This window comes from Paenibacillus sp. sgz302191, assembly GCF_057749925.1.
Genome location: NZ_JBYLHY010000020.1, coordinates 57,672 through 152,891, shown reverse-complemented (window position 1 = coordinate 152,891; position 95,220 = coordinate 57,672). Strand labels below are relative to the sequence as shown.

The 95,220-nt window shown below is 49.2% G+C and carries 73 protein-coding genes (1 of these 73 cut by a window edge); 17 read left to right on the top strand and 56 right to left on the bottom strand.

The features are described 5' to 3' along the window. Window positions 1-450: 450 nt before the first annotated feature. The 8 genes from AC3G2T_RS25280 to AC3G2T_RS25245 all read right to left on the bottom strand — a co-directional run bounded on the left by AC3G2T_RS25280 (window position 451) and on the right by AC3G2T_RS25245 (window position 8,584). The gene (locus tag AC3G2T_RS25280; protein ID WP_474679182.1) at window positions 451-615 is read right to left on the bottom strand and encodes a hypothetical protein; all 165 of its coding nucleotides are present in this window, start codon (window positions 613-615) and stop codon (window positions 451-453) included. After that, window positions 605-1,849, bottom strand: coding sequence for a glycosyltransferase family 4 protein (locus AC3G2T_RS25275; protein WP_488437317.1), 1,245 nt, complete (start codon window positions 1,847-1,849; stop codon window positions 605-607). The genes AC3G2T_RS25280 and AC3G2T_RS25275 overlap by 11 nt, the downstream gene beginning before the upstream one ends. Beyond that, the gene (locus tag AC3G2T_RS25270; protein WP_488437316.1) at window positions 1,846-3,081 is read right to left on the bottom strand and encodes a glycosyltransferase family 4 protein; all 1,236 of its coding nucleotides are present in this window, start codon (window positions 3,079-3,081) and stop codon (window positions 1,846-1,848) included. Before AC3G2T_RS25270 ends, AC3G2T_RS25275 begins: the two co-directional genes overlap by 4 nt. 217 nt (window positions 3,082-3,298) lie before the next feature. Beyond that, window positions 3,299-5,005 carry a S41 family peptidase gene (locus AC3G2T_RS25265; RefSeq protein WP_488437315.1) on the bottom strand — a complete coding sequence of 569 codons (1,707 nt, stop codon included), beginning with the start codon at window positions 5,003-5,005 and terminating at the stop codon, window positions 3,299-3,301. Between the two features lie 90 nt (window positions 5,006-5,095). Next, window positions 5,096-6,463 (bottom strand): HAMP domain-containing sensor histidine kinase, encoded by a 1,368-nt coding sequence (locus AC3G2T_RS25260; protein ID WP_488437314.1) that lies wholly within the window; start codon window positions 6,461-6,463, stop codon window positions 5,096-5,098. Continuing rightward, the gene (locus AC3G2T_RS25255; protein WP_488437313.1) at window positions 6,460-7,137 is read right to left on the bottom strand and encodes a response regulator transcription factor; all 678 of its coding nucleotides are present in this window, start codon (window positions 7,135-7,137) and stop codon (window positions 6,460-6,462) included. Before AC3G2T_RS25255 ends, AC3G2T_RS25260 begins: the two co-directional genes overlap by 4 nt. Window positions 7,138-7,249: 112 nt before the next feature. Beyond that, window positions 7,250-7,933 (bottom strand): DNA alkylation repair protein, encoded by a 684-nt coding sequence (locus AC3G2T_RS25250; protein WP_488437312.1) that lies wholly within the window; start codon window positions 7,931-7,933, stop codon window positions 7,250-7,252. Between the two features lie 33 nt (window positions 7,934-7,966). Continuing rightward, complete coding sequence (locus AC3G2T_RS25245) at window positions 7,967-8,584, bottom strand: DNA-3-methyladenine glycosylase family protein (protein WP_488437311.1); 618 nt, start codon at window positions 8,582-8,584, stop codon at window positions 7,967-7,969. Between the two features lie 228 nt (window positions 8,585-8,812). On the opposite strand from AC3G2T_RS25245, the gene AC3G2T_RS25240 reads away from it, so the two are divergent. From AC3G2T_RS25240 to AC3G2T_RS25230, 3 genes are all read left to right on the top strand, one after another. Continuing rightward, window positions 8,813-9,061 (top strand): hypothetical protein, encoded by a 249-nt coding sequence (locus AC3G2T_RS25240; RefSeq protein WP_488437310.1) that lies wholly within the window; start codon window positions 8,813-8,815, stop codon window positions 9,059-9,061. Between the two features lie 18 nt (window positions 9,062-9,079). After that, complete coding sequence (locus AC3G2T_RS25235) at window positions 9,080-9,274, top strand: tautomerase family protein (protein ID WP_474679190.1); 195 nt, start codon at window positions 9,080-9,082, stop codon at window positions 9,272-9,274. Window positions 9,275-9,495: 221 nt separating this feature from the next. Further along, window positions 9,496-9,918, top strand: coding sequence for a hypothetical protein (locus tag AC3G2T_RS25230; protein ID WP_488437309.1), 423 nt, complete (start codon window positions 9,496-9,498; stop codon window positions 9,916-9,918). Here the strand turns inward: AC3G2T_RS25230 and AC3G2T_RS25225 are convergent. From AC3G2T_RS25225 to AC3G2T_RS25210, 4 genes are all read right to left on the bottom strand, one after another. Beyond that, window positions 9,870-11,231, bottom strand: a complete 1,362-nt coding sequence (locus tag AC3G2T_RS25225; protein WP_474679191.1) for a DJ-1/PfpI family protein — start codon at window positions 11,229-11,231, stop codon at window positions 9,870-9,872. The two genes, AC3G2T_RS25230 and AC3G2T_RS25225, sit on opposite strands and share 49 nt — an antisense overlap. A gap of 330 nt (window positions 11,232-11,561) precedes the next feature. Then, complete coding sequence (locus AC3G2T_RS25220) at window positions 11,562-12,674, bottom strand: GerAB/ArcD/ProY family transporter (protein WP_488437308.1); 1,113 nt, start codon at window positions 12,672-12,674, stop codon at window positions 11,562-11,564. Between the two features lie 6 nt (window positions 12,675-12,680). Beyond that, the gene (locus AC3G2T_RS25215) at window positions 12,681-13,847 is read right to left on the bottom strand and encodes a Ger(x)C family spore germination protein (protein ID WP_488437307.1); all 1,167 of its coding nucleotides are present in this window, start codon (window positions 13,845-13,847) and stop codon (window positions 12,681-12,683) included. A 15-nt stretch (window positions 13,848-13,862) separates the two neighbouring features. Continuing rightward, window positions 13,863-15,314, bottom strand: coding sequence for a spore germination protein (locus AC3G2T_RS25210; protein ID WP_474679194.1), 1,452 nt, complete (start codon window positions 15,312-15,314; stop codon window positions 13,863-13,865). Window positions 15,315-15,473: 159 nt separating this feature from the next. Here AC3G2T_RS25210 and AC3G2T_RS25205 point away from each other — a divergent pair, with 159 nt between their 5' ends. The 3 genes from AC3G2T_RS25205 (at window position 15,474) to AC3G2T_RS25195 (ending at window position 17,503) form a co-directional block, all read left to right on the top strand. Further along, window positions 15,474-16,040, top strand: a complete 567-nt coding sequence (locus tag AC3G2T_RS25205; protein ID WP_488437306.1) for a MarR family winged helix-turn-helix transcriptional regulator — start codon at window positions 15,474-15,476, stop codon at window positions 16,038-16,040. 90 nt (window positions 16,041-16,130) lie between these two features. Next, window positions 16,131-16,634 carry a hypothetical protein gene (locus tag AC3G2T_RS25200; protein WP_474679196.1) on the top strand — a complete coding sequence of 168 codons (504 nt, stop codon included), beginning with the start codon at window positions 16,131-16,133 and terminating at the stop codon, window positions 16,632-16,634. A 2-nt stretch (window positions 16,635-16,636) separates the two neighbouring features. Further along, window positions 16,637-17,503 (top strand): SDR family oxidoreductase, encoded by an 867-nt coding sequence (locus AC3G2T_RS25195; RefSeq protein ID WP_488437320.1) that lies wholly within the window; start codon window positions 16,637-16,639, stop codon window positions 17,501-17,503. A 136-nt stretch (window positions 17,504-17,639) separates the two neighbouring features. Here AC3G2T_RS25195 and AC3G2T_RS25190 read toward each other — a convergent pair whose 3' ends face one another. Then, on the bottom strand, window positions 17,640-19,313 hold the full coding sequence (locus AC3G2T_RS25190; RefSeq protein WP_474679197.1) for a cellulase family glycosylhydrolase: 1,674 nt from the start codon (window positions 19,311-19,313) through the stop codon (window positions 17,640-17,642). 268 nt (window positions 19,314-19,581) lie between these two features. Here AC3G2T_RS25190 and AC3G2T_RS25185 point away from each other — a divergent pair, with 268 nt between their 5' ends. After that, a complete protein-coding gene (locus AC3G2T_RS25185) occupies window positions 19,582-20,829 on the top strand; it encodes an MFS transporter (protein WP_488437305.1) in 1,248 nt (415 codons plus the stop codon). A 56-nt stretch (window positions 20,830-20,885) separates the two neighbouring features. Here AC3G2T_RS25185 and AC3G2T_RS25180 read toward each other — a convergent pair whose 3' ends face one another. Both AC3G2T_RS25180 and AC3G2T_RS25175 read right to left on the bottom strand, forming a co-directional pair. Next, window positions 20,886-22,160 carry an MFS transporter gene (locus AC3G2T_RS25180; protein WP_474679199.1) on the bottom strand — a complete coding sequence of 425 codons (1,275 nt, stop codon included), beginning with the start codon at window positions 22,158-22,160 and terminating at the stop codon, window positions 20,886-20,888. An 11-nt stretch (window positions 22,161-22,171) separates the two neighbouring features. Beyond that, a complete protein-coding gene (locus tag AC3G2T_RS25175) occupies window positions 22,172-24,508 on the bottom strand; it encodes a tetratricopeptide repeat protein (RefSeq protein ID WP_488437304.1) in 2,337 nt (778 codons plus the stop codon). Window positions 24,509-24,962: 454 nt separating this feature from the next. Between AC3G2T_RS25175 and AC3G2T_RS25170 the strand changes: the two genes are divergently transcribed. Together AC3G2T_RS25170 and AC3G2T_RS25165 are read left to right on the top strand one after the other, a co-directional pair. Further along, window positions 24,963-25,319, top strand: a complete 357-nt coding sequence (locus tag AC3G2T_RS25170; protein ID WP_474679201.1) for a cupin domain-containing protein — start codon at window positions 24,963-24,965, stop codon at window positions 25,317-25,319. Then, window positions 25,316-27,391: a S9 family peptidase gene (locus tag AC3G2T_RS25165; protein WP_474679202.1), complete on the top strand. Its 2,076-nt coding sequence runs from the start codon at window positions 25,316-25,318 to the stop codon at window positions 27,389-27,391. Before AC3G2T_RS25170 ends, AC3G2T_RS25165 begins: the two co-directional genes overlap by 4 nt. 66 nt (window positions 27,392-27,457) lie before the next feature. Here the strand turns inward: AC3G2T_RS25165 and AC3G2T_RS25160 are convergent, their stop codons facing one another. The 10 genes from AC3G2T_RS25160 to AC3G2T_RS25115 all read right to left on the bottom strand — a co-directional run bounded on the left by AC3G2T_RS25160 (window position 27,458) and on the right by AC3G2T_RS25115 (window position 38,690). Then, entirely contained in the window at window positions 27,458-28,336 is an 879-nt protein-coding gene (locus tag AC3G2T_RS25160; RefSeq protein ID WP_474679203.1) for a sugar phosphate isomerase/epimerase family protein, read from the bottom strand. Between the two features lie 38 nt (window positions 28,337-28,374). Further along, the gene (locus AC3G2T_RS25155) at window positions 28,375-29,235 is read right to left on the bottom strand and encodes a sugar phosphate isomerase/epimerase family protein (protein ID WP_474679204.1); all 861 of its coding nucleotides are present in this window, start codon (window positions 29,233-29,235) and stop codon (window positions 28,375-28,377) included. Next, the gene (locus tag AC3G2T_RS25150) at window positions 29,232-30,290 is read right to left on the bottom strand and encodes a Gfo/Idh/MocA family protein (RefSeq protein WP_474679205.1); all 1,059 of its coding nucleotides are present in this window, start codon (window positions 30,288-30,290) and stop codon (window positions 29,232-29,234) included. Before AC3G2T_RS25150 ends, AC3G2T_RS25155 begins: the two co-directional genes overlap by 4 nt. A 279-nt stretch (window positions 30,291-30,569) precedes the next feature. Further along, window positions 30,570-32,018 (bottom strand): DHA2 family efflux MFS transporter permease subunit, encoded by a 1,449-nt coding sequence (locus tag AC3G2T_RS25145; protein ID WP_474679823.1) that lies wholly within the window; start codon window positions 32,016-32,018, stop codon window positions 30,570-30,572. 282 nt (window positions 32,019-32,300) lie between these two features. Beyond that, window positions 32,301-33,530: a cytochrome P450 gene (locus AC3G2T_RS25140; RefSeq protein WP_488437303.1), complete on the bottom strand. Its 1,230-nt coding sequence runs from the start codon at window positions 33,528-33,530 to the stop codon at window positions 32,301-32,303. Between the two features lie 238 nt (window positions 33,531-33,768). Then, complete coding sequence (locus AC3G2T_RS25135; RefSeq protein ID WP_474679207.1) at window positions 33,769-34,008, bottom strand: HPr family phosphocarrier protein; 240 nt, start codon at window positions 34,006-34,008, stop codon at window positions 33,769-33,771. 1 nt (window position 34,009) lies between these two features. Continuing rightward, the gene (gene yjfF / locus AC3G2T_RS25130) at window positions 34,010-34,993 is read right to left on the bottom strand and encodes a galactofuranose ABC transporter, permease protein YjfF (protein WP_474679208.1); all 984 of its coding nucleotides are present in this window, start codon (window positions 34,991-34,993) and stop codon (window positions 34,010-34,012) included. After that, window positions 34,990-36,006: an ABC transporter permease gene (locus tag AC3G2T_RS25125; protein ID WP_488437302.1), complete on the bottom strand. Its 1,017-nt coding sequence runs from the start codon at window positions 36,004-36,006 to the stop codon at window positions 34,990-34,992. The genes yjfF and AC3G2T_RS25125 overlap by 4 nt, the downstream gene beginning before the upstream one ends. Beyond that, a complete protein-coding gene (locus AC3G2T_RS25120) occupies window positions 36,003-37,523 on the bottom strand; it encodes a sugar ABC transporter ATP-binding protein (protein ID WP_488437301.1) in 1,521 nt (506 codons plus the stop codon). Before AC3G2T_RS25120 ends, AC3G2T_RS25125 begins: the two co-directional genes overlap by 4 nt. 138 nt (window positions 37,524-37,661) lie before the next feature. Further along, window positions 37,662-38,690 carry an ABC transporter substrate-binding protein gene (locus tag AC3G2T_RS25115; RefSeq protein WP_474679211.1) on the bottom strand — a complete coding sequence of 343 codons (1,029 nt, stop codon included), beginning with the start codon at window positions 38,688-38,690 and terminating at the stop codon, window positions 37,662-37,664. 213 nt (window positions 38,691-38,903) lie between these two features. Between AC3G2T_RS25115 and AC3G2T_RS25110 the strand changes: the two genes are divergently transcribed. Then, a complete protein-coding gene (locus tag AC3G2T_RS25110; RefSeq protein WP_474679212.1) occupies window positions 38,904-39,080 on the top strand; it encodes a type 2 periplasmic-binding domain-containing protein in 177 nt (58 codons plus the stop codon). A gap of 1,183 nt (window positions 39,081-40,263) precedes the next feature. On the opposite strand, the gene AC3G2T_RS25105 is transcribed toward AC3G2T_RS25110, so the two are convergent. Genes AC3G2T_RS25105 through AC3G2T_RS25090 form a run of 4 tightly spaced genes read right to left on the bottom strand, consistent with a single transcriptional unit; the run spans window position 40,264 to window position 45,652 of the window. After that, window positions 40,264-41,295 carry an ABC transporter substrate-binding protein gene (locus AC3G2T_RS25105; protein WP_488437300.1) on the bottom strand — a complete coding sequence of 344 codons (1,032 nt, stop codon included), beginning with the start codon at window positions 41,293-41,295 and terminating at the stop codon, window positions 40,264-40,266. A 38-nt stretch (window positions 41,296-41,333) separates the two neighbouring features. Then, complete coding sequence (locus tag AC3G2T_RS25100; RefSeq protein WP_488437299.1) at window positions 41,334-42,305, bottom strand: sugar ABC transporter substrate-binding protein; 972 nt, start codon at window positions 42,303-42,305, stop codon at window positions 41,334-41,336. 22 nt (window positions 42,306-42,327) lie between these two features. Further along, a complete protein-coding gene (locus AC3G2T_RS25095; protein ID WP_488437298.1) occupies window positions 42,328-43,863 on the bottom strand; it encodes a response regulator in 1,536 nt (511 codons plus the stop codon). Beyond that, on the bottom strand, window positions 43,838-45,652 hold the full coding sequence (locus tag AC3G2T_RS25090) for a cache domain-containing sensor histidine kinase (RefSeq protein ID WP_474679216.1): 1,815 nt from the start codon (window positions 45,650-45,652) through the stop codon (window positions 43,838-43,840). Before AC3G2T_RS25090 ends, AC3G2T_RS25095 begins: the two co-directional genes overlap by 26 nt. Window positions 45,653-45,870: 218 nt before the next feature. Here AC3G2T_RS25090 and AC3G2T_RS25085 point away from each other — a divergent pair, with 218 nt between their 5' ends. After that, window positions 45,871-46,254, top strand: a complete 384-nt coding sequence (locus AC3G2T_RS25085) for a DnaJ family domain-containing protein (protein WP_488437297.1) — start codon at window positions 45,871-45,873, stop codon at window positions 46,252-46,254. An 87-nt stretch (window positions 46,255-46,341) separates the two neighbouring features. Here AC3G2T_RS25085 and AC3G2T_RS25080 read toward each other — a convergent pair whose 3' ends face one another. From AC3G2T_RS25080 to AC3G2T_RS25055, 6 genes are read right to left on the bottom strand one after another with little or no spacing between them, the layout of a single operon-like run. After that, window positions 46,342-47,328, bottom strand: coding sequence for a formylglycine-generating enzyme family protein (locus AC3G2T_RS25080; protein ID WP_488437296.1), 987 nt, complete (start codon window positions 47,326-47,328; stop codon window positions 46,342-46,344). Between the two features lie 17 nt (window positions 47,329-47,345). Then, on the bottom strand, window positions 47,346-49,595 hold the full coding sequence (locus AC3G2T_RS25075; RefSeq protein WP_488437295.1) for a glycoside hydrolase family 3 protein: 2,250 nt from the start codon (window positions 49,593-49,595) through the stop codon (window positions 47,346-47,348). A gap of 31 nt (window positions 49,596-49,626) precedes the next feature. Then, complete coding sequence (locus tag AC3G2T_RS25070; protein ID WP_488437294.1) at window positions 49,627-51,174, bottom strand: sulfatase family protein; 1,548 nt, start codon at window positions 51,172-51,174, stop codon at window positions 49,627-49,629. Window positions 51,175-51,211: 37 nt separating this feature from the next. Beyond that, window positions 51,212-52,264 (bottom strand): LacI family DNA-binding transcriptional regulator, encoded by a 1,053-nt coding sequence (locus tag AC3G2T_RS25065; protein ID WP_488437293.1) that lies wholly within the window; start codon window positions 52,262-52,264, stop codon window positions 51,212-51,214. 49 nt (window positions 52,265-52,313) lie between these two features. Next, window positions 52,314-53,687 carry an MFS transporter gene (locus tag AC3G2T_RS25060; RefSeq protein ID WP_488437292.1) on the bottom strand — a complete coding sequence of 458 codons (1,374 nt, stop codon included), beginning with the start codon at window positions 53,685-53,687 and terminating at the stop codon, window positions 52,314-52,316. 47 nt (window positions 53,688-53,734) lie between these two features. After that, a complete protein-coding gene (locus tag AC3G2T_RS25055) occupies window positions 53,735-55,501 on the bottom strand; it encodes a sulfatase (RefSeq protein WP_488437319.1) in 1,767 nt (588 codons plus the stop codon). A 556-nt stretch (window positions 55,502-56,057) separates the two neighbouring features. On the opposite strand from AC3G2T_RS25055, the gene AC3G2T_RS25050 reads away from it, so the two are divergent. Beyond that, window positions 56,058-56,420: a cytochrome P450 gene (locus tag AC3G2T_RS25050; RefSeq protein WP_488437291.1), complete on the top strand. Its 363-nt coding sequence runs from the start codon at window positions 56,058-56,060 to the stop codon at window positions 56,418-56,420. Window positions 56,421-56,567: 147 nt separating this feature from the next. On the opposite strand, the gene AC3G2T_RS25045 is transcribed toward AC3G2T_RS25050, so the two are convergent. The 8 genes from AC3G2T_RS25045 to AC3G2T_RS25010 form a co-directional block, all read right to left on the bottom strand. Continuing rightward, window positions 56,568-57,410, bottom strand: coding sequence for a carbohydrate ABC transporter permease (locus AC3G2T_RS25045; RefSeq protein WP_488437290.1), 843 nt, complete (start codon window positions 57,408-57,410; stop codon window positions 56,568-56,570). Window positions 57,411-57,425: 15 nt separating this feature from the next. After that, window positions 57,426-58,307, bottom strand: a complete 882-nt coding sequence (locus AC3G2T_RS25040; protein ID WP_474679225.1) for a carbohydrate ABC transporter permease — start codon at window positions 58,305-58,307, stop codon at window positions 57,426-57,428. A 75-nt stretch (window positions 58,308-58,382) separates the two neighbouring features. Next, complete coding sequence (locus AC3G2T_RS25035) at window positions 58,383-59,711, bottom strand: ABC transporter substrate-binding protein (protein ID WP_488437289.1); 1,329 nt, start codon at window positions 59,709-59,711, stop codon at window positions 58,383-58,385. A gap of 107 nt (window positions 59,712-59,818) precedes the next feature. Continuing rightward, window positions 59,819-61,417, bottom strand: coding sequence for a response regulator (locus AC3G2T_RS25030; protein ID WP_488437288.1), 1,599 nt, complete (start codon window positions 61,415-61,417; stop codon window positions 59,819-59,821). A gap of 11 nt (window positions 61,418-61,428) precedes the next feature. After that, the gene (locus AC3G2T_RS25025) at window positions 61,429-63,234 is read right to left on the bottom strand and encodes a cache domain-containing sensor histidine kinase (protein ID WP_488437287.1); all 1,806 of its coding nucleotides are present in this window, start codon (window positions 63,232-63,234) and stop codon (window positions 61,429-61,431) included. Window positions 63,235-63,460: 226 nt separating this feature from the next. Further along, complete coding sequence (locus AC3G2T_RS25020) at window positions 63,461-64,501, bottom strand: NADH:flavin oxidoreductase (RefSeq protein ID WP_488437286.1); 1,041 nt, start codon at window positions 64,499-64,501, stop codon at window positions 63,461-63,463. A 125-nt stretch (window positions 64,502-64,626) separates the two neighbouring features. Next, on the bottom strand, window positions 64,627-65,649 hold the full coding sequence (locus AC3G2T_RS25015) for an NADH:flavin oxidoreductase/NADH oxidase (protein ID WP_474679230.1): 1,023 nt from the start codon (window positions 65,647-65,649) through the stop codon (window positions 64,627-64,629). A gap of 84 nt (window positions 65,650-65,733) precedes the next feature. Further along, window positions 65,734-66,138, bottom strand: a complete 405-nt coding sequence (locus AC3G2T_RS25010) for a MarR family winged helix-turn-helix transcriptional regulator (protein WP_488437285.1) — start codon at window positions 66,136-66,138, stop codon at window positions 65,734-65,736. Between the two features lie 374 nt (window positions 66,139-66,512). Here AC3G2T_RS25010 and AC3G2T_RS25005 point away from each other — a divergent pair, with 374 nt between their 5' ends. From AC3G2T_RS25005 to AC3G2T_RS24995, 3 genes are all read left to right on the top strand, one after another. Further along, the gene (locus AC3G2T_RS25005) at window positions 66,513-67,073 is read left to right on the top strand and encodes a helix-turn-helix domain-containing protein (protein WP_159881278.1); all 561 of its coding nucleotides are present in this window, start codon (window positions 66,513-66,515) and stop codon (window positions 67,071-67,073) included. A 216-nt stretch (window positions 67,074-67,289) separates the two neighbouring features. Further along, window positions 67,290-68,522, top strand: a complete 1,233-nt coding sequence (locus AC3G2T_RS25000) for a CynX/NimT family MFS transporter (RefSeq protein ID WP_474679232.1) — start codon at window positions 67,290-67,292, stop codon at window positions 68,520-68,522. Between the two features lie 5 nt (window positions 68,523-68,527). Further along, entirely contained in the window at window positions 68,528-68,959 is a 432-nt protein-coding gene (locus AC3G2T_RS24995) for a universal stress protein (RefSeq protein WP_474679233.1), read from the top strand. A 180-nt stretch (window positions 68,960-69,139) separates the two neighbouring features. On the opposite strand, the gene AC3G2T_RS24990 is transcribed toward AC3G2T_RS24995, so the two are convergent. Further along, window positions 69,140-69,442, bottom strand: coding sequence for a nuclear transport factor 2 family protein (locus tag AC3G2T_RS24990; protein WP_488437318.1), 303 nt, complete (start codon window positions 69,440-69,442; stop codon window positions 69,140-69,142). A 369-nt stretch (window positions 69,443-69,811) separates the two neighbouring features. Here AC3G2T_RS24990 and AC3G2T_RS24985 point away from each other — a divergent pair, with 369 nt between their 5' ends. Next, complete coding sequence (locus AC3G2T_RS24985) at window positions 69,812-70,111, top strand: DUF3817 domain-containing protein (protein WP_488437284.1); 300 nt, start codon at window positions 69,812-69,814, stop codon at window positions 70,109-70,111. A 147-nt stretch (window positions 70,112-70,258) separates the two neighbouring features. Here the strand turns inward: AC3G2T_RS24985 and AC3G2T_RS24980 are convergent, their stop codons facing one another. The 5 genes from AC3G2T_RS24980 to bglB form a co-directional block, all read right to left on the bottom strand. Then, window positions 70,259-73,186 carry a fibronectin type III domain-containing protein gene (locus AC3G2T_RS24980; RefSeq protein ID WP_488437283.1) on the bottom strand — a complete coding sequence of 976 codons (2,928 nt, stop codon included), beginning with the start codon at window positions 73,184-73,186 and terminating at the stop codon, window positions 70,259-70,261. Next, window positions 73,128-75,941, bottom strand: a complete 2,814-nt coding sequence (locus AC3G2T_RS24975; protein ID WP_488437282.1) for a fibronectin type III domain-containing protein — start codon at window positions 75,939-75,941, stop codon at window positions 73,128-73,130. The genes AC3G2T_RS24980 and AC3G2T_RS24975 overlap by 59 nt, the downstream gene beginning before the upstream one ends. Before the next feature lie 270 nt (window positions 75,942-76,211). After that, complete coding sequence (locus AC3G2T_RS24970; protein ID WP_488437281.1) at window positions 76,212-84,605, bottom strand: immunoglobulin-like domain-containing protein; 8,394 nt, start codon at window positions 84,603-84,605, stop codon at window positions 76,212-76,214. 388 nt (window positions 84,606-84,993) lie between these two features. After that, on the bottom strand, window positions 84,994-86,004 hold the full coding sequence (locus tag AC3G2T_RS24965; RefSeq protein ID WP_474679238.1) for an NAD(P)-dependent alcohol dehydrogenase: 1,011 nt from the start codon (window positions 86,002-86,004) through the stop codon (window positions 84,994-84,996). Continuing rightward, complete coding sequence (gene bglB / locus AC3G2T_RS24960) at window positions 86,001-87,095, bottom strand: beta-galactosidase BglB (protein ID WP_488437280.1); 1,095 nt, start codon at window positions 87,093-87,095, stop codon at window positions 86,001-86,003. Before bglB ends, AC3G2T_RS24965 begins: the two co-directional genes overlap by 4 nt. Window positions 87,096-87,266: 171 nt before the next feature. Here bglB and AC3G2T_RS24955 point away from each other — a divergent pair, with 171 nt between their 5' ends. Then, on the top strand, window positions 87,267-88,172 hold the full coding sequence (locus tag AC3G2T_RS24955) for a helix-turn-helix domain-containing protein (RefSeq protein WP_474679240.1): 906 nt from the start codon (window positions 87,267-87,269) through the stop codon (window positions 88,170-88,172). 82 nt (window positions 88,173-88,254) lie between these two features. Here the strand turns inward: AC3G2T_RS24955 and AC3G2T_RS24950 are convergent, their stop codons facing one another. The 7 genes from AC3G2T_RS24950 to AC3G2T_RS24920 all read right to left on the bottom strand — a co-directional run. Then, the gene (locus tag AC3G2T_RS24950; RefSeq protein ID WP_488437279.1) at window positions 88,255-89,142 is read right to left on the bottom strand and encodes a carbohydrate-binding protein; all 888 of its coding nucleotides are present in this window, start codon (window positions 89,140-89,142) and stop codon (window positions 88,255-88,257) included. Window positions 89,143-89,343: 201 nt separating this feature from the next. Next, on the bottom strand, window positions 89,344-90,441 hold the full coding sequence (locus AC3G2T_RS24945) for a GerAB/ArcD/ProY family transporter (RefSeq protein WP_488437278.1): 1,098 nt from the start codon (window positions 90,439-90,441) through the stop codon (window positions 89,344-89,346). Between the two features lie 21 nt (window positions 90,442-90,462). Next, window positions 90,463-90,705 (bottom strand): hypothetical protein, encoded by a 243-nt coding sequence (locus AC3G2T_RS24940; RefSeq protein WP_474679243.1) that lies wholly within the window; start codon window positions 90,703-90,705, stop codon window positions 90,463-90,465. A gap of 17 nt (window positions 90,706-90,722) precedes the next feature. Next, on the bottom strand, window positions 90,723-91,892 hold the full coding sequence (locus AC3G2T_RS24935) for a Ger(x)C family spore germination protein (protein ID WP_488437277.1): 1,170 nt from the start codon (window positions 91,890-91,892) through the stop codon (window positions 90,723-90,725). 29 nt (window positions 91,893-91,921) lie between these two features. Then, on the bottom strand, window positions 91,922-93,439 hold the full coding sequence (locus AC3G2T_RS24930) for a spore germination protein (RefSeq protein WP_488437276.1): 1,518 nt from the start codon (window positions 93,437-93,439) through the stop codon (window positions 91,922-91,924). A gap of 334 nt (window positions 93,440-93,773) precedes the next feature. After that, window positions 93,774-95,033, bottom strand: a complete 1,260-nt coding sequence (locus tag AC3G2T_RS24925; protein ID WP_488437275.1) for an ankyrin repeat domain-containing protein — start codon at window positions 95,031-95,033, stop codon at window positions 93,774-93,776. 21 nt (window positions 95,034-95,054) lie between these two features. After that, window positions 95,055-95,220, bottom strand: partial view of an NAD(P)H-binding protein gene (locus AC3G2T_RS24920; protein ID WP_488437274.1) — the 3' portion only. The gene runs 479 nt beyond the window's last position; only the last 166 of its 645 coding nucleotides appear in the window; its start codon lies beyond the right edge, outside the window — the gene reads right to left on this strand; it ends in the stop codon at window positions 95,055-95,057.

Sequence of the window (95,220 nt, the reverse complement as noted above, 5' to 3'; positions counted from 1 at the left end):
TATATATATATCGAATTATAGTAAATTGCAACCAAACGACACTCAACTACATGCGTGCCATCTCATCACGAATACCTTTATATGGATTTCATCCCACAGTTAGGGTTTTGTTTGCAAAGCCAGTGGGTTTTTTTCGCAAAAACAGTTCATTTTGGTGAAAAGCCTGCGATTGTGCAGGAATTTTCGATGAAATTGAATGTAAACCCATGTTCGCGCTGAAAAGCCTGCACAATTGCAGGAATATTCCGTGGCCAGCGTCTCACCCGAGCAAAAGCCTGCACTTTCGCAGGCTTTCTTCGCGCACCAGGGCAAATGATGCGACCGCCTCTGGCGAGCGGAAGGTTCCTAGGGGTGACGTCTATGGCGTCATGGGGGTTTCGCAGGCTTTTCCCGCCGGCTGCGCCGGCACAACAAAAAAGCCGTCAGGGAAGTCACCCTGACAGCAGCGCATCAGCCATTATTGGCGAGGAGGAAATTAATGATCGCCAAGTCGGGAATTTTGTACCCTTCCGGGACGGCCTCTTTGATTTTGTTCCAAACGTATTCATTCACCCATATATGCGGGGTTGGCGTCATATCATAAAAAAAGGAGATATACATGTCGCTAGGAACCATGCGGTTTCGCCTCCTTCGTTACGTTTCCGTATATTTTCATAATTCTGCCCATCATGGCGTCTACAGACCAATAGTTCGAAGCCCATATTTGCGCAGTCATGCCTAAATGCTTTCGAAAGTCGTCGTTTTCAAGGAGAAGCCTCAGCTGTTCAAATAAAACCTCGATTTGGCCGGACGGAAAAACAAGCCCTGTTTGTCCGTGCAGCACCATTTCCGGCAGTCCGGCAGCGTCGGACACGACTACAGGCTTTCCGACCGCTTGGGCCTCGATAACGGAAAAAGGCTGGTTATCCTGAATGCTCGGCATAACGAAAATATCCGCCTGTTTCAGCAAATACGGCACATCATGGCGATATCCCAAAAACAAAACGTCGTGCTCTATGCCAAAATGAATGCACTGCTGCTTCAATTGCGCCGCCACCTCGCCTTCTCCGGCAATCCAGCATACCCAGTCATCGCGCACCTGCTTGAGCCGGACCAGAGCCGACAACAGATGATGAATGCCCTTGACTAAAGTAAGACGCGCCGTGCAAAGAATCGCTTTTTTGCCTGGCGGCGGGGAAAGCGGAGCGTCATAAGTATCCACTTTTTGCAGAAAAGCCGGGATATCTATGCCTGTCGGGCACACGGTTATTTTTTGTTCGGGAATAGCGAGCGTGTTGACATATATGTTTTTAAGCCAGTGATTCGACGTAATGATCATATCGCCCGACATCGGGCCTTCCCGTTCAAGAGCCAAATAATATTGTCCAACCTGCGTTTTTTGAAAATTTTCTTCCGTTAAAGCAGGATTGGCCGTTTGTGAAACGAGAAACAATTCTCGTGAAACGGCTCCATGAATATTGGCGATCAGCGGAATATGCGGCGGCTTGACCCGGCCGATCGCCCGGGCGGAAATAATATCCTGAGCATGGATGAGATCATACTTGTCCAGTCCGAAATACGCTGCTGCAAGTTCCATGCCAAGGCGGTCCGCTTCGGCACTCAAAATTTGCTGATTCGCAAAATAGTACGCAAACAAGGGCTGCTTCAGCTTTTCATGCAGCAAGGGGAGAAACTCCTGCTTCGATATCACTGCGTGATGATTGAGATGAAACCCTGTAGCGTCAGGAGTGCTGCCCAATATATCGACTTCATGCCCCATGGATTCCAACTGTTTTTGCAGCTGCTGCATGAAGGTCCAAACGCCGCCTAAATGAGGAATGATCCAATATGTGGCAAGCAATATTTTCAAGCATGTCCCTCCTTTTTAATCAAACTTTCATAAATCGATACCACTCGTTTCATCGCGCTGTCTATAGACCAGTTATCCGCGGCCCACTTTTGCGCATTATGGCCCAACCGGTGTCGATAGGAGTCATTTTCCAAAAGGAGTTTTACATGCTGAAATAATATGTCGCTTTGACCCGTAGGAAAAACCAGCCCCGTATGCCCGTGATCCACCATCTCCGGCAAGCCGCCGGAATCGGACACGACCACCGCTTTGCCGGCCGCTTGGGCTTCTATGACGGAAAAAGGATGATTATCCTGAATGCTCGGCAGTACAAAAATATCCGCCTGCTTGAGCAAATACGGCACATCTTGGCGTTGGCCTAAAAACGCAACATGCTGCTCGATCCCAAGCGCTGCGCTTTGCTGCAGCAGTTCGTTTTTCATATCGCCGTCGCCGGCAATCCAGCATACCCAATCATCCCGTTCCTGCTTCAGCAGCGCAAGAGCCGGCAAGAGGTGGTGAATGCCTTTGATTAAAGTCAACCGGGCCGTGCAGAGGATGATCTTTTTGCCGGGAAGAGGTGTCAATACGGAATCATACATATCGGCTTTTTGCAAAAAGGAAGCGATGTCCATCCCGTTATGGGAAATGATGATTTTATCCTGGGAAATGCCGTGCTCCCGAACGATCATTGTTTTCATCCATTGATTCGAGACGATCACCTTGCCGGCCGCCTGGATGCCGCTTCGTTCCAAAATCAAATAGTACCGGCCTATGAACGATTCTTTAAACTCATCTTCAGTCAAGTGAATGTTTTCGTTTTTCATTTGCAGGTACACTTCTTTCGGAATCGTTCCGTGGATACTGGCCAGCAGAGGAATATGCGAAGGCTTTACCCGGCTGATCGCCAAAGCCGCAATAGCATCATGGGCATGGATGATATCGTATTCGTTCAATCCGAAATAAGCGGCGGTAAGTTCCATACAATAGCGGCTGACTTCGGCGTACATAACCCGGGGATCCCGCAAGCCGGCGAACATCGCCTGATTTTTTGCATATAAGAGAGGGGTTAATTCTTGGATGGAGAGCGCCAGATTTCGGTTGATAAAATGGTATGCAGAGCCGTCCAGCGAATAGCCCATAATATCTGCTTCGTGCCCTCTTGATGTCAATTCTTTTTGCATTTGCAGCATATGAGCCGATACGCCGCCTACGTCCGGAATCCCCCATTTGGTCGTTAGAAGTATGCGCAATAGTTATCCCTCCTTCATGCAGCTATGACACGCGATTAACAAAAATATGCCGACTAGCCCATATTCCGAAGCAAATGCGTTTATATGGATTTATTTCTACTACATCTACAATGTATGAAAAAAAAGTATATGAGACTGTGCCATCTCCCTGAGCGAGTTACCTATTTTGCATGCAGGCGGCTGATAAATAAAAAAATCTACCTTCCGCTCCAAAAGCTTACCGATATCCTTTTTCTATCGCGTATTTCAATTCGACGTCCTGTCCGTCCATTACGCTTTCTTTGAACGTTTCTTCGTTCAGGGGAATTTTGATGTCGGGGACTGCGCCCCCTACCCCTGTCGCGTCAGCATCGCCTTGAATGACCCCGTCTTGATTAAGCGACCTTCCATCAGGGAATTCGATCACGTATCCTTCCGGCATCTTTATTTCTATGGGGCGGCTCATCAGTCCGAAAGAACCGGCCGTAGATGTAAACCCTACGATCTTAACGCGGGGCAAACCTTTTAAAACCAGCGGAATCCCTTCTCCCGAACTTCCGGTTCTGCTGTTGACCAATATGGCTACGTTTCCGTTGTAATACGGCTCCATAGGCTTGACTTTGACAACTTCATTGCGGTTCAGCTCAAATTTTCCCGTGTATCTATTGTAATAACTGACATATTCATAGTGCTTCTCCTCGTTGACAAAAAAGCCGGCCAAATTGGCGGCAAGCTGATCATCTCCGCCCGGATTGTTCCGAAGGTCGATAATCAGGCCTTTAATGCCCTTCTCCTGAAACAGTTTCAATGTATCAGCCAAGCTTTTTTCAGGTGAACCGACGTTTGAATTGGGAAGAAAATGCTTGATTTTCACATAGCCATATCCATTGTCGAGAATTTTGCCTTCGATGGGCGAGCCGTCCAAATCTGCTTGTGTGAGTTTTACTTTTGTCTTCTTTAAAGTCTCGAATTGATCGTCATAAGCGGTCAGGCTCGTTTTGACGGAGCCCGCTTCTCCCCAATTTCGAAACACCACTTGTATTTCCTTGCCGATTGGAGCCCGGACCATGAACCGCCCTTGATTGAACTTCTTCACTTCATCCGTTGCCATGCCGGTCTCGCTCCAGACAGTCCGGTCAAAAGCTTCTTTCCCGGATTTTCCGTCCCAGGCGATAATTTCCGCCCCCAGCTTGATGCCGCTTTTGAAAGCCGGGCTGCCTTCCAGAACAAAGCTGACAAGCACCTTGCCGTCATCCAGTTGAACGGTGCTTAGGCCAAAGCCGCCGCCCACCTCGTCTTTAAACACTTTGTTGCCGTCATATACGTTGTCGTTCACAATTTTGATATGCCCATCCCGCATAGAAAACAAATACTCTCGCAAAGTTTTGTAGTACAAGTCAATGTTTTTGTCTTTCTCGGCCTGTTTGAATATAGGTTCGTACTTGTCTTTTCGCTCATTCCAATCGATTTGCTTCCATGTTCCGAACGGATATTCCTGCGACAATCTCTCGTTCATTGCCAGAAATGCTGCGGAGTAGCTCATCCCGCTGAAATCGCCGGGCGGGTTGTAACGCAATACACCTGCGTACATAATCGCGAATACAAGGAGTACAGCCCCGCATGTGCAGCCTGCGAGCCTGAACAACCGAAACAACTTCTTCTTCGGAGCGGCCCAAGGCCGGCCTGACCGAAACAGTCTCCTGAGCGTGCACAAAAAAAGGATCAACACCAGCGAGTAAAGGACCAGAGCCAGCAGCGTAGCGTCTCCTGACAGCAGGCTAGCAATGGATACCAGCATGCCCAAACTCGGAAAATAATCCATCCATTTGTAGTATTTCTTAAAAGGTACTGCGTGCATCGTCAAAACGAATAGCGCAATGGCGCACAAAACCAGTTCATATACCGTCAGCCATTTCATCGAATCCATCGTGCCGATCATGCTCATTTCCAATCTCCTCCCATTCACTTTCTCCTAATGTTTCATGCATTACATTCGGAAGAGTAGTGGAGAAATATGAACGGAGCGTGAACGGATCTATGAGTTGGCAGGCGGAGCGGCAGGCAGTTGAACGACCACTGTCGTGCCTTGTCCTGCCTTGCTTTCTATATGAATGCTTCCTTGGTGAAGATCAACAATTTTTTTAGCGATGGCGAGCCCAAGACCGCTGCCCTCGCTGCGGTTCCGGGACCGGTCCGTCTTGTAAAACCGCTCGAAAACACGGCCTAACTGCTCCGGCGCAATCCCGATTCCGGAATCGGCTATCGTCACGGAATATCCGTTCATGCGGGAGTTTATCCGAATATGAATACGCCCGCCTTCGGGCGTAAATTTGATGCTGTTGCCAAGCAAATTTATCCACACTTGATTAAGCTGATCGCGATCAGCCGTTATTTTGACGGCCCTGAGCAGGTCCAGATCAATGCGAATGCTTTTTCCCGACCATAAAGGTTCGCAGCTCACGACTACTTGCCTGATTTGCTCGTCGAGATGAAATGTGTCTTGCTCCAAAGGATAGTGATTCGATTCAAGAGAAGCGAGCTTGAGCAAATTGTCGCTGAGCCTGGATAGTCTCCCGCACTCCGCCAAAATAATATCCAAATACTGCACGCGCTCGCCTTCGGCAATCAGATCGGTGTCCATTAGCGCTTTTGCAAACCCGGATATGGACGTTAACGGGGATTGAATTTCGTGCGATACATTCGAGACAAAATCTTGCCGCATCTGCTCCAACTGCCTGAGGCCAATCGTCATCTCGTTAAAGCTCTGCGCCAGTTCTCCCAATTCGTCCTTGCGCCGGGTTCCCAGCTCCACCTCGAAATCCCCCTTCGCAAGCCGTCTGGTCGCTTTGGTCAAATGTTTGATCGGCTTCACGACATACATCGCGGCAATGAGAATGCAGACGCTTCCCGTCACTAGGACGAACAATAAAATAGTCAGAAACAAGCGAATGATAGTTGCTTCGTTTTTGGAAGAAGGTTTCAGAAATAGTGCTTGACGCTCACCGTTGATCGGAAACGGCAGCCCGACGAATGTCTCATGATCTTCGGAGGTCGATCGGTAAATCCCTCCTTCCCGGACTTGTTGAACGGACTGCCGGGAAATCGCAAAATCGTCCGTGTCAGGACTATATTTAAATGATTTTACATCGCCGGAACCGGTGTATAGTTGTACAGAATAGGAGGTAAGCGCCACCATACTTTCCAGGAACCGATCCAAATTTTCCGGACTCGTCTGTTCGTAGACCCGAATGATCTCCTTGCCGGCAGCTATCAAATCGTTCTGTCCGATAGCATTTATTTTTTTCTCGAAAAGGGCAAGCCCGGCAAGAACGGATACGAGCAAGCCTACTGTCATTGCGGCCACAAACGTGAGCACGATGCGGACGTATAAAGATCTCGTCATTTATTCACCTCAAGCCGGTATCCGAGGCTGCGGACCGTTTCAATGCGGAAATGATTCGCATCGCCGGCAAAACGTTCCCTTATTCTTTTGATGTGAACATCGATGGTCCGGTCATCACCTTCATAATCCATCCCCCAAATTTGTACGATGAGCTGTTCTCTTGTAAAAATTTGCCCCGGATGGCTAGCCAGCTTAAACAGCAGCTCGAACTCTTTGAACGGAATAACCAGTTCTTCGTCACCGCGGAAAACTTTGAAAGCCAGCCGGTTCAACTCAATCTCGCCTAGCCGGATGATCTGGGAGGCAGCAATACGGTACCGTTTCAACAGTGCTCTGACTCTCATCACAAGCTCGAGTGGATCGAAAGGTTTGGTTACATAATCGTCCGTCCCCAACTGAAAGCCTTTCACTTTCTGTCCCGATTCACCTTTCGCCGTTACCATCAGAAGCGGAATGTCCGGATACTGGCTGCGGATCTCCCTGCACAGCTCCCACCCGTCCATATGGGGCATCATAATGTCGAGGATAACGACATCGACTGCCGAGTTTTCCATAACGGCAAGCGCCTCGACACCGTCAGCCGCCTCGACAATTTCAAACCCTTCGTTCTTCAAATACAGCGCCATGAGCTTGCGAATATGCGCATCGTCATCTGCGACAAGTATTTTGGCCATCTTACTGCGCCCCTTTGAATTCGTATATCGCCGACAGATCCCAGCGATTTCTATCTTATTCGACGAACAAGGGTTAGGACTCCTTTCCAAAAAGCAATAGTAATGCCACCCATTATTTCCGCCTCATGCTGCGGATCCATGCTTTTGTATCCTGGTCCACCCGGAAGGATTCGGTAATTTTTTGCAGCGATTTGTTGAAGGTGAAATCGTCCAGCGAATTGTTCGCCAAATACGCCATGGTTGGCTCGGGGAACTTCACATAGCAAATTGATACCGCCCAGGCAACCGCCATTTTGACGTAGTATCCTTCATGCCTGATGCCGTCCAATATGTGCAATACCCGGTCCACGTAGTTTGCTTCCACGTAAAAATCAAGCAGCATGACTACGCCGAAACGTATTTCATACTCTTGGTCGGACGACAGGTAGGGCTGCAAAAAGTTCCACACCGGCTCCATATTCGCTTTGGTAAATTTTAATCCTGTGCAAAAGCTGTCGCATACCGACCAATTATCGATTTTGGGCACAAAATCGGCGATATGGCGCAGTATTTCCGGCGCGTCTGCTTGTGCATATCCGATGACCATGCCCTGCAGCATGACTTCTTCAAAATATTCGCTTTCGGCATGTGCAAGATAAGCGCGCCAATCGCCCTTGGCGATCGACTTGGCCAGCTTGCGCAGCTCCGGCAGCCGGACGCCCAACACATTGTTGATATTCGGGATCAGCGCTGCGGAAAATTTTTGATAGCCCTCGTCCGCCAGCTCCAGCAATTGCGCTTTCAACGTTTTTTCCACCTATACTGCTCCTTACGCTTGATGTTTGCCGCATTACTCAAATGAAATAGCCCACAAATAAATGGACGCGACCGAGCCCAGCGGTGAATATGTGCGGCAGTATTGGTCAAACTGCTTTTTCGTAATCGTGCTGAGGCCGTACAATTTCATCATCCCGCGGCGTATGGCGATATCGCCCCAACTGACGACATCCGGGCGCTCCATGGAATTGATCAGCATCATTTCCGCTGACCATTTGCCGATTCCTTGAAGCGTCGTCAGCTTTTCGATGACTTCCGCATCGGACAAATCGTACAGCTCATCCAGTTGAAACAAGCCTTGGTCGACCATTTCCGCGATATGCCGGATGCAAACCGCCTTTTTCATCGTCATCCCGCATTTTTGAATATCGTCGGCAGACTGCCTGGCCAAATTGGGCGGAGAAATATCCCCGAACTGAACCTGCATGCGCTCCCAAATCGTTTGCGCGGACTTGGCCGAAATCAGCTGGCCGACAATGGCATGAATGAGCGCCGCAAACAGATCGGGAATGATAACGCGCTCCACCTTTCCCATCCGTGCCATCGCGGCCCCGAGCGTCTCGTCCACGCTTTTCAGATAATCGATCTCTTCCTGCCCATAGTCAAAAAACTTTGTTTGAACGGTTTGCAAGCGTTTTCCTCCACTACGTATTCAATGCATTAACAATAGTATACTTGAACAGACTCGAAAAGTAAGAAAAATCGAATATAATCGCAAGATAGCAAAATGAAGCGCAGCGCACAAAACCTCCGGCTCATCGCGCGAAACGATGAAACACGGAGGTTCTGCCTGCTGCGGTCCGGGGAACGGTCAGCCCTTTGTCGCCCCGGCGGCGCAACAAGCACGGGGACGATCGAAATGGCCGTTCCAGCGAACACCATATCCCACCGGGACGCGTATTCGCCGACGAAGCCGAAAATTTCCACGATCATCGTCTTCGGCTTTTCCGAAGGCGGATTACGCCGGTTTCACCCACTGCTCGGCACGAGCAGAACAAGGAGCAAGAGCCGCTACGCTTGGACGATGTTTACAATCGGATCTCTTTGGCCTAAAATGGCTAGTAATCCAACCGTTCAGGATGGAGTACTCTTCAAAGCAAAAAAATAGATAGGGAGATGAATCACATTGCCTTATATCAACCTGCAAATTACAAAAGGCGCCACCCGCGACCAGAAAGCGCAGATTGTGAAAGAATTTACCGATACGCTCGTCCGCGTGCTCGGCAAAAAACCTGAACATACGCATATCGTCATTCAAGAAATTGAGGATGAAAACTGGGGCTTTGCCGGCGTGCTTACCGATGATTTCAAAAAGCGGTAACTTGCTGTGCAACTCTCGGAGAGGAGCCGGAAGCATGGGTTAACGGCTGCTCGTTCTCAGACGCCAGTCGCCGGCAAATGCACGTAGAAAATTTGCGAAAATCAGAAACCAGAGGGGGCACAGCCGCTCTTCCCCAACCCGCCCCTCTACTGTTGGGGGGCTGAAGGGAGGGCAAGACCGCTTGACAGGGAGAAAAACCTGCGAAAGTGCAGGCTTTTTCCATGAAAGCAGCTCGTTTTGGCGAAAAGCCTGCGATTGTGCAGGAATTTTCGGTGAAAATGGCGCTGAGCGCAGGTTCACGGCGAAAAGCCTGCACAATTGCAGGAATTTCCCGTGAGCAGCGCATCCAGCGAGCAAAAACTGCACTTTTGCAGGTTTTCTGCACGCAGTCGACCGACCGCCGGCAGGCTGCGAAACTCGCGCGCCGGGGGCTGCGCGGTGCGATCAGCGGCTCTGGCGCGTGGGAGGCTTTCACGCTGCCAAGCCGCTTTGCAGGCCGCAGCGCCTCCCCGGCCCCTTCCCGGCTGCTCCTCCCGGAACAACGAAAAAGAAGCATCCAGACCCTCTGTCTGCGATGCTTCTTTGGCTTCCCGTTTTATGCGGGAACGGCCTTTTTCCTTACGAATCGTCTGTCCGCCAAATAAACGACGATCAGAGACAACAAGCCGACACCGATCGGTATGCCGAACGCTTCGTACGAAAATGGCGCTCCCTCAAGCTTAAGGTGGCTTGTGGCGCGGTACTCAAGCCGCTTGGCGGCGAATTTCGCCGTCCGGACATCTTCCTGCTTCGCCAAGTCTTCAAACGCAGGCTCCATCGCGAACCGCTGCGGCGCATCGCTGTGCAGATAAAGCTGCTCGGCTTTGCCGCCGTGCTCGTTCCAGCTTCGGATATCGTCCGCAGCGCGCGTCTTAACGTCAGCCCCGACAAAAATCATTTTGTCGAGCTTCGGAGCATCCGCTATTTGATAGCGGGCGACCAGATTCAGACCGTGCCGGGTTACTACCGGCTCGCGTTTGCTTGATATCGTCAATGTCGTCGTCGTGCCGGAAGCCCCATACGTGTCAAAAGCCGAGGACAACGCCAGCTCGTCGGCACCATCATACAGCAGAACCCCGTTCTTTTTCTTGCTCCACTGAAACGCGTTGTTCATAACATAGACGATATCGCTCAATCCGACCGTGAAAGGCTCCATTTGCGGATGCTGAACAAAATCGTAGGAAGGATAATTCATTGCCTTCGCCACTTTTGCCGCCGCCGGCTCTCCCATTTGCTTGGATATGACGTACAGCGTGGCATCGGTTCCCGAAGTCAGACCTGCCGAAGAGACTATGTTGCCGTCAGGCACGTAACGCTGATCCCTTTTCCAAGTCACCTCGGGATATGTTTTTTCCAATCTGGCGATTTCTCCCCAATGCGTTGCCGCAGACTTCCCGTTCAGCAGGCCGGTATCCGCCAAATTTTCCGCCCCGTTGCAGATCGATAGCAAGGTCGTTTCCTTGCCTGAGTGCTTCCTGATCCAATCGCGGACAGGCTTGTATTTCGCCTCATCCATAATCGGCATGAATGGGATCACGATCACATCCGGACCTTTGCCCGTCAGTTTGTCCAACTCGTCGAAAGTGTAATGCGGTACAACATCAACACCGCCGGTCAACGATTTGATGTTTTTGTCGGGAGCCGCCGCAAACACATTGTACGAGTCCGTCATGGAGAACATTTCGTATGGAACGAGAAAATCGAACACCTCGGTCACTTCATTCGCCAAAATAACGGCTACGGTCGGCTTTTTCGAATCATAGGCTGGAGCCTGGATGCTTTGTAAAGAAGCAGGAACCGGCTTATCGTAAACCGACATCGCCTCCTGCATCGTGCTCATGGAACCGATCGCCCCCATTCCTCCCACAACCAAAACAAAAACACACACATACACGATGAAACGCCATACTTTTTTCAATTACTTTCTCTCCCTTGGTTTTTTCTAGTTGCTTATTAATTACTATTTACCTCCTTAATTCAAGTGTATAGGGAGAAGACCAATTAATAAACTGACCCGAAGACTGTATTTTTCCCGGACTAAGGTCTAGCATTCTATCCGACGGAGTTACTTTTGTGCATGCCAAATGAATAATGACTGCATCTACTGCGGCCAAATGCTTCTTTTATTATCATAACTGACCGGCCCTTTTCTGAATATGACTCGATCGGGCTATTCTCGCAGCGCCGGCGAAGCATGGACTGTCATTCCGAGATCGCTTCGAGCTGCTTCGTGCCTAAACATATTTCCTTAATGTTCATCAGAAGTTGCTTCCTTTCTTGTTCTATATTTGCTTTTTACCCAGGCGGTAACGAAAAGAATCGTCGTTAATCCTCCCTCAATCGCCAAACTGCATACCGGAAACCAATTGTTAAAGTACAGAAAAGAAAACGAGGAATTGCTGCTAAAAGGAATCAGCGGGCTAGCCACAAAAAAAATGGCAAAACCAAGCACCCAGCTGCGGTGCGTTCGAGTTCCGAACAATTGAGCGGCCCCTTCCGACAAAACGTAATACAGCGTCGAAAACGTAATAAAGGTTCCGGAAATATATATCAGCATCAGCAAAATATCAAAACGCTCCAAAAAAGCCAAATGGATCACCCGGGTATACACGTAGGTCGGAAAATCCACATGGGTTGCCATGTAAGACCCAAGTACCGCTATGGAATACAGCAGCATAAGCGTCATAATGAACGAACCGAGAATAACCGCAGAAGCTTTCATGCGAAATGTCTGCTCCGGGGTCGCGAGATGCGGCATTAATAGGCCCATCATTATACATATGCCAAACCAGCTCCCTGGGTAAACGGCCCCCTTCACAGCCGGTCCGAGTCCATTTTCGAATTGGGGCAGCAAATTATGCAGATCCATCTCGGGAATAGAGAGCAGGAACAGAGCGACCGTAACGAGCAAAATGAGGATCGCGATAATTTGCGCCATTCTTGCGATCGATTCCAAGCCGCAATAAGCAGCCAGTCCCGCGGCCAGCGTCATCGTCGCCGAGAAGATGATTCCCGGCGTATCCGACATAAAGGAGGATGACAAAAATTTACAAAACAACCACATGGCCGATGCGATCACTACGAAAAAGAACAGGACAAAAGTGAAACCGATCAGCCACCCAATCCTTCCAAGTATAGTGCCGCTGTACTGGATAAGCGATTGATCGGGGTATCTCCGTCCCAACCAAAAAAGAATGTAGGCAACATAAATATCAATTAACGTTCCTATGACCATCGATAGCCATACATCTTGTTTCGCAAGCGCAATAAGCTGTGTGGGGAGAGAAAAATAGGTGAGCGAAGTAATCGAAACAAAGATGATAAAGAAAAACTGGCCGCCCGACAATTGGATTCGTTGCACACAGATTCACTTCCTTAGCACATCTTTTTTCATGCCGGACTTGATAATGCTGACCGATACGCTTACCTGCACATCCAGATTGGCAAGCTGCGTGTTCCAGTCGTTCTGCATCTTGTTCCACTGCCGCGGATATTTCCGATGAAGCGCTTCGCCGAACCCGATGATATCGCTGTTAAAAGCTCGATTTACTTTGCTTATGGTTTGCTCGAAGGACCGCTTCATTTGTTCCGATAGTTCCGTCTCAAGCGTCGCGTAGGTCCGGATATCCGCCAAATTTATTTTTTTCTCCGACATTTTGAGATCGGCATCGGCTTTAACACGAATGCGCATTGCCACCTTGTCGGCGGAGAGAACTGGAGTAACCTGAACCCGAATCCGGTTTAGATCGAAAGCGACGATTTTGGCCTCCCCGTCGGGCAGCTTGATTTCGAACATGCCGTCCCTTATCTTGCTTTGCAGCCAGGAAACGATCAGCGATTCGTCATCCATCAGCCACCCTGCAAGCTTGTCTCCCTTGAATACAGCCGTTTTGCCGATCATCATCGTCGACTGTCCGTCAGGGTCCGGCGCCACCGATATGCCTGCCGATGTCGCCTGGTAGCCCACTTGCTCCAGACGGGGCAGGAATCTGTACATCTCCATCGCCGATGAAGATGCCCGATTCCGCCGTTTGAAATATCTGCCCCACTCGTCAGCCGGAACGTCCTCCAATTCCTTCGATGTTTGCAGCGTATGACGGGCGGTTTGTTTGGAAATCAGCACCCAACTGCTCATATTTTGATGGCTGTCGCGCCAAAACAAATCCATATAATCCTCGATCCCCCGTCTGGCCAGCTTCTCGCCGATCAGCACGATTCTCGTCTGGGCCATAAACACGTTTTTTTTCGCTTCTTTGCGAATTTGATCCAGCGCCTCGTAAATCGTATCCCCGACAGCCGAATACATGGCAAACGGCCGCCGCTGCTCGGTTCCCCCCGCCGCCACAGGCAGCTTAGGGTTGACCAATTGGACGGTGACTTCAACCTGGCCGTTCGGAGCCGCATCCAAGCCGATCGCGGAAACAACAGTGATCTGATCGAAATTGTTCTGGCTCCAGCAGCCGCTGACAAGCAGCGGCAGACAGGCAAGAGCGGCTATTTTTATAAAGTCTGCGAACGTCGTCCGTTTTTTCACTTGCGATCCCGCCAATCATCGATGTCCTCTCATTTTTGACCAAAATGCCCATCGTGGAACCCTTGTTACGGCTTTCACAGCCTCATCCCGCGAATAAGGCGCAAGCGGCGCCAAATACGACATCCCGAAAGAGCGCATAGTTGTCAAATGGATGCCAAGCAAGAGCAACCCGATAAAAACGCCGTACAATCCAAGCAGCGAAGCGCAAATTAACATAAAAAACCGCAGCAAGCGCACAGCCCCGGACAATTCGACTGACGGAATGGTAAAAGACGCTATGGCGGTTCCCGCGACGACGATGATCGTCGGCGAAGATATGATTCCCGCTTTTACCGCCGAATCGCCGATCACGAGCGCCCCGACAATGCTGATTGCGCTGCCGATGGCGCGTGGCATGCGAACACCCGCCTCACGCAATCCCTCGAAGGTTAATTCCATCAGCAGCGCTTCGACCAACAGGGGAAACGGCACGCCTTCGCGCGAGGACAGGATGCTGCTCAATAGCTGCGGTGGAACTATTTCGGGATGAAACATAAGCACCCCGACATAAACCGACGGAAACAGCAAGGTAATGAAAAATCCGATAAAGCGAAGCCAGCGTATGAAGGTCGACACTGCATAGGATTGGTAATAATCCTCCGAAAATTTCATCAAATGGAAAAAAGTACAGGGCACAAGCAGCACAAACGGAGTGCCGTCTACGATGATCGCCACCCGGCCGTCGAGAATCCCCCCTGCCACGTCATCCGGGCGTTCTGTGCTGAAGACGGTCGGAAAAAACGAGGCCGGATTATCTCTGATCACTTCTTCAATATATTGCGACTCCAGCACGGCATCGATGTCGATCTGACTCAAACGCTCGCGCACTTCGCCAATCATCGTATCCGGCGCCCGATCTTGCAAAAAAACCATGGCAACCGAGGTATGCGTGGCCGTTCCGATCATCAATGACTCGACGCGCAGCTTCTTGTTCTTAATCCGTCTGCGGATGAGGGAAACATTGACCTCAAGCGATTCTACAAATCCGTCCCGCGGGCCGCGTACAACGACCGTGGATGCCGGCTCTTCAATATTTCTTATTTCGTAACCTTGCGTCCCTACGGTGACAATGCCCGAGAAACCTTCCGCAAGCACGATCGTCTGCCCTGAAAGCAGCATGGATACCGCCTGCTCTAACGAATCTTCATAAGATACGACCGCCGAAATAATGGAGTTGCTAAGCCACTCGTACAGCTCTTCCGCAGACTCGAACAAGCCGGCTTCCGGCGTCTGGTGGAGCAGCGGAGCCATAACGTTCTCATTAAGCAATTGCGCGTTGACCATTCCGCTGATCCAGATCACGGCGGCAGGGACCTCATTTCCCCCGATTATGCATTCCCGTACGGATAGATCGGAGCTGTAACCCATTTCTTTGCGGAAAAATTCGATTTTCTCTTGAAGCTGCCTGCTGTACATATCCTGCTGCACCTGGGGGCCCTCCCCGATAATCCGTATTCTTCCTATTATTCTCGAAAGCCATGCCAATATACGACAAAAAATTTAAATCGGGCCAGCGTTCTTCCGCTCTTCCTACCGGAACAACAAAAAAATGTTGACATTAAATTAGTTAGGTACCATACTATACCCATGGACAACGAAAATAAATTTCCCTCAATCAACGACGCCATTCCTTCGCTTCTGCAATCCAAACGCCAGATTGAGCGCTACAACCTTGACGTTGACGCGCAAGCCGTGCTCGTCGCGGCCAGGCTGATGGCCGCCGGAGCCAAGCTTGGACACGCGTCGGAAATTCATTTCTCCAGATTCGGTTTATCGACCGGGCGGTATCGTTTATTAGCCGACCTGGAAGATAACGGGGGCGAAGAGCTGCCCTCGCAATTGGCGGAGCATCTGGGCGTGACGCGGGCTACTGTCACCGGTCTTATCGACATTCTTGACCGGGATGGTCTGGTCTCCCGTCGGAGCAGTTCAGAGGACGGACGTCAGAGATCGGTCCTGTTAACGGAACAAGGTGCAAAAAAGCTGCGTGATATGGCTCCGGAGCATTTTGCATGGCTGGAAGCCATGGTCGGCTTGCTCAGCATTGAGGAACGAAGCGTCTTTCTCGAACTGCTTGACCGAGTGACGCAAGGTATCTCAGCGTTGGCGGACATATCAAGCGGAGGAAAAGAAACAAGCAAGAAACGGGTGTGACGGGCTGGAAAAACCGGCCCGTTTTATCCCCCATATAGTTAGGCTCCTAATTATATGAGATAGATGCTGCTAACTATTGGAGGGACATGGATGAGCAAAAGGATCATTGCGGACAAAACACAGCTCGCTTGCGTGACCAAGACAACGGGTTCCAGTTCGATGCCGTTTGTGCTGTGGCGTGAAGTTATTACTTCTTATGCTTCCCCTGCCATCATGGCAGGCATTGGAGGCATGGTTATCGGCGACCGGGATCTTCTCATCGCGGCAATGACTACGATCGGTGGAGCATCAGCCTTGATCGCCTGCATGATTGGTCTCTGGCTGCAGATCCGGGGGATCCGCAACCAATGGGTTGGCGGCGCAAATCCTTTGGTGGTGACGGGATTTTTCACAGGAATCGGGGTCGCGCTGGGCCTTATCCTCGCGTGGGTAACAACCGAGTTACTGGCAATGACGCTGCCGTTCGATCAATTGGCCTGGTTCGGCCGGGTGTGGAGCGATTTCGCTTTGTCCGGGGCGATCGCAAGCACGATCGTAACATGGCGATGGCGTCTCATTTTGAACAAAAGAAATTTATTCCAAGGAGAAGATTGATGATGATTGTTATTATTGGAGCAACAGGAACAATTGGCAGCGAGGTTTTAAAACGGTTGGCGGACTTGGGCATGCCCGCCCGCGCACTGAGCAGAGAGCCTGAAAAATTGCTTGCCCGGCATGGCGCAATAAACCGAACAACGCTTGAAATCGCATCTGCCGACGCTTCCGATCCCGAATCACTGCGCCGCGCATTTGCCGGAGCCAACCAACTTTTCCTCGCCATGTCCAACAGTCTAAAGCAGGTTGAGCTGGAAACAGCGGTCATCCGCGCCGCCGTTCAAGCCGGAATTGAACATATCGTCAAAATATCCAGTCCAGCCTTCGATCCTAAATCTCCGGTGACAGTCGCCAAATGGCATCAAGAAGCCGAACACTTCCTATTTAAATCCGGCATCGCTTGTACCGCCTTGCGCCCATATGCGTTTATGCAAAACTTGCTGCGCCATGCGCCATCCATCGCCGCTCAACACGTATTTTACGGCTCCATGGGCGATACTTCCTGCAATTTTATCGATTGCCGGGATATCGCGGAAGTTGCCGTTCAAACATTGATCCGCCCCGAGCTGGCCGGCCAGGTGTACACATTGACAGGTTCCGAGCTTTTCAGCTACCCGCAGATTGCAGCTAAACTTTCCGTCCTGCTGGGACGAACCGTCCGTTATATCAATATGGATCCCGAAGCGCTGCGACGCGATCTCATCCAGTACGGACACATGCCACCTTGGCTTGCGGATCATGTCGTGGAAATTCAGACGATGTCCATAGCCATCCCGGAAAAGCCTACGGACACGGTAGCCCGTTTGCTCGGCAAAGCCCCCCGCACCTTGGATGAGTTTCTGCGTGAGCATGCAGAACGATTTCAATAGCGGAATCACGAGCATTCGATAAAAAAAACGGAGCCCGCATATCCGCGTGGCTCCGTTTTTGTTGTTGCGCGCAAGAGACAGATTGGCAGCAGTTCCTGCGCGCCCGCTTCCAAGCCTCCCGGTTGCGGACAGGCTTTTATGAAGCAGTGCCTGTAACCGTCGTACCGCTCTTCGTAATTGTATATTGGACGATTTGTCCGCTCCAAAAGTGAAGCGTCAGTTTTATCGTTCCGTCATTCGTTTCAGCGAAGAAGTTCGGCGTAAGCGTAATATTGTTATTCGTATAATTGGGGGCGAATGCGTAAGCAAACTGCTTATACGAAGTCCAGTTTTGCGGACCGGCGTTGCCTCCGGTGGCGTATACGGCCTCCATGGTGGCAAGAAGGTCGCCGTTGAAGGACGCCGGAATCGCAAAGCTGCCGGTCGTGCCCGAAACGGCGCTCAGAGTCGGCGCGCTATGGTAGCGCACATGGATTTTCCAGGCCGGGCCCGAATTAAATTGGGCCGACAATACCGCTTTCTCGCCGAAAGCGCCGGAAGCGTACTTGGAGAGATAGCTTGCTTTGACGGTCAACACGCTGCCGTTTATCGTGTAGTCTTTGCCGGCTTTTAATGTAGTGCTGCCGTTCTTAAGTGAGACGAAGCTATTGCCGTTCAAATTTAGATTGAGCGCAGCGTCCTGGGCGGTCGCACCGTTCTTCAAGAAAATCAGATCGGTATCCGCGGCGGACGAACGTCCCGTCCAACTTTGCTTGATTACATTGTATAGGTCCGGATCGCTCCACGTGTATGCGGTGCGCTTAAAATGCTGGCCGTTATCCCAGAGCATATGGGTGACGTTCTTCGTTCTCGCATATTGCAGCAGGTAATCAAAAAACTTCAGCATCTCGCCGTGCTCGACCGCATCCAGGCTGCTGTCAAAGCCGAGCAACCCGTATTCCCCGAGGATAACCGGAATCCCCTTTGCCACAAACGTATTATAGGCGGCGTCAATCGATGTCTGGATATCGTTGATCGAAGTGGAATCAAATTTCGTATAGCCCGCAATGTTCACGCTGAACGGCCAAAACCCGTAATAATGGATGGTGGTAATTAAATTGGGGTCGTTCAGATTGACGATCGTGCTGTGCAGAGCATCCAAATACTGCTGTCCGGCATTTGTCGACAACGTAGGAAGAACAAGCGGACGAACGGCATTCCCGCCACCGGTACCTCTGACAACTTGGAAGAAGGCCGTATTCAGCTCATTGAGCAGCGTAATTTGCGTCGACGTATCCACATCGAACTTCGGTTCGTTGATGCTCTCGAACATCAGTTTATTGGAATGATTTTTAAAATTGTTGGCGATTTGAGTCCAAATAGCCTTATATTCGGCCAGCACTTGGTCATGATTCGCCCCCATCGTATTGACCCATTGCCACGAGTCGTGGTGCATGTTGATCATGACGTACAAACCCGATTCCAGCGACCAGTCGACAATTTGCTGAACCCGGCTTATCCACGCCGGATCGACCGTATAAGTCGGAGCCGGACCTGTGTGCTGCTTCCAGGTTACCGGAATCCGGATGCTTTTGAAGCCTTGGGCAGCAATCTTTTGAATAAACGCTTTGGTTACGACCGGGTTGCCCCAAGACGTTTCGTCAGCGCCTGTCGCGTCGAACGAATTGCCTAAATTCCACCCTGGCTGCATTGCACTGACATAGGTCTGAATGTTCGTTGGTGCGGCACTGGCCGAAGCGGTGAATGAAAAGAGACCAAACAACAAGAAAAAGGCCATCATCGCTGATAAAAATGATTTTTTTGTGTACATGACATACTCTCCTTTGCTTATAAAATGTGAACAGCCGCTTTCCGAACCATCCCTCCTTCGCCGGTCAAGTTCAACGCCACTATTATGATAGCGTTTACAAAAAATTTTACCAGTACTTGTTTTGTAAAAATACCCCAATAATTAACTATTTTCTCATTTAAAAATTGATTATTTTAATTGATTTCCAGTGTTTTGTGTGTTATGTTCGTAATTATTAAAGATCTTTAATAAGTTTGATGGCACGACTAATCGTACAAAGGAGTTTCACATGGAAAAGCTGCTTAGTGTCCGGCAAATTCAATTATGGCGTATTGCGATTTATTTTATTTTTGCTCTGCCCGGCTTTGCAATTGCATCCTGGGTATCGCGCACACCCGCTATACGGGATACATTGGGCGCCGCAACGGATGAGATGGGCTGGATTATTTTCGGATTGGCCGTAGGTTCCATTATCGGGCTGCTCTGCGCCAGTCACCTCATTGCAAGCAGGGGCGGGCGTTTTGTCATGGTGGCCGGATTAATCGTTACAACAATAGGGCTCCTAATCGTAGGAGCAGGCGCTTCGTGGCTGCCGTACGGGATCGTTGTGTTCATCGGGCTGGCTGTTTTTGGTTTTGGGAACGGCATCTGTGACGTAGCCATGAATGTAGAAGGAACGGCGGTGGAGCGTGCCGCCAAAAAGACGCTTTTGACGGGCTTTCATGCAGCTTTCAGCGTAGGCAACCTGATCGGCGCAATCGCCGGATCGGCTGCAGCCAGGGCTAATATCCCGGTGCTTGTTCATTTGGTGCTTGCGGCGATCATCGTATTGGTGTCAATTATTTATATATATCGATTCGTTCCTTCCGGAACGGGCCAGGATCGCACGGGCGATGCGGACAAACCGCCGATGACCGCGATGGATCTCTTGGCCGTATGGAAAGAACCGCGGACAATTCTGATCGGCATCATTGTTTTGGGAATGGCTTTTGCCGAAGGATCCGCGAACGATTGGCTGCCTTTGATCATGGTGGACGGCTATCAGGTCACGCCGGCAACGGGATCGTTCGTATACGGCCTATTTGTAGCCGCGATGACGATCAGCCGCGCAGCAGGCGGCATACTGCTGGACAAATTCGGCAGAGTCGCCATATTAAGGGCTTCCGCGGTGTCTGCCGTTGCCGGTTTGCTCATTGTCATATTCAGTCCGACTTATATGATCGCTTCGATTGGCGTCGTATTGTGGGGATTCGGCGCCGCATTCGGATTTCCTGTGGGCCTGTCTGCCGCAGGCGACGATCCCCGCGGGGTTGCTGCCAGAGTAGGGGCGGTCTCGACGGCCGGTTATCTTGCTTTCCTCGTAGGACCGCCTCTTTTGGGCGTAATCGGCAAATCCGTCGGATTGCTGCAGGCGTTGATCGTCGTGCTTGTCGGCGTAACCGTCGCAGGATTATTGTCCCAAGCCGCGAAGCCCGTAGGCGAGCGAGAACAAGACAGGAACATAACGTCTTCGGAAAAGCAGTCTGCGGAACTATAAGCAAAGGCTATTCCAAAAGCAGCGGCGACCGCTTAAGGAACAGCCCTTGGCAAGCTTCATCGTATTCCTTTGCCTGACGATTCCGTCCGCGAATCCCGGGCATATTTCAGCTTGTGCCCTTTGCGGTACTCATGCGCGGCCAGCATCGCAAACGCGATCAGGCTGCATACGCCGCAAAATTGCAAAAAAGCGGAAAAGACGCTGCCCTTCACTTCCGCGAACAGGAGCGAAAACAAACCGGCATTCACAGCTACTCCCAGAAACGTCGCAAACATAAAGAGCCCGGAAGTCCGTCCCGCTTGCTCCGGGGCATGCGAAGTCAGCAAATATGAATGTGCGACGACTCCAAACACTTGTCCGCACAGCAGCATCAGGGAACTGGCCGCAACGGAAAACAACGCGCCGGGAAACCATCCCATCGCCAGCAAAAATATGCCGACCAGCAGGCTGGACACAGCCATCAACGGAACGTCGGCTGCGCTTTTGCGCAATCCGGGAATCAGCAAAGTACCGAGAAATCCGCCTATTCCGTTGCCCAAATAAAAATAACTGAGCCCGATTTGATCGGTATGGTAAATGTCTCGAGCCGCAACTGCCGGAAACATGTTGATCACACCGGCTCCCAAATTAAGAAAAAATATGGATAGCAGGAGCACCCACTTTACCTTGGACGCATCCGGCGCAAATGCGGAAATTTGTCTGGCCTGCGGAGCCGCGGATAAGAATGCCGTTCGCCTCATAAAGACAAACAGGATCAAAACCGAAATGGCAAAGGTAGCCAAATCGATTATGATAATGCTCCTGAAGTTTAAAACAAGCAGAAGCAAGGAACCGCACATGGCTCCAAGCACGTTGGTCGCCCAACTGATATTGGATAGCACCGACATTGCCGAGGCTACCTGTTCAGGTGCGACGTTTTTCCTGATGATGCTGGACTGGGCCGATGTAAAAAGCGGAGTCGCCAAGCTCAATCCGACGATGACAATCAACGCCAGAATAACATTCGATAGACGGCTCATGTCCGACCAAATCATAATCGGAATCAATAGAAACAAACATAACAGGTCCAGCAGAATCAGGATAAAGAGGCTGTTATATTTATCCGCTAAAGGCGCCAGCCATTTTCCGCCCGCCAATATGGGCAAGTATACGCATAAGATCGTCCATCCGAGCAGTGTCCCCGCCCCGCCTTGTTTATCGAATATGTCATATACCGCCCCTGCCCGGAACATCCAATTGCCTAGCTGGCTGACGGCATAAGCGATGAACAGCGGCCATAGCGATCGGAGCCGAAGATGGGATTCCGGCGCAGCAGGCTGTGAGCTTTCCATGTGTATCCTCCTCAGGAAGCAACTTCATCTTCCAGTTCTGTCAGCAATGTGTCCAACTGCTCCGACGCTCCGAAGCTTTGTTTGGCCGCTTGCAATTGGCGCAGCGCCTCATCTGTCCGCCCTAACCGGCGATACAGCAGGCCGAGATTGATGTAATATTCCGGATCAGGCTGAAGATCGATCGCTTGGCGCAAATCGTTCAGGCACTCCTCGTACAGGCCGTTTTGAAAATAAAAGACAGCCCGATTATTGTAAGCTTCGCTCAGCTTCGGATTGCAGGAGATGGCCATATCAAGATCCTGTCGGGCATTATCCAACTGATCCAATTCCTGATATACCAGAGAACGGTTGTTATACGCTTGAGCCTCTTTAGGCTGATAATAGACGGCCATGTTCAGCATCTCCAGCGATTCTTCGTACCGGGCCGCGTTGTAGTAGATCACGCCGAGCCCTACAAATGCGGGAACAGCGTCCGATTTGAGTTCCAGAGCGCGAAGGTAATCCGCTTCCGCCAGCTCGCTTTCTCCCAATTTGTCATACAAATCGGCCCGGTTGATATGCGCCTCGTAATAGGGAGGGCATAAAGCTATCGCCTGGTTGTAGTAGGAGAGCGCTTCTTCGTCGCGATCGTATTTTTTCAGCAGGTTAGCCATATCGTTATAATATTCGCCGTAATTTGGATCGAGCGCGATCGCTTGCTTGTAAGTCTCGTAAGCTTTCGGGAAATCGCCGATGATCTCGTATACCTGTCCCGTATTGTAAACGAGGATCGACTGATGCAGCGCGTAACGTTCATTGCCGTAAATTTGCTCCATTCTTTCGAGACCTCGCGTGCATAGCTCAATCGCTTCTTCCAGACGGCCCTGCCGGGCACGGATGTAGGCGAGCGCATTTTCCGCAAAAACCTTTATGTAATCGTACTTGGGATGATTGTGAAACAGACTGTCGATTTTCTCTAAATTAAGCAGCGCGTAATGTTCAGCTCTGGGCAAATCGACGGGAATTTGATAGCGTCCGTAGGTCATGCTCTGAGAATACAAAATCATAGGGACGGAGTGGCTTTCCGGAAATTGCTGGTAGAAAAATTCCAAGTATGGAATCGAGAGCCGCGCCAAGCCGAGCGAATACAAAATGAACGACATGCGGATAAACACCGCGTTGTGCGGTTGTTCGCCGTCCGGTAGAATTCGCAAGTGAGAAGAAGTGTAATAGGGCGAAAACATTTCGAACCAGGTATCGTACAGGCCGATTTCCTGCAATTTGATCGAGACCGGGGTGAGCGCCTCCAATTGTTCGGTCTGCGTCTCCAGCGCCAGGCAATGAACCGGATGTAAAAGCGATTCGCCGCCGCCCGCAGCGTTCAGCTTCATGATTTGTTCTCTGTGGTATTTGGCGCGGATTTGCGGATGGAACGTCTCGTAGTTCCGAACCGCCGCGGGGTCGTCCGAGACGCAGTGGTCTTCGATATAGGTCTGCAATAAAGCGGAACGAAACTTCTCCCCCTTCAGATTCAAATAAAAATCCAGGTAGGTGTCGAATGAGAGATACGGATTTGCCTCCAGGCCGACCGCGGCTCCGTCCAGCAAGGAATGCAGCTTGGAAGGATTACCGCCCGACAACGCGTAGAGTTGATCGGCTTGTCTGGGAGACACCTTGATTGTCTGAGGGACGGATGAAAGAAACGCCTCGAATTCCCCGCGGCTCATCCGATTTATCTCTGTCATGGCGCAGGCTTCCTCAATATCCTGATCCAAAGGACGGTCGCACAGCAGGATAACCCGCAGGGAAGCGGCGAGCTTGCGGCGGCGCATCAGAATGCGCAAAAAAGATTTTACGGTCTGTGAAACGTCATGACCCTGATCGACAATAAGCATAAACCGGCGGTTCAGAGTCTGACAGTAATCGAGTAGAAATTCATACACACCGTGAAGCAGCTTCTCTTGATATTCATGATGATAAAAGCGGGTGCGCTCCTCTTGGGGAGCCAGGTTCGTCAAATCCTTCGGATACTTGAAATAATCGGAAGGCAGAAAAGGAAACAACCGCTTCAAAGATTGCTCATGACGATGAATGAGTTCAGGTTTCGTTTCCGACGCGTCACGCAATACCGTCCGGAGAAGCGGATATAATGCGGCAAAATATCCGTGCGTTAATTGACCTCCGTTCGATAAAAGGACGGACTCATCCGCTAGTTTCTTATTTGCCCAAGCCTGTACCGTATCTCTTTTGCCGATGCCGGATTCTCCATAAACGGAAATAAAGAGACGGTTTCCTTCAAGCAGCCGGCTCCAGGCCTGGTCCAATTGCGGAAATATTTCAAGCCTGACTCTCATAGCTGTATGGATCATTATAACATACCTCCCTGAGAATGGATTAGCGTCAATGAAAAGAAGAGACCTAAAGTCAAGCTTTAGGTCTCTCTTTTCACTGCAATTAGTTCGCGATGTAAGGCGTTGTTGTCCGAATTGTGCTGGATTTCTTGGAAGTTTTTTTAATCATTTTCCACACCTCGCTTCCAAGTAAATGTATGGACACGTTAAATCAATAGTATAAAAATTACATAATATACTACAATGCCCATCTGAAACAAGCATATCACGCTTGGGACTTTTTTACAATATACCTGACGCAATTTTGTTAAAATTTCTCACATTAAAATTAAGATTCATATGCAATTACTTTGCTCATATAATTTCATTGCATCATAAACAGGAATATTTTACAATATTAAGTGTATTTCGCGTTATATTTCATTACATTTATCAGAAATCATTAATGCCTATTACTATTGGGAGGTAGGTTATGAGTTTGGAGACTAGGCTTCAAAAGCAGAATCTGACTGCTCTGCATCAGGCAATTTCCGAGAATTACCGAAATTTTATTGTGGGGCATATCAATGAAAGCTGTCTGCGGCTTGCCGTGTTCACAGGCGACTATCCTTGGCATTCTCATCCGGACTCGGACGAATTGTTTCTCGTGGTTGAAGGCGAGCTTATTATCGAGATTTCGGGGCAGGACCCGATTATTCTGCAGCCGAATGATTTCGTTACGATTCCTGCCGGAACTATTCACCGCACCCGTTCGCTGGTGCGCACAGTCAACTTGTGTTTTGAACATACCGACTCCGGGACTTTATTTCATGAGGAGTTGAACGAATGAAAATCGGGGTTGCAGAGCTGCGGAGATTGGCGGAAAGCACCGAATTCAAGGAAGCGATGCTTTCTCCGGACGGCAAACATGCCGCCTTGATCAGCAGCCGCGGGGATCTTGGAACCGATCAGTTTATTTCCGGGCTGCATGTATGCGCGTGCCGGGAAGATTCATTGAACCGTCTGTGGTCGATAGAATCGGCCGGCGTTCGATGCCCGCGCTTTTCCCCGGACGGAAGCTTCCTTGCTTTCCTCGGCGCGTCGAATGAAGGCGATCACGATGCAATCTCCGTTATGACGCTGCGGGACGGTTCTGTCCAAACCTTGACCCATAAGCTGAACGGCGCGGCTTGGTTAGTTTGGGACAAGGACGGAAAAGGATTTTACGTCGTATGCGACGAGCCCTGTTCCGAGTCCGAAGAGGAGTTCAGCGATTATTGGCATATCGCAAGCATCCCCCAACGATGGTCCTGGTGGCGCAAGCGGAGAGTTCTCCAGCACGTGCCCCTGCATTCGAACGAATCGGATGCCTGCCATTTGGAGAAGCTTGCCGGGCCCTGTTACGAGATCAGTCACCTCGCACTCTCTCCCCGAAGAGATACGCTTTATTTTGCAGAAGAAATTTGCGCGAACCGGGTCCATACTCAGCTTCAACTGCACCAATTGGACTTGGAATCAAAGGAACGACGAAACTGTATTCCGCTGCCTCACAGCTTCATGGGCACTCCCGTCCCTTCGCCTTCCGGGCGGTATCTTGCTTATGTCGGCGCCCGGACGAAAGAACTTGAGACTTCTCCGTTTGCTCTTCAGGATTACGTTCATGAGAATTCCGATCCGACGGGTTTCGGGGTAAACGCCTACGATACCCGAATCCATATACTCGATCAGCACGATCTTCTCCTTTATCAGCTTGGGGCAGAGGCCCCGCTATGCGCCGGCATCCCCGTAGGGATGGGCGTGGTTACACAAGAGATCCATTGGACGGGCGAAGAGGAAATCTGCTATATTGCCACCTGCGGCAATAAAACGGCGCTGGCCCGGCAGCATATTCGCGATGAGACAACGCTGTTGTGGGACGTCCTCGGCAGAGGCTCTTCCCGCTGCCACAGCTTCTCCTCGAACGGCACATGCCTGTGCATCCACTCGGAGGACGGAGTCCCCTTCGTTCCCGCCATGTTTTCCGCGGACAGCCCCAGGATGCGTATTTTCATGGAAATGCTGCCCTTCATGTTTCCATCCGAGTTGACATGGTGTCCCCCTGTTGAGATAGAGGGCATTCCGGCGAGCGGGGCATGGCTGTACACGCCGCGTCAGGGGAACGGCGCGCCGCCCGCTTCCGTGCCGCTAATCGTTTACGTGTACGGCGGCGCCGCCCCCCTTTGCATGGCCTATGAAGACACGCATCAACTGCTTGCGAATCAAGGCTATGCCGTGCTGGCCATCAACTCGTCCGGAAGCGCAGGATTCGGCCGAACCCGGGCGGACCGGCACCTGAATGACTGGGGGACGATCACCGTCCCGGAGACGCTGGAGAGCATCGGCATTGTGCTCCAGCGGCATCCGCAATTAGACCCTGCTAGTGTCGCTCTCTATGGGGGCAGCTACGGCGGCTTTTTAACGATGCGGTGCATTGCGCATTCCAAGCTTTTCAAAGCTGCATGCTCGATTTCAGGGATCGGCAGCTTGGCTAGTTATTGGGGCTCCAGCCATTACGGATACCAATATGGGCTCAGCGCTTTGCCCCGGTCATTTCCGTGGACAAATCCGGCGCTTTACGTCGAATCCTCCCCGCTTTTTCAAGCGGATCGGATCGCCGCGCCGCTGCTGCTCGTTCACGGGGAGTTTGACGCTGTTGTTCCCTTAACGGAGTCGGAGCAAATGTTTACCGCCTTGAAGGCGCTCGGCAAAGAGGCTTCCTTGATTATTTTTCACGAGGAGGATCACGGCATCCGGGGCCGGCCCCGGGCTAAATGGATGCTTCGACGCCTGCTTCTCGCCTGGTTTGACAAGCATTTGAAGAACGATGAAAAAGCCTGGATCTCATACACCTCGGGGGATGTGGACCAGGCAATCCGGATTTGACGATGATGAGACCCCTGACTTTCCGTATACAGCAAAAATCAGGAGATATCTGGCATGCCGACCCGTTTAGAATGATTTCAAAAAGTTAACGGCCTTAGCGATGTCCGCTTCGGGATCTGCGCCGACTTCCCGCTCGATCGTCAGGTAGCCCTTATACCCGATCTCCCGCAGGGCGTTCAAATAGCCGGTCCAATCCACGGCTCCTTCGCCGAGCGGCACTTCTCGAAACGCTTCTCCCGATTCGGCCATGTCGGCGATTGCCTGGTGATCAAGCGGCTCATAACCGAGCGCGCCGTAAATTTCGCGGGGATCGACTTCACGCAGGCGAATGCCGTCCTTGGCATGCGTATGAACGATGTAATCCTTGAGCGTATAGACGCCTTGCACAGGATCGTCGCCGGTCACCATGACCATATTGGCCGGATCGAAATTGACCGAGACGCCCTTCGAGCCAAGCCCGTCGAGAAACTGCTTCAGGCATGCAGCCGGTTCAGGTCCCGTTTCGATCGCGAAGTAAGCGTTCATCCCGGTCGCGTATCGGCTCAATTCCTCGCAAGCGCGGTGCATCGCCTCGTAGACCCGGTCGTTCGGGTCGTCCGGCACAATGCCGATATGCGTCGTCACCACGTTCGTCCCCAGATCTGCCGCCAGATCGAGAATTCGCTTCGACTTCTCGATTTTGTGCGGGTTGGCGGCTTCATCCTGAAAGCCATGCCCTCCAAGGTCGCCGACCAAGGCGGAAATCTCCAGCCCGAGCGATGCGATATACGATTTCCATTCTTTGCGTGCCGCGGCGGAAAGGTTCGCCGGATCCATTTCGCCGTGCACAGCGTATATTTGCACCCCGTCCGCCCCGATTTTTTGCGCCTTGATCAGTCCTTCCTTTACTCCAACGCGAAAGCTGTCCACAATGACGCCGATTTTGTTGCGATTCGCTGCCGCCAATTCGCATTTCCCCTTCCATTGATCCATATCGGATCGGATTATTCGGCCTCTTCCCAGAAGCGTTTGGCATTGTCCAAAGAAAGCTTCGTTCCCCGTACGCAAGGCTCCATCCCTTCGAATTCAACGGATAAGTACCCGTCATAGCCGGAACGGCGCACGATTTGCAGCGCCCCCCTGACATCGAGGTCTCCGTGCCCGGCAATCGCGCCCCGCAAATAATTTCCGCCTGCCGATCTGAACCACCCTTCCCCAGGATCATGGGTCACCGGTCTGCGGTAAAAGTCTTTGACATGAACCATGGATGCATAAGGTGCATTATTGCGAACCCCAGTGAGCGGATCTTCATCCACGCAAACGAAATTGCCGATGTCGAGCGTCGTCCGGAAATTGCTGCGGTTCACCTCATGCAGCAGCGCCTGCACCCTGTCGCTGGCCTGAACGTAGTAGCCGTGGTTTTCCACGCTTGTGATAATGCCGAGCGGTTCCGCGTAATCGGCAATTCGCCGGCACGCTTCGGCGAGCCGCGGCAAGTCCGCGGCGAATCTGCGAATCGAGGTGTCGGGCGAAGCCGCAACGTCGTGCCTCATCCGCTTTGCGCCAAGCGCGGCCGCAATGTCGACTTCCCGCATCACGCGTTCGATTTCCCGCTCGTAGGCCGCCTCGTCCAAGCCTGCGAAGTTGGCGCCGACGGCGTAATTGGAAATGTCGAGGCCGGCCTCTGACGCTTTTTTGCGAATGGCTTCGATGAGGTCCGGGTTGTCCGTTAAGCTGAAACCAAGCGGCACGATCTCAACGTGCTCCCCGCCCATCGCCGCAATATGATCGATCGCTTCGACGACGGTCATCTCCCCTGTCTGCATAGCCTGCCAAAAGCTGTAGGTGCTGACGCCGATTTTCATAAGCGGATTTCCTCGCCTTTCTCCGCGGACTCGTAGATGCCGCACAAAATTTTCATCATTTCCACCCCGTCTTCCACCGGGCTAAGCGGCAGTGTTCCTGTCAGAACGCATGTAAGGAAATGATCGATTTCATTCCGAAAAGCCGATTCAATATCGAGTCCGGCGTGATCCGTTTGCGGATGGACGTTCAGCATCGTATCGTATTTTTCGGTTACGATGACGACCTCCGGATCGATTTCGAAGCCGCCCTTATCTCCATACAGCTTCACTGTATTCTCATTCTGCTTGGCATGCAGGGTGAAGCTCACATCGACGACCAGCGATGCGCCGTTCTCAAAGCGGATCAGCGCGCTTGCCAGATCTTCGACCGTATTTCTCGACGCATCGTAGTCCGCCGCTTTGTAAAAAGACATATTGCGGACATTCGCCCGGTTGCCAAGCTTCCGGTACGTATTGGCGCTGACCGTCTTTACCTTCGGCCTGCCCATCAAATACCAGCACAAATCGATGATGTGCACGCCGATATCGATCAGCGGCCCCCCGCCGGAACGTTCGACGTCGGCGAACCATCCGCCGGGATTGCCGAGCCTGCGAATCGTGGACGCTTTCGCAAAGTACAAATCCCCGAATTCGCCGTTATCGACGAATCGGCGCAGCATTTGGACGTTCGGATCGAACCTGCGAACGTAGCCGATTTGCAGCAGCTTCCCGGACGACTTGACCGCTTGCTCGATTCGCAGCGCCTCCTCTACTGTGCGGCAAAGCGGCTTTTCCACGAGAACGTGCTTGCCGGCTTCCAGCGCGGCGATGCAAATTTCCGCATGGGTATTGTTCCACGTACAAATACTGACGGCATCGATGTCCGGATCGGCGAGCAGATCTCGGTAGCCCGTGTACGTTTTCCCCGCGCCGTATGCCGCCGCTACTGCACGGACTCTTGCTTCGTTCAAATCGCAGATAGCCGCAATGACTGCGACGGGATGGCTTGCGTACGCTTTCAAATGAAGCTCCGAAATGGATCCCGTGCCAATAATGCCGATGTTAATCTGATTCATACACGCCACTCTCCTCTAGTTCGCCAAGCATTTGCTCTATAAATCGTATTATAATGGGATAGACGTATATGACCATGAATAAGCATGCTCTTTATTTGCACGATTGTGCTATCTAAGGACTGGCGGACTTATCGTCGTGAACAGCAACGAGTTGCATTACGGGATCAAGCTCAGCCGATAATTTGTATTATTTTGCGATGATTGCGTACGAAAACAAAAAAGCCTGTTCCTTTAGGCATGAGCGAACTCACTCCAAATGAACAGACTTTCATTAGTGCATCAATGCGCGGACAAACGCTCCCCTTCGGGCTCTCCCTCCGGCTGAGCCGCGCGCTTCAGCAAGAACGCGCCGAGCCAGGCAATGGCAACCAGCGCAAAAGCAACCAGGAAGGCGCTTTTCATTCCCGCTATCAAGGATAAAATCTTGAGCTCCGCCGTTTCACCGCCGCCTGCTTGGGCCAAATATTTGCCGGAACTGTTCGTCATCACCGTCACCAGCAATGCCGTGCCGACTGCGCCCGATACTTGCTGCAGCGTACTGATAACAGCTGTCCCGTGTGCATACAGCCTGGCCGGAAGCTCGTTCAGCGCATTGGTCATAACCGGCATCATGAGCATCGAAATCCCCAGCATCAAGAATGTATTCAGAATCATGATCGTGATGTAGGAGGTCGACAAGGTGATGAAAGCGAACTGCAATAGCGTGTTGCCCACCAGCACCAATCCGATAATCGCCAGCCACTTGGCGCCGAATTTATCGAACAGCCGGCCGGTGATCGGGGACATGATGCCCATCAGGATACCGCCCGGCAGCATGACCAGACCCGCCTGCAGCGGACTGTAGCCCAGCGCATTTTGCAGGAAGATCGGGAGCAGCATCATCGCGGAGAACATCGCCATCATGACGATCATCATGATCACCGTCGATATTCTGAATATCCGATACGTAAAGGTCCGCAAATCGAGCAGGGGCTGCTCCATTGTCAGCTGCCTCCAGGTGAACAGCGCCAGCGCAACGACGCCGATGCCCGCAGGGGCAACAACTTCAGGGCTTGACCACCCTCCATGGCCCTCGCCAGCGCTGCTGAAGCCGTATACGATACCGCCGAAACCGATCGTAGAGAGCAGCAAGGACAGCAAGTCGATCTTCGGCTTCGTCGTTTCGGTTACATTTTTCAGCTTGATAAAGGCGAAAACAATGACAAATAACGCAACCGGCAGCACACTGTAAAAAAGAACCCGCCAGCTGAAATGTTCGACGATAATCCCCGACAAAGTAGGTCCGATCGCCGGAGCGAACGTGATGACGATGCCGATCGTGCCCATAGCGGAGCCCCGTTTTTCCATCGGCACGACGGAGAATACGACGTTGGTCAGCAGCGGAAAGAGCAGCCCCGTTCCCGACGCCTGCAGCATCCGGCCTATGAACAGCGTTGCGAATCCCGGAGCTAGTGCCGCTATGGCTGTGCCTGCGAAAAACAGACACATAGCCGTAAGGAACAATGCTCTTGTTGTAAAGCGTTGGATGAGAAAAGCCGTGACCGGAATCAGCACGCCGATCACCAGCAAATAGCCGGTGGTCAACCATTGGGCCGTGCTCGGCAAAATCCCGATGTCCGCCATAATTTTCGACAAAGCTACATTCAGCAGCGTCTCATTCAAGATCGCAACGAACACGCCAAGAATCATCACCATGACGACCAGCAGATTGCCTTTGCTCCCGAACATCCCTTCGCTGCCGGGATGCGCCGCTTGTTTGTTTACTGTATCCACTCTCTTTCTCCTCTCTCCTTTTCCGGTAAGACGGTTCTGCATGCCAAACTATTGTAACATGCGGCCCAGACCGTCATTTCTTATCGATTGCTATGTTAGCAGGGCCTCTGCAGCTTGCATCAACAATAGCATAAAGGCATTGTACAGGAACGTAGACCCCTGCACAATGCCTTTTTTAAATATAACAAAATTTTAACATACGGCTTGCTGCTTGTTGCTTGGTACGATGTCATTTACTCATTTATATATGTTCAACGGTAGATGTTTCAAGGATTGGCCCGGAGCGGAAGCAACCAGATTGTTTTCCAAGTCGAACTCAATCGGCTCAATGCGAGAAATTCGTTGCAGGAATGCTGTCAAGGCAACGTTCAATTCCAATCTTGCGAGAGGTGCGCCAAGACAAAAATGCGGGCCATTGCCGAAGGTTAAATGCTTTTTGTTATTATTTCGATGAATATCAAGTGCATACGGATTCTCGAACATACTTTCATCCATATTGGCCGCGCTCATCCACGCTATGACAACATCCCCCTTTTTCAGCTTGACACCCAACATATCGTTGTCCTGTTTGACGGTACGATGCCTTTTCGAAATATGAAACCTGTAGCGAAGCATTTCTTCGACAGCTTTCGGAACGAGTTCCAAGTCGTTTCTTAATTGTTCATATAAAGTCTCGTCATCGTACAGAAGGGAGTAAAAAGTACTTGAAAGCATGTGGCTAGTCGTTTCGATGCCCGCTCCTAATAAAAGCATTGTCGTTCGAACGACCTCATCGTCCGTAAATCTCTCGCCGTCGAGCTCGGCATTCAACAAGTCCGAGATGATATCATCAGCTAGATTTAATCGTTTGTGAACGACGATCGGATACAGGTATTGGTAATACTCTTTGGCAGCAACCTGCTTTTTATACTCGATTTCCTGTTTGTTTTCTGCGGTGGGAGGTTGGAATAAAATATCGACCCAGCTTTTAAACCTGTAACTATCTTCTAAAGGGATACCAAGCAAGTCAGCCATTGCCATGGAAGGCAAGGGTCCTGCCAGTGCGTGGACGATATCGACCGTGGCGCCTGCCTCCATGTCATCGACAAGTTTATTCGCAACCTGTTGGATCCGCGGTTCCCATATTTTCAAGCTGCGAGGGGTGAAAGCTCCCGACAGCAGGGAACGGTATTTTTGATGCCGCGGCGGATCCATGTTTGAAATACTTGTTTTCTCAGGTGGCGATCCTTCTTTATTATTCGCTCCGACAATGAACGTCGTTCTCGAGCCTTCGCTTGAAAATAGTTCATGGTTGCTCAATACCTGTTTGACGTCATCGTACCTGAATACATTCCAGGTATCTGTTTCTTGATGATAATGTACAGGGTTATCAAGCAGCATCTTCTTGTACCATTCAAGCGGGAAAAATTGTTCGGATCTCGTTTGAAAGTTGGTAATGTCTTGGAGTGAAATCAATTCTTTGTTCATAAGAAATGCACCTCCATTTAGAAATTTGAAATATCCGAAATTTGTACTTTTAGTATATTTTTATACCATTAGTATATATTTTAAGTTATCCGTATATCTTTTATCAATGATTCATTAGACCCAAACAATAAATCCTTTATATGTAAATATTTACGTCAAAAATAGACAAAAAAAATGGCCCGCCATCGTTGCCGACCGTCTCCATTTTTTTCTCTGCTGCTTGCCACCCGGGTCCGGGTTATTTAATCGCGTACGATAAATCATAACGGGCAAATAAATCCGACATCGCTTTCTTGGCTTCCGCCGCGTCCGGCCCCATGACGTACAGTTCGTAATTGTGATGATCCGCCAGTGTTACAAAAACACTGAGAATGCTTTTGGCGTCAACAATCACATTCCCGAACTTCAGTACGCATGAGGATTCGAATTGATTCGCCGTCTTCGAGATTTCCCAACCGATTTCCGTCGTATTATGCATGTTAAGCGGCCTCCTCGCCGACCTTCTTTCTTACCCCAAGCACTTTTTGCAAAACGATGAACAAGAACAGCAGCAGTCCGATCGCAATTTTCGTCCACCAGGAGCTTAAGGTGCCTTCAAACATGATCAGCGTCTGGATGATGCCTTGAATAAGAACGCCGATCAGTGTTCCCGCCACAAAGCCGGTTCCGCCCGTCAGCAGCGTACCGCCGATCACAACAGCAGCTATCGTATCCAACTCTGCGCCCAGCGCATGCAAACCGTAACCGGACAGCATGTAGAAGGTGAAGACGACGCCGGCCAGGGAAGAGCAAAAACCGCTCAGGGTATATACGAACACTTTTGTCCGTTTTACAGGCAAACCCATCAGCATGGCGGAATGCTCGTTGCCGCCTAACGCATAAATGTTGCGGCCAAACCGGGTGTAATGAGCCAGTACGATCGCCCCCGCCACCACGCATAGGGCAATAATGACACTTATGGACACATACGAGCCGCCAAGTACATACACTTTGGTTTGCGAAACCGCTTTGTACCATTCGTTCTCAATCGTAATGCTCTCGATGCTGATGACGTAGCACAATCCTCTCGCCAGGAACATCCCCGCCAGAGTCACGATGAAAGGCTGCAGGTTAAAGTGATGTATCAGGCTGCCCATGCACCAGCCAAATACGCTGCCCATGACCAGTACTAACGGAATAACGACGCCCGGCGACCAGTGATGATTTTGTACCAGGCTTGCCGATATCATTGTAGTTAAAGCGATTACCGAGCCGACTGACAAATCAATGCCGCCCGAAATGATGACGAAGGTCATCCCAATGGCTGCAATGAGCAGAAATGAATTATCGATCAGCAGATTAAAAAATACTTGCAGAGAGAAAAATCCCCTGTACTCTATCGAGCCCGCCGCGAACATGACAATAAATAAAGCGACGGTCGCGAGCAGCGGAAGATATCTTTTATCTATGGTGCGCAGCCTCATGCGGCAACCTCCTGTTCCACTGTTTTTTGTTTGGATTTGCGTTTGGATGCGAGCGATTTGCGGAACGCTTCCGATTGGATCAGGCAGACGATCAGTACGACGACCGCTTTGACGACCAGCGTAATTTCCGGCGGTACGCCGATCGAGTAGATGGAAGTCGTCAGCGTCTGAATAATGAGCGCACCTATAATCGTGCCGGACAAATAAAATCTTCCGCCGTTCAGCGAATTGCCGCCGATAACGACCGCCAAAATGGCATCGAGCTCATACCATAGCCCGGCATTGTTTCCGTCTGCGCTGGATACGTTGGAACTCAAAATGATGCCGGCAAGGCCGCTCAAGAAAGCACACAGCACGTAGACGGTAAAAATGATGGAGCTCGACCGGATTCCCGCCAGACGGCTCGCCGTCGGATTGGAACCAACCGATTCGATAAACAGCCCGATTGCAGTTTTTCTTGTTAAGACTGCAGCTATAATGAAGAAGAACGCGATAATAAATATCGAGAACGGGAGACCTAGCAAATATCCGCCTCCGATAAAGGAATAAGGTTTGGAGGAGACGGTGATGATTTGTCCGTTCGTGATCAATTGCGCTACGCCGCGTCCGGCGACCATCAGGATCAGCGTTGCAACGATCGGCTGAATGCCGAGGAAGCTGACAAGCAGCCCGTTCCATGCCCCTGCAGCCAAGGAAAGTAATAGCGCAATACCTACAGCCATAAACAACGTGCTCATATCGCCGGCGCCTTGCTTGGAAATGAGCAGGCAGGCCATTGCGCCTGCGATGGAAACGACGGAGCCTACGGATAAGTCGATCCCTTTAGTGGCGATGACAAAAGTCATACCGATCGAGATGAGTACGAGGGGCGCCGCGCGATTCAAAATATCAATCAGGCTGCCGAACAAATGACCTTCCTTCATCGTAATGGAAAAAAAATCGTGATTATGAATGAGGTTGGCGATCAATAAGAAAGCCAAAGTGACTAAAGGCCAGAACAAACGGCTGCTCATTTGGCTTCCCCTCCTGCGATTGCTTTCATAATATCTTGCTGACTTATGCCAACGTTTGCGACTTCGGCAATTTTACGCCGGTCCCTCAGGACGGCGATTTTTTGGGAAGAACGAACGACTTCTTCCAGCTCGGAAGAAATAAACAGAATCGACATTCCCTCCTCGCACAGCAGCGCCATTTGCTTCTGGATTTCCGTCTTCGCTCCGACATCGATCCCCCGCGTCGGCTCATCCAGGATGAGCAGTTCCGGATTCGTCAGCAGCCACCGCCCAAGAATCACCTTTTGCTGATTGCCGCCGCTTAAGTTTTTAATTAAGGCCTCGGGACCCGGCGTTTTAATATTGAGCAGCTCGATATATTGATCCGCAAGCTCGGTCTGCTTCTTCTTCGGTAAAAACCGGAAAATGCCGAGTGTCGCTTGCATGGCGAGAATCATATTTTCCCGCACTGTCAGATCCTCGATGATGGCCTCCGTTTTCCGGTTTTCAGGGCAGAAGGCGATCCTTGCGTCTATCGCTTGGCGCGGCGAATTCAACTGGACGGCTTTGCCGTTTATTTGAATTTCCCCTTGATCCGCACGGTCCGCTCCGAACAAAATGCGGGCGATTTCCGTTCGGCCGGAACCCAGTAAACCGGCCAGGCTCAATATTTCTCCCGGGTACAAATTCAAATCGAACGGCTCGATCGAGCCTTTGCGCGCAACCTGCTTGGCCTGCAGGAAAGGCTGCTTTGCGCTGTTCGTTTTATGTGAAGCCATTCTATTAGGCAACTGTTCCAATTCACTCATATCTTTGCCGATCATTTTGGATACGAGATCCATGCGCGACAGCTCTTCGGTCAAATATTCCCCTTCAAATTGGCCGTTTCGCAAAATCGTAATCCGATCCGACATTTCATAGACTTGATCCAGGAAATGCGTGACGAATAAAATCGCCAAGCCTTCCGATTTCAACTTGTGCATCACATGAAACAATTGTTTCACTTCATTCGTATCCAAGCTGGACGTCGGCTCATCCAAAATCAAGACCTTCGCCGAAACATTCAAGGCTCTGGCAATCGCCACCATTTGCTGAATCGCTACGGAATACGATCCAAGCAGCTTGGACGGATCGATGTCCATATGTAATCGTTTGAGCAGCTCCTTGGAACGGGAATTCATTTCTTTCCAATCGATAAAGCCTCTGCGCATCGGCTCGCGGCCGATAAAAATATTTTCGGAAACCGTTAAATTCGTACATAAATTGACTTCCTGATAAACGGTGCTGATGCCGAGCTCCTGCGCTTGCAGCGGGCTTTCCGCGCGAATCTGCCGGTCGTCAAGCCAAATTTGGCCTTCGTCAATGGCATGCACGCCGGTTAACACTTTAATGAGGGTCGATTTACCTGCACCATTTTGGCCCATCAACGCGTGAATTTCCCCCGGAAACAGGCGAAAGTTCACATCGGTCAAAGCCTTGACTCCGGGAAACTGCTTATGAATATGCTCCATGCGCAAGCGAGGTTTTTTATCTGTCACCTTCTTGGCCTCCTATCCTGAATAACGATCCGGAACCGGAAAATCTCTCGCCAAGCTGCACTTTTGATGCGGCGTAGTGAGCTGTTTGGCAGCTTGCGAGAGTCATCCCGGTCCAATCCATGTTACAGTCAGATCAAATTAGTACTGGCGGTTCGGCAATTCTTTTTCCGCCGTTTCTTGCGGGAATACGCCTTCTTTGGTCAAAATGCGTTTAGGCACTTCTTTGCCCGCTACGACATCTTTTACGATTTGCATCACTTGCGGCCCCATCAGAGGGTTGCATTCGACAATCACGTTGATTTTGCCGTCTTTCATTGCTTGGAAAGCGTCCTTGGTTCCGTCCAGAGAGATGATGAGAATATCTTTGCCCGGCTTAATGCCTGCTTCTTCAAGGGCTTGGATAGCGCCCAGCGCCATATCGTCGTTGTGCGCGTACAGCACGTCCATTTTGGTGTTCTCCGCCTTCGCGGATTTGATGAACGCCTCCATGACTTCCTTCCCTTTAGCGCGCGTAAAGTCGCCGGTTTGGGATTTTACGATTTTCAGGTTAGGGTTATCTTTAATGACTTCTTCAAAGCCTTTTTTACGGTCGATAGCCGGTGCGGAGCCAGTCGTTCCTTGCAGCTCAACAATGTTGATCGGACCCTTCTGATCCTTCACTTTGCCAAGCAGCCATTTGCCCGCGTTGCGGCCTTCTTCTACGAAATCGGAGCCAAGGAACGTTTTATAGAGTGAGGTGTCTTTGGAATCTACCGCACGGTCAGTCAGCACGACCGGAATGTTCGCATCCTTCGCTTCTTTCAAAACCGTATCCCAACCGGATTCAACAACCGGGGAAAAAGCGATAACGTCCACCTTTTGCGCAATATAGCTGCGGATCGCCTTAATTTGGTTTTCCTGCTTTTGCTGGGCGTCGGAAAACTTCAGATCAATTCCCGCTTCCTTCGCCGAATCCTGGATCGACTTGGTGTTCGCTGTCCGCCAGCCGCTTTCCGCACCAACTTGCGCGAAGCCGAGCGTAATTTTTTTGTCGGCCGGCTTAGTCGCCTCGGCTCCTTTGGCTGCCGTGTCCTTGGTCCCGCTTGCCGGTGCGCTTCCGCAAGCCGCAGTAAGAAGCATCGTTGCTGCCATCAAAACGGCAGCGCCTGATTTCCACATCTTTTTCATTCGTTAAACCCTCCTTATGGTTCACCATCGTTTGGCGTAGCTTCATTTTAAAACGCTTTCAACTGCGAATGAATAGAATCCATTCTGAATAAATTAGACTCTTATTCGGTTATTTGCGGCGGCGGGGACCAAAATATTGTTTTTTTACGAATCAATTTGAATTTTTTCACGTGTCTAGCTGGAGAGACCCGGAATACCCCTCCATATAGCGGGTTGCAAATAAAAAAAAACGCCTACGTGCAGTCCGGCGACGTCATCCCGCTGGAGATCGAAAACAACGATCTGATCCTCTGTTTCGGCTGGATCCGCCCCAAAAACAAACATTTATCCCGAGCTGCCCAAGAGTTCGTCAAAGTACTGAAAGGCATAATTGAAGAACAAGGATTTTAGCTGGCGGCCTAACACGCTGAGCGCGAGCGCAGGGCGGCCCGACGCGGACGGCTAAGTGCGCTATTGCGTGGGGGGGCGGCCGACGCGGACGGCTAAGTGCGCTATTGCGTGGGGGGGCGGCCGACGCGGACGGCTAAGTGCGCTATTGCGTGGGGGGGCGGCCGACGCGGACGGCTAAGTCCGCTATTGCGTGGGGGGGGCGACTGACCAGGACGGCTAAGTGCGCTATTGCGTGTGCGTGGGGACGCGTGGGTAACTATTCTTTTACCTCCCAGAAACCGGGGCTGCCGTTTGTGAAGCGGCTCGCTAGCCGTAAAACCTGCAAAAGTGCAGGCTTTTTCGGCAAAAGCGGCTCGTTTGGAGGAAAAGCCTGCGATAGTGCAGGAATTCCCGCTCCAGATAGAACTGAGCCCCGAATTCGGCGAAAAAAACTGCATATTTGCAGGAATTTATCGCTGCAAGCGCATCTTGGGGCAAAAGGATGCACTTTTGCAGTTTTTTTTCGCAAGGCCGGCGTTGTCCTGGCCCCAACAGCTTTTCGACGGCCGGCCACTCGGCACGGCGCGAATAAATAAGGGGTAACCCAACCCCTCGGTCACCCCAAAACTTATAAATGGTTAAATAAGCCTCATTTTATGAGGCTTCAGGTCTGTTGAGAGATGCATCATAGAGCACGCATCCCCGCCCCGCGCCTCTTCTGCACGGGATGCGTATCTGATGCAGGGGACACAAGGCAGACTGACAGGGAAAAATCTGCGAAAGTGCAGGTTTTTCATCGGAAATCGGCTTATTTTGGTGGAAAACCTGCGAAAGTGCAGGAATTTTCGCTGAAAGTGAGTATGAGCCTATGGGTTCGGCGAAAAGCCTGCACTATTGCAGGAATTGTTCGTGGACGGCGATCAAGGACGCAAATTCATGTATTTTTGCAGGTTTTCTTCGTGCAGCCGCGCAAATTATGGTTACCCCCTCTAACGTGTGGTTTTTTCCACAGCCTGCACAATTGCAGAAATATTTTGCGGTCAGGGTAGCGTCAGCGGGCAAAAAGCTCCACTTTATACGAAAATAGAACGCAGCAGACCTGAATATCTTCATTCTATGGAGTGACGTCACGACATCATGGGAGTTTTTCCAGGCATTTTTTGCAATGTGCATGGCAGATTGTAACGATCGGCTCTGGTTTTTCTCAATATTTGCGGTTTTCGATCTCGCGGGCGGCGGTCCCTTGGGTGAATACGCCTTCCTTTACCACGATCCGCTTCGGCAAATTTCTTCCCGCCACAAGCTCGCGGACAGCTTGCATTAAAAGCGGCCCGAACAGCGGGTTGCACTCCACCGTGCAGTTAAGCTTGCCGTCCAGCAGCGCTTGAAACGCTTCTCTCCCCCCGTCCACCGAGACAATAACGATGTCATTCCCGGGCCTCAAGCCGACGGCCTCCATCGCTTCCATCGCACCGAACGCCATGTCGTCGTTATGGGCGAACAACACCTGAATATCATGACCATGCTGCTGCAAAAAACGCGTCATGACCTCCTTGCCCTCTTCTCTCGTAAAATTGCCCGTTTCGCTGGCGATGATTTTCATATTCGGATTATCCTTTATGACTTCCTCAAAGCCCCGCTTCCGGTCCAAAGCCGGCGCCGAATTTTCCGTGCCGCGAATTTCCGCAATATGAATCGGTCCGTTAACGTCCCTCATTTTGTCAAGTACGTATTTGCCGGCTTTGCGGCCTTCTTCCACGAAATTAGAGCCAATGAGCGTGACATACAGAGAGTGGTCCTGTACATCTACCGAGCGGTCCGTTACGATGACAGGAATGCCGGCCTCCTTCGCTTCCTTCAGCACGCTGTCCCAACCGGTCTCCACGACGGGTGAAAAAGCAATCACATCCACCCCTGCCGCAATATACGAACGAATCGCTTCGATTTGTTTGTTCTGCTGCTGTTCAGCATTCGAAAATCTCAAATCGATGCCTGCCTGTTTGGCGGCGTCTTGAATCGATTTGGTATTGGCGTTTCGAAAACGGCTTTCCGAACCAACCTGCGAAAACCCCAATACGACCGGCCTCTCCTCTGCCTCGGGAGCTGTTGTCGTACTGGAATCCGTTTGAAGCATGACGGGAGTCTTCGCAGGGCTCTCCTGCGGTCCGGGCACAGATGAACAAGCACAGAGAAACACGAACAAAAGGATGACCGCCTTCCCCCAACGCTTATGCACAAATTCACCCTCCTTCCTGAAATGAAGACTCACGAATTTTACTTGATGCTCTTGAGCGACTGGTGCGTAACAAAAGTCGGCTCTAACTGATTCAGTTCCGGCACCGCTTTTCCGTCGCAAGCGTCGTTCAGCAGATTGACAATCATATCTCCCCAAGCCTCTTCCTGCTGCGACATCAAAGCGGTAATCTGCTTGTTCGCAACTCCGTCCAGCAGCTCCGGCGAACCGCTGGTCGTAACCGATAATTGGCTTAAGCCCTTGGCTTTCCAGACGAGGATAGCCGCGGAACCCGCCAACGAATCCAGCCCGACATAAGCCTCAAAATGCGGATGCGCGTCTATCATCTTTTCCAAATTGACGATCGCTTTATCCAGACTGTCTCCGTTCGTTCTCAGCTCAAGGAGCTGTATATCCGGCAGTCTGGCCAAATAATCTTTGAAGCCTGCAACCCGCTGCTGAATGCTGGAAAACGAGGCAGTGCCCGTCTCGGCAATGATCATGCCCTTTCCGCCCAAGGCGCGATCGATATACGCAGCAAGCATACGGCCGGCCTCGTAATTGTTGACTCCTATGAAGGCGGCGCGTTTGCTTTGCGGAGCGTCATTATCGAAGCAAATGACTGGAATGCCGGCGTCAACAGCTTTATTAATGTAGGGCTCCAGCGCGGCGGCGTTCACCGGACTGATTGCTATGCCGTCGACATGCTGCTTGATCAAATTTTCCATCATCCGGATCTGCTGCTCGAGATTGGCTTCATCCGGCGCCTTGACAATAAGCTGAGTACCGAGATTGCGGGAGACTGCCTCCGCCCTGCTCGTTACCACCTTATGAAAAACATCGGCTGTCGAATAAACGATGGCGAACGTCCGCCCCGGCTTCTGCACTTCAACGGCGGATTCCTTATGCTCCGGACCGGCGGGCGCTGCCGGCTCAAGCCCGCAGCCCGCCGTCAGGCTCACGAGGATGCAGCATAGAAACAGGAATGCCATATTCCTATAGCGAGCCCGCATGGCCGTTTCCTCCTTCACATGGCTACGCCTGATTACGAAATGCTTTGGTTGTGACGCCGGCGATTTTTTTAAATACCGAATTAAAATAATGCGGATCGCTATAGCCTACCATGGCGGCAATTTCATATGACTTGGCGTTTGTCGTTTTGAGCAGCTCCATCGCCTTCTTAATGCGGGTTTTAATTAAATAATCAATAAACGTTTGCCCGATTCCTTGAGAAAAAATCCCGCTAAAATGGCTTGCGCTTACGTTCACATAAGCCGCAACAACCTGCAAGGAAATATCCGGATTGTCAAAGTTTTTATCGATATAGTTTTTGGCCTTGGCAAGCAGCTCGCCATATTTGTCCGTAATGCGGTCACGATGTTTAAGGCCGAGCGCAAGTACAGAGACAGCGCAGGCCCGCACCTCCTCCAGCCTATTGCTGATCAACAGCGCTTCCTCCACCGCGGCCATCTCCGACAAAAAAGACTGCACGTCTCCATTGGACTCGTGGATAAACGCAGTTACGGCTGCAATCATATCCAAAATGAGATAATGCCAATAAAACTTGCTTTCAGCCTCCGTATGATCGCCGATACCTTGTATGTAACCGCAAACAAAACTGTCGATCTTGGAGACATCGCCCATTTTCAAAAAATTGGGCACTTGATTGCGGTCGTAACCGGCCAATCCTCCTTTATCGATGCTGACAATCGGACGGTTGCGCAAAAAATAATGGTAGCTTTTATTTCGTTCCGCTTCGGAAAATGAGACCGCGATCTCCTGGACCCGCCCTCTGACCGTTCCTTTGCCGTGATAAAACGTGCCGCCAACCCGCTCCTCCAGCAGCTTCAGCTTGCGGATAAAGCTTTGGGCCGCAAACTCCACATGCTCCGGATCGTCTCCTTTTAAAATCCACACATGTTCTTTTTTACTGCGCCTCATATGCAAATGGTCCGCCATGTCGCGCATCGCTTCTTGAAATAGCGGATGCGTCTCAACGCCGCCGGGCATCTCTGCAAGCACCACGAGATAATGCTTCGCAATCAGACCGATGCCTAATGTCTCCGCGGCATGAATAGCCTCCGCTGTCGGGATGGAGCCGGAGCACAAATCGATCAGCAATTGCTCCCTGACCGTTTCCTGATTGATGCTGGCTTTCAGCTGCAGCAGCTCTTTCTTTTTCAGCTCCTCGCGCTCCATATCGATTTTGGCTGCAACACTTTGGAGCACTTGGATCAGCTCCATCGCATTGATCGGTTTCAGGCAATATTCCTCCACCCCGATCCGCAAAGCCTCCCTTGCATAGTTGAATTCGTCATGACCGCTCAAAATAATGATTTTGATCGCCGGCATCTTCTCTTTCACAATCCGGCTTAACTGCAGCCCGTCCATAAAAGGCATTTTAACATCGGTCAGCAAAATATCCGGCGCCAGACTTTCGATTAAAGGAAGCGCCATTTCGCCGTCCGGCGCGTCACCGCAATACACAAATCCCTCCTTTTCCCACTCAATCCGGTTGCGGATGCCTTCTCGGACAAGGACCTCATCATCCACCAACAACACTTTTTTCATCAAATTCTCTCCTTATCGGTATGCTCACGAACACTGTCGTGCCAAAGCCATATTCGCTTTCGATCCGAATACCGTACGGATCTCCGTTATAAAGATTGATTCTTTGATGCACATTGATAATCCCGAACCCTGCCGGTTGAGCCTGGGTATGCTTACTCTCGGCAAGCAGCTCTCTAAGCTGCTCCTGCTTCTCTTTCGTCATGCCTGCGCCGTTGTCCGAGACTCGCAGCTCAATATTTCCGTTCGTTCCATAGCCTCCTGTAATGCGAATGCAGCCCTTGCCCCGCTTGTTTTTAATGCCGTGGTACAAAGCGTTTTCGATCAGCGGCTGAAGCGTCATTTTCAAAATAAGGCAGCCCAGCACATTGTCCTGCACATCGATCTCGTAGTCGAGAATGTCCCTGTACCTCATCTGCTGGATCGTTAAATAGTTGGCGATATGATCCAATTCCTCTTTGAGCGTAATCTCATCTTTACCTTTACTTAATGAAATCCTGAAAAAAGTTGCAAGCGCGTTCACGATGCCGATGACTTCTTCGCTTTTTTTATTTTCCGCCAGCCAAATAATCGAGTCCAGCGTGTTGTACAAAAAATGCGGATTGATCTGGGCCTGCAGCGTCCGCAGCTCCGCGAGCTTCATCTGTTCCTGCTCTTTCATGCTGGTTTCGATCAGCAGCTTGATTTTGTCGAGCATCGTATTGAAGCTGACGCCCAAATCAGCTATTTCATCCTGCCCTCCGCCGGGCACTTTGGCATCCAAATAGCCTGACGCCGCTTGGCGCATCTTATTTTTCAAATACCGGATCGGACGGATCAGCCGGTTGGACACATAGGCATAGAGCGAAATAGTAAACATAATCGTGAAGATAACGCTGACAAAAATGAGCGTTTCAATCTGTTTTGCATCTTTGATCACTTCCTGCAAAGGCACTTCGCCGACGACCTTCCAGCCCGTCAACTCCGAAGTCGTATACACAATAAATTGCCTGCGTCCTGCCACCTCACGAATGTCGTTGCCCGAAGCCGCTCCCAATTGTTGCTTCGTTAAGCCCACAGCGGCACCGGCTGATTTCATACTCTCAGGCAGGATGATCGGCTTCCCCTGCGGGTCCATAACGTAAAAGAAGCCGCTGTCGCCCATCTTTGTATTGTTGCAAAAGTTTTCGATGACCGACACATCCAGGTTCATCACCATAAATCCGATGACTTCGTCCGTAATCTCCTGTTTTACCGTCGAGACGATCGATATTAGGGGAGGATTATCCTCCTCCGCCCGGTCCAAATTGCTGATCCCCCGCGAACCGGCAGGCGGTATGATAAGCACCTCATCACGATGGGCCAACAAGCTTTTGAACTCCGGATAAAGAAACGGGTCCTCATCGATTTGGAAAATGCCCTTTTTCTCGCTAATCCCCTTGCCGTACCTGTTAAAAAGTATAATATTCGTCAGGCCGTTGCTGAACCGGTACGTATCCCGATACAGGCTGAACGTTTTTAATATATCTTTAGCTTCATCATAAGTTTCGCTTTGAATCAGCAGAAACCGCAGTACATTTGAGTTTTTGCTAATGTCCAAAAATTTGCGGTTGTCCGAAAACAGCACGTCGATATCGTTTTTCAGATGCTCCGCCACAAGCTCTGTCGTGGCAATGCTATGCCTGGAAACGGTATTATACGATTTGGTGTAACTGATAATCCCTACGACAATTAAAGGGATGGCGGTCAGCATCACAAACATGACTAACATTTTCGCCCTCAAACTGGAGGATATCCAACGAAACAATCTCATGAAGGTACCCCCGGGTTTCATCGTTCTCGCCCACCAAATTAAAGCGCTTGCAGTACTCCTTATTGTAATCTTTTTTTGATGCTTAGAAAATAGAAAATGATTCGAAAATGTTTTGATTTTTTGTGGCAGCCCATTTTAAATCCAGGTTTTCAAAATGGTATATGCATGAAGAAATTTACTGTAGTATGGTAAAATGATTTCGAGGAGTTGGTACACCGATGGAATTTATGCGTACGATCACAGAGGAGAGGATCCTGGAGGCCATCCGTCGCGGGGAATTAAACAATCTGCCGGGCTCAGGCAAGCCGCTTCCCCCTGATGATCTGGAGAACGTCCCGGAGGAGCTTCGAATCGGCTTCAAGCTGCTCAAAAATGCCGGGCTCATTCCCGAGGAAATGCAGCTTCGCAAAGAAATGGTAACGCTTGGCTACCTGCTCACCGTCTGCCGGGACGATTCCGAGCACACAAAGCTTCAACGTGAGTTGTCGGCCAAGAGGCTCCGCTACCAATCACTGATGTCCGAACGGGGATGGCCGGCATCGGAAGCGTTTACCGAATACGAGCGTCAAATCCAACAAAAGTTAACAGACAACGGCGAATAATACATAAGCTGTAACAGGTTTTAGAACGAATGTCGAAAATGAAAAATAGCCCGTACCATCAAGGCACGGGCTTGCGACATTGAAAACCTAAGCATCGGCTGCGCAGCGGAAGCCCATATTTCCTGACGAGCTATCCGGCATATTCTGGCTGCGGGCAGCCACACGGTATCGGTTGCAGTAAGACTTGTGGCATAAATAGGAGCCGCCGCGCATCACACGGCTCGTCCCTTTCGCCGGACCGATCGGGTTCACCCGCGGCCCGTTCAAGTGAAAGGTGGGGCTGAACCAGTCCGCACACCACTCCCAAACATTGCCGGCAGCTTGGTACAGTCCGTATCCGTTCGGTTCAAAGGATTGCACGGGCGCCGTCCCGAGAAATCCGTCACTGGCGTTGTTTTTTTCCGGGAATTTCCCCTGCCATATATTGCACATGTGCTTGCCGCCGGGTTTAATCTCATCTCCCCACGGATATCGCTTCTGAACGAGTCCTCCCCGCGCGGCAAACTCCCATTCCGCCTCCGTCGGCAGCCGTTTGCCGGCCCATCTGCAGTAAGCTTGCGCATCGTTCCAGGAAATATGAGTGACCGGGTGGTCGAGCCTGCCTTCAATCCCTGAGCCGGGCCCTTCCGGAGCGCGCCAACTGGCGCCTTCGACTGCCAGCCACCAAGGCGTTTGCCTGGGCGCACCTAAAATTTTGACTCCGGCTTCGGGAACAAACAGATGAAACACGTACGACCAGCCAAACTTCTCCGCTTCCGTCGAATACCCGGCAGTGTCTGCAAACTTCTTGAATTCCGCATTCGTTACCGTATACGGATCGATGTAGAACGGATCGATGGTGACGGCCCGCACCGGACCTTCTCCATCCGATGGAAAGCCTTCTTGATCGTCGGTCCCCATCAGAAACTCCCCTCCCGGCAAATAAATCATATCCTGTTTGGCCGGTTGTGCGGCGGGAGTGGCGGGAGCAACCTGGTTCCCCTTATCCTCTTTGTCCACTACGCCGGAGTTGATCGTCAAGGAAGCCTCCATTCTGGAAACGGAGCAGCAAGAAGGCTTTATCGGATCTGTCATAGTTATGGCCTCTCTTTCTAACGGGTGAAATCGACAAATTTTCTATACTTCTCCGTCCTTTGATCCGCAATGACGCCTTTCCAATTCAGACCAAAGGCAAAATCATAGCGATTGCCTGCGGAATCCGCATAACACTCCATATCATGGGGAACATCTTCCTTTTGTTCTTCAACCGTACTCATATCGGCCGGCATCTGCATCGGAAGCAGCCCGGAAGGTTCCGTTTCACCCGCTACAATTGCCAAAATAGCTTGATCCTGGACGCCAAAGTTCACTAGAATGGAGTCTGCTTCTTTTTCAAATTCAGCAACGACCGCCGGGTTCGATAATAGCATCGATACGATGACCGGTTTTCCCTTCATGACTTTTCTGGTTTGCAAAACAAGATCAAGATCGGTGGAGTTGGTTGCGACCACGGTTTTGCCTTTGTAGGAACGATTGAGCACTTCCCGCGGATCCCCTGCAATACTCGTCTCTCTGGCTTGTGCAGCGGTATAAGGTCCATACTGGAGACTGACCGGAACATAGCCGTTCCCTCCCGCCTCACGGTCCTCTTTGCTGTAACCGCTGCCCGAATTAGGGCCATGTATGAAAACAAGAGCGAAATCAGCCTGATCAGGTTGATCCGTTATGTTAAAGTATTTCTTTACGACATCCAAATTCACGGGATTATCCACTTTTCCTTCGATCCGGTTGCCGAACCAATCGGTTTGAGCAGGGAAATACCGCTTCGGTATATACACGGTTTTGCCTTTCGCCAGAGGAAGAACATGATCTTTATTTTTCAGCATGACAATCGATTTCAGCTGAGCCTGGTATCCTTCTGCCATAAACTCGGGGCACCCAACGACGGCTGCACTTTCTTCCACCTGGAGATAAGGATTTTCGAACAACCCAAGGCGGAAAATGTTTTTGAGCAAACGGACAGCCGAATCTTCGAAACGCTTGCGCATGAAGCTTTCCCCGTGTTCCTTCACTCCCTTATGGTAGGCTTCGATTATGGGACCCGCTTCATTGTTGCCTCCAAACTGATCCACACCGGCCATCAGCAGTTTATAATGTCTTTCGGTCACCGTTAATTGTTCCACGCCCCAAGGTTTACCCGCAAACTGATCCACAGTTTCGGGTTCATCCGCGGTGATGAGCCAATCGGTACAAACAACGCCATCGTAACCATATTTCCGGCGAAGTAAATCCTGGATCAGATAAGAGTTGTAAGAATTCCCTACATTCTCCCCATTGACTGTATCCTGATTGAATGAAATCGTATAATAAGGCATCACGGCAGAAGCCTTTGCTGTTTTGCCGGATAGCTGAAAAGCGCCGTCCACAAAAGGAATCAGATGTTCTTCAAAATTATTTCCCGGATACACTGCATATTTCCCAAAACCCCAGTGCGCATCCCGTCCACCTTCACCGGATCCTCCGCCAGGCCAATGCTTGACCATAGCGTTTACACTATCGTAGCCCCAGCCTTCACTGATCTCCTGCTCTCCGGCAGAAGTTTGGAATCCATCCACATAAGCACGGGCCATATCCGCCGATAGCTTGGGATCTTCGCCGAACGTCCCGCTAAACCGATACCAGCGAGGATCAGTCGCGATATCCACTTGAGGCGACAGGGCGGTTGCGATACCTAAAGCCCTGTATTCTTTCGAGGCAATTTCTCCAAATTTTTCAACCACTTCAGGATCGAATGCGGCCGCAAGCCCCAAGGTTTCCGGCCACATGGAAATCGTTCCGCCTGCACCTTCATTAAATTCCTTGCTTGAGTCGGAACCGTGTCGGGGATCGGAACTATTATTCGCCGGAATTCCCCAGCCAATACCTTCTGCCAAAGCTTGTACCTCATTATTCCAACGAGCGGCAGCCTCCGGGCTTTCGACGGTAGTGACGAGTATATGACGGAGATTATCCTCAGTTAAAAACTCGATTTGCTGATCTGAAAGATCCCAAGCCTTAGCTCCGCTTTCAGCAAAAGGTTTTCCGCCGTAGGTGCTGTCAAACTGCCCTCTCTTTACAGCTGGAACCGACTGATGGCGGCTATACAACATAAGACCGGCTATTTGCTCAACGGTCATCTTCGAGGCCAAATCGCGAGCCCGCTCCTCTGCGGATAAACGCCAGTCTTTATAAGGTTCTAGTTTTCCGCTTTTGTTCAAGTCTTTGAAAGCATGCCCTTCTATATAAAGGATTCCGATTCCTGAAGTTGTCGAATATCCTAACATAGGTCCTTTTTCATTTTTCACATAGTTAATCGCCAACATGTACACCCTTTCTAAACATACTTCCGTGTGCTTAATGCCCGGCCATTCTTTGTCCGATTTTCTTTTGAACGGCTGCAGCAATCTGATTCGTTTCTTCCGGAAACTCGCTCGGGTGCCTGCGCTTTAATTCCTCTACATGGTGGCCCCTGCCTGTTTCTTCCAACCGCTGCATGTATCCTTTCAGATACCCTCTGGCATGGAAAGGCCCGCCTTCCTTCATCACAGTCCATAAGGGGTCCGTATCGTCACCGGAGCGGCGCATCATCTCATCATGCCACTCGTTCAAATAGTAAACGGCTTCCATGCAAATCTCTTTGTGTTTTGCCGCCACATTATTTTGCTCATGAGGGTCTTCCGCCAGGTTGTACAGCATCTCTTGATCAAAGAGATGGAAGCCGTCATGATAGGTTCTGATGTAGATCCAGTCACGGAAACGGACACTGCGCTGCACCACATGGGCACATTGCGATACAACCAGATAGTCCCGTCCGCAGTCTGCTCCTTCTTTAAGCACCGGGGCATAGCTTGCGCCGTCCCAATCCGGCATCGCCGGGGTACCCAACATCTCCGCCACCGTAGGAAGCAAATCCAAATGGTAATGAAGATCTTCATTCACGATTCCCTGCTTCATTCCCGGCCAGCGGATAATCATCGGCAACCGGCAGGTCCCTTGATCGGCGGTGCCATGCTCCCCGTAGATGTCGAGCTGCCCCATATTTTCGCCATGATCGGCGGTGATAATAATGATCAGATCCTCCATGACACCGTGGTTCTCAAGTGCCGCGACTAAACGTCCGATATGCTCATCCATATAGCGGATTCCGCAATCATAGCCGTCGATCATGGTTCTCATTCCATCCATGTCGGCAATCTCCCCCGGATGACGCGGGAAATGAGGAGCGGTCTCGTTGTTAAACGTTTTGTTGCGGAAATCAATATTTAGTTCATGGACCGAATGCGGACCGACTTTTTGCTTATGCTTCTCCAGAACGTCCTCCGTCAGCCAATCAGGCAGCGGATCATTCTCAAACGGATTTCCGTAATCCATAGGTACACGATAAGGGGTATGCGGGTCCCAATAATTGATATACAAAAACCAGTCATCCTTCTGCGCATTTCGCTCGATCCAGTCAAGAGCTACCGGCGTGACATGCTCTGCCGATTCATTGCCATATCTTCCGGTATTGATAATCTCGTTAAAGCCTGCATAAAATCCGAAGGTGGAATGGCGCTGGGCAAACGGACTAATTAAAACGGTATTCATGTCTGCCATCAGCTGCAAATAAGAAGGGAACGAACCTCCGCGTGTAAGCTTCCCCATCAATTCCCGCTTGCTGCCTTCGGGCTTCATGTCTCCCGCTGTACCGCCATGGCCAACCAAACCGTTGCGAATCCCGAATTGGCCGCTCATGAGCGCTGTCCGGGAAGGAGCGCAAGGGGCATCCGAAGTGTAATAGTTGGTGAAACGAACCCCTTCACTAGCTATTTTGTCAATATTGGGAGAAGTATTCCGATGATACCCGTAGCAGCTTAAATGGTCGGGACTGGTAGAATCCAAGTCCAGAAATAAAATTCTCATTTACTTTCGTCCTTTCTTATTTAAGATCCGTTTTGCCCTATATCAGCGATCTTTCTTCCGACGCTCTGCGAATCGCTACAGATTGGCGTTCAATAATTTGTGGAGATAATAAAATTTGCTTATCGTAATTTTCCTTCTCATTTATATAATCGAACAGCAATCCGGCCGCTTCAACGGCCATTTGGTAAACGGGTACATATACGCTTGTAACAGCCGGGAAGCATTGTTCCCCATCTTTATAGTGATGTTCTTCCGTTATAATCGAAACATCCTCCGGAACGCGCATCCCGATATTATTCAAATAATTGATGGTAGGCTGCACCTTGCCAATGTCCCTGATCATAAGCGCTGTCGGTTTCTCATTCCGCGAAAACACTTCTGAAAGCACTTCGATATGCGCGTCAAGGTCACGCCTGCTTTCTCGGATTTCCACCTGCAAAAGCGGGTCTTTTCTCCACTCTTTGTATTGAGTGACGAATGTGGAGACTTCCGACCGAACGAAATTAAATATCGCTATCTTTCGATGATTTCGTTCATATAAATAATCCAGTGATTTCCAAATATTTTGTTTGAACTGTGCGTACACATTCAACCCGCGGTCCGAAACGAGCCTTTCCCCAATATAGACCATCGGCGCTTCGCTCTCGATCAGCTCAAAGAATGAGGAATTTCTCAATGGAGCACTTCCGAACAACAGCCCGTCAATTCTTTTTTGTTTCAAAAAGGACGTATACTGCGGGAGACATGCGCCGGATGCCAGCTTATCCTCTTCACAGGGTTCGTTAATAAGGAGCAAGTGATATCCTTGCTCCATAACCTTTTCAGTAGCTCCCCTTATAAACTCCATGGGATAGGTCGAAAATCCGTGCTTCGAACTAATAAAATGAGGGAAATATAATCCGATCAGCATAGTTTGGTGTTTCGCCAGGTTTTGAGCGGTAATGCTCGGAACGAACCCCAGCGTCTTCATAGCCTGATCTACCTTCGTTTCCGTTTTACGGCTAACATACCCGCTTTTATTGAGCACTCTTGATACAGTAGAAATGGACACGCCCGCTAATTTTGCCACATCGTAAATAGAAACTTTCATTTTTCCAACCACCAAAACCTTTTTTCATTCAGTATATCAAAAAAAGGCATTAAGCATGGAGTTCCGCCGTTGTTGAATGCTCTTTTTTTGTTGAGGAATTTTGAAAAACTTCTTGCGGGATTTTAAAGTATCTTAAGGCTATTGCGGTGCCAATGTAGGCCACAAGCGGAACCCCAGCATATAAGTACAGAATGACTTTAAGCACCTCAGGACTCTGTACCTGTCCGGCCACGTAACCGACAGCGCCCAAGATCGCCCCCGTCAAGCTGCCGCCAAGAGCCGATCCGAGCTTATTCACGAACGTACAGGCGGAAGTAACCGTTCCGGCACCTTCAACTCCGGTTTTCCAATTCCCATATTGCACACAATCGGGAATCAATGCCCATACGATCGAACCGCAAAATGTACCAAGAACCTGCTTCAAAATCGTCGCGATTAAAATAACGGTCACATTATCAGTAGGAATCAGCATCATGATTAAGGTCGGTACGGCCGCTGCAAGACTACCGTAAAGGAATACATTTCTTTTACCGATCTTCCTTGCTAAATACGGGGTAAACGCGTAGATCGGAAGAGATAATATCGTGCCCCACAGCGAAATTTGGGAATACAGTTCCATATGATTTACATTGTACTTCCAAAAGTAAAGAGATACCGCGCCATTGGTTGTCGTTGCCGTCAAGTTCATGAAAAAGGATAACATCAAGATCAATAAAGGCTTATTTTGCACAATCAAGCTCAACTGTTTCTTGATGGGAGGATGCTGATGCTGAGTACTCTTCCGATCCGCCGTCATATCATGGCGTTTAACGCCATTTGCACAAATCCAGAAAGAAAGCGATGCAATAATGGTAAGAATAAATACGGTAACAAACCATCCTTGCTGGCCTGTTCCGAAAAAAGCAACCATCGGGAGAACCCCTGCGTTAACGATGAGGCCTGCCGGAACCAGCATAAATTGCTTGGCCATCGTAATTGTGGTCGTTTGATTCGGATCTTTACTCATGACCGCCGTCAGTGAGTGGTAAGGAATGTTAACAACGGAAGACATGAACGAATAGCATAAATAAGTGAGAGCTGCGTAGACAATTTTGCCCGTTGGGCTCAAATTCGGCGCTGTGAACATCAAGATCATTACTGCCGCCAGCAGCGGTGCCCCAAAAATAAGATAAGGCCGAAAACTGCCCCACTTCGTTCGCGTACGGTCGGTGAGCATTCCCATAATGGGATCGAATATGGCATCAAGGAGCCTAACCCCCAGGAACAGCGATCCTACTGCGACCGGGGATACTTTGAAAACGTCCGTATAAAAATACATGAGAAACGATAGCTGAATGTAGAAAAATATGTTAGAGCCAAGTCCGCCGAAAGCATATTGAAAAATTTCGCTTTTTTGGGCAAGTTGCAGCTTACCGGTGCTCATGGTTATTGTCCTCCATATTGGGCATTATATTTTGAAAGCAAGTGATGTCAGACTGTCCTTCCTGCGAGCCGGATAAAGTATAGGGCCATATCTTTTCTTTCAGGCGGCAGCTTCAAGTTCACAAAACCCAAAATGACATCCTCTTGGATTTCCGTTATGCCTCCGCCATTCGTATAATGCCCAAAACTCTCCAGCATCTGTTCTCTCATTTCTTGAGGAACCGTGTTTAGAAGCGTCCACATTTGATATTTTGCCCCCTTGGTCCAGGAAAGATGTTCAAGGCCCGGGAGTACGATCGCTTGCGCTGCTTCTTGTTTTTGAACAATTAATTCGGAGGGGCTCATGTTTCCGTCCGCCGGAATGCCCAGACGCTCATATTGCTCCACCGGAGCATCATTCTGATTCATCATTTCGGCCATCATCCGAATGAGCCGCAATTCTACGTCGAGATCCTCCACCTCTTCGGTTTGTTTCGGATCTTGCAGCAGATCGTACAGTTTTGAACCGTATTGAAAAGGATTTGTCCTGCCTTGTCCTGCATGAATTTTCATGGTCCGGCAGCCTTTTGTGAATGAGAATGGGTCCTGCAGCTCAATATCCTGAAGCTCCTGCGGTGAAAATAAGCTACGCATATGCGTGGGCATGAGCGTATATTCGAATAGCGGGCCGTTGTCCGGAGATACCGGGCCTCTCATATATACATATTGACCGTCCGTTATATTTACATGACTGCCGTGGAAGCCGAATAATGCCGCATCGCGGATTTTAGCATCCGACCGTATGGTATCTTTCAACGGCTTTCCGCTCAAATGTTCCGGTAGCGGTACACCAAAAAAATCAAGCAGCGTAGGAGCCAGATCCACGGTTTGGACTAGCGCCGACCTTCTCTCCCCTTTAACGCCCGCCCGGGGATCCCAGACAAACAATGGAGTATTGGCAATTTCCTGATAAAGCGGCATGACCGACTTGGACCACCATCCGTGTTCCCCCAATAAGTAGCCGTGGTCCGTATTGACAATCAACATCGTGTCCTTCCACATGTCGTGTTCATCCATCAGATCAAGTACACGGCCCAAGTTACGATCACACATGCTAAGCAGTGCGGCATATTGATATTTCCCGTGTTGAACTACTTCCTCGGATTCCTGAACAAAATAATACGGCGGCCAATCAAACGGTTTTCCATTATATTCGTGAGGGTATAAATCTTTATATTGCTGATAAGTGAAAAAAGGTTCATGCGGATCAAACGTCTCCAATTGCAAAAACCAGTTGTCCGCATCTTTATTTTTTTCTATAAACTCCAAACCATATTTAAAGGTTTTTGTTTGCGGATGTTTTTCCTCATCTTGCATATACTTGCGATTAATCGTGTCGTGCCGGAGCATATTCTGAAACACGGGATGCTTTGCGACAGGAATCTCGGACTCCGCAATATCAGGGTGATTAACCTCCCCTTTCCACGGGTCGCCCTCCTGCCCCCGGCAAAACTCGGCAGAACTATAACGGGTATGGTATGTTGCCCCACCATCTTCCCAATAATGCTGATGATCGGTAACAAGATGCGTATACACCTGATTCTTTTTGAGTCTCTCGGGCATACAATCATCGAATGGCTCAATGGGCCCCCAGCTTCGATGCAAGAAATTATAGCGTCCTGTCAAAAGATCCCGTCGAGCCGGCATGCAAGGCATACTCCCGACGTAACATTGATCAAAAGTAACCGTTCTTTCACCCAATCGCTTAAAATTCGGGGCAACGGTCCATTCACACCCATAGTTCGGAAGCATATGACGATTCAGCGAATCAAACATCACCATGATAGCCCGCATCATGCTTCACCTCCCATATTCATTTTGCCGATCGATACTGCTGTCTGCTGGCCTGCTTTCGTGTTCATCTCTGATTTCTCTCCATCCAAGGTAAGATTGAGCGCCCTTTTCTAGAAGCGCTTCCACATTGAATAAAAAACACCAAGCTTATCGCTAAAAACGAATACTTATTGTGATTTGTTTTTGTGGAAGCGCTTCTACATTTTATAAAAAATAAAAAGCGAGCGCTTTCTTGACTCAATTTTAAATCAAAACAGAACGTTGTGCAACTACTAAAATTCAAAAAGATAAAAACATGTTCAGAAAAATAGAAGCATGGCGAAATTTTCTTGAAATTTCCGTGAAAATACTTTTGAAATAGCTTGTAAAAATTTCAAAATGGAATAAAGTTTATGGGACAGCTTGGATAAGGGATTTTCAACCGGTCCCGTCCATCATTTTTTCCAGAATCTGTAATGATTCCCCTCTGATTCGGATATTTTAACCAGTGTGAGTAAATCATAAGGAGGAATTTGCCGCCGAGCAGGATGTCTGAAATGTGTTTTTATATGAACATGTCAAGCGTGTGCTGTTTGATCACTCAGTTTTTGGGCCCGAGATGAAGCAAGGTCAAATGATTATGGTATGGACCGGCGCCGCCAACCGCGATGAATCTCAATTTGCCCATGCGGAAAAGTTTGATATCCATCGACCTGGAAACCAACACCATCTCACCTTCGGGTCCGGCCCGCATTTATGCTTGGGCGCCCCGCTGGCTCGTATGGAAGCGTACACCGCTTTAACCGCATTTGTGAAACGGTTCACCGATATTCATTCGGTGGAGGAATTCGCGGTGACCGAACATTTGACCGATTCAGCGATGGGCCAATCTCTTAAAAGCCTTCCAATTCGCTTAGCTTAACGCTTATTGGCATAGGCGATCATCTAAACAGACTCAGCTTGCAAAATAAGCCAATACAAAAAGAGGCTAACCCATAGGCAACACTTGTTTGCCCAGGGAACCAGCCTCTTTCCTCTGTTTGCCGTCGTCTGCTCATGTACGCAACGCTTACCCCTTCACCGCCGAGCCGACCGTGAGCGCCTTTTCCACCTGCTCGCTGAACAGCACGTAAATCAGCACCGTCGGCAAACTCGCAATCGTCATGGCAGCACCCATCGCGCCCCACTCCGTCGTGAACTGCCCTTGGAAGAACAGCAGGCCTAGAGGCAGCGTCTTCAAGGTCTCCTTCGTAATCAGCATTAGCGCCATCGGGAATTCGTTCCACGCAGCGAGGAAGACGAAGATGACCATCGTCGCAATCGCCGGCTTCACGATAGGCAGCATAATGCGCAGGAAAGTCTGGTAGATCGTCGCCCCGTCGATACAGGCGGATTCCTCCAGTTCCACCGGAATGCTGCGGAAAAAGCCGTAGAACACCATCGCGGAGAACGACAAGTTGAACGCAATATACGGCACGATCAGTGCCAAGTAAGTATTCGCGAGATGAAAATCTCTCACCAGAATCGCCAGCGGAATCATGATGACCTGTACCGGCACGAACATCCCGATGATCACATAGGTGTTCGCAATTCCCTTGAGGCGCCACTGCATTCTTGATACCGCATAAGCGAACATGACGGACAGCGCAATTGTCCCCACCACCGTTACTACAGAAACAAACAGGCTATTCATAAAATACATCGGCACGTTGAATTTGGACCACGCCTGCATATAGTTTTCCCAGCGGAAGCTCGTCGGCGGACCGAAAGGGTTCGTGACGAAAATTTCGTTATTATTTTTCAAAGAATAAAAAACCATCCAAAGTAACGGATACACCGAAATGACTGCATAAACCCACAGAAACAATTGTAAAACCGGTTGCTTCTTTCTCATTCTGGCTGCCCAGATCATTCTCCCTCACCTCCTCTAATATACGATCCGTTCTCGAGCCACCAGACGGTTAATCACGAGCGTCACCAAAAGACATTCGATGACCAGGAACGCCGCAGCCGCGCTGCCGTAGCCAAACTCATTGACGCGGAACGCCGCACGGTACATCAGATATGTGAGCGTATACGTCGTCGTACCCGGACCGCCCCCCGTCATGATGAACATGTTGGCAAAGGCGTTCAGCCCGCCCGTCACCGCGAGCACCAGGCAGAACTTGTACGTTTCCGCCATGAGCGGAATCGTAATATGCCAGTGCGCCTTCCAGCGCTCGGCTCCGTCAATGCGCGCCGCTTCGAGATACTGCTCAGGGATGGAGCGAACCGCCGCCAACAGCAGAGCAAAGTGGTAGCCCATATATTGCCATGCATTGACAGCCGCAATCGCGAAGATCGCCGTAGTCTCGTTCGTCAGCCAGTCCTGACGATATTCCCAGCCGAACATCTCGAACAGCTTGTTGATGAGACCGTATTGCCCGTTATACATCGCCAACCACAGTTGGCATACTACAGTGATCGAGAGCACTACCGGTATGAAGTAGCTGATTCGCAGCAGCTTACGCCCCTTCAGCTTCGCATCCGATACCGCCAGCGCCAGCAGCGTGCCGATCCCGATCTGCAGCACCACCAGCACGACTGCGAAAACGATACCGTTATAGAGCGACGTATAGAAAATGCGGTCTTTGAAGAGCCGCGCATAATTGTCGAGTCCGATGAACGTGCCTGGCGTAAGTCCGTCCCAATCGAACAGACTGCGGTAAAAAACCTGTATAATCGGCCAGAACACCATGACGGTAAACAGCAGCAGCGTCGGCAACGTGAAAAGCGCGATCGCCAGCTTATTGCCCATAAATTTTTTCATAGCATTTCTCTCCCCTGCCTAGAAAGTACTCGCACCGGCCACAAAACTGCATGACCGGTGCGAGGGAGACGACGTTTACTTCACTGCATTTTCCAAATCTTTAACGAACTGATCTGCCGTGTAGGTTCCTGTCATCAGGTTTTGCGCCGCATCCTCTACAGCGGCTTTGAACTTCGGATTGGACAAGCCCCAGGTGAAAGCGGTAGTGCTTGTAATGTTGGGAATGTCCTTGGACAGCTGTTCCATCATTGGCGGGTATTTCTTCTCAATCGGCTTGTCTACCTTCGTCGCTACGATTGGATTGGCTCGCTGCGTGTACTTGTACTCGGCGTATTTCAGGGACATGAAGCTTGCCACCTTCGCAGCCAGCTCCTTATCCTTCGTGTTCGCCGATACCGCGTAGCCGGAAGGACCGCCGGAGCCGCTGAATGCCAGCTTGCTCTTCTCGTAGGAAGCCGCGTCCGGAGCCGGGTAGTACATGTAGGCTGCCTTATCGCCAAGCGCCTTCGTTGCCGCCTCGATCTCCCACTGGCCGTTCAAGAACATCGCCGCCTTGCCCTCATGGAACATGGCCGCAGCTTGGTCGTAGTTCAGGTTCGTTGCGCCCTTCGGCAGCAGACCCGCCTTCACCAAGTCCACAACGTTTTGAGCCGCCTTCTTGTACGCCTCGTCGGAAGGTTTCGCCTTGCCTTGGTCGAGCGCCGTAATTCCAGCCGGGTTATAACGCGTTGCAAAAATATCATACAGCGCCACTGTCGGCCATTTTTCCTTCGCGAACAGGGACATCGGCGTGATGCCTTTCTCCTGGAACGTTTTCACCGCAGTCATCATCTCATCAAAGGTCGTCGGCACCTTCACGCTGTTCTTCTCGAACAACTCCTTGTTATAGAACAAAAGCACCAGCTCGTTACCCGCGTAAGGGAACGCGTACACCTTGCCATCCGGAGCATACAGCGTGTTCATCGCGCTTGGTTGCATTTTCTCCTTAAACTTGAACTTATCTACATACTCGTCCAGCACCAGAATGTTGTTTGACTTCTTGAACGTATTGATCTGATCCAAACCCGCTTGGAAAATATCCGGCAGGTTGCCTGTCGCAGCATACGTCTTCAGCTTCTGGCCGTCATCCTGCGCCTGAACCTCAAGCTCCAGCTCCACGTTCGGCATTTCCTTCTTCAGCTCCGCAACGGCGTAGTCGTACGGAAGCTTTGTATCGTCATCGGCATACTGCGCGTAGATGCGCAGCTTGGTTGTGCCGCCGGTTGCCGACGCGTCCTTGCCGCCGGTTGCCGACGCGTCCTTGCCGCCGGCCGCCTGCTCCGCCGGCTTCTGCCCGCCTGAGCTGCACGCCGCCAGGCTTGCCACCACACCTGCAATTAGAATAGTCGAAAGCGCCTTCTTCATTTGTATAACCTCCCTTTTATCTTCCCTGCAAGTCATGAGTTTACCGGGAATCGGCCATTCCGTTAATGGATTAAACGATGCATTCTTGCACTATTCGCGCATATCGGCTAATGACTGCGCTGATTCTCATAATCGCTTGGCGAATAGCCGTAATATTTTTTGAAAGCTCTGCTGAAATAGGCCGGATCATTGTAGCCGATCTGCTCGGCAATGTCCGATAGCTTGCTTCCTCCGCGGCCGATGAGTTCCTTGGCCCGCTGCATCCGCGTATGTGTAAGATAGTCGGTCACCGTCATGCCTAGCTCCTTCTTAAATACCGCCCGCAAATAGCTCGAATTTATGAATACATGCTGCGCGATCTGCTCCACTTGCAGCTCCGAGTCCTGATAATAATCCTCGATATATTTCTTCACCGCTTCCGCAATTTTGCGCGACTTTGTCTGCTTGTGCATCTGCCCGTATTGCAGCGCTTTGTGGAACAGTCCCTCGATCCATTGGCCTGCAGCGTCGATCGATTCCATCCGGGTAATCTCGCTGTACGGGAAAAAATCCTCCCCGAAGCAGTCCTCAATAGGATGCCCGCTTTCCGACACATACGAAAGACATAGCGATACCAAGCCCATGCAGATGACATACGTATATTCGATGGACAACCGCTGCTCGTTAATTTTTGTAAAAATCGCTTCCAGCCCGCTTCTTACCGCGCTCCAATCGCTCATGCGCAGCCGGATCAGCAGTTCCTCGTTCGTCTCCGGCGAAATGAAGCCGCTTGGATCGGTTACGGCTCCTCCGCCCCCCTGCTGCTCGTACCGAATGACTCGGTCGTTGCCCAGCAGAAATTTCTTCTGAAGCGCATTAAGCGCCTCCTCATACGACGTACGAATCCCTGCGTAGCCCTCATGCCACCCGCCTATGCCGATGGTAATGGTGAATTTCAAATACTTCTTGATGAGGAAGCAAAGCTTCTCATAGCCTTCCTGCTCCTGCATCGGCTCCTGTCCGGCCTGCCGCTCCCGAATGCAGAGAATACGGCCCTCCGTGCCGTTAAATACAAGCGGCGGCTCTCCCGCAGCCATCGTTTCCTGAAGAATATTCGTGACCGCGAAACGCCAGAGCAGCTTGTCGCTGACCTTGTTCCACTTCTGATCCATACTGTCTATCTCGATGCATGCCACCTGAAGCGGGCCAGACAGCGCCTTAATCCCAAGGGTTTCCAGACGCTGACGCGTCTCCTCCTGCGTCAGGTTGTAGTCTCTGCTGACAAGATGGTTCAGGAAGCCCTCCTTCAGCAGCACCTGGTTGGCCTGCAGCGTCATCCGCTCCTCCCGGGCGCGGACGATGCTCGTCTGCAGCCTTAGCAGCGTAAGGATGAGCTCCTCCTTGGAGAACGGCTTCAGAATGTAATCCTCGACCCCCAGCTTCAGCGCGCGCCGTGCATATTCGAACTCGCTGTGGCCCGTCACCAGCACGATCCCGATATCCGGCATCTCCAGCTTCAGCCGCTCCGTCAGCTCCAGACCGTCCATGAAAGGCATATTGATGTCGATCAGCGCAATGGCCGGCCGGTGCTCACGGGCAAGCTCCAGCGCCTCGACGCCATTCTTCGCCTCGCAGCATATTTCTAAACGGTACTCCCCCCACGAAATGCTAGTTCGCAGGTAATCTCTGAAAATGACTTCATCATCGACAATCATGACTTTGAGCATACTGGCTCCACCTATCCTTCCACATTTACCTGCTGCGCCGGCAGCGTGATCGTAACGACCGTTCCCTCGCCGGGGGCGCTTTCAATATGCAGGCCGTATTCCTCTCCGTAAAACAACTTGATCCGGTCGTCCACATTATGCAATCCGTATCCGCTCTGTCCGCCGCTATCCCGAGCCGTCATGTGCCGCTTTAACTCCCCCAGTTTCTCCCGCGTCATCCCGACGCCGTCATCATGCACCTCAAGGACGATCGAATCAGCGTCCCGATAGCCTCGGATTAGCAGCCGCCCCATGTCCCCCTTCTCCTTAAGTCCGTGGTAGATAGCGTTCTCCACAATCGGCTGGATCGTCAGCTTGAGAATTTCTTGCAGCATAATGTCACTTTCCACTTCGAACTGGTACGTGAACACATCCGAGTAGCGGATATGCTGAATGACGAGGTAATCCTTCACATTGCGCAGCTCCTCATCGATTCGGATTCGCTCCCGTCCCTTGCTGAGTGCCACCCGGTAGAAATCGGCGAGCGCCTTCGTCGTCCGAGATACATCTTTGGTGCGGCCCATTTCGGCCAGGGCATAGATGACATCCAGTGTATTGTATAGAAAATGCGGCTTGATCTGCGCCTGAATTAGCGCAAGCTCGTACTCCCGCTTCTTCTTCTGTTCCTGCGTAATGTTCTCCACCAGTTCCTTGATGCGCCGGGTCATCGTATTGAAGCCTTGCGAGAACAGCCCCATCTCGTCGGCGGAATTGACCTCGATGCGCACATCCAGGTTGCCTTCATGGAAGCCCTTCATCCCTTTGGCCAGCTTGATGATCGGGCCGGCGATCAACTTCGAGAGCAGCGCAGCGCCGCCCAGCGCGAACAGCAAGCACAGTGCGCCGATAACCGCAATAACCAGCGTGATCTGGTCCAAATCCGCCGTCAGCTCGCGCAGCGGAATCATGCTGACCAGCTTCCAGCCGAGCTGGGGGAAGCTATGGCTCGTGACGAGCCGATCCATCCCCTCCATGGAACGAATGTCGGCCGCATGCTCCGTATCATGTACCCACCGCCACAGGCTGGGGTCGGCAATCGGCTGCAGCAGCTCGGACGGCTGCGCAGAGGAGACGATTCTCCCTTCGTTGTCCGCGATGAAATAACTGCCGGAAGGGAGTGCGCCCATATTTCGGTACACAGCGGATAGCGAGGATTCTTTGACATTCACAATCAGAACGCCCAGCGTTTGGCCTGTATTGATATTGACGATTTTCTTCCCAAGCGTCAACACCGGTACGGACGGGTCCGTTACGAGATAGTCGCGTCGCTGCATCGGCAGCCACACATTCAGGCCGTTCGTGTCGAGAACCTGACGATGCAGCGGGCTATCGACAGCAGTGGCGGAATTGACCTCCACGCGTGCGGTCGAGCCGTACACGCCCCCCTGCTCGTCGATGAACGCCGCCGAATCCACATCGGGAAACACGAGCAATCCGAAGCTCAACTGATTCGTGATCGCGGTGTAGCGCTGCAGATTCAACTGCTCTGAGGGCGTCGCCAGCTCCGGAGCCAGCTTGTTCAGGTTCAGAGTCAACATATTGGCGTAGCTCTCCGCGTTCGTCAGCATTCCGCTCAGCCGCGTAATAATGAGCGAGGAGTTGTCCGACACGTTCTTCTTCGTCTTCTCGATGATCGCCTCCGAGTAGATAACCTTGGAGGTGTAGCCCAGAACGAGGAGAGGGACTAGAATCAAGGGAATGTATACCGCGAATATTTTCGTTCGAATGCGCTGGTTGCGAAACCATTGCGACAGACTGCTTCGCTGAATGATGCTCATGACGATTCACCGGCTTTCCATTAGACTTTCGATTATTCATTATACATCTTGTTGCGGACAGAACAACTCCGGCATTTCTGGAAGCAGCAGAGCGTAGAAGGAAAATGTCATCATTTCCATCCGGCATCCTTGGAAAAGCTAAAAAACCGGAACTGGATCGAATCAATCGCCCCAGCTCCGGTTCATATTGGAAAAAATTGTCATAACCCAATTTTCGGATACCAAATCAATATAACGTTTTGAGTGCTTCAGGACTAAACGGAACTAAATCGTCTGTTCGTCCGTCGCGAATTTTGCTGACCCACGCAGGGTCTACCAGCAATGCTCTTCCGATGGCTACCAAATCAAACTCATGATTCTCTAACTTACCCACCAATCCCTCGACACTTGCGTTGCCGGCACCTTTTCCTTCGGTAAAGAGTGTCATAAAATCACCGTCCAGGCCGACAGAGCCAACGGTAATGGTTGGTCTACCGGTAAGTTTTTTAACCCAACCGGCAAGATTTAGATCAGAACCGTCAAATTCGGGTTCCCAGAACCGACGTGTCGAGCAGTGGAACATATCAACTCCCGCTTCGACCAGCGGTGCCAAAAATTGTTTCAGTTCGTCCGGTGTTTTGGCCAGTTTCGCTGTATAGTCCGATCCTTTCCACTGCGAGATACGCAGCACGATCGGGAAATCGGGACCCACAGCAAGACGGCAAGCTTTAACAACCTCTGCTGCAAAACGGGTGCGTGCTACCATGCTGCCGCCATAACTATCCGTACGTGTATTTGTTTTCTCCCAGAAAAATTGGTCGATCAAATATCCATGGGCGCCGTGAATTTCAACCCCGTCAAATCCGAGCCGCTTGGCCTCGGCTGCGGCCTGGGCAAAGGCATCGACAATTTCACGGATTTCCGATTCGGAATAATCGTTAACGCTGCCGCGTGCGCCCATATGCCAGATCTGCGGGATGATTTTCCCGCCTGCTTCGTGCACTTCAGATACTACTTTTGCCCAGCCGTTTAATGCATCCTCGCCATAAAAATACGGTACATTTTCTTGATTGGATGCATCAACGTGATTTACAACCGTACCTTCCGTCACGATAAGGCCAACACTATTCTCTGCTCTACGGCGATAATATGCAGCAACATCTGAGCCTGGAACGCCATTAGGTGACATATTTCGAGTCATTGGCGCCATCACTGTACGATTAGATAAAGTAAGGTTTCCCAATGAGAATGGACGGAATAATGAATGCACAGATTCGGAATAAGACATAGTGTACCTCCGAGCTTTTTTCTTATAATAGTTAATTAAAGATTACAACGTGGACGCATCAATTACAAACCTGTAACGGTATTATTGTGTATGAAGGGATACATTATTCAACACAACTTTCTATCTTAAAACCCTGTCGTATACTGTTTCGGGACCGCTGTTTCTTTTCTCAGACTCGCTGCGGCTTCCAGTGCCCAGTAAGGGTTTCTTAGCAGCCCTCTTCCCACAGCGACCAGATCGGCGTCTTCATTGCCTACTACGGCATTCGCCAAAATTGGATCATCGAGTCTTCCGACAGCTATTACCGGAATATTAAGGGCTTGTTTGATTTCTCGAGCTAGAGGTACTTGATAAGCCGCGTGGCTGCCAGGTCTGCCCCATGCAGCAATCGGTCCTTCTCCGCCGGATGAGATATCAAACATATCCACTCCCGCTTCCTGATATTTTTTAGCAAAAGCGATGCTTTCCTGAATCCCATATCCGCCCTCAACGTATTCTTTAGCGGAAATGCGCATCATAAGCGGCCTGTCTTCCGGCATTTCTGCTTTTGCTGCCGCAATAATTTCCCGACCAAATTTAGTGAGGTCTTTTCCGTACTCATCGTCTCTTTTGTTTGTGAGGGGCGAATGAAATTGATGAATTAAGTATCCGTGAGCCCCATGAAGTTCAATGGCATCAAATCCGGCTTTAACAGCGCGAGCTACGGCACTGCGGAATTTTTCCACTAGACCTTTAACTTCTTCTGTTGAAAGAGCTCTAGGTTGTTTTGATTTTTCGTCAAAAGCAATGGCGGAAGGCGCTACGGGAACTTCGGCATCTTCCGCTTTGCGACCGGCATGAGCAATCTGAATTCCCACTTTGGCGCCATAACTGTGGCAAGCATCGACAATTCGTTTTAAAGCCGGAATTTGCTCATCTGACCACAATCCAAGATCATAGTCGGAAATACGTCCATCCGGCTCTACATCTGTCATTTCAATCATAATAAATCCGGCACCGCCAACCGCGCGACTTACATAGTGTAAATAATGCCACTCTGTTGCAATACCGTCTTTTTTGTCGACCGAGTACTGGCACATCGGGGACATTACAATGCGGTTTTTTAATTCCAGGCCTTTAATTGTATAAGGACTAAATAAATCTTTCATGAGAAAGACTCCTCTCTATTTGTTTGGATAGCGAATTAAAATATGCATGCACACGCATATATAATACCATTTTATTTTCTTTTGTCAACTCACACAGTATGCCACTCCATCTTTTTGAAGTGCAGATTGTAAAACCTCGTTAAAAGTTTTCAGTGCACGTTGTAATTTATTTTCACCTAATTCAGTAATTCCAGTATAAATACCTCTGCGATCGTCCTCACATATATGTCTTTCCAGGGCTCCGCAGTTTTTGGCTTCCATTCTTACTATAAGCCTCGATACAGCGCTCTGGCTTAAACCAACCATTTCTTGCAGCTGCTGTAACCGCAATTCCTTATGTTCTGATTGAGATATGAAATACAGAACGTAAAACTCTTTCAAAGATAAATCATACTGTTGTTGCAGCGCTTGTTCCAGTTCATCGTTTATGTTGGAGTGAATTTGAGTCAAAGACAGCCAAGTATCCAAAAGTCCGTTTTTCGCTTTCAACTTCAGCACACCCGATCTATATAAAAGTATACTTTTAGAAAAATCCCTTATGACCGCATTTCATAAACCAAAAGCTCGATCCAAAGCCTAAAAAGGCATGAATCGAGCAGGGGCAGATGCTGCTTATTGTGCATTAGTGCTGATGAAATATTTTGGAAATCACTTTCCATTGTTAGAAGAAAATAAAGTTCTAGACTGAAAAATATAGTGTTAGACTGAGAAAATAAAGTATTAGACTGACAAAGTTTCATTAAGCTAAACGGGCAGATTATTTTTTCATAGGAGTATAGTCCACCATCAAATACTACTCGTATGGAAAAGAATCTAGATAAATAATATACTAGCTATAACTGTTTTTTGTTGAGGTGAATCTAATGGATGAAATCAATGAATCAAAAGAAATTGTATTACAAATTGGTGTTGCCTTGAAAAAGTACAGAAAAGAAAAAAACATGAGCTTAGACGACTTATCGGAACTAACGGGCGTAAGCAAACTTACTCTGGGGAATATCGAACGTGGCGAGACAAATCCAACTTTGGCGATTATATGGAAAATTTCAAAAGGTATATCTTTACCGCTATTGGCTTTGTTCAAATCAGAAGACTCTGCTAGTTTGTATCGAGCAGGTGAAGGACTGCGGTTTTCTAATGATCAAAAGAATTGGATCATTGAACCAGTCTTTAAAAGTAACGATATTGAAATGTGTCGGGCTTACTTACAGCCAAATAGCTCGTATCAGCCTGAAGGTCATCATGTCAATACATCTGAAATTGCGACAGTCATGACTGGTTCCATTGAAATTCAAGTCAATGGAGAGATTTACACATTGAATCAATATGATACTATCAGTTTTCGTGCAGATTGTCCTCATTCTTATACCAATCATACGGATAGCGAAACAGTGCTCCATATATCCTTAAAGTACGGTTTCTAAAGTCGAAAATTCCACTTATTAAATACAACTCTGAATTCCATGACGGGAATTTCAGAGTTGTATTTTTGTTTTTAGATGAACGGAAGTATATTATAAAGTAATTATTGATAAAAATAATATACTATAATATACTTTATTTATTCGCGCGGATGTATCGTTTTTTTCAATCAGCAGGAAGCAAATAATACGTAAGTATTCAGGAAGGAGAAATTAAGAATGCCGAACAAACAAAATAATAAAGCCGTACCATCCTCTATAGGGCTGATCATTCTCGGCATTATTGTTATTGCAGCTAATTTACGTACTCCCTTAACATCAGTCGGTCCTTTAGTGAGTCTCATAAGAGATGACGTTCATATTTCAAATACATTAGCAGGCCTGATTACAACGGTACCCTTGCTTGCCTTTGCTTTTTTATCGCCTCTAGTACCAAAATTAGGACAAAGGTATGGGGTTGAACGTATCATAATGATCGCCTTACTCTTTCTGACTGTAGGTATTGTAATACGTTCTTTATCTGGCGCAGCTAATCTGTTTATTGGGACAGCAATTCTTGGATTCGCAATTGCCGTATGTAATGTATTATTGCCAAGTATAATCAAAAGGGATTTTCCAAATAAAATTGGCTTCATCACAGGTGTTTACTCCATTTCAATGAGTTTATGTGGAGCAATCGCATCGGGAATCAGTGTGCCTCTAGCCCTGAACGCAGGTCTAAAATGGCAGGGAGCATTGGGAATATGGGGGATTCTAAGCTTTGTATCGATCCTCTGTTGGTTACCCCAATTAAGAAATCAAACGAAGCAAACAGCCACGACGAGTCAAAAGATGGCCAGCAACGATGTGAATGTTTGGAGATCCCCGCTTGCTTGGCAAGTAACCATGTTTATGGGTGTACAGTCCATGGTTTTCTATGTATTGATCGCATGGTTGCCTGAAATTTTAAAGCAGCAAGGAATTGACTCAAACCAATCAGGATGGTACCTCTCGATCATGCAGCTAGCTATGCTTCCATTTGCCTTTATTGTCCCCGTTATTGCTGGGCGCATGTCTAGCCAACGGATGTTAGTGGCCATTACAACCATTTTGCTTTTGACGGGAACGATCGGACTTCTTTACGGAAGCTCTGATATCATTCTGTTGTGGATCATCATGCTCGGAATTGGTGGCGGCTTCGCCTTTAGTTTGTCCATGATGTTTTTCGGGTTACGTGCTGAAAATGCGCATCAAGCAGCGGAACTGTCTGGCATGGCGCAATCGATCGGATATCTTCTTGCCGCAGTCGGTCCTGCTCTTATAGGATATCTGCATGATGCGACAAATAGTTGGAACCTGCCACTTTTCATTCTGCTTGGCGCTGCGGTCTTGCTCTTTTTAGTCGGTATAGGAGCAGCAAGAAACCGTTTTGTAGGTAGCCGAAATAGTTACGAGCTGCCACGGAAAGGATGATAAATATGTTTGACAAAATTATGGTGACCATTGATAAAGCTGAAATAACGAACAAACTCCTCGATGCAACCATTGAAATAGCCCGAAACAAACAAACTCAAGTTACCTTGGTTAATGTCAGCCAGGAATATGTGTCGAATGGCATGACATATGTACCAGAGAAATTCTTGGAAGAAATATTGAACGAAATGGAGAAAGCGAGTTTGGAACAGCTGCAACAAGCCAAGTCTAAATTAAAATCTGCGGGGATTAACCCGGAAACAGTTCATCTTAAGGGAGATCCTGCACATGAAATATTAAAATATGCAGGGGATACCGAGCAGCAACTCATTATTATTGGGAACCGTGGGCTAAGTGGCATAAAAGAAATGATGCTTGGAAGTGTCAGCCACAAGGTTTCACAGCTATCAAGTTGCCCAGTCCTCATTGTTCATTAACTCTTTCGGGGACTGCAGAGATGATGCATTGTTATACTAAAGGATACGTTATTTGAATGACTACAGCGGCAGTCTAAGACTTTATTTCAAGTCTTGGTCCGCCGCTGCTTCTTTTAAGGGATCAGTCTAAAACTTATTTATCAAAAGCTGACGATTCATCAATTCAAAAACCACGTTAAATCAACGACTCCAGTCTAAAACTTTATTTTCACCGAACATCCATTCGCCATTTACTTTCAAAAGAGTATGGTAATCCGTATATACAACCCCTGGACCTTCCAAAATGACACGAACAACAGCAACAGTGACTGCGACGTCCAGAACATCAATTCTATATTGGAGATCTTTTGCAGGCCCCAACTGATCGCTTAAATCATACAAGTTTTGAATGGATCCCGCACTGAGGTTGCCGTCGTTTGTGTAACCATACATAATCGCGTCATCATGGAAAGTCGATTTCATGACTTCACTTTTCCCTGAAATGTTACCTTCAATATAGCTTATCAGTGCATTGACGATTTCTTCATTTCTTCATAGTCTTTCAATGTCGTTCTACTCATTTTGTTCATTTCTCCTTTTGTATATTAAATGCATGTGCATGCAATCGAAATAGTAAAAGTACCTTTTATTTTGTCAAGCGGGAAATTTCGTGGGATTCTGATAGATGCCAGCCCAATCATTACAGATAAGAGCATTAGCCAAGGCATCTCAAATAACCCTTGATACCAATTGAGTGCTGCCAGGCAAACCCGGCGATATGTGAGATATGTCACTTATTGTTCACTATGCAGACCGCCGGGACTTTCTTATACTTAAATTGACATTTTCAATACAAAAGGAGATAAAGCCCGCATGCTAAGCACACCACTCGGCCGATTCAGAATAATCGGCTACCTCGAAGGCATCTCATACTTAGTGCTTCTGTTTATCGCCATGCCCCTAAAATATTGGGCCGAGATCCCGGAGGCCGTCGCGTTTGCCGGAACTATGCACGGCTGGTTGTTCGGCATCTACGTGCTCGCCCTCGTTTACGTGAAATTCGCCGACCGCTGGAGCTACGGACTGACGATCGTTGCGTTCCTGGCGTCGCTGCTGCCGTTCGGCAACTTCGTGCTGGACATCCGCTTGAAGAAACGCGTGCGGAGCCGATGATCTGCGCGAAGTCGCCTGCCACCGCCGCTAACCCGAATCGTCCGGATGAGAGATACAAATACGCAGAAGACTGTCGCTAATGTGCCGCGACAGTCTCTTTGTTAATTCATATTTTACCATTCCTGATTTACAAGATATTGATACCTTCTACTGAGGTTCATAGGACAGACTCCTGGCTGCCTTATTCGCAACATACTGAATATCTTTACTGTCGATGATGCCATCCGGCTTTAAGTCAAACTGCTCTTCATAGCCCGGCTGGCCTTTCTTTAAACCGTTTTTTTGCGATATGAGGAAAAGGTCGCTAAGCCCTACCTTGCCGTCATGATCGAAATCCCCGCCGCCGATTGCGATGTAAAACGAGGCTGCCGATAAATTCTGCTGCTGCCCTTTACTGTCCGTTACCGCTGATTCCGGCAGCAGATTAAGCGCTGTTTCACCGTTTTTGAGTGCCGTGAAACTCAAGGTCGTTAAACCGATGCTGCCGTTCTTGCCTGGCACAGCTCCCAGCTGCACGCCGGTCAGCTTCAAGAGTCCCGCGGCCGCTTGGCTGTCCTTGCCAAACACAGCGGTGCCGTTCTCTAAGCCGAACTCGCTGCTGTAGGCAATCTTCGTCAGCTTCAAGCGGCTCGTATCGTACTGCAGCTTCAGCAAGAACGCGTACAAGTCCTTGGCGTCGTTGGCGCGTATCTGCACATCGATCGTGGAGCCGACTTCGGCAATTTCAGAAGCGGATGTAAACGTGATCCCCGCTGTCTGGGCCGGGACACTGCTGAGTGTCGTCACACTCACACTCGGATTGCCTGTGCTGGCATTTCCGGCCGCATCCAGCGCAACTACAGAAAACGTATACGTTGTTTTCGGAGCCAAGCCGGCAGCCTGATAGCTGTACACGGATCCGCTCACCGTATCGATGTGCTCGCCGTTTCGGAAAATTTGGTACTGGCTCACGCCTACATTATCCGACGCCTGCGGCCACTGCAGCTTCGCGCTGCTGTAGGTTACGTCCGACACGGAAAGCTGTGCGCCGGCCGGCCAAATGGGAGCGACATTGTCACCGGTCGAAACCGGTGGTGTCGTAACCGATGCCGCCGGCTTTACTGCGCTTTTGTTGCCGGCCGCATCAACGGCTTCTACTTCGAACCTATACGTTGTGTTCGGCGCAAGTCCGCTTACGTAGTAGCTGTGTACATCGCCGCTGACCGTATCCAGCAGGACGCTGTTTTGGTAAATATTGTAGGCGGTCACACCAACATCGTCTATGGCAGGCTGCCATTGCAATCGCGCGCTTAATCCAGTGACATCGGCCGCCGTAAGTACATCCGGTGACGGCCATGCCGGCGGAGTCGAATCTCCCGGGGTTAATTTGATTTCGAATAGATCTTTACTAACGGCTCTGTACCACTTGCCATTTACGATCTTGGTTCTGCCTCTGGATGATCCCAAATAAACAGGCGTCTCATCGTGCGGCGTGCGTATATACAACTGATTGGAATGCGTGAACGAGAACGTACCGTCCGCCGCAAGGTTATCAATCTGTGGCTTATTGGTAAAATAGTAGGTCGCCTGAGTCACTGTGCCCTCTGGAGACTGCAGGTAAATTTGCTGTGTTTGCCCCTGCAATTCCTTTGTAAACGCGATCCAGCCTTGATTGATTTCGTAATCAATTTGAGATGAATTAGAGCTAAGCTCTGTCTTGGTGCCATTCTCTATTTTGAAAATACTGCTGCCTCCTCGTTGATAAACGACCACATTTCCATCCCATTTCGGCAAATGGCTATCGTAATCTTTGTCTTGAACGACTGTTTCTGTCTGGCCATTAGAGCGATAACGGTAAATGTTGTATTTCTGACTCTCATCTGCTCTACTAACGTATACAAATTCTCCATTTGCCGCTAGATTCTGTTCGAATCCTTTAAGTGCGACCTGTTCATCCGTTACCGTATTTATCTGAATACCAGAGGGGTAGAGAAAGTAATCGCCTTTAATTTGCATTAGGTCTGTATTAGAGCAGCAATAATCTTTAGATTCGATCCCGGTAAATGTCAGTTTATTGTTTTTCCAAGTATACAGCCTGGTTTCTATATTTGCGGTGCTTTTGATCAAAAGAGCTGCCCCACCCGCTGTTAGCTTGGCCTCAACCACATATTCCTGGGCTAATGGCTTCACAAGTGTAATCTCACCGGTAGAACGATTTTTAATATATAAACCGGAATTGTACACTTTGTACAACAGGCGATTGTCATCAAAGTCGAGAATTTCCCCTTCTGCCTGGTCGACCTTGTTTAATCGATCGCTAATCTCGGCATATATGGTTGTGTCATATTTGTTAATTCGTGGAAACGGGCGCCCGTCAACATAATTATTATCATAGACCGCAATATAAAGCTGAAGAGCTTTACCTGCATAATCCGTAACATCAAACCAATGATCGATAACTCCATTGCCGGTAGCCGTCCCAACCACTTTAAAATCATCTATGCTGAACAATTCCACCTTAATCTCAGGCACCGAAAAATCATCCGTTGCCTTCATACCGATATGAAGCTTGTTCGATGTAAGGACAGACTGATCTTTCGGTTCATCAATGGTCAGCACCGGCGCCGAGTCGTATTTGATTGCTCTGGTCGCCTGTGCGGATTGATTGATCTGATTCGTTGCTGTAACCACAAGTGTCTTGTTGCCTTTCTCGAGTCCTTCCAACGGAATTTCGCCTTTCCATACGCAATCATACTCACGCCGGCACTCTTTTTGTAGAGAAATCTCTTTGCTTTCAACTTTTGCCTTAACGGTCTTGATCTCAATATCCGGTGGATTTACTTCCGCCTGGACAACGAAATTAGTATCAACAGGGATAGGGTCTCCTGCTGTCTTTGGTTCGAGGATTTTGACACTGATCTCCCCTGCAGCATAGGTGCTGCTTGAAAATAATAAACTGACCACGATAGCAAACAACAAGCTGAACACACTTAAACCGAGAATATTTCTTCTCATACAATTTCCACCTTTCGATTTATTATCCTTTCGCCGCCTTATTGGCAACATACTGAATATCTTTACTGTCGATGATGCCATCCGGCTTTAAGTCAAACTGCTCTTCATAGCCCTGCTGCCCTTTCTTTAAACCATTTTTTTGCGATATGAGGAAGAGGTCGCTAAGCCCTACCTTGCCGTCATGATCGAAATCCCCGCCGCCGATTGCGATATTGAACGAGGCTGCCGATAAATTCTGCTGCTGCCCCTTACTGTCGGTTATAGCTGACTCCGGCTGCAGCGTAAGCGCCGTTTCACCGTTTTTGAGCGCCGTGAAACTCAATGTGGTTAAACCGATGCTGCCGTTTTTGCCCGGTACCGCTCCCAGCTGCACGCCGGTCAGCTTCAAGAGTCCAGCGGCCGCTTGGTTGTCCTTGCCGAACACAGCGGTGACATTCTCCGTGCCGAACTCGCTGCTGTAGGCAATCTTCGTCAGCTTCAAGCCGCTCGTATCGTACTGCAGCTTCAGTAAGAACGCGTACAAGTCCTTGGCGTCGTTGGCGCGTATCTGCACATCGATTGTGGAGCCGACTTCGGCAATTTCCGAGCTCGAGCTGAAAGCTATTGCAGCAGCCGAAGCCGTATCATTCGCAAGTGTTGTAACGCTCAGGCTTGGATTATCCACACTGACGTTCCCTGCTGCATCAAGCGCCACCGCGGAGAATACATAAGTGGTTTGCGGAGCCAAGCCGACAGCCTGGTAGCTGTATACCGATCCGGCAATGGTATCGATTAATTCATCGTCGCGGTAAATTCGGTACTGAGTTACGCCTACATTATCGAAGGCCAAAGGCAATTGGAACGTCACTGTGCTGTAGGTGAGACCAGTAACAAAAAACTCAGCACCGGCAAACCATTTCGGAGGAATGGTGTCTTTGGTTGAAACGGGAGCTGTACTGAACGTTACACTCAGCCTGGGGCTTTTATTGCCGGCATCGTCAAAAGCTTCGACCTCATACGTATATGTCGTATTCGGGGTAAGCCCGTATACGACTATGTCAGGCTCATAACGAGCTCTCGTCGTCACCAGGCTGCCGTTTTGATAGACGTTATAGCCGATCACGCCCAAGTTGTCTTCAGCGGGCTCCCACTGAAGAAATGCAGTTTGCGCTGTGATGCTCGATACCTTCAGTCCACCCTGTGCAGGCCACGTTGGTGGAATGGTATCCGAGACTATTTGCTTGACCTTAAGAATTTCTTTCCCGTATGCCGCGTACCATGTTCCATTCAAATTTTTTGCTTTCCCTTGATCGGAGCCTAATTGGACCGGTGTTACATTATCAGGTGTACGAATGTATAATTTGTTCGCATTCGTAAGCGTAACGGATCCATCCGCCGCCAATCGATCAAGGCGAGGATTACCCGTAAAATTGTAGGTCAGTTGAGTCACCGTGCCTTGAGGCGTTTGCAAAAAGATTTGGTTCGTACCTTCATTTGTTCTTCCCGGAAAAGCGACCCACCCCTGATTGACCAAGTAATGATCGGAAGAAGTTGAAGCGGCCACCTCCGAAACCGATTGGTTCGACTGTTTGATCAGCTTTCCGTCCGAACGGGTATAGATCAAGGTGTCACCGTCCCAAGCAGGATCAAGGCTCGAATAGTTGGGATCTTGGATAAAAGGTTCTATCTGATTTTTGGCTGCAAAACGATAAATGTTGGTTAGGCTGCTTCCGCCAGGTTTATAATCAAAAACAAATTGCCCGTTAGCAGCAAGGCTCGCTCTTCCGGCATTTTTGACAGATTTGTCCACTTCACCGGTTTCCGTATTTATCCAAACCACTTGATCTGACGGTATTGGAATCAGTGCATACTTTCCTTCTATTTGCATGACGTTTGAATCAGTGCAGCATCTCTCGGTGAACTTGACATCCGTGTCGGTAAGCACACCGTTTTTCCATATGTAAATTCGGCCATCCCTGGTCGAAGTATCTAAAAGCCAAAGAACGATAGCCTCCGACGTAAGTTTGGTTTCAGTTATATGACCGTAACCCTTGTAGACAAGCGTACTCTTGCCCGTAGAACGGTTTTTCACATACAGCGAACCGTCGCTTATTTGTCTGTAAAGGATTTGGGTATCGTTATAATCAATAACGATGCCGTCGGCTTCATCCGCTTTTACAAGCGATGCCCCCGACACGACATGATAAGTGTAATACCCTCTAAACCGTTCCAGTGAATTTACTCCGTCCACGTAATCGTATACTTCCACTTTCAACTGCATCGTTTTCCCCAGATAATCCTTAAGGTCAAACGTATGCTCCAAGCTCCCTTCCCCGATTAAGGTCCCGAATCCGACTCCATCTTGTACAGAGAGCTCCATGTAGATCTTCGGAACGGAACGGTCATCCTCCGTTGTAACGGTGACTTTAAATGGACTTGATGCATCGATCACAGATTGGTCCGCAGGTGCGACAGTCACCTCTGGGGGAGCGTCATGGACAAACTTAAAAGACGCTTGTCCCGTTCGATTCAATTGATTGGTCGCTTCTACGATAAGCGTCTTCTTCCCTTTTGCCAAACCATCCAGCGAAAGTGTCCCTGTCCACATACAAGATTCACAATCTTGTTGAAGAGCGGTCTCCCTATCATCCACTCTGGCGATAACAGTTTTCAGCTCACTGTCGGACTTTACTTGAGCGCTGATCTTCAAGTCCTTGTAAAACGGATCTCCTTCAAGTGGGGTAGATTGATTCAGGTACACGATCGTAACGCGAACCTCTCCCGCCGCATTCGCACTTCCTGCAAAGATAAAAGCGGAGAACACAACGAACACCAGACTCAGCATGCTTTTTAACATTCAAATCCCACCTCTTTTTGATACGTTTCGTATCATTATTGTCAGACTTATTTTACAACATTTTCCCAACTAATCACACTATTCGATATAGATCGAGAAAAACCTCCTATTTTTTGTTAATAAATTTATAATAATGACAGGTCGATAAAAACCACTTCGCAGAATCTAATGATCGTCGGCACCGGACTTTGCTTATCCACTGCCGCGGATATACAAACAGAAGCCCCCATCGTCACACATGGCGTATGACGATGAAGGCTTCCGGTTGACTTAGTTGATCAGCTTGGCTTGTACCAACATCCGTTCGATGATGGCTGCCGTTTCCGCTCTGGTAATGCTGCTGCCGGGGAGCAGTTTCGCTCCTGCGGAGCCCTCTACCAGCTTATTTTTGATAGTGGCCGCCATCTCTTGCTTCGCCCACTCCGACACAAGGCTGCGGTCGGCAAACGGAGCGAACGCTTGCTGCTGCTCTTGTTTGTCGGCACTGGCGTCAAGGCCGGTCAGCTTCATTGCTCTGGCGATCATGACCATCGCTTCTTCGCGGGTAACGATGTTCTCCGGATGGAAGGCTCCGTCCTCGTATCCGTTGATAATACCGTATTCCCGCGCTTTTTCCACTGCGCCTGCGAACCAATCGCCGGATTTCACATCGGTGAACGACAAATGGCTGCCGTCCTCCGCCAAGCCGAGGGCCCGAACGACGATTGCCGCAAGCTCTGCACGGGTAATCGCAGCATCCGGACTGAAGCGGCTTTCATCCGTTCCCTTGATTACCATACGGGATGCCAGATCATGAACAGCCGCTTTCGCCCAATGCCCCTGCAGGTCGGCAAATGTCACCGGATGCGAGATCAACGAGTAGGCGCTGTTGGTCAAACTGTTAATCACCGCGTAATATTTGCCGTCACGGTTCGTAATATAAGTCGGAACATGACGGGTAGTTCCGCCCGGCTCGATCACGATAGCCGTTGTCACTTTATCCGGGCTGACGCCTGCAGGCAGCGGAATCTCACGTTCCACGTAGGAGCTGAATTTGCCCACGGTTACGGTTCTGCCATTGTACGAAGCCGTTACCGTGAATTCTACAGGCTGCACCACGACGGAGAACCGTTCTTTTTCCGACCTGTTCTGAACATCCTGAACCGTCTTCGCATCACTCTTGGTAATAGCTACCTGTACAGAGATATCTGTGAGCTTGACTGAGCTGCCAAGCTGCTTGGATACTTGGTCAATCACAATTTCCGAAGCAGGCAGCTTATAGTTGGCGTGTGGAGTTTGAACTTCCAGGAGCGCCTGCTTGTTCTCCATAGATTTCACCGTGTCTCCTGTCAACAAGACGATGACGCCGTCCGATGCCTGTGTTACCGGAATGACCACATGTGATTTTGCAGCTTCTTGGGCCAGCTTGTTTTGGAGCTTGAAGCCGTCGATTGTCGCCTTAATGACAGATCTTCCATCCTGCTTCACCATTTCGCCTGCTGCAAGCTGTTCCGCATTCCGGCCGTTGACGCTTGCCGGAATGTCGATCTTCGTATCCGGATTGGCTGGCGTAGTACTTGGTGAAGTGGAAGGCGAGCTGCTGTTGTCCGCTTTATCCTTGGTAATGGCAATAACATAAGCGGTTTTGGTAACACCGTCCTGCGCCGTCACTTCTACGGTCAGACTAGTGGTCTCCGAAACCAAACGGATCGGCGGGCTTGCCAGACCGCTTGTTATGGATACACCGTTCACCTTCAAGGTTGCAGCCGGATCATATACCGATGCGGTTACCGTTACGCTGTCCACACTATTTCCAACCTGGGCTTGGTAGGTTAAAACATCTTTGTTAAATACAGGTTTCAAGGTGCCGCTGCTAAGCGCCAGGGCCGTCAAGTCCGAACGATGCGACACAGTCCGACTCAAAGTAAAGTTCACACCGGTCGTGGCCCTGTCTTCCACCACACTTACGTTCCCTACACTGCCGCTCTCATAACCGCTCTTAACCGCCGTTACGGTATAGCCCGTACCAACCGGAACGCCCGGTATGACGTAGCTGCCGTTCATCGTTGTAGTGGCAGAGTATACCGTTTGATAGACGGACAGGCTTACGGTCGCCCCCGCGATCGGGATTGCTCCGTCGGTGACCGTTCCGCTGATGGAGCCTGGTATAACTACAACGGGAATCGCGGTCAGAGCAAAGTTCACGCCGGTCGTAGCTGTGCCATCCGTTACGCTCACGTTCGCCGCACTGCCGCTTACATAACCGTTCTTGGCGGCTGTGACCGTGTAGCCCGTACCTACGGGAATTCCGGTTATGGTGTAGCTGCCGTTAGCCGCTGTAGTTGCCAAGTACAAGCTTTGGTTGACTGTCAGGCTCACGGTTGCTCCCTCAATCGGGTTCGTCCCGTCTGTTACCGTTCCGCTAATCGCACCCAGAAGAGAAGTTAACGTGACGTTCACTCCCGTTGTGGCTGCATTTGGCGTTACGCTCACATTCCCGACACTGCCGCTTGCATAACCGTTCTTGCTGGCTGTTACGGTATACCCCGTACCTACCGGGACTCCGATGAGGATGTAGCTGCCGTTTGCCGCTGTAGTTGCCGAGTACACGCTTTGGTTAACCGTCAGACTTACGGTTGCCCCTTCAATCGGGTTCGTCCCGTCTGTTACCGTTCCGCCGATCGTGCCTGGAAGTGCAGCCAACGTGACGTTCACTCCCGTTGTGGCTGCATCCGCAGCAACGTTCACATTCCCTGTGCTGCCACTCTCATAACCATTCTTGCTGACTGTCACCGTATAGCCCGTACCTACCGGGACATCAGGGATAGTATAGCTGCCGTCCGCCAGCGTAGTTGCGGTATACACGCCTTGGCTTCCCGTCGTCAGTGTTACGACAGCTCCCTGGAGCGGGTTCTTTCCGTCTGTGACATTACCTTTAACCGCACCTTGGTCCGCAAGACCTTCTGCGGCAAGCGCCGTAATTTCGTTGGAACTCAAAGCTCTCGTATAAATACGGAAGTCAGACACTTTACCTTTGTAATACTTATCGCCACTGCCGCTATATGCAGGTCTGCCGATATAATTTGCAATGGTGGATTCGATATCTTTGGGCAATACGGTCAAACCCGCAACCTGCCCGATCTGCTGTCCGTCCTCGTACAGCGTTGCCGTGGTTCCCGAGATCTTGTAGACGATGTTCTTCCAGACGCCCCGAGTAAGGAGCGCGCCCTTGCCCGCAGTCTGTTCATCCGTGTACCAGTTTTTCGTGATCGATCCTCTGAAATAACCGCCCCCCGTAGACTCCAGCAGCGACAGGTACTTTGTGCCGGCAACAGCAGCGGGTGCGGATGAGAAGGAGTAGATCCACGCAGTATCGGCGATTGACGGATCCATCTTCATGTTCATGGATATGGTGATATCCGATAATCCTGCTAACAGGCCGTTAGGCATCTGTACGGAATCATCCGAGCCGTCGAAGGTTAACGATCCGCCATGCTCATCGGCTAAAGCAGCGCCTCCAAGCAGTGTACCGTTATTGCCATTCCCGGACCAGTCCGTTACAACTGTGCCGTTTGCCGCATTGTTATCGAATTTATACCACAAAAGCTTATCCGTCCATTGGGCATACAAGGTCATATCGCCGGTAACGAGCGTACTTGCCGTAACCTGCGTGCCGCTTCCATCCGGCTTCGTATTCCAGCCTGACAAGACATAGCCAACTTTGGTCGGCTTCGTTGTAACCGAACCCACCGGTCCGTTTACAATGATCGTCTTTGCTGCCGGGGTCGCTTCCGTGTCTCCGCCATTCTTGTCAAAGGTCACCGCATAATAGGTGGATGACAAAGGAGTCAAGGCCATGGTGCCGGAAGCGGGTTTATTGGATGCTATACTCACATTCGTCAGGCTTGCGTTTCCGTAGCCTGCTTTGCTTGCCGTTACCGTGTAGCCCGTGCCGACAGGAATATTGCCGATATTAAAGCTTCCGTCTAACGCCGTTGTTGCGGAATATTCAACTCCGCCAACCGTCAGGCTTACTTTGGCATCTCCCTGCGGTTTCGTTCCATCGGTTACCGTACCGGTCAAGCTGCCAATTTTGTCGTAGAAACTGAACCGTTTGTTAAAATCAAAATTATACGTAAAAGCGTCCTTGCTTCCGGTCAGGTTTGTCAGGTCAAACACCGTCCGGTCGGCTTCGCTCATTGATGCCACCCACGGAGAGTAGGTTCTGAAGTTCAGGTGGTTGTTGCCTTCGTCGAACTCCATCAGTCTGAGCCATCCGTTGCCTCCGTGATAATACGACTGATAGTCCACCAGCATCTCGAGTACATCATTTCCGCTGGCGTTCTTCACAGTCCGGTAATTCGTACCGTGATTGTGACCGGAGATCGTCATGAACACCTGATTATTGTTTTTAACCAAATTATCGAATATCGATTGTCCGTTGCCCGATACGCCGGAATCATAGTCGGTAGTGTCGTAACTAAGCACACCAGAGCTGTCCAAGATGAGAATTTGGTGCGAAACAACAATAGTAGGAATCTTCGGGTTATCCTTCAATATGCCCTGTGCCCATGACAACTCTTGTTTGAAATTGTACCCGTCGATACTGAGGATCATGTACTTGTAACTGCCGGCCTCAAAGATGGCATAGGAGCTGTATCCGCTTGGCAACCCTCCGTGCCAGTAGGTTTTGTTGGCAAATCGGCTGCTTCCGAAGTAATTATTATAAACACTGGAGCCGCGCGAGTCATGATTGCCCCTCATCGTGATATAGGACGCTCCTGCCGTATCCAGCTTGTCGAAGCCGGCAGCGGCGGCCTTCCACTGTGCAACTTGATCGTATTGGTCTACGATATCCCCGAGCGACACGGTCATTTTGATATTGTTGTCCGTATGATGGTCCGCAATCCAACCCAGCTCACTGCTAAAAATCTCCGGCTGATACCTGACCATATTTTGGGTGTCCGGTAAAAATGCAAAGCTGTACGTACCGCTATTGCTGACAACCGGCGTGTTATTATTGTTGCCGTCGATAATTCCATCGGTATCAAAATTCGTGGTGATCCATTGGCTCTTATCCAATGCGTTCGCCGTAATCTTGATTTCCTGAATGGTTCCTGCAAAAAGCCCGTCAAGCGCACCGTTCCATTCGGACGCCCCGATATTCCATCCCTTGCCGCTATTGAATGCAATACCATTCACTTCGTCGGAAGGATTACGGAAATCGGTGACACCGTCGATATAGATTTTTGATTTGTGACCATCATTCACGACGGCAGCATGGTACCAGTTCTTTGCACTATCCAGAGCGAAGGACCAGGCATTAGGATTATAGTTCAAATTGGTCGGAAAGCTTTCCCACTGAAGCTCCCTAATATTGGATACCGACAGAGTCGTAAGGATTTCTTTTTCCCCGCCCGTTTTTCCAATTGCCGTACCCGTCCCTTGCCGGGTCAGGATGCCTGACCATTGGTTATTGGCGGCCGTAAAGCCTTCGGGCATTTTGAACAGAACTTCAATCGTAAAACCGTTCATGAAAGTCTCGTTGTTAATCGGCGCGCCGGAAATGGTCTTCAAATACTTGCCGACCGACTGGCCGCGGAAGTTGTTAAAAATAAGGCTTTTACCATCGTCAGACCATCTCATCATGCTGGAAGCGGCTGCGTTCAGACCGTTGCCTGTCGTTACCAGCGAAAGTGTGTTGCCATAGCCGGACAGGTCTCCGATTTGCATGTCCCCATTGCTCAAGGAGCCCGAGATGACATTATCCTGACTGAATTTCCAATCCGCCAAGACCGGCGTTTGCGACAAAACGACCAGATCGAATGTTTTGGTGCTGACTGCACCGCCATAAGAAAGAGCAGCTGTTAAAGTAACCTTGCCATTGTTAGCCCCGGCCGGACGATGCACGGTTCCGTTTGGTTCGATCAGTGTACTGTCACTGCTGGACCAGCTAATCGCAGAGCCGTTTGCCCCGGTTGCAGGCAGAGTCAGGGTGCTCGTTGAAATAATGTTCGACGTTCCGAGACTGAGCGCCTGTGCATCGAGACCGACGATTCCTGCGTCACCTGTTCCCAATACCGTAACCGTAAATGTTTTGGTATCCGATGCCGTTCCTTTGGCAATCGTTGCCGTTAACGTAACGTTAGCCGTTGCGCCGCTTCGGCTGACTGTTCCATCTGCTGCTGCGACAGCAGGATCGCTGGACTGCCAGCTGACGGTACTTCCGTTCGTACCAGTTGCAGGCAGAGTCAGATTGGAGGTTACGGCACTAGTATCCCCGAGAGTCAAAGCCGTTTTGTCATCGTATACGACCCCGGCGTTTTCCTCTGCCGCTACTGCGGCAATTTCCGTCGCGCTCAAAGCTTTGTTGTAAATACGGAAATCGGAAATCTTGCCTTTGAAATATTTATCGCCTGAATATGCCGGTCTGCCGAGATAGTTGGCGATTGTCTTCTCGATAGCGCTCGGCAATGTCGCAACGGTGCCTTGCTTTACCAGAACGCCGTCTTCGTACAGCGACGCCGTAGTGCCGGAAACCGTATAGGCAACATTTTTCCATACGTTTGCCGCGAGCTTCGAGCCTTTGGAGACATTCAATTCTCCGACCCATCCGTTTGTTGCAGTGGCCACCCGGAATACGTCGCTCCCGTCCTCCACCATACCTAGATACTTTTGGCCGGTCCAAGCCGCATCAGCCGTGCCAAACGAGTATAACCAGTAAGGCTTGGCATACGCCGGGTCCACTTTCACACTCATGGTAAAGCTGGCATTCGTCAAGCCCTTCAACAGTTCATCGGGCATCTTCACGGAATCATCCGTACCGTCCAGGGCTACCGCTCCGCCATGCTCGCCGGTTAGCGCTGCGCCGTTCAGCAGCGTACCGTTCTTGCCATTTCCCGAAGCATCAGGAACAGTAACGCCGTTTCCGGGATTATTGTCGAATTTATACCACAACAGCATGGAATCCTTGGCAGTAACATTATTAGCCTTGACTGTTACCACGAACGTCTTCGTTTGGCTTGCCGCTCCGGATGTAACTGTCGCGGTCAGCGTCACCTGGGCATCCGGTTGGCCGTTTGCAGGGCGAGTAGCATGTGCCGTTCCACTCGCTATCGATATAACACTGGAATCTGATGTATTCCATTGAATCGTCGCGCCGCCGTATGCGCTCGTCGAAGGCAGCATGAAATCCGCGGTCACACCCGATGTGGCGATATTCAGGTTGGCCAGCGTACTGGAGACAGCTTGGCTATCGGAATACGGCACGTTCAAGAAGATCGGGTTGGAGTAAAACCACATATCGGTATAATTGCGTTTATTGATTTCGGTAAACCGGGTTTCGTTGTCCTTGGTCACGTTTTTCACATCGATCATCGGCTCGCCGTTGCTCGTTTCGCCAGGAATATCCGTCCCCAGATTGGTGCCTCTCAGCCTGAAGTACTGGTTCTTGCTCGCCGAACCCAATGCATAAGTAATCGTGTGATAGCCTTCGGCATCTGTCGTCCAGTCTGCGCTGGTGAAACGCTTGACGACCTTGGTCGTATCGTTGGAATCTTTGTTGTATGCATCCGTTCCCGGCTGCGCCTTGCCGGTTACATCGCCGGCAATCAGGTCTACATGATCCAGCTGAACCGGGTCGCCGTTATTGTTTTTCTCAGGGCTTTTGAACCGGATGGTCAGCTGCAGATTGTCTCCCGGTGCAGCCTGCAGCTCCTCGCCCATTCCCTTGGAGGTGCCGTTGTTTGAGATTTTGAAGTCAAGCGCGTTGATAATATCCCCGAATACAGAAAACGACTTGCCCGAACGCATGCCGCTGACGACGGCATTCATGCCGGAACCGTTAACCCACGTATAGTTCTTGGAATATTCGCCCGGATAGTATCCGCTGGAATAGGAACGCGTGCTGTCGATTTTAAAGTGATAGTCGGAGTTGGCGAAGTTCCAAAATCTGCGGCCTTCACCCAAAAGCGCATCCCACTCGCCGCCAACCTTGGCGATTCTAACGTCTGCGCCGCCGTATAAGTCGGTCGTCTCACCCCGATCAGGGGCCATCTGGTTGCCCGGCATCCCCTCAAAGCCAAACGCAACATTAGGTGCCAAATTATTGATGTCGCGAATGTCCGCAACCTTCAATTCCGAAGACGTGCCATTCTTCCTTGAAGGATGGTTGAAGAGCGCATAGCTGTTCGGATAGTTGTCACGAAGCCATTGAAAACCTTTCTTCGTATCGTCCAGCGTCGAATAAGCTCTCGTTTCAGAGCTCCATGTTGCAACATCCGCGGGATCGAACAAATTGGCGGCCCGGTTTGAGAATAAATACTCGAAGTGCTGGATCGCCTTCAGCGCTTCATTCGATCTCGGCGTGTCGGTAACGATTCCGACAGAACTGTGATCCCGAGTAGGCATGTCCCACTCGAATCCGGTGAAAATCGTTTTGCCCGGGTATTTGCCGGCATCCTGGAGCTGCTTGATTTTCGGCGCTTGATATTGAGCAACACCCATGGACAACGGGATTGAACCGGACAGGGATGCTCCGGTGTCATCATGGCTCGATAAGCGCAAATGATCGGAGAGCGCCAGCCAGTCCAGACCGTTTTTCTCAAATGCATTGTCCAATACATCCGTCAACGCCGTCTTCGCGTCATCCGATTCTACGGTATGGGCATGGTACTCACCGGTCATCCACCTTCCTGCGCTTGCGGAAGTTGAGTCTGCAGATGGGTCACCCGATGCTGCGTGTACCGTTGGAACAGCTAGATTGGGGGCCCACATGCCTGTTAGCAGGGAAGCAATCGACAGAGAGGAAAGCACTTTTTTTCGTAACATGATGACTCCTTTCAAACTTGAACGCAAAATTCGACTTATTCCCCAAAAATATAACAATGGATAATTAACTTTGTCTATATGGTTTCAGAAACCACATAATATCTTAACGTAAGTGCTTCCAAAGCGCTGCCTTCTTATTGTATCTATTCCAATTAATGTGGTTGATAGGATCTTCCTGTCATTCCAGCACAACCGCTTGCATGACTAAAGCTCTTTTCCCCATGTGATTATCCCCATGTATCGCTTACTCATTAACAACTACGGTCTTCACAACTTTATCCGGATGTGTACTTGAATACTCAAAAGCTTCAGCAATTTGATGAAATGAGAAAGTATCCGTAATTAGATCTTTTACATTGATCTTGCCATCGGAAATCCATTGTATCGCAGCAGGATATGCGTTTACATATCTATGTACTGCGACATAGTCCAATTCTTTTTCTATAAAGGCAGCAATGTTCATCTCCACGATATTTCCGCCTGGCCAACCTACCTGTACAACACAGCCACCTGGACGGCAATAATTTACTGTCGATGCTGTAGCTTTACTTGATCCGGCAGTTTCAAAAACGACAGCACCTTCTATACCTGTATCACTAGGTAAGGCTACCCTATCCATTCCTATTTTTTTGGCCAAAATGAGTCTAGCTTCATTAAAATCAACACAAATTACCTTTCCTCCGCCTGCCGCTTTAAAAGCTTGCGCAGTAAGCAGACCAATGGGACCTGCACCAAGGATTACTGCCGTATCGCCATTTTTAAATCTGGCTCGATTTACTGCGTGAAGCCCCACTGCAACTGGTTCAACCATTGCCGCTTCTTCAAAGGATAGTGTTTGGGGAATATGAAATACCATATCTTGACGTATAGAAATGTAATCACAAAAGGTACCATTGACCGGAGGCGCTGATAGGAAGATAACGTCCGGGCATAAATTATAACGCCCGGATTTGCAATAGATACAAGTCCTACAAGTAATACCAGGCTCGATAACAACGTGTTCGCCTACAGAAAAGCCTCTAACTTCACTTCCCACCGCTTCAATAATTCCACTGGATTCGTGTCCTGGAACATAGGGCTCTTCTACAACGAAATTGCCTAATCTTCCATCCCGGTAAAAATGAATATCTGATCCGCAAATACCATTTGCTTTAATTTTGACTAAAACTTCATCTGCTTTCGGTACCGGAATTTCCTCTTCTTGTATTGTAAATCTATGTTCTTTATCGAGGTATGCTTTTCTATTCATTTTCATATATTCAGCCCCTGTATATGATGGTCCGCTTTCAGTTTTAATGCCTCTGTTAAAAGAAGAAGTGTTAACGCTTGGCCGTATGTCATGGGGCAAATGGGAACATCCCTGTAGTCCTGCAGTCGGTCGCTAATAGCCGTGCCGTATGATACCTCAGTCACAGTCCCATCCTCCGAAATTCTTTCCAGGATAGCATGAAGCCCTTTAATTCCACATTCACGATATGTTTCGGGAATGTACCCCATCCGTACTGCTTTCAAGATTCCATAAGCAAAGCCAGCTGTAGCTGAAGCTTCAACATAGGATTCCGGTTCTATGATGAGAGTATGCCACATGCCGTTTTCGTTCTGATGCTGTTCCAAAGCTTTAATCTGACCATGGAGAGTATCTAATAAGAACCATTTTACCCCTAAGTTTGAATTCCCTATGATATCAAGGTAGTCTACCACGCCAGAGGTATACCAACTGTTACCTCTAGCCCATTGAATTTCACCGAAGCTGTGTCGTCCGTTAAAGTCAAAACCATGATTGAGCAACCCCGTGTTCTTGTCCGTCAGGTATTTAATATGGAGCAGAAATTGTCTGGATGACTCTTCCAAATAATCTTCTCGATCTAATAATTTGCCCATTCGTGCCATGAACAGTACCGTCATAAAAAGCGTATCGATCCAGATCTGTCCCGGATTTTCTACTCCGGAAACGATATGCTGAAAACCCATTTCTTCGGTCCGAGGCAGTTCCTTCATGACCCACTCAGCCCATTCCCTGCAAACATCTAAATAAATTCCATTATTTGTATATTCATACACATAGGTTAGTGTCAAGAGAGGGCATACGGTGTTAATATTTTTTTCCGGCAGGCCCTTTGCGATATTGGTGTCAAACCACTTGATCAAGAAATCAAGCGCTTCTTGATTACCCGTTTCGGCATAGTATTTTTGCATACCGTATAAACCGACTCCCTGAGCCCACTCCCAGGTCCCCATATCAATGATGCTTATTGGACAGATCTCATTGACACCTGTTTCATTGTCGAGGTTTTGCATCCTGTAGGATACTTTTTCAAATAGTTTCAGCAATTCGTCTCTTCTCATGATTACATCTCTTCCTTCCGCTTCGCTCATATTTAAAATATTTTTTCGCCATATTTCGATTATATTGAATTGTAAAAAAATATTATTGCAATATTGTCTTTATTTATTGCATTTTTGTTTAAGCGCGATTAGAATTTACTCAAATATATCTAACAAAAAGGGCTGATACTATTGGATAGCATAATTGGCCTAAAAAAAGTCAGAGAACCCTACGATGTAGATCTTAAATTGGAACACGTCATTGGGACAGATAAGGAAGTGATGAACTATTACCATTTCCACAATGTTTTCGAAATTTATCTGGCCCTCACTCCGGGAGCAGAAATGTGGATCGATAATAAACGATACATGGTTTCCGCCAATGACCTTTTCCTGTTGAGTACTCGCGACCAGCACCGGGTCATCATTCATGACCGAAAAGGGTATGAAAGATACTTTCTTTATTTTAATCCTTTATATATCCAGCCTCTTTGCACTTCTAATACCAATCTGCTGGAATGTTTCGACATACTTGCTTCAAACCGTACCCACTGCCTTAAACTAACTACGGAGGAAGCCCAAAAGCTATTATCATACTATGGTGACGAATTGTTAGATGCTGATGTGAATTCGAATTCATATGCATGGGATATCAAGCGAAGGATTCTTCTGGCTGAAATCCTTATCTTTCTCAATGAAGTGGTTATGCGGGGAATACGTTCAACAGATTCTAATAACGCTGAAACTGCTTCCCATCATGTCTTGATGCATGTTATGGAATTTATCGCCAGCAATTATCAACAGGATTTAAATGCTCAACAGGTTGCTGAACTCTTCAGTCTAAACCGACATCAGTTAAACCGGCTTTTCAAGGAAGTTACCGGCATTTCCTTTCATAAATATCTGGTGAATACGCGGATTATAAAGGCACGGGAACTATTAGAGCAGGGCTGCATATCCACAACTCAAGCATGTTATGAAAGCGGTTTTAATGATTATGCTCATTTCATACGTACTTTTAGTAATGCCGTAGGTACGGCTCCGGGAAAATATGCTCGACAGTTTCAAAAGAACACTGTCTCCTCAATTTTCAATTGATTTCGCCGAAGAAAAACAAAAACGCTTGGAAGCCCAAGCGCTAAGAGGAATTGAAACCTTCGAAAATTTTTCATTTTACAATTTACTCCTTCAAGGAAAACTTCATCCGATCCAGATTCCCTACATACATAAGACCGGATGTCGTCGTCCCCTTGAACACGACGCAGATGGTTTGCTTGCCGCTCACCAGTTGATCCAGGCGTCCGCCGGCCATTTTGTAGGTTCCCCAGCCGGTGCCCGTATTGGGCAAGCTTACTGTGCCGATGATAGCACCGTCTTTATCGTTCACATGGATTTCCGCAACTACGTTGGCCGGCGATTTTTGGCTGGGCGCATCATAGACGATCTCAAGATAGTTTTTGCCCTTTGCTCCGAAATCCACATCGTTGTAGGTCATCCAAGCGCCGTTAAACGTGTTGCCCACGGTCGTCCCGTTATTATTGCTTTCCGTTTTTAACGGATTGTTATTAAACGTGTTCACCGCCGTTGTCCAAGCGGAACGGGCTTCAAATTCGACCGTCACATCCTGTTCCGGCGCTTGCGGGCTTAACGTAAAGCTCGCGTTGTCGTAGTTGCCGATGTATTTGTAAGCCGCGCTGCCCGTGCCCGTCATCACGAGGTAGACATCCTGGATACCCGACAACGTTTGGGTGAGCTGCGCCGTAACGGTTTTGTAAGTGCCCCACGATGCGGCTGTCGGAGGCGTGTTAACCTTCCCGATCAGCGTACCGTTGACGCCGCCTATCCGAACCTCCACCGCCGCGTCGGCCGGGCAGCTCGCGCTATTGCCCGAATACCCGCGATATGTTCTATGGCATCCGGGTAATTCGACCATCGAACCGGATTCGGTATCCATTGCGGGGGATGGATGTATATCTGAGAACCTTGTTTTAACGAAGTTGAAATCATCCATAGGAACGGAAGCAGAAACAAAAGGCAGAGCCCCGTCTTGAGCTGTTTGATCTTGCACTGGATGGTCACCAAACTTCCTCTCCCTTCTTTAGTTCACCTTTCCGCGTTAAATCTTAAGGGAATCGTAATATATGCCTCTGGCATTTTCAATATAGTCCATTGATAAGATTGCGTAAATGCGATCTAGAGTAAAGGGTAGAGAAATTCGCCCCTCCTCATCAAACAATACTCATTGTATCATTGAGAAGTCGAGGCGACTTTATTGTTTGTATAACAACATTTTCTTTAGCAGATGAATTGTAACCACGAGTAACAAAGGAATTGTAAATCCGGTCAACTTCCAAATTGGAAGGATTACCGTGATGTGCTCGGTCAATTTTGCTTCGCTTCTTTGTAAAAGAAAAGCAAAAATCATATTGATAAAAGTCAGAGGTAATATAAACACTTTCTCGTCCTTTAATTTACATATACGTACAACTAAATGATTTAATATGAAAAGTATAATGCAAGCTTTCATGTAAGAACCTACGATTAAAGCTATCCCAATAATGAATTCTACCCGCTGAAGAATAGGTTGTACATCAATCATTCGTGCAACCTCTACCATCGAATACTTTCTTTCCCCGGCTAAGGGTCCGAAAACAAGAATGGTTGATATAGAGACCGCAATCAATGTGATGACGCTGATACCAAACGCAATAACCAGCTTTTTATGTAAATCCCGGGCCGGCCGACGAACAAAAGGAAGAAGTAGGGCGAGTAAGACCGGTTCTGCGTGGGTGAAACCATATGAAAGGTAAGCGCCATGTAATACAGGTTTTATGCCATCAGGAAGAACAGGTAAAAGAAATTCTCTGTGATAATTAGGAATGGACAACAGCAAAGTCAAGATGATGAACAGCATCACGATGAAAATTAAAATGGTAAACATTCTGCTCATGACTTCAATCCCTGCACGTACAGTTATGGCCACTGTGGTGAAGATAAAGATATCAAATATGTATTGAGGGGTTTGCCTCATTAAAGAACTGTTAGCATATTTACCTACTTCATGTACGATATCTGTACTCATTTCAAATAAGAGCGAAATAAATGGAATAACAATAACAATGGTGGGCCAGGTTCCCAAAACGGCTTGGCTATATTCACTAAAAGATAGTCCGGGATATTCCTTATCCATGTAAAGAACAAACAGTAATTGAATCATGGCAACCGTGCCGGAGAGCAGCAGAGATATCCACACACCGTTATGGGCGAATCCAATTAATGGACCGGGAAGGTTTACAATAACTGAGCCAGTCAAATAAACAAAAAACAATACGATCAATTGATCTTGACTTATGATTTGTTTATTCATAAAGATCATGTTGCTCCTTTTCTAAGAATCTTTATCTAAATACTCAACTATATGATGAGCCAAATCTTTATACAGCCATGATGCGATGTCATGAAGAATCGGCATTCCAAATTCCCCAACATACTCAATACCAAGATAAATAGAGGCAATAACGGTCACTCCATATGCGATCTTGTCGCGCAGCGCCATTTTCTTTATTTTGGCAAGATTATAGAACGTCATTAACAAATAACTCGAGATCACAACAATCATTTTTTCAGCCATCCGTTCGTGCTCCTTCACTAGTTGTCTATAGAAAGCGGTTTTGATATTGCAGTTCCGCTATTTTTTATTTCAATTTTTGCTTTAATATCGATTTGAGTATTAGCGAAACGCTCTTCCCAATTCCTCTTCCATCGTTTCCATAAGGCTGGGTCTTTACGATATATTTGGTCCCCTAATCCAATTAGGTCTAATTTCTTTTGTTTCATTCGGTTCAAAGTTTTTCTTAAAGATTGTTCAACTGCCCGAGCCGCAGCCGCGGCAAATTTTTTTTCATCTTCCGGAGTTTTTAACTTCATGCACCTCATTTCTCCAATAGCTCCCGAGAAATAAACGAATATTTGAAGTTTGACTGCTTCCCCTTCAATTTGTGGAGTTAGTTTGGAATAGAAGGATAATACTTCCAGGGAACTATCGCTTGCATCGCTCGAATCGCTTTGAGTTTCGCACGGCACGCGGATAATTCCTCCCTTGTACTTATTGTGTAACATTTGTATCATTTGCGAATCTTGAGGAGAAACGACCCCCTCCCATTTTCCTTTTTTTAAAACTGCCATTCCGGCAGCTACCAGATCCTCTCCTTTGTTTCCGCCTTTAGTGATGTAAGGAACTAACGAAATCCCCGTCTGGCTGCGAAGACCGACGAAAAGATCAAGTAAAGAAGTGTTAGTCGTTTTGTAATTGTGCCGATCGGAATATTTTGAAATTTGCAACAACTGTTGACTTACTGTTTTTTCGATTAAAGGCTTCATTTTCAAATATTGCGATGCTTTCCCGTGGGCAATAAAAAATGAAGAACTAAGTCTAGCCTCATGATCCCGATAAAAGAAATCCAAAACCTCGCCGATAGGATGTATTTGTACTAACTGATCTTCTACAATGATAGCTCTCAAATGGCTCCATTGTCCTTTGCGTCCTATATGAAGGATAATATCCCGAATCCCGTCAAACATCGTTTCACCCTTTGTTTGCACATTGATATAGGAAATATCTCCGCTTTGCTTTCCTTGTGAACCGCCGGAATGTACCGGTTTGTATATTTGCACCGTAAGATCAACCATTCCTTTATCGGCTTTGTCGATGGCAAGTCCTAAGATAAAGGACCGATCCGTAAGTTCTGTCTTATCCCAGCAACCCGGCAGCAATAGAACGCATACCATCAGACAGCCGACAAATGCGATTTTTCGCATAATAGGCCTTCTTTCAAAAAAACTGTCTTTTATTTTTCAGATCCGAATATCTTCTTGCTGCGCGGTGAACGCAGCAAAATTTTAAACGGGGCACGAATGAATGCATCCAATAATTGCTTCGGTTGAAGAGGTGCTACAGGGGTTAGATATGGCTGCCCAAGGGATCTGAGACTCGTTAAATGCAGCAAGATCCAGAGAAAACCTATCATCAGACCGAATCCGCCCAGGAATGTGCTTAAAATCATGAGCGGAATCTTTATAATTCTTAAAGCGGTAGCCATGTTGTATTGAGGAATGGCAAAAGAAGCAATTCCGGTTAATGCAACGACCACGACCATCGTCGGAGAGGCAATACCTGCAGATATGGCTGCTTCACCAATAACGAGAGCGCCAACAATACTTATCGTGGCGCCAATCTGTCTTGGCAATCGCGCTCCGGCTTCCCGAAGAAGTTCAAAGAAAAATTCCATGATGGCGGCTTCATAAAACGCAGGGAAAGGAATTCCCTCACGCGCATTCATGATGGCAAGTAAAAGAACAGTAGGAATTAATTCCGGATGAAAAGTCGTTAAAGCAATATATATGCTGGGCAAACTTAAAGCAATAAAAAATGCAAATATCCTCATTAAGCGAATTAGGGAGGCAATTATACTTCTTTGGTAAAAGTCTTCCGAGGATTGATACATTTCTGTAAATAGTCCCGGACATATTAAAATCGAACCTGTGCCTTCGACGAGCACGATGATTTTACCGTCCAACATAGCTGCAGTAGCGGTATCCGGCCGTTCTGTATAGCGGTATTGAGGGAATGGAGAATAAGTCGAATCCTCAATCCCCTCTTCAATAAAAGAGGTCTCAAGAACATTAACTTGCTTTAGTCTGGAAATCCGCTCTTTTAACTCAGCTAAGACTTCCAAATTAACTGTATTTATCAAATAAGCGATATTGATTTCAGTTTTGGTTTCTACCCCAAGCGTAAACTTTTCTAATTTAAAATTAGGAGTTTTTAACCGCTGCCGTAACATACCGATATTCTTTTGCAAATTTTCAACTGTACTCTCGCGCGGACCATGAACTACGGATTCTGCAACCGGTTCGCTCACTTGCCTAGTTATTAGTGAAGCAACTTTGTAAGACAAAGCTTGATCCCAACCATTAAAGAAGATAACAAGATGCCCTGTAACAATATCATCAATTGCTTCTTTTAGATCGTTTACAAGCTTGGCAGATTGCGAGGAAATACCGTGGTTGCTGAAAAAGCGAATTACATCTTCAGGTGTGACAGAACTTGCAGGGCCTACTTCGTGGGGAACAAGGTCCTGAAGTGATGCTTTCATATAATTTAATGTTTTATGTTCGAATAACGACTCGAAATAAACGGAAAATGCTGTGTGTCGGAGCTCCGGTCCAAAGTGCCACTGAAAAACAGATAAATCATCGCAGGATTCAAAACTCGTTTCGAGCCACTTTAAATTAGATTCCAATACGGGTGAAATCGGTTGTATATCCATTTCTGAACGGGTACCGGCAAAGTTCGTTTGGTTCATGCGGTTAACCTCCGGAAGTAAGAACTATGCTACAATTATTTCCAACTCAAATAAGATTTATTTATGCTTTTTCGAAATTCAGGATAAAATTAAGTTCGTCCCCGTGACTAACCAACCTTATGACAGTACGCGGTGTGTCGTGTCAGAATCCGGACGAATCCGGAAATGGAAAAATCCGCAAAAGACTTAAACGGATTTAAGTCTTTCGCGGACCGAGAAGTGTTCATACCCATTTGCAAAATAAAAGCTCATGTCATACCGGTAACTGCGTCATATTTCCTTATTAAACTATAGTTTCCCCGCGAGTTTTCTGCGTTGTAGATTCCTTGTATTGTTACTCTCTCCCGCCGAGTACTCCGTGCCGAATAAGAACATTCTTCACATTCTCACTACCCATTGCTTGATCCGGAAGTTTACTCCCTGCTTCTATGAGGCTCTCCGCAACTGCGGCATAATCCCCTTTGGGAGCTTGAATATGAAGTGATCCCCAGATACAGCTATTCATTGGAATCCCTCCGAATTCATTCAGGATGTCCATAGAAGCACCGCGTTCAATTAGCAGTAGGACGATTTCGTAGTCTCCTTGTGCTGCGGCACAATGAAGGGCTGTCATCGAACGGGCGTTGCTCCATGCATCCACATGAAAACCAACATCCAACATGAGTCGCACTGCATCTGCTTTATGCTTCCATGCTGCATCCGTAATTACACTCTGCTCTTCCGGCTCCAGGGATCGGACAATATCTGCATGTTCCCTTAACATGCTATGGACGGTTTCTGTATCTGCCCGCATACAGGCAAACAGGAATTTCTGCTTAACTGAACTGTACGACAGCATTAACTCCGTAATGGCTTCATAACCCAGGCGAGCCGCAAGAAAGATCGGCCTCACAGCTGCGCCTATTTGGTACGCATATATATGCCCACCGACGGAGGTAAAGTTCCCTTTCCCCACCTGGGCCTGAAGGGCATTCGGATCCTCCTTCAGAATTTTGCGGACGAGTTCGATATCCCCCAGCTTACAAGCCATGAAGATATCCGTCTGAGCGCCGCGTTCAATTAAATGTCTGCATTTGTCCGGGTTATTGACAGCATACTGAGCCGGTGTACTGTTGTGGTCGATATCCCGCTTATCAATCTCAGCCCCGTGATCCAGTAGGAAATCGATGATCTCAGGCAAAATGGCATAATGCAGAGGAACCTGGCCATCCGGGCCGCGTTGATTGACAACTTCCGGATCCTCCTCTACCATCTTTTGCAGGATATCCAGCATTCCCAATGCAGCCGCAGCATGCGGATCGACATGAGCTCCCCGCTCAATAAGATAACGGGATAAATCGTGATGATCATGATGCAGAACACCAAATCCTCCCGCCCACCAGTTGCTTTTGGCATTGATGTCAGCCCCGTACTGCAATAATACATCCACCATCTCACGGTTTCCTCTATTTGCAGAAATCACAATCGCCGGCGTATCGAAAACAAACCATGGTTCGTCGATCTGTGTGACAAGCGATGGATGGTTTTGCAATAGACGCCTTAAAGCTTCAGTGTCGTTATTATCAACTGCCTGTTTGAATTGTTCGATGACCATGTTATTCTCCCTCCTTATACCTCAATAAAATGATGGCTTTGCCCAATCCGTATTCGGTTCGCTTACACCTAGACTGATTTTAACATATTTATCACTTTTTTCTTCAATAATATCGATGATTAATTGAGTTACCGCTTGACGTGTAACCTGTGCACCCTTAAATAATTCTCCTTTTTGCGTGAGCATA

Excerpts from the sequence above, each read along its gene's own strand:
- AC3G2T_RS25145 (WP_474679823.1), bottom strand. The coding sequence starts at position 32,018 with ATGTTCGGGAGCAAAGGCAATCTGCTGGTCGTCATGGTGATGATTCTT.
- AC3G2T_RS25020 (WP_488437286.1), bottom strand. The coding sequence starts at position 64,501 with ATGTCTTATTCCGAATCTGTGCATTCATTATTCCGTCCATTCTCATTG.
- AC3G2T_RS25045 (WP_488437290.1), bottom strand. The coding sequence starts at position 57,410 with ATGATCTGGGCAGCCAGAATGAGAAAGAAGCAACCGGTTTTACAATTG.
- AC3G2T_RS25070 (WP_488437294.1), bottom strand. The coding sequence starts at position 51,174 with ATGAGAATTTTATTTCTGGACTTGGATTCTACCAGTCCCGACCATTTA.
- AC3G2T_RS24980 (WP_488437283.1), bottom strand. The coding sequence starts at position 73,186 with ATGGCATCATCGACAGTAAAGATATTCAGTATGTTGCCAATAAGGCGG.
- AC3G2T_RS25005 (WP_159881278.1), top strand. The coding sequence starts at position 66,513 with ATGGATGAAATCAATGAATCAAAAGAAATTGTATTACAAATTGGTGTT.
- AC3G2T_RS25230 (WP_488437309.1), top strand. The coding sequence starts at position 9,496 with ATGAAAGCAGCTCGTTTTGGCGAAAAGCCTGCGATTGTGCAGGAATTT.
- AC3G2T_RS24925 (WP_488437275.1), bottom strand. The coding sequence starts at position 95,033 with ATGGTCATCGAACAATTCAAACAGGCAGTTGATAATAACGACACTGAA.
- AC3G2T_RS25080 (WP_488437296.1), bottom strand. The coding sequence starts at position 47,328 with ATGACAGATCCGATAAAGCCTTCTTGCTGCTCCGTTTCCAGAATGGAG.
- AC3G2T_RS25180 (WP_474679199.1), bottom strand. The coding sequence starts at position 22,160 with ATGGAAAGCTCACAGCCTGCTGCGCCGGAATCCCATCTTCGGCTCCGA.
- AC3G2T_RS25255 (WP_488437313.1), bottom strand. The coding sequence starts at position 7,137 with ATGGCCAAAATACTTGTCGCAGATGACGATGCGCATATTCGCAAGCTC.
- yjfF (WP_474679208.1), bottom strand. The coding sequence starts at position 34,993 with ATGAGGCTGCGCACCATAGATAAAAGATATCTTCCGCTGCTCGCGACC.
- AC3G2T_RS24975 (WP_488437282.1), bottom strand. The coding sequence starts at position 75,941 with ATGTTAAAAAGCATGCTGAGTCTGGTGTTCGTTGTGTTCTCCGCTTTT.
- AC3G2T_RS25055 (WP_488437319.1), bottom strand. The coding sequence starts at position 55,501 with ATGTTTGATTCGCTGAATCGTCATATGCTTCCGAACTATGGGTGTGAA.
- AC3G2T_RS25125 (WP_488437302.1), bottom strand. The coding sequence starts at position 36,006 with ATGAGCAGCCGTTTGTTCTGGCCTTTAGTCACTTTGGCTTTCTTATTG.
- bglB (WP_488437280.1), bottom strand. The coding sequence starts at position 87,095 with ATGAGAAGAGACGAATTGCTGAAACTATTTGAAAAAGTATCCTACAGG.
- AC3G2T_RS25000 (WP_474679232.1), top strand. The coding sequence starts at position 67,290 with ATGCCGAACAAACAAAATAATAAAGCCGTACCATCCTCTATAGGGCTG.
- AC3G2T_RS25035 (WP_488437289.1), bottom strand. The coding sequence starts at position 59,711 with ATGAAGAAGGCGCTTTCGACTATTCTAATTGCAGGTGTGGTGGCAAGC.
- AC3G2T_RS25280 (WP_474679182.1), bottom strand. The coding sequence starts at position 615 with ATGGTTCCTAGCGACATGTATATCTCCTTTTTTTATGATATGACGCCA.
- AC3G2T_RS25175 (WP_488437304.1), bottom strand. The coding sequence starts at position 24,508 with ATGATCCATACAGCTATGAGAGTCAGGCTTGAAATATTTCCGCAATTG.
- AC3G2T_RS25075 (WP_488437295.1), bottom strand. The coding sequence starts at position 49,595 with ATGTTGGCGATTAACTATGTGAAAAATGAAAAAGGACCTATGTTAGGA.
- AC3G2T_RS25260 (WP_488437314.1), bottom strand. The coding sequence starts at position 6,463 with ATGACGAGATCTTTATACGTCCGCATCGTGCTCACGTTTGTGGCCGCA.
- AC3G2T_RS24995 (WP_474679233.1), top strand. The coding sequence starts at position 68,528 with ATGTTTGACAAAATTATGGTGACCATTGATAAAGCTGAAATAACGAAC.
- AC3G2T_RS25205 (WP_488437306.1), top strand. The coding sequence starts at position 15,474 with ATGGACAACGAAAATAAATTTCCCTCAATCAACGACGCCATTCCTTCG.
- AC3G2T_RS25090 (WP_474679216.1), bottom strand. The coding sequence starts at position 45,652 with ATGAGATTGTTTCGTTGGATATCCTCCAGTTTGAGGGCGAAAATGTTA.
- AC3G2T_RS25165 (WP_474679202.1), top strand. The coding sequence starts at position 25,316 with ATGAAAATCGGGGTTGCAGAGCTGCGGAGATTGGCGGAAAGCACCGAA.
- AC3G2T_RS24970 (WP_488437281.1), bottom strand. The coding sequence starts at position 84,605 with ATGACCGGTGAGTACCATGCCCATACCGTAGAATCGGATGACGCGAAG.
- AC3G2T_RS25095 (WP_488437298.1), bottom strand. The coding sequence starts at position 43,863 with ATGAAAAAAGTGTTGTTGGTGGATGATGAGGTCCTTGTCCGAGAAGGC.
- AC3G2T_RS25140 (WP_488437303.1), bottom strand. The coding sequence starts at position 33,530 with ATGAACAAAGAATTGATTTCACTCCAAGACATTACCAACTTTCAAACG.
- AC3G2T_RS25030 (WP_488437288.1), bottom strand. The coding sequence starts at position 61,417 with ATGCTCAAAGTCATGATTGTCGATGATGAAGTCATTTTCAGAGATTAC.
- AC3G2T_RS25025 (WP_488437287.1), bottom strand. The coding sequence starts at position 63,234 with ATGAGCATCATTCAGCGAAGCAGTCTGTCGCAATGGTTTCGCAACCAG.
- AC3G2T_RS25240 (WP_488437310.1), top strand. The coding sequence starts at position 8,813 with ATGGCCGTTCCAGCGAACACCATATCCCACCGGGACGCGTATTCGCCG.
- AC3G2T_RS25155 (WP_474679204.1), bottom strand. The coding sequence starts at position 29,235 with ATGAAAATCGGCGTCAGCACCTACAGCTTTTGGCAGGCTATGCAGACA.
- AC3G2T_RS25200 (WP_474679196.1), top strand. The coding sequence starts at position 16,131 with ATGAGCAAAAGGATCATTGCGGACAAAACACAGCTCGCTTGCGTGACC.
- AC3G2T_RS24930 (WP_488437276.1), bottom strand. The coding sequence starts at position 93,439 with ATGAACCAAACGAACTTTGCCGGTACCCGTTCAGAAATGGATATACAA.
- AC3G2T_RS25100 (WP_488437299.1), bottom strand. The coding sequence starts at position 42,305 with ATGCGGGCTCGCTATAGGAATATGGCATTCCTGTTTCTATGCTGCATC.
- AC3G2T_RS25065 (WP_488437293.1), bottom strand. The coding sequence starts at position 52,264 with ATGAAAGTTTCTATTTACGATGTGGCAAAATTAGCGGGCGTGTCCATT.
- AC3G2T_RS25170 (WP_474679201.1), top strand. The coding sequence starts at position 24,963 with ATGAGTTTGGAGACTAGGCTTCAAAAGCAGAATCTGACTGCTCTGCAT.
- AC3G2T_RS24945 (WP_488437278.1), bottom strand. The coding sequence starts at position 90,441 with ATGAATAAACAAATCATAAGTCAAGATCAATTGATCGTATTGTTTTTT.
- AC3G2T_RS25150 (WP_474679205.1), bottom strand. The coding sequence starts at position 30,290 with ATGAATCAGATTAACATCGGCATTATTGGCACGGGATCCATTTCGGAG.
- AC3G2T_RS25040 (WP_474679225.1), bottom strand. The coding sequence starts at position 58,307 with ATGAAAAAATTTATGGGCAATAAGCTGGCGATCGCGCTTTTCACGTTG.
- AC3G2T_RS25195 (WP_488437320.1), top strand. The coding sequence starts at position 16,637 with ATGATTGTTATTATTGGAGCAACAGGAACAATTGGCAGCGAGGTTTTA.
- AC3G2T_RS25115 (WP_474679211.1), bottom strand. The coding sequence starts at position 38,690 with ATGAAAAAGATGTGGAAATCAGGCGCTGCCGTTTTGATGGCAGCAACG.
- AC3G2T_RS25060 (WP_488437292.1), bottom strand. The coding sequence starts at position 53,687 with ATGAGCACCGGTAAGCTGCAACTTGCCCAAAAAAGCGAAATTTTTCAA.
- AC3G2T_RS24985 (WP_488437284.1), top strand. The coding sequence starts at position 69,812 with ATGCTAAGCACACCACTCGGCCGATTCAGAATAATCGGCTACCTCGAA.
- AC3G2T_RS25190 (WP_474679197.1), bottom strand. The coding sequence starts at position 19,313 with ATGTACACAAAAAAATCATTTTTATCAGCGATGATGGCCTTTTTCTTG.
- AC3G2T_RS24935 (WP_488437277.1), bottom strand. The coding sequence starts at position 91,892 with ATGCGAAAAATCGCATTTGTCGGCTGTCTGATGGTATGCGTTCTATTG.
- AC3G2T_RS25015 (WP_474679230.1), bottom strand. The coding sequence starts at position 65,649 with ATGAAAGATTTATTTAGTCCTTATACAATTAAAGGCCTGGAATTAAAA.
- AC3G2T_RS24965 (WP_474679238.1), bottom strand. The coding sequence starts at position 86,004 with ATGAAAATGAATAGAAAAGCATACCTCGATAAAGAACATAGATTTACA.
- AC3G2T_RS25135 (WP_474679207.1), bottom strand. The coding sequence starts at position 34,008 with ATGCATAATACGACGGAAATCGGTTGGGAAATCTCGAAGACGGCGAAT.
- AC3G2T_RS24940 (WP_474679243.1), bottom strand. The coding sequence starts at position 90,705 with ATGGCTGAAAAAATGATTGTTGTGATCTCGAGTTATTTGTTAATGACG.
- AC3G2T_RS25085 (WP_488437297.1), top strand. The coding sequence starts at position 45,871 with ATGGAATTTATGCGTACGATCACAGAGGAGAGGATCCTGGAGGCCATC.
- AC3G2T_RS25265 (WP_488437315.1), bottom strand. The coding sequence starts at position 5,005 with ATGAGCATGATCGGCACGATGGATTCGATGAAATGGCTGACGGTATAT.
- AC3G2T_RS25185 (WP_488437305.1), top strand. The coding sequence starts at position 19,582 with ATGGAAAAGCTGCTTAGTGTCCGGCAAATTCAATTATGGCGTATTGCG.